Source organism: Photobacterium rosenbergii, from assembly GCF_033022775.1.
GTDB classification, from domain to species: Bacteria; Pseudomonadota; Gammaproteobacteria; order Enterobacterales; family Vibrionaceae; genus Photobacterium; species Photobacterium rosenbergii_A.
This window is the reverse complement of the sequence record NZ_JAWJZI010000014.1, coordinates 1-97,628: the sequence shown is the minus strand read 5'-3', so window position 1 is coordinate 97,628 and position 97,628 is coordinate 1. Positions and strand designations below refer to the sequence as shown.

78 protein-coding genes and 2 pseudogenes are annotated in these 97,628 nt (G+C 45.4%); 25 read left to right on the top strand and 55 right to left on the bottom strand.

Going from position 1 to position 97,628, the window contains the following annotated elements:
* Positions 1-123 precede the first annotated feature (123 nt).
* The gene (locus tag R2X38_RS21750) at positions 124-339 is read right to left on the bottom strand and encodes a hypothetical protein (protein ID WP_317524450.1); all 216 of its coding nucleotides are present in this window, start codon (positions 337-339) and stop codon (positions 124-126) included.
* Positions 340-400: 61 nt separating this feature from the next.
* Positions 401-565 (bottom strand): annotated as a pseudogene (locus R2X38_RS21745) (FAD-dependent oxidoreductase); the annotation flags it as partial.
* A 176-nt stretch (positions 566-741) separates the two neighbouring features.
* Here R2X38_RS21745 and rhaB point away from each other — a divergent pair.
* The 4 genes from rhaB (at position 742) to R2X38_RS21725 (ending at position 5,509) form a co-directional block, all read left to right on the top strand.
* Positions 742-2,184, top strand: a complete 1,443-nt coding sequence (rhaB, locus tag R2X38_RS21740) for a rhamnulokinase (protein ID WP_317524449.1) — start codon at positions 742-744, stop codon at positions 2,182-2,184.
* 9 nt (positions 2,185-2,193) lie between these two features.
* Positions 2,194-3,453 (top strand): L-rhamnose isomerase, encoded by a 1,260-nt coding sequence (locus tag R2X38_RS21735; RefSeq protein WP_317524447.1) that lies wholly within the window; start codon positions 2,194-2,196, stop codon positions 3,451-3,453.
* 103 nt (positions 3,454-3,556) lie between these two features.
* Positions 3,557-4,357 (top strand): rhamnulose-1-phosphate aldolase, encoded by an 801-nt coding sequence (rhaD, locus tag R2X38_RS21730; protein ID WP_317524446.1) that lies wholly within the window; start codon positions 3,557-3,559, stop codon positions 4,355-4,357.
* A 9-nt stretch (positions 4,358-4,366) separates the two neighbouring features.
* Positions 4,367-5,509 carry an iron-containing alcohol dehydrogenase gene (locus R2X38_RS21725; protein WP_317524445.1) on the top strand — a complete coding sequence of 381 codons (1,143 nt, stop codon included), beginning with the start codon at positions 4,367-4,369 and terminating at the stop codon, positions 5,507-5,509.
* 1,056 nt (positions 5,510-6,565) lie between these two features.
* Here the strand turns inward: R2X38_RS21725 and R2X38_RS21720 are convergent.
* The 11 genes from R2X38_RS21720 to R2X38_RS21670 form a co-directional block, all read right to left on the bottom strand.
* A complete protein-coding gene (locus tag R2X38_RS21720; protein WP_317524444.1) occupies positions 6,566-7,405 on the bottom strand; it encodes a helix-turn-helix domain-containing protein in 840 nt (279 codons plus the stop codon).
* Positions 7,406-7,417: 12 nt separating this feature from the next.
* Positions 7,418-8,425: a LacI family DNA-binding transcriptional regulator gene (locus R2X38_RS21715; protein WP_317524443.1), complete on the bottom strand. Its 1,008-nt coding sequence runs from the start codon at positions 8,423-8,425 to the stop codon at positions 7,418-7,420.
* 230 nt (positions 8,426-8,655) lie between these two features.
* On the bottom strand, positions 8,656-10,089 hold the full coding sequence (locus R2X38_RS21710; RefSeq protein ID WP_317524442.1) for a 6-phospho-beta-glucosidase: 1,434 nt from the start codon (positions 10,087-10,089) through the stop codon (positions 8,656-8,658).
* A gap of 66 nt (positions 10,090-10,155) precedes the next feature.
* Positions 10,156-10,464: a PTS lactose/cellobiose transporter subunit IIA gene (locus R2X38_RS21705; RefSeq protein ID WP_411185720.1), complete on the bottom strand. Its 309-nt coding sequence runs from the start codon at positions 10,462-10,464 to the stop codon at positions 10,156-10,158.
* A 55-nt stretch (positions 10,465-10,519) separates the two neighbouring features.
* Positions 10,520-10,825, bottom strand: a complete 306-nt coding sequence (locus R2X38_RS21700) for a PTS sugar transporter subunit IIB (protein ID WP_317524440.1) — start codon at positions 10,823-10,825, stop codon at positions 10,520-10,522.
* A gap of 213 nt (positions 10,826-11,038) precedes the next feature.
* Positions 11,039-11,344, bottom strand: a complete 306-nt coding sequence (locus tag R2X38_RS21695; RefSeq protein ID WP_317524439.1) for a PTS sugar transporter subunit IIB — start codon at positions 11,342-11,344, stop codon at positions 11,039-11,041.
* 384 nt (positions 11,345-11,728) lie between these two features.
* Positions 11,729-12,676, bottom strand: coding sequence for an alpha/beta hydrolase (locus R2X38_RS21690; protein ID WP_317524438.1), 948 nt, complete (start codon positions 12,674-12,676; stop codon positions 11,729-11,731).
* Positions 12,677-12,773: 97 nt separating this feature from the next.
* Entirely contained in the window at positions 12,774-14,084 is a 1,311-nt protein-coding gene (locus tag R2X38_RS21685) for a carbohydrate porin (RefSeq protein ID WP_317524436.1), read from the bottom strand.
* A gap of 387 nt (positions 14,085-14,471) precedes the next feature.
* Entirely contained in the window at positions 14,472-15,452 is a 981-nt protein-coding gene (locus tag R2X38_RS21680; RefSeq protein WP_317524435.1) for an AraC family transcriptional regulator, read from the bottom strand.
* A 13-nt stretch (positions 15,453-15,465) separates the two neighbouring features.
* Positions 15,466-18,123, bottom strand: a complete 2,658-nt coding sequence (locus R2X38_RS21675; RefSeq protein ID WP_317524434.1) for a family 78 glycoside hydrolase catalytic domain — start codon at positions 18,121-18,123, stop codon at positions 15,466-15,468.
* A gap of 2 nt (positions 18,124-18,125) precedes the next feature.
* Positions 18,126-19,436 (bottom strand): PTS sugar transporter subunit IIC, encoded by a 1,311-nt coding sequence (locus R2X38_RS21670; RefSeq protein ID WP_317524433.1) that lies wholly within the window; start codon positions 19,434-19,436, stop codon positions 18,126-18,128.
* A 406-nt stretch (positions 19,437-19,842) separates the two neighbouring features.
* On the opposite strand from R2X38_RS21670, the gene R2X38_RS21665 reads away from it, so the two are divergent.
* The gene (locus R2X38_RS21665) at positions 19,843-20,133 is read left to right on the top strand and encodes a hypothetical protein (RefSeq protein WP_317524432.1); all 291 of its coding nucleotides are present in this window, start codon (positions 19,843-19,845) and stop codon (positions 20,131-20,133) included.
* A gap of 90 nt (positions 20,134-20,223) precedes the next feature.
* Here the strand turns inward: R2X38_RS21665 and R2X38_RS21660 are convergent, their stop codons facing one another.
* From R2X38_RS21660 to R2X38_RS21650, 3 genes are all read right to left on the bottom strand, one after another.
* Positions 20,224-20,679: a cupin domain-containing protein gene (locus R2X38_RS21660; RefSeq protein WP_317524451.1), complete on the bottom strand. Its 456-nt coding sequence runs from the start codon at positions 20,677-20,679 to the stop codon at positions 20,224-20,226.
* Positions 20,680-20,779: 100 nt separating this feature from the next.
* Positions 20,780-21,244, bottom strand: a complete 465-nt coding sequence (locus R2X38_RS21655) for a cyclophilin-like fold protein (protein WP_317524431.1) — start codon at positions 21,242-21,244, stop codon at positions 20,780-20,782.
* Positions 21,245-21,337: 93 nt separating this feature from the next.
* Positions 21,338-21,973: a carboxymuconolactone decarboxylase family protein gene (locus tag R2X38_RS21650; RefSeq protein WP_411185716.1), complete on the bottom strand. Its 636-nt coding sequence runs from the start codon at positions 21,971-21,973 to the stop codon at positions 21,338-21,340.
* A gap of 457 nt (positions 21,974-22,430) precedes the next feature.
* Between R2X38_RS21650 and R2X38_RS21645 the strand changes: the two genes are divergently transcribed.
* Both R2X38_RS21645 and R2X38_RS21640 read left to right on the top strand, forming a co-directional pair.
* Positions 22,431-23,504, top strand: a complete 1,074-nt coding sequence (locus R2X38_RS21645) for an MBL fold metallo-hydrolase (protein ID WP_317524429.1) — start codon at positions 22,431-22,433, stop codon at positions 23,502-23,504.
* A 267-nt stretch (positions 23,505-23,771) separates the two neighbouring features.
* Complete coding sequence (locus tag R2X38_RS21640; protein ID WP_317524428.1) at positions 23,772-24,161, top strand: DUF2799 domain-containing protein; 390 nt, start codon at positions 23,772-23,774, stop codon at positions 24,159-24,161.
* A gap of 149 nt (positions 24,162-24,310) precedes the next feature.
* On the opposite strand, the gene R2X38_RS21635 is transcribed toward R2X38_RS21640, so the two are convergent.
* The 6 genes from R2X38_RS21635 to R2X38_RS21610 all read right to left on the bottom strand — a co-directional run bounded on the left by R2X38_RS21635 (position 24,311) and on the right by R2X38_RS21610 (position 33,322).
* A complete protein-coding gene (locus R2X38_RS21635) occupies positions 24,311-26,143 on the bottom strand; it encodes an arylsulfatase (RefSeq protein WP_317524427.1) in 1,833 nt (610 codons plus the stop codon).
* A gap of 39 nt (positions 26,144-26,182) precedes the next feature.
* Positions 26,183-27,331, bottom strand: coding sequence for a hypothetical protein (locus tag R2X38_RS21630; RefSeq protein WP_317524426.1), 1,149 nt, complete (start codon positions 27,329-27,331; stop codon positions 26,183-26,185).
* Positions 27,332-27,601: 270 nt separating this feature from the next.
* A complete protein-coding gene (locus R2X38_RS21625) occupies positions 27,602-28,996 on the bottom strand; it encodes a 6-phospho-beta-glucosidase (RefSeq protein WP_317524425.1) in 1,395 nt (464 codons plus the stop codon).
* Positions 28,997-29,140: 144 nt separating this feature from the next.
* Complete coding sequence (locus R2X38_RS21620; RefSeq protein WP_317524424.1) at positions 29,141-30,520, bottom strand: PTS transporter subunit EIIC; 1,380 nt, start codon at positions 30,518-30,520, stop codon at positions 29,141-29,143.
* Positions 30,521-31,189: 669 nt separating this feature from the next.
* Positions 31,190-32,224 carry a LacI family DNA-binding transcriptional regulator gene (locus R2X38_RS21615; protein ID WP_317524423.1) on the bottom strand — a complete coding sequence of 345 codons (1,035 nt, stop codon included), beginning with the start codon at positions 32,222-32,224 and terminating at the stop codon, positions 31,190-31,192.
* A gap of 207 nt (positions 32,225-32,431) precedes the next feature.
* Positions 32,432-33,322, bottom strand: a complete 891-nt coding sequence (locus R2X38_RS21610; protein ID WP_317524422.1) for a LysR family transcriptional regulator — start codon at positions 33,320-33,322, stop codon at positions 32,432-32,434.
* Between the two features lie 155 nt (positions 33,323-33,477).
* Here R2X38_RS21610 and R2X38_RS21605 point away from each other — a divergent pair, with 155 nt between their 5' ends.
* A complete protein-coding gene (locus R2X38_RS21605) occupies positions 33,478-34,689 on the top strand; it encodes an MFS transporter (protein ID WP_317524421.1) in 1,212 nt (403 codons plus the stop codon).
* Between the two features lie 320 nt (positions 34,690-35,009).
* On the opposite strand, the gene R2X38_RS21600 is transcribed toward R2X38_RS21605, so the two are convergent.
* From R2X38_RS21600 to R2X38_RS21590, 3 genes are all read right to left on the bottom strand, one after another.
* A complete protein-coding gene (locus R2X38_RS21600) occupies positions 35,010-36,188 on the bottom strand; it encodes an anaerobic sulfatase maturase (protein ID WP_317524420.1) in 1,179 nt (392 codons plus the stop codon).
* Between the two features lie 833 nt (positions 36,189-37,021).
* Positions 37,022-37,543: a cyclophilin-like fold protein gene (locus tag R2X38_RS21595; RefSeq protein ID WP_317524419.1), complete on the bottom strand. Its 522-nt coding sequence runs from the start codon at positions 37,541-37,543 to the stop codon at positions 37,022-37,024.
* Positions 37,494-37,940: a cupin domain-containing protein gene (locus R2X38_RS21590; protein WP_317524418.1), complete on the bottom strand. Its 447-nt coding sequence runs from the start codon at positions 37,938-37,940 to the stop codon at positions 37,494-37,496. Before R2X38_RS21590 ends, R2X38_RS21595 begins: the two co-directional genes overlap by 50 nt.
* 361 nt (positions 37,941-38,301) lie before the next feature.
* Between R2X38_RS21590 and R2X38_RS21585 the strand changes: the two genes are divergently transcribed.
* A complete protein-coding gene (locus tag R2X38_RS21585; RefSeq protein ID WP_317524417.1) occupies positions 38,302-39,216 on the top strand; it encodes an AraC family transcriptional regulator in 915 nt (304 codons plus the stop codon).
* A gap of 240 nt (positions 39,217-39,456) precedes the next feature.
* A complete protein-coding gene (locus R2X38_RS21580; RefSeq protein ID WP_317524416.1) occupies positions 39,457-40,626 on the top strand; it encodes an iron-containing alcohol dehydrogenase in 1,170 nt (389 codons plus the stop codon).
* A 109-nt stretch (positions 40,627-40,735) separates the two neighbouring features.
* Here R2X38_RS21580 and R2X38_RS21575 read toward each other — a convergent pair whose 3' ends face one another.
* The 3 genes from R2X38_RS21575 to R2X38_RS21565 form a co-directional block, all read right to left on the bottom strand.
* Positions 40,736-41,842 carry an alpha/beta hydrolase gene (locus R2X38_RS21575; protein WP_317524415.1) on the bottom strand — a complete coding sequence of 369 codons (1,107 nt, stop codon included), beginning with the start codon at positions 41,840-41,842 and terminating at the stop codon, positions 40,736-40,738.
* A 266-nt stretch (positions 41,843-42,108) separates the two neighbouring features.
* Entirely contained in the window at positions 42,109-42,852 is a 744-nt protein-coding gene (locus tag R2X38_RS21570; protein WP_317524414.1) for an SDR family oxidoreductase, read from the bottom strand.
* Positions 42,853-42,916: 64 nt separating this feature from the next.
* Complete coding sequence (locus R2X38_RS21565) at positions 42,917-43,372, bottom strand: MarR family winged helix-turn-helix transcriptional regulator (protein ID WP_317524413.1); 456 nt, start codon at positions 43,370-43,372, stop codon at positions 42,917-42,919.
* A gap of 288 nt (positions 43,373-43,660) precedes the next feature.
* Between R2X38_RS21565 and R2X38_RS21560 the strand changes: the two genes are divergently transcribed.
* Positions 43,661-44,632 (top strand): alpha/beta hydrolase, encoded by a 972-nt coding sequence (locus R2X38_RS21560; protein ID WP_317524412.1) that lies wholly within the window; start codon positions 43,661-43,663, stop codon positions 44,630-44,632.
* Positions 44,633-44,683: 51 nt separating this feature from the next.
* Here the strand turns inward: R2X38_RS21560 and R2X38_RS21555 are convergent, their stop codons facing one another.
* Entirely contained in the window at positions 44,684-45,298 is a 615-nt protein-coding gene (locus R2X38_RS21555) for an NAD(P)H-dependent oxidoreductase (RefSeq protein ID WP_317524411.1), read from the bottom strand.
* A gap of 650 nt (positions 45,299-45,948) precedes the next feature.
* Here R2X38_RS21555 and R2X38_RS26835 point away from each other — a divergent pair.
* The 3 genes from R2X38_RS26835 to R2X38_RS21550 are packed head-to-tail and all read left to right on the top strand — an operon-like array spanning position 45,949 to position 47,059.
* The gene (locus R2X38_RS26835; RefSeq protein WP_411185725.1) at positions 45,949-46,350 is read left to right on the top strand and encodes an MBL fold metallo-hydrolase; all 402 of its coding nucleotides are present in this window, start codon (positions 45,949-45,951) and stop codon (positions 46,348-46,350) included.
* Positions 46,293-46,529, top strand: a complete 237-nt coding sequence (locus R2X38_RS26830; RefSeq protein WP_411185708.1) for an MFS transporter — start codon at positions 46,293-46,295, stop codon at positions 46,527-46,529. The genes R2X38_RS26835 and R2X38_RS26830 overlap by 58 nt, the downstream gene beginning before the upstream one ends.
* Positions 46,469-47,059, top strand: coding sequence for an MFS transporter (locus R2X38_RS21550; RefSeq protein ID WP_317524410.1), 591 nt, complete (start codon positions 46,469-46,471; stop codon positions 47,057-47,059). Before R2X38_RS26830 ends, R2X38_RS21550 begins: the two co-directional genes overlap by 61 nt.
* A 274-nt stretch (positions 47,060-47,333) precedes the next feature.
* Here the strand turns inward: R2X38_RS21550 and R2X38_RS21545 are convergent, their stop codons facing one another.
* The 4 genes from R2X38_RS21545 to R2X38_RS21530 form a co-directional block, all read right to left on the bottom strand.
* Positions 47,334-48,221, bottom strand: a complete 888-nt coding sequence (locus R2X38_RS21545) for a LysR family transcriptional regulator (RefSeq protein WP_317524409.1) — start codon at positions 48,219-48,221, stop codon at positions 47,334-47,336.
* A 234-nt stretch (positions 48,222-48,455) separates the two neighbouring features.
* On the bottom strand, positions 48,456-50,276 hold the full coding sequence (locus tag R2X38_RS21540; protein ID WP_317524408.1) for an arylsulfatase: 1,821 nt from the start codon (positions 50,274-50,276) through the stop codon (positions 48,456-48,458).
* 38 nt (positions 50,277-50,314) lie between these two features.
* On the bottom strand, positions 50,315-51,475 hold the full coding sequence (locus R2X38_RS21535) for a hypothetical protein (protein ID WP_317524407.1): 1,161 nt from the start codon (positions 51,473-51,475) through the stop codon (positions 50,315-50,317).
* Between the two features lie 108 nt (positions 51,476-51,583).
* Entirely contained in the window at positions 51,584-52,765 is a 1,182-nt protein-coding gene (locus tag R2X38_RS21530; protein ID WP_317524406.1) for an anaerobic sulfatase maturase, read from the bottom strand.
* A 506-nt stretch (positions 52,766-53,271) separates the two neighbouring features.
* Between R2X38_RS21530 and R2X38_RS21525 the strand changes: the two are divergent.
* Positions 53,272-53,504: pseudogene (locus R2X38_RS21525) on the top strand (ISAs1 family transposase); the annotation flags it as partial.
* Positions 53,505-53,766: 262 nt separating this feature from the next.
* On the opposite strand, the gene R2X38_RS21520 reads toward R2X38_RS21525, so the two are convergent.
* The 10 genes from R2X38_RS21520 to hinT form a co-directional block, all read right to left on the bottom strand.
* Positions 53,767-55,167 carry a glycoside hydrolase family 1 protein gene (locus R2X38_RS21520; protein WP_317524405.1) on the bottom strand — a complete coding sequence of 467 codons (1,401 nt, stop codon included), beginning with the start codon at positions 55,165-55,167 and terminating at the stop codon, positions 53,767-53,769.
* 47 nt (positions 55,168-55,214) lie between these two features.
* Entirely contained in the window at positions 55,215-57,089 is a 1,875-nt protein-coding gene (locus R2X38_RS21515) for a beta-glucoside-specific PTS transporter subunit IIABC (RefSeq protein WP_317524404.1), read from the bottom strand.
* A gap of 1,044 nt (positions 57,090-58,133) precedes the next feature.
* Positions 58,134-59,423 (bottom strand): NAD(P)/FAD-dependent oxidoreductase, encoded by a 1,290-nt coding sequence (locus tag R2X38_RS21510; protein WP_317524403.1) that lies wholly within the window; start codon positions 59,421-59,423, stop codon positions 58,134-58,136.
* A 398-nt stretch (positions 59,424-59,821) separates the two neighbouring features.
* On the bottom strand, positions 59,822-60,364 hold the full coding sequence (ycfP, locus tag R2X38_RS21505; protein WP_317524402.1) for an alpha/beta hydrolase YcfP: 543 nt from the start codon (positions 60,362-60,364) through the stop codon (positions 59,822-59,824).
* A gap of 95 nt (positions 60,365-60,459) precedes the next feature.
* The gene (locus tag R2X38_RS21500) at positions 60,460-61,305 is read right to left on the bottom strand and encodes a DUF6279 family lipoprotein (RefSeq protein WP_317524401.1); all 846 of its coding nucleotides are present in this window, start codon (positions 61,303-61,305) and stop codon (positions 60,460-60,462) included.
* Between the two features lie 234 nt (positions 61,306-61,539).
* On the bottom strand, positions 61,540-62,430 hold the full coding sequence (locus R2X38_RS21495; protein ID WP_317524400.1) for a phosphotransferase: 891 nt from the start codon (positions 62,428-62,430) through the stop codon (positions 61,540-61,542).
* A gap of 36 nt (positions 62,431-62,466) precedes the next feature.
* The gene (gene lpoB / locus R2X38_RS21490) at positions 62,467-63,060 is read right to left on the bottom strand and encodes a penicillin-binding protein activator LpoB (RefSeq protein WP_317524399.1); all 594 of its coding nucleotides are present in this window, start codon (positions 63,058-63,060) and stop codon (positions 62,467-62,469) included.
* Between the two features lie 50 nt (positions 63,061-63,110).
* Positions 63,111-63,497, bottom strand: coding sequence for a YcfL family protein (locus tag R2X38_RS21485; RefSeq protein WP_317524398.1), 387 nt, complete (start codon positions 63,495-63,497; stop codon positions 63,111-63,113).
* Positions 63,497-64,942 (bottom strand): hypothetical protein, encoded by a 1,446-nt coding sequence (locus R2X38_RS21480; protein ID WP_317524397.1) that lies wholly within the window; start codon positions 64,940-64,942, stop codon positions 63,497-63,499. Before R2X38_RS21480 ends, R2X38_RS21485 begins: the two co-directional genes overlap by 1 nt.
* Before the next feature lie 171 nt (positions 64,943-65,113).
* Positions 65,114-65,464, bottom strand: coding sequence for a purine nucleoside phosphoramidase (gene hinT / locus R2X38_RS21475; protein ID WP_317524396.1), 351 nt, complete (start codon positions 65,462-65,464; stop codon positions 65,114-65,116).
* A gap of 442 nt (positions 65,465-65,906) precedes the next feature.
* On the opposite strand from hinT, the gene R2X38_RS21470 reads away from it, so the two are divergent.
* A complete protein-coding gene (locus R2X38_RS21470; RefSeq protein ID WP_317524395.1) occupies positions 65,907-67,910 on the top strand; it encodes a methyl-accepting chemotaxis protein in 2,004 nt (667 codons plus the stop codon).
* A gap of 211 nt (positions 67,911-68,121) precedes the next feature.
* Positions 68,122-69,153, top strand: coding sequence for a dihydroorotase (gene pyrC / locus R2X38_RS21465; RefSeq protein WP_317524394.1), 1,032 nt, complete (start codon positions 68,122-68,124; stop codon positions 69,151-69,153).
* A 95-nt stretch (positions 69,154-69,248) separates the two neighbouring features.
* Here pyrC and R2X38_RS21460 read toward each other — a convergent pair whose 3' ends face one another.
* The 4 genes from R2X38_RS21460 to R2X38_RS21445 all read right to left on the bottom strand — a co-directional run bounded on the left by R2X38_RS21460 (position 69,249) and on the right by R2X38_RS21445 (position 76,406).
* Complete coding sequence (locus R2X38_RS21460) at positions 69,249-72,344, bottom strand: efflux RND transporter permease subunit (protein WP_317524393.1); 3,096 nt, start codon at positions 72,342-72,344, stop codon at positions 69,249-69,251.
* A gap of 2 nt (positions 72,345-72,346) precedes the next feature.
* Positions 72,347-73,432 carry an efflux RND transporter periplasmic adaptor subunit gene (locus tag R2X38_RS21455; RefSeq protein ID WP_317524392.1) on the bottom strand — a complete coding sequence of 362 codons (1,086 nt, stop codon included), beginning with the start codon at positions 73,430-73,432 and terminating at the stop codon, positions 72,347-72,349.
* A 1-nt stretch (position 73,433) separates the two neighbouring features.
* Positions 73,434-74,474 (bottom strand): efflux RND transporter periplasmic adaptor subunit, encoded by a 1,041-nt coding sequence (locus tag R2X38_RS21450; protein WP_317524391.1) that lies wholly within the window; start codon positions 74,472-74,474, stop codon positions 73,434-73,436.
* A gap of 423 nt (positions 74,475-74,897) precedes the next feature.
* Positions 74,898-76,406, bottom strand: a complete 1,509-nt coding sequence (locus R2X38_RS21445; RefSeq protein WP_317524390.1) for a fumarate hydratase — start codon at positions 76,404-76,406, stop codon at positions 74,898-74,900.
* Between the two features lie 265 nt (positions 76,407-76,671).
* Here R2X38_RS21445 and pabB point away from each other — a divergent pair, with 265 nt between their 5' ends.
* The 4 genes from pabB (at position 76,672) to R2X38_RS21425 (ending at position 81,917) form a co-directional block, all read left to right on the top strand.
* Positions 76,672-78,075: an aminodeoxychorismate synthase component I gene (pabB, locus tag R2X38_RS21440; protein WP_317524389.1), complete on the top strand. Its 1,404-nt coding sequence runs from the start codon at positions 76,672-76,674 to the stop codon at positions 78,073-78,075.
* Positions 78,076-78,277: 202 nt separating this feature from the next.
* On the top strand, positions 78,278-78,886 hold the full coding sequence (locus R2X38_RS21435; RefSeq protein WP_317524388.1) for a CoA pyrophosphatase: 609 nt from the start codon (positions 78,278-78,280) through the stop codon (positions 78,884-78,886).
* Between the two features lie 181 nt (positions 78,887-79,067).
* Positions 79,068-80,321: an aromatic amino acid transport family protein gene (locus R2X38_RS21430; RefSeq protein WP_107297470.1), complete on the top strand. Its 1,254-nt coding sequence runs from the start codon at positions 79,068-79,070 to the stop codon at positions 80,319-80,321.
* A gap of 234 nt (positions 80,322-80,555) precedes the next feature.
* Positions 80,556-81,917: an L-serine ammonia-lyase gene (locus R2X38_RS21425; protein ID WP_317524387.1), complete on the top strand. Its 1,362-nt coding sequence runs from the start codon at positions 80,556-80,558 to the stop codon at positions 81,915-81,917.
* Positions 81,918-81,992: 75 nt separating this feature from the next.
* On the opposite strand, the gene R2X38_RS21420 is transcribed toward R2X38_RS21425, so the two are convergent.
* The 5 genes from R2X38_RS21420 to R2X38_RS21400 form a co-directional block, all read right to left on the bottom strand.
* A complete protein-coding gene (locus R2X38_RS21420) occupies positions 81,993-82,961 on the bottom strand; it encodes an ADP-ribosylglycohydrolase family protein (protein WP_317524386.1) in 969 nt (322 codons plus the stop codon).
* A gap of 130 nt (positions 82,962-83,091) precedes the next feature.
* Positions 83,092-83,679, bottom strand: a complete 588-nt coding sequence (locus tag R2X38_RS21415) for an acetate uptake transporter (protein ID WP_039457464.1) — start codon at positions 83,677-83,679, stop codon at positions 83,092-83,094.
* 435 nt (positions 83,680-84,114) lie between these two features.
* Positions 84,115-85,407, bottom strand: a complete 1,293-nt coding sequence (locus tag R2X38_RS21410; RefSeq protein ID WP_317524383.1) for a hypothetical protein — start codon at positions 85,405-85,407, stop codon at positions 84,115-84,117.
* Between the two features lie 239 nt (positions 85,408-85,646).
* Positions 85,647-86,369, bottom strand: a complete 723-nt coding sequence (nfsA, locus tag R2X38_RS21405; protein WP_317524382.1) for an oxygen-insensitive NADPH nitroreductase — start codon at positions 86,367-86,369, stop codon at positions 85,647-85,649.
* A 160-nt stretch (positions 86,370-86,529) separates the two neighbouring features.
* Positions 86,530-87,729 (bottom strand): iron-containing alcohol dehydrogenase, encoded by a 1,200-nt coding sequence (locus tag R2X38_RS21400; RefSeq protein WP_317524381.1) that lies wholly within the window; start codon positions 87,727-87,729, stop codon positions 86,530-86,532.
* A gap of 283 nt (positions 87,730-88,012) precedes the next feature.
* Here R2X38_RS21400 and R2X38_RS21395 point away from each other — a divergent pair, with 283 nt between their 5' ends.
* From R2X38_RS21395 to R2X38_RS21380, 4 genes are all read left to right on the top strand, one after another.
* The gene (locus R2X38_RS21395; RefSeq protein WP_317524380.1) at positions 88,013-88,276 is read left to right on the top strand and encodes a GrxA family glutaredoxin; all 264 of its coding nucleotides are present in this window, start codon (positions 88,013-88,015) and stop codon (positions 88,274-88,276) included.
* A gap of 199 nt (positions 88,277-88,475) precedes the next feature.
* Positions 88,476-90,158, top strand: a complete 1,683-nt coding sequence (locus tag R2X38_RS21390; RefSeq protein ID WP_317524379.1) for an aspartate:alanine antiporter — start codon at positions 88,476-88,478, stop codon at positions 90,156-90,158.
* A 268-nt stretch (positions 90,159-90,426) separates the two neighbouring features.
* Positions 90,427-91,101 (top strand): response regulator, encoded by a 675-nt coding sequence (locus R2X38_RS21385; RefSeq protein ID WP_107297463.1) that lies wholly within the window; start codon positions 90,427-90,429, stop codon positions 91,099-91,101.
* Positions 91,101-92,444, top strand: coding sequence for an ATP-binding protein (locus tag R2X38_RS21380; protein ID WP_317524378.1), 1,344 nt, complete (start codon positions 91,101-91,103; stop codon positions 92,442-92,444). The genes R2X38_RS21385 and R2X38_RS21380 overlap by 1 nt, the downstream gene beginning before the upstream one ends.
* A gap of 85 nt (positions 92,445-92,529) precedes the next feature.
* Here R2X38_RS21380 and fabV read toward each other — a convergent pair whose 3' ends face one another.
* The 3 genes from fabV to R2X38_RS21365 all read right to left on the bottom strand — a co-directional run bounded on the left by fabV (position 92,530) and on the right by R2X38_RS21365 (position 96,942).
* The gene (gene fabV, locus R2X38_RS21375) at positions 92,530-93,732 is read right to left on the bottom strand and encodes an enoyl-ACP reductase FabV (RefSeq protein WP_317524377.1); all 1,203 of its coding nucleotides are present in this window, start codon (positions 93,730-93,732) and stop codon (positions 92,530-92,532) included.
* A gap of 199 nt (positions 93,733-93,931) precedes the next feature.
* Positions 93,932-96,208, bottom strand: coding sequence for an acyl-CoA dehydrogenase (locus tag R2X38_RS21370; RefSeq protein ID WP_317524375.1), 2,277 nt, complete (start codon positions 96,206-96,208; stop codon positions 93,932-93,934).
* A gap of 59 nt (positions 96,209-96,267) precedes the next feature.
* Positions 96,268-96,942 (bottom strand): TetR/AcrR family transcriptional regulator, encoded by a 675-nt coding sequence (locus tag R2X38_RS21365; RefSeq protein ID WP_317524374.1) that lies wholly within the window; start codon positions 96,940-96,942, stop codon positions 96,268-96,270.
* Between the last annotated feature and the right edge of the window lie 686 nt (positions 96,943-97,628).

The following is a 97,628-nucleotide window of genomic DNA, read 5'->3' as shown; positions in this document are numbered from 1 at the left end:
CCAAATCAAGGACCGTTCGTATCAGTAAAACCCGCTATGTGGTTCGCTCCAAACATCTTAATTGATAGGAGTTAGCCATCTGTGGCGGTTTTATTGTTTGACGACATATCTTTAGCTAATAGCTTAGCAACGTCGTACATCCGGATGATTGGCACTGGCATTCTCATGGTAGATATCTGCCAAGTAGGTCGCCAAATCCGCTTCATCAAGCTCTGGTGGAATAACCACATCATAGATACGGGCACGCATCGCGGTATCTGACTCTTTGTAGAGTAACCAAAAGCCATCTTTTTGTTGTACAGACATCTTGGTACCAAACACATCGAACATCAGAAACATCGTTGTTCTCCTTCATCGGCCCGTAACCGAACTTTTCTTAGTGCAGCTTCAAATTAGGACTCAGTACGCGGGCAATACGGCCTTCAACCATCATCGAGCCTTTGGTCAGGTTACCCATTAGGCTACCCACGGTTGAGAAACGGCTCAGTGACACCAACGAGCCATGATCGCTATAGACGTAAGGTTTCTGCTCGCGGTCAGTCATTTTAGCGACGATGTTCGTGAAACAACGCCGTCGGCTTAACCACCAGCTGGTTTATGCGGTCACCTCTAATAATTTAAACCTTTTCACCGTTTTCTTGAAAAAAAAGCCCAATTCCAGCGATAAGAGGAGAAAAATTGAAGTTAATCGCAGACGAAAACGTTTTTAATAGTTCCATAGAAAGAGAGGTATTAACCACGATGAAAGCTGTGATTGCAATAGACCTTGGAGCGTCAAGTGGACGCGTCATGGTCGGTTATCTGAAAGATAAAAAAATTGAGCTCGAAGAATTCCACCGCTTTAAAAATCAGCAGGTAATGCGTGGGAAGGAATCCTGCTGGGATCTCGACTCAATCCTGACAGAAATCAAAACCGGCATCGATAAAGTGAACGCCACCGGTATAGAGATCACCTCACTGGGTATTGATACCTGGGGCGTGGATTTTGTCCTACTCGACAAGGAAGGTAATAACCTTGGCGAATATGTTAGCTACCGCGATACGCGTACCGAAGGCGTGATGGACAAACTGCTCACTGACAATCAGCTGAGCCTGACCGATGTGTACAAAATCACCGGTATCCAGTTCCTGACCTTCAATACACTCTATCAACTGAAGGCGATTGCCGATCAGCAACCGGCGTGGTTTGCGGACATCGACACACTACTGTTTGTCCCTGATTACCTTAACTACAAGCTAAGCGGCGTGAAGCATTGTGAATACACCAATGCCTCAACCAGTCAGCTGCTTAACTGTCAGGAGAAGACCTGGAACCAACAGCTTATTGATGCCTGTGGCGCCAAAAAAGAGTGGTTCCTGCCAGCGGAGATGCCAAACCGCATTATTGGCCAATACCGCCACGGCGACATTGAGATCCCGGTTTGCTCGGTTGCAAGCCACGATACCGCTTCTGCTGTTGCCGCAACGCCGATTTCCGGTAACAACATGGCTTACCTGAGCTCGGGCACTTGGTCGCTACTGGGTATCGAAAGCGAACAGCCTTACACCGGCGAGCAGGCCTATCAATACAACCTGACCAACGAAGGTGGAGTTGATGGCCGCTACCGGGTGCTGAAGAACATCATGGGCCTATGGCTTATCCAACGGGTAAAAGCGGAAAACCCATCACTGGAATTCAGCGATATTGCCATGCTGGCACGCCACGCAGAACCGTTTAAATACATCGTTAATCCTAACGACAATGATTTCCTCAATCCAAGTTCGATGACTGCAGCCTTCAAGGAATGGTTCAACAAGCGCGAACTGACCGGGCCGCAAAACCTGTCAGAAGTGATTCGCTGTATCTACGACAGCCTGACACTTGCCTACGCAGACGTACTGACTCAGCTGGCCGAAGTTACCGGTAAGCAGTTTGACGAACTTCGCATCGTTGGCGGTGGCACACAAGACCAGTTTCTCAATCAGCTAGTTGCCGATGTTTGTCAGATTATGGTCTCGACTGAGCCAACTGAAGCCTCGGCGCTGGGTAATGTCGTCAATCAGTTTATTGCCTCTGATGTCATTACCTCACTCGGCGAAGCGCGGCAAATTATTGATGCGTCTTCCGAAGTTAAGTATTTCACTCCACGTCAAATTGACGGACTGGAGCAAGCCAAATCCCTTTACCAACAGATCACTAAATAGGTAAACAAGATGACTAACGACCAAATCACAACTGCTTATCAGCAAGCGAAAAGTGTCTTTGAAAAATACGGTGTTGATACCGACAAAGCTATTGAAATGCTGAAAACAACACCTGTGTCTATCCACTGTTGGCAGGGCGACGACGTAAAAGGCTTCGAGTCTCCAGAGCTAGAACTGAGCGGTGGTATTCAAACCACTGGTAACTACCCTGGCGCGGCGACCACGCCTGACCAACTGCGTGCCGACATGGACAAAGCATTCTCGCTGATCCCAGGTAAAAAGCGCGTTAACCTGCACGCTATCTACATCGATAGCGACAAGCACGTTGAGCGTGACCAGATCAAACCTGAGCACTTCAGCCGCTGGGTAGAGTGGGCGAAGCAAAACGACCTGGGGCTGGATTTCAACCCGACTCTTTTCTCACACCCGAAAGCAGATGACGGCCTGACCCTGTCGCATCCGAATGACGAGATCCGTCAATTCTGGATCGACCACGTCAAAGCCTCTCGTAAGGTTTCTGAATACTTCGGCCGTGAGCTGGGCAGCACCTCTTTCATGAACATCTGGATCCCAGACGGTATGAAAGACCAGCCGGTTGACCGTCTAAGCCCACGTAAGCGCCTGATGGAATCACTGGACAAGGCGCTGGAAGAAAAGATCGACGGTGCCTACCACAAAGATGCCGTGGAATGTAAGTTATTCGGTATTGGCGCAGAAGCGTTCACCGTGGGCAGCAACGAATTCTACCTGTCTTACGCGGCAACCCGTAACACAGCACTATGTCTAGATGCTGGCCACTTCCACCCAACTGAAGTGATCAGCGACAAGATCAGTGCTTGTTCTCTGTACGTCAATGACCTGCAACTGCACGTTACCCGTCCAGTACGTTGGGACTCTGACCACGTTGTATCATTCGACGACGAAACTCAGGCGATCATGCGTGAAATCGTACGTAACGACCTGCTAGACCGTGTCTCTATCGGCCTGGACTTCTTCGACGCATCAATCAACCGCATCGCGGCATGGGTTATTGGTACCCGCAACGCGCAAAAAGCCCTGCTGAAAGCCCTGCTGGAACCAACTGCCGAGCTAAAAGCGGCCGAAGAATCATTTGACTACACCACCCGTCTGGGTCTGATGGAAGAATGCCACTCACTGCCTTGGGCTGCGGTATGGGATTACTTCTGCCTACAAAACGAAGTACCAGTTGGCTTTGACTGGATGAAAGACGTTAAAGACTACGAAGCAACCATTAACGCAACACGTTAATTCCCTCCCCCAATGTTCGCCGGATGAGCAGCGAAGCAACGCTCCTAAGTGCCCGTTGCTTATCCGGCAACAACCTAATGCAATATACCAGGCTGAAAATCAAATGATCGAATTAAATAACGCAGTTAAAGCTGAAATTGAAAAAGTTAGCGAAGTCTCACAGTACCTTTGGCAACGTGAATGGGCCGAGCGCAACGGCGGTAACATCTCTGTTGACCTGACCGACATCTTTGGTGCTGTGGGCACCATCGACAGTCCAGAAAAAACACTGCCACTGCAACTGCCAATGGAAAGTGCTGGCCGTATTTACTACGTGAAAGGCACCGGCCAGCGCATTCGCGAACTGCGTGATCCACAATACGCGGGCTGTGTACTACGTATCAACGCCCAGGCCAACGGCTATCAAATCCTTTGGGGGGGTAAAGCCAGTGACGATTTTGCCCCAACCTCAGAATTTATCAGCCACATCAAAATTCTGGTTGCGAAACAAAAGGCTGGCGCTAACCACAAGTCGGTAGTGCATACTCACCCACTTGAGCTTATCGCTCTATCTCACCACTCTGACATTGCTAAGAGCAGTGAACTGTTCACCCACACTTGCTGGAAGATGTTGCCAGAAGTTCGCGCCTTTGTTCCGCGCGGCATCGGCATGATCCCATACTGCCTGCCATCGTCTGAAGAATTGGCTGACCGCACTACTGAGGCCCTCCTGGCTAATGACGTTGCTATCTGGGAAAAACACGGTGCCACCGCATCAGGTGCCGATGTCCTGGAAGCCTTCGACTACATCGACGTCGCTAACAAAGGCGCCAAGCTGTATATGATGTGTACCGCTGCCGGATTCGAGCCAGAAGGGGTTAGCAAAGAAAATATGGATATCCTAAAACGCGAATTTAACCTATGAGGAATAATGATGAGTGTATTTAAGCTAGCATTTCCTAAAATCAACTACTCTGGCGTGGGTGCAATCGAAGCACTGGTAGAGCGTCTGGCAGCAGAACACGGCTCTGAGTCTGGCCTGCTGATCTGTGACCCAATGCTGGTTGAATTAGGCTTTGCGTCAAAATTACTCGACAGCGCCCTGAACCTGACGCTATTTAAAGATGTTCGCCCTAATCCTGACACCAACACGGTAAATAATGCCCTTGAGATGTACCAATCTGCTGATGCCAAGTACATCATCGGCTTTGGTGGCGGTAGCTCGATCGACACAGCAAAAGCCATCAAAATCCTGTCTGCCAACCCGACACCGATTTCAGCCTACAACGGTGTTGAGAAGGTAAAACAGCTTGGTGCCCCGCTGTACGCCATCAACACCACAGCCGGCACGGCTGCTGAGGTAACCAGCAACGCAGTGATCACTGACACGGCCACCCATGTTAAACATGTCATCATCTCGGACAAAATCATCCCGGATGTTTCGGTAAACGATCCAAGTGTGATGCTAGGCATTCCTGCCCCGACTACGGCAGCAACAGGTATCGATGCGCTAACTCACGCGGTTGAATCCTTCGTTTCTGTCGGTGCTCACCCACTGACCGACTTCATTTCACTGCAGTCGATCAAAATGATCGCCGAGAGCTTACCTAAAGCAGTGGACGACGGTACTGATGTCTCTGCCCGTGAAATGATGGCTTACGGCCAGTTCGTTGCCGGCCTGTCATTCAACAGTGCTGGCCTGGGTATGGTGCATGCCATGGCCCACCCTGCCGGCGCGCATAAAGATCTGCCGCACGGTGTCTGTAACGCTATCTTGCTGCCGATTGTGTGCGAGTTTAACCGCCCTTACCGCGTTGAGAAATTTGCTCAAGTTGCGGCTGCGATGGGTGTTGATACGTCGGCAATGAGTCAAGAAGAAGCCAGCGTTGCCGCTATTGATGCGCTGAACGAGCTCAACCGCCGCGTCGGCATTCCAGCGGGCTTCGGTGAGCTGGGCGTAACGGAGGAAGACATCCTAAGCTGGGTTGACGATGCGATGGCTGACCCATGTGCCGGTGGTAACCCGCACCCAATGACGCGTGAGCAAGTGATCGAGCTATACAAAAAGTCGATGTAATCGCAGTCCAATTACCTCCGGAATACGTGTGGGCAGTTTAATTGCCCCGATAAAGAAGGCCAACTCACACAGTGAGTTGGCCTTCTTTCATTTAAGTACCTTGATAGACATTTTCCAGATGAAACGCATCCAGTATTTTCTAGCAAGCCAAATAGGCTGCTGATACCTCCACCTTATTATCAGAGTTGATATCTGTCGAATAATCGTAACGTTCTATCTAGCTTTAAAAAAACAGAACTATAAGTTCCAAGAGTAGGTGCTATTATGCAACTTCAGCCATTACAACCAAGCTTAGGTCTCAACCAACAACGCTGACAATGAGTACCTGTATAAAAAAGCAATCTCTGATTTTTCTAACGCAGTGTTTCTTGAGCAAAGAACATTGCTACTTAATTGCAGGTATTGTTCGACATTTCAATTTTTTGAAATCGAAAGAAAACGTTAATGTGGCTGAAAGCCCTATCATCACCGGCCCAGAAAATAAACACTCTCTTCAATTGATGTGTTCGTAAGTTCCGTTTTGAGCAATACATTGCTCCTGGCTGATACCGGTTATTCTGGCGTCGATCATTTCACAACATGAGCGTTCAGTTATATACAGAAAAACACTCATAAATCGCCACAGATAAAATATAGGGGAAAGGATATATTAGATGGAAATATGTTAGACTTAATGCTTCAGATTCAATCAATGTTCTCGCAATAAGCTACTATTTCGAGGTTGCTATTTTAATGTTAAATAAGTTGATGAGACCATTAAGAAGACGGCCCCTTGTTACCTTCCGGTAACATTCGATATCATTTTCCAACAGGTACATAGATTCGAAATCCAAGCCCATTTCATTGCAGGTAGTTTCAAGCCACCCCACTTGCTTTAGCGTTTTTTTCTTCCACCGAATTTTATATCTATTATGTGCAGTTCTACTTTCTATAGTACCAATCCAGCCTTGGATATCAATCCCAAAATCTGGGTCCGTAACGCCATGTTTGACAACGACAGCATCACCCTTGCTAAATTTACATTTTTCCATTTTTTATTTAGTCACAAATATAACTTTATTGACTCGTCAATATCACACTTACCCCAAGCCTAACATCTCTGGGAGTAGTATTAAAAAGCTGCTTAAACTTGGTAGAGAAATAGTTACTATCATGATATCCAACATCATAAGCAATCTCAGTAATGCTCTTCTCACTATAACGTAGTGCTTCTAAAGATTTGCTTAATCGTATATAGTTCAGACAGCGATTGTAACTCATACCAGTTAGTATTTTTAGGTTTTTAGTCAGTAGTTTAGGGGATATTTTTGCTTTATATGCCAATTCTTCCAATGTGTTCGATTCTGCATAATGAGAGTGTAAATATGCCAGCAAAGAAATTACTTTCTCTTCATCACTCCCTTGTGAAATATCCTTAACTCTTCCTCGAGATAATTCCACGAGCAACAAATTAAATAATGATTGACATATTATTTTCGATTCTGCCGTGTTTGAATGTGACTCACTATCCAACCGCGCAATGATCTGATTCACATGTTGACTGCAACTATCATTAATAAACCATCCGCTGCTCTCTTCAGATTGACGAGTTGGGATATATTTTTTTATCGCAGAGTCAACTGACAGTTTTGCAGGATCAAATAGAACATTACTTAGGTGCAAATTATCAACATTTTCAAACAGGTGCCTATCATTTCTGTTCACAAAACAGATGAAGTTTTTAGATAGGTTCATAGGAACATCATTAATAACATGCGTACCACTGCCACCAGACACCACCATAAGCTCTTCAAACGCATGCGCATGCTCAGGGAAAGAGTCCTGAGGCGCTCTTAGCTCAGTCGTTATAGGGAGATCTGAACGGGCAAAAAATTCTGTTGATTTCAAATAAATCATATTGTTAGATCATTAGATGTCATCGGCACATGGAATAACTGACTCTCGCTTGATCAATCTCCCCGTGTACAAATGAAAACTAGGTGTTTTTTTGTCTTTGGTGAGTGCCAACGCCAATTCAATTGCGTGTTTTGTCATTTTTTCTATAGGCAGCTCGACCGTTGTCAAGGTAGGAGAAGAAAAACTGGAGGTTGGGTCATCATCAATACCAATAATCGAAACTTGCTCAGGAACCGAAATACCCACCTCAGACAGCGCCTTCAAAGCTCCGAACGCCATATGATCGTTAAAGGCCACCATAGCTGTAAAGTCTACACCTTTGTCTATGAGCTCTTTACATGCTCTGTAGCCACTTTCTATAAAGTATTCACCGTATACAACAAGTTCTTGATCAAAGGCCATTCCGTGGGCTAATAATGAATTCTTATAGCCCGCAAGTCGAGCCTGCCCGGTAGGGTTATTTAGAGTCCCGGTGATACATGCAATTTTACTGTGGCCACAGCTGACCAAATAATCCACCATCATTTCAACGGCGCCCTGTTGGTCAAAAGCAATAACGTGGCAAAGTGGATTGGGTGCAAGCCTGTTCATCACAACAAGCGGCACGGTCAACTGTTTAGCTAACTGATTGATATGAGCATCCGTTGGCGTCCGGCTATAGAGGACAATGGCATCGCAACTGCCTTCTATTTTGCGAATGGCTTCATATTCTTTGTCAGGATCGTTATGCCCATCAGTCACCAAAAGCTGCTTGTTTGCCGCCTCTGTACTTGCCGATGCTTGCTTGAGCAGCAATCCAAAGTGGATGCCGTTAAAATCAGAGACAACGAAGCCCAAGGTGCTGGTTTCATTGGTTGCTAATGCTCGTGCAACCGTATTCGGCCTGTAGCCCAGCTGCTCCATCGCTGAATAAACAGTATGCCGAGTCGACTCTTTAACCGGCCCATTGCCATTGATCACCCGAGATACGGTCGCTTTAGATACCCCAGCCAATTTACAAACATCAACAATGGTACTCATTTATTCACTTCACCCAATCAATCATTAACACATGGTATTGCCGACAATACTGCCGGTTATAATCGAAAACTAGCGACACTGTTGATAGGGTCGCTAGAAACTATACAAATCACTTAGTAAACAGAATTATAAAGTATCGACTTAGCCGTGGCGAGTGGTCAGTAGGCCAACCAGTATAGTTAGAACCATTACTGGCTTCATTTTATTCCCAGTCAGCCTAACCTTATTGTTTACATGCTTTCACCATTACTCTCGATGATACCTTTGTACCAGTCAAAGCTCTTCTTCTTCGAGCGTGACATATCGCCACTGCCGTCATCGTGCTTGTTAACATAGATAAAGCCATATCGTTTCTTATATTCACCGGTGGTGAACGAAACACAGTCGATGCAACCCCACGGAGTATAGCCGATAAGATCAACACCATCTTCGACAACCGCTTTCTTCATCTCGCGGATATGAGCTTCCAAATAACCAATACGATAGTCATCGTTGATACTGCCATCTGCTTCGACGGTATCTACCGCCCCAAAGCCATTTTCTACAATGAACAACGGCTTTTGGTAACGTTCATGAAGCATATTCAGCGAGTAACGTAGACCTACCGGGTCAATCTGCCATCCCCAATCCGACGCTTTCACATGCGGGTTAGGTAAGCTGCCAGGGAACCCTGTTAGGCCTTTGCTTTCACCTTTATTGGTCGCCGAAACGGCAACCGACATATAGTAGCTTAGGCCAACGTAGTCACAGCAGCCTTCCTTCAAGGTCTGCTTATCGCTTGGATCCATTTCGATATGGTAGCCTTTGGCAGCCCACTCGGCCTCAATGTAAGACGGGTACTCGCCGCGCATATGGACATCACTGAACAAGAAGCGATCACGCATTGATTGGTTAGCGAATAAGATATCGTCAGGGGCACACGAATATGGGTAAATTGGAATAAAGCCAATCATGCACCCAATCTTAAAGGCTGGATTGATTTGGTGACCGAGTTTAACGACTTTCGCGCTTGCCACCAATTGGTGGTGTACTACTTGATACATCGTTTGTTCCGGCTTGTCATCATCATTGAATACAACACCGGAACAGGTATAACCAAACAGCGGGTAACTGTAATTCTTTTGGTTATTGATCTCGTTGAAGGTCATCCAATACTTAACTTTTCCTTTATACCGCTTCATCACAGTTTCAGCATAATGGACAAAGAAATCGATGACCTTGCGGCTACGCCAACCACCATACTCTTTAACTAGGTGATTTGGCATTTCGAAGTGGGACAAGGTGATTACAGGCTCAATACCATATTTAAGCAGCTCATCGAACAAATCGTCGTAGAACTGAAGCCCAAACTCATTCGGCTCGATTTCATCGCCCTGGGGAAAAATCCGCGTCCATGCAATTGAAGTCCTAAAGCACTTAAAACCCATTTCGGCGAAAAGGGCGATATCCTCTTTAAAATTACCATGAAAATCTATAGCTTCATGGTTTGGATAAAATGTATCGCTTTTAACACCGTCAGTGATAATACGGTCTTTATCGACTGCACCACCACTCAACACATCAACAACACTCGGCCCTTTGCCGTCTCTGTTCCACCCACCTTCTACCTGGTGGGCAGCAACGGCACCGCCCCATAGAAAATTTTTCGGAAATGCATTATTCATTGTGACAATCTCTTACTGTTGAGCAAGCCAAGGATTAAATAATTCAATGCCTCAGCTTAGACGGGTTTATGATTGAAGATTACGGTGGATATTAATCAATTCCTCAATTAACTCGCGTGCCAGCATTGATGTCATAATGTGGTCTTGCGCATGTACCATTACCAGGTTGACCGGAACTTTTCCTTGACCCTCATCCAGACCAATCAGTTCTGTCTGAACGCCATGTGCACGTTTTGCCGCTTCGGTAGACTGGGTCAGAAGGTCATCAACTTCATCCCACTGGCCCTGCTTGGCGCTCATCAGTGCTTGCATCGCCAGACTCTTAGATTCACCCGCATTGATGATCAGTTCCATTACAGTAGATTCGAGATCCATCATTCTCTCCCATAAATTAAATTAGATGTAAAATAGAAAATTTTTATTAGTAAAGCTACATTATTAGATGCAGTGCATCATTTAATATTTTCTTTCCGTTCATCATACCGTAGTCCATAGAATTTACGACTTCTATCGGTTTTCCAGCTGATTCAGTAATAACCTTGAAATCTGTAAATTTATGTTTAACTTGCGGACCGAGTAAAAAACAATCATATTTATAAACGTAGCTTTCAAATTCAGACATTGCTACTGATGTTATAACCACATTTACATCCATTATATCTGCAGCAAACTTCATTTTATTAACAACCATGCGAGCAGACATCCCTGCTGAACAACATATTAATATTCTTTTCATAGCATAATGACTGTAAAATAATTGATATGGTTATACATAAGAAAACATAGAATAGGATGTACAACCATAATGTAACCGGTTCTATTTTTGATGAAAAAATATATTTTCATCAACCAAAGAGCATATCGGCATTAGTGATCCCTCTATGCCGATATACTTACCATCCAATGAGTGGCATATTAATGGAACCGGTTACACTATAAAAAAAAGAAATTACCCTAGCATTGCCAATGCTTCATCCAGAATTTTATCGCCTTTCATCATACCGTAATCCATCTGATTAATAACGGCAATTGGCTTTTCTACACTGTCAGCTTTAGATTTGAATTCATTAAGCTTATATTTAATCTGAGGACCTAACAAAAAGCAATCATATTTAGACAAGTTGGCATCAAATTCATCAAGACCAACGGCATTAATTTCAACTTCAATATTTTTACTCACAGCAGCTTGCTGCATCTTTTTAACAACCATACTTGTTGACATGCCAGCTGCACAGCATAAAAGAATTTTGGTCATTTCGTTTACCTTAATAGTCTATTGGTTTGTTTTATTATAATATACAGAAAAATGGAACCGGTTACACCATATATTTCAAACACTATATAAAAGTGTGACTTAATTCTCAAAAAGTATAGTTTTTTCACCTTAACATTCTTTAATCACCAGTAAAAAGCGAATCTATTATAATGGGCATCCTATAATTCAGGGCTACTCATTACAAAAAATAACCATCTAAATGGCCTTTGAATATCAAAGTGTTCGGCTTCGCCAAATGCCAAAAAAGCCGATATTAAGTACTAGGCTTAATATCGGCGAATGAAAAGTAAGTGGACTTCACTCTAAATTTAACACTTGCAGGGCGGCAAGGATTCAAACCGCCCTATCAGATAGCACATACGTCTATTTCAGGTTCTCATCCAGAAACTCAATGATGGTATCCATGATTTCTGGCTGATACCAAAGGAAGCCGGCATGATCAGCCCCTTTAATAACGTAGCGAGTTGAATCAATGCCTTTATCTACGAGTGCATCATGCAATATTTTGGTTTGGCTTGGTGAAACAATAGGATCCGCATCTCCGTGCATCAACAAAAATGGGGGAGTATTTTTGGAGATATGAGTAATTGGGTTTGCATAAGCTGCCTTGTCAAGGTCACTCAAGATTGAGCCGCCCGCCTGGAAAGGAATGCCGTTGACCAACATCGCCTCTGGAATAGCTGGCGACTCATGCGTTTTCTGACGTTCTGCGGAATAATCAGCTCCGACTCGAGTCAGATCTGAAAGACCATACAGGTCAATCGCAGCCTGGACATCACTGCTTTGATCAAGGTTGGCACCTTTGTCAAACTCTTTCATACCGTTGGTGGTTGCAGCTATTGCGGCTAAGTACCCACCTGCAGACTCACCCATAATAGCAATTCGGTCTGGGTCAATACCAAACTTTTTCGCGTTAGCACGCATGTAACGCACCGCAGATTTAATATCTTCCAGCATCCCAGGGAAGGTTACCATTGGTACGACTCGGTAATCGATACTGGCCACCACATAACCCGCCCGAGCCATATCTACACGCTGACCGATAAATTTCGTTTTCGGTGCATCCATAAAACCACCACCAGTTACAAACAATACGGCAGGTAGAGGTTCTGGCGAGAACGGCTGGATAACATCCATTGACAATTTGATCGGACGCCCCATGTTATTGTAGGTTTCCGCGTAGACAAAATCAGCATTCAGACGAATGGGTGGCACCGACATTTCTACTTGCATTTCAATGCTATCGGAAGGTGCAGCAAGCGCTACGGAGGAACCCATAATCAAAGCAGATAACAACAGAATTTTTTTCATTGTACTGTCCCTTGTAAACGATTTTCTTCGTTGAGATGTGTATAGAAGAACAAAATGGAGACCTCCGATTAGCGAAAGTCTCCATAAGCTAGTTCAGTTAGAAGAAAGCTTCCATACGGAAACCAACGCGCCATTCATTGTCAACATCAAGGTCTGTGATTACTTGATCACCACCTGCGTAGGCTACGCTGAAGTTAGTAATTGGCGCTACCCATGGTAGTGTTTTGAGCTGGATTGAAGGGCCGGCCGCGATTTTATACATGCCGCCATCAGCACCATCAACACCATTTCGGTTGGTCATATGAGCGTAAATTGCTTCATACTGCATTGAAATATGGTTCGTTACTGGTTGGTATACATTGACCCCAGCAAACACTTTTTGCTCAGTTTCGCTACCGTATTCAAACGTTTTTCCAGGCAGCATTGGGTTAAGATCCCTTAATTCAGTAACCTTACGATCTTCTGCACGGTCGGTATATTCATACACCAGCGCCGGCTCAATCGTAAAGCCGTCAAACTGGTTGATCATCCCGTAGTAAGAAGCACGCATAGATTTGTCGTCTTCTTCACTTAATACCGTGATACGGTTAGTGTTCAAGTACGGTGCGATCACACCTTTACCCGCCTGAACGATAAAGGTCGAGTTGCCATCTAAACCAGCATAAGAACCAAACTTATATTTGGCAAAGGCACTAATTGCATCGCGCTTGGTGCCATTGTGAGGTTGAGGAACACCAAGCTCAGTAGTTTTGTCTTCGAGTTCTTTTACGTAAGTCGCCCCAAGTTCGAACTGGCCGATGCGGTAGGCAAAGTCCCCGAGCGCCCGAGAGGGTTCTGCTGTCTTAAACAGCTGATCTTCACCAGACCAACCTGACATATCGTCTTGGTTATAACCAATGGTGAAGTCAAAATTGTCGCTGTTATAACCAAAACCTGCATCGGCATTTAGCTCACGGATGTTGTAGGCAAAGATACGAATGCGCTCACCGGTGTATCGACGACCAGCCCAGACAGTTGCATCTTCCGGTAGGAAATCCAAACCACCATAACGAGCAAACAACTGCTGCGCCTCGACGGATTTATCACCGTAACCCACAAGTTCGAAAGTAAGATCCGCCCACTGCCCTTCCTCGGCAACATCGTTCCAACGTTTGTTCATTGCGATGGCTGTGAACATATCGTGCCAATAGCTATTGGCCATGTCACCCATTTTACCACGCGGGTCTTGGTTCGGCCCTGTAGGGTCAATATGAAATGCGAGGTTTTTAGCTTTGCCAGTTTCTGCCTGAAAATCAGAGGCTACCATAGCATAGCCATTAAAAGTAAAGCTATCATCTGCAAATGTAGGGGCAGAAGCCGTAGCCATAAGAGCAGCAGAAATTGCCACCACTAAACTCGTTTGTTTCATTTATTATACTCCGTCTTTGATTATATCTTTACGGAATAGTTGCTTATGCACAGGATGTTAAGACATCGTAAACAGATGAAAGTACAAAATAGCTAATTACCAGCTATTAAAATCTATTCAGTGCCATTAAAATAAGCAAAAATACGTAAATCTTTATTTGTTGGATACAGGGTGTGAACAATCCTGTTTCTCTCTTTTCATATCCAACAATTGCATTGTCTTAGATCCACGGAGTGATTTTTATAACGATTGTTGTACAAAATAGTGTCGAATATTGCCATGGCGATATAGATCACAGTCTATAACCCCAAAAAAATATAAAACAAATTGCACAAAAAAAGCTCTTACCCAACCGAGCAAGAGCTAAATGAGACAACAATGATGTAACTAGTCTTCCGATTCTATTGAATAAGGTGCTTTTACGAACCTTATATTATCTCTATATTCTTTGATACTTACATTGTACTTTTCTTTAAATACACGATAAAAATGCGATGCATTTTCATATCCAGTCATATTAATAATATCGATGATTGAATAATCCGTATATTTAAGCAAATATATTGCTCGCTCTAATCTTTTTTCCAACAAAATTTCACTAAAAGTTTTACCCGTAAACTTTTTAAGCAACCGGCTCACTTTATAGTTGGGTTGGTTTAACTGATCCGAGATAACCTTCAAACTGGCATTCTGATAATTTTCATCAATGTACTTAAGTACCATCAGGGCCAGAGATTCAGTATAGTTTACGCTAACATAGTAGTCACTTGATTCAATATTAGCCAGTAGCTCTGTAATTAACAATCCAACAAGAAAATTCACTCTCATTTGTCTAAGTATATTTTCACTATAGATCTCGTTAATTATCTTTAGTACTGATTGTTGTAACTCCTCACAATTACCCACCTTAAAGTGAATATGCTCACCAAGCCGATTCTTACCATTAATAGAAGCTAAGATAAACTCAGTAATGAGATTTTCATTATCAAAAAGCGAAATGAGGCGGCCGATAAACTCAGGCTCAATAATAAAATTAATTATTATATCGTCTTCTGTCGCCGCCTCTACCTCGTGTTGAGCAAACTGGTTTAACAGCAGTATCTCACCCTGATTTTGCTCAATTGTTTTCCCATTTACCACTTGGCGCATTTTACCTTGATAAACATAAACCAGTTCTATGTATTCATGCGAATGCAGAGGGATATCAATAAACCGGGTTTGCTTAACAATAAAAATATGCTCGTCTCGAAAAAACTCTTTTTTTAAACGTTTAGTAAATGTAGGTTTAAAATCAGGATTTCTCTCTAGAAGCTCTAGTTCTTTGTCAGTGTATGATATTAATTTATCATGCACTTGCGCATCCAACATGTTTTGCCTTATATCAACAACACTCTTCTGCGCTAACTAAATCAGTATTTAACTCTAGGTTCAACTCATTAATACCAGTTATGTCGATATGAACGTGTTTTTCATCTAAGTACTTGATATTTTCCGGTGATATAGTAGACAAATATTTCCTGTCTAAAATCAATGTACATTCTTTTACCCCAGCTGGTACTTGAACAGACAAATGGGTAATACCGCTATTTTGTAACCACTGGCATCCCACCTTACCACTCGCGGACAGGTAACTGGCTTTTACCTCTGCTATATTGCTGGCCAAATACGGTTTCACCACCACCTTATCTGCACCACAGGCATCGTCGCAGACAGCAATCCCAGCCAGGCCATTATAAAACCATGAGATATATGAGCTAAACATCGCGTGATTGCAGGAGCCATTGAAGTTGTCACCAAAGAACTCCTTCAGCGCACCATTGCCATCATCAAGCATATGCTTCAAACCCAACGCATTATTCAGCCACGGCTGCACAAGATGGTTAAAATCGTATTTATGGGCCAGAGTGTAGAAAAAGCTCTGGCCAAAAATGCCACACTCAACATCGTAGCCAGCCGATCTAACCAGTTTGTCCAATGATGCCACCAGCTGCTGATGATCGCTTTCCAACTCAAAGTAGAGAGCAAACACATAGCTTGTTTGGCTCTTGTCAGCATAACTGCCATCATCATTACGGTATTTTTCCACCAGGCCAGATTTAACTGAGTCTGCCTGTTGCTGGTAATCTGCTCGCTTATCGGCAAGACCCAGTATTGCTGCAAACTCAGTCAGAAGATTCAAGTGGTAATAATAAAAACATGCCGCTGTAAAGCTTAAAGCTGGCGAGCCCCACTTAACATTATCTTGATCCGCAATTTTACTGCCCCAATCGCCCAGGCAGAAATCGGCAATATCATCAGCATTCAATATTTTGATGTGAGTCAACTGCGCTTCTAGATATGGGAAAACACGCTTCACTAGTTCGATATTACCATAGTATCGATAATGAGTTTTCAGTAAGTAAGGCACAGCCAACTGCCAACCAAGGGGACCGGCTCCTTCACCAGTGCCTTTAGTCTGGATCCCCATAAAAGGGGCGGTTTCCGGAAAGCCGCCGTTATCCATTCTGTCGGCAATGAAATCGTCGATGGTTTTTTCGTACAGGTTAGCAGAGTCGAACATCATTGCTTGCGAATTGGCAAGCGCAACCATATCACCGCCGTAAGCGAGTCGCTCCCGGGCACAATCCTCGATAACTGAGTGAATGTTATTGAGTTTTGTGGTTTTCGCGACCTGATACAAATAATTCAGGTCATTGTCGGAACAATGGAAATGCCCCACATCGTTCAACGAGGTATGGGCGTAAACCGCCTTGACATGGTTTAACTGCGCTAGCGTCAGCCCCGTGACTTCTACATAGCGAAACGAATGATAGGTGAACTGATTGCTAAAGCTCATCACGCCATCTCGGCAGATACAACGGTCACGCTGCTCTGCGCGAGCGGGTGCCCCCTCTCCTCCCGGAACAATGACATTTTCCGCGACTTCTTTTCCGACGAAGCCGGCCAAAGTTGAATCGGTGTTTAACGTCTTGTCGGCGTTAATTTCTTCACTGTAAAGAAACTCAACAACCAGGCCATCCTTGCCAGTGAAAGAAGCATCGATAAATCCGCTGACCATCTCGCCAAAATCGATGATATGCCGCGTCGGTTCAAGCGAGTATACTTCGGCCGGGGTCAACTCACGACTTCTGGTGATTTTGTCGATAAAGCTTGGTTTCAATACCCCTTCTGGGCCGGTGGTTTCGACCACATTAACCCACTCGGTATCAAGTAACTCTATCTTGCCACCATCGCGGTTAATCAAACGAAAATCGATCACCTCGCCTAAATACATATTGTTAAATAGGTATGGCCCCTCTGCAACAACCCAGCTCTCATCCGTAGCAAAGGTATGCTCATGTTCTTGCTCGCGAACAATAACCTCCGCCAACAGCATTGGCTGGCCCGTTGTTAGGTTGTTTCGTAAATTGTATTTACCAAACAGGGTGACGGGGGCCGGGTGATACCAACCATTGGCCAGTTCAACAAGGATCTCGTTCTCGCCTTGCTTGAGGTAGGCAAGAATGTCAAACGTATCGTAATAAACAATCTTGCTGTAATTTGTCCAATCGTTATTAAGCTCGTAATTAGAAACTTTGTTACCGTTGATATAAAGATTGTAATATCCCAGACCAACAATATTAATGTATGCCTCTTCGGTAGCGTCAGAGACATGCAGTGACTTTTTAATGACCAGGTTTCGACGATCGTCATAATACTGTTGATCATCAACCCAAGGGGTTTGTTTCGTCACCCATTTGGCTTTAAATTGCCCCAAGTTTCCGGTAATAAAATAACTACATAGTCGTTCTTTTCGACCGTCCTCACTATGAACCGTTATTTCAACCACATATTTACTGTTTTTCTGAAGCGTAATATCCTGAATAGTATAGCAACTTTCGTTGCTATACTGTTCCGTGACATATACTGTTTTATCTTTGTTGATAACCTTCAGAGTAAAATGTGATTGGGTGAATGTAACAAGCCACCTAAGGTGAATGGGGGAACAGTCAACAATGGCTGATTCACGCTTTCCATTTACTGTTAAGTTATCCAACATATTTAACCTTTAGCTTCAGCGGGTTGCAGTGCACCATCTTCAACAGCAGTGCCTTCACCTGATTGCTCAGCATTGGACATTTCTTCTGCTTTCTCTTCAGCAAAAGCAATTCTATCTGCGATCTTGAAGAAGAAGTACCAGCCAGCAAACCTGATGAACAAGGAGAAGAACTGGAACGCAGCAATTTTCCAACTGCCTTGCATAAAGCCTGAAACGATAACCGGCATACCCGCAGGCGTCATCACACCAGCAACCGCAGGTAAGATCCCAGCCACGGTCAGGTAGTAAGCCGCAAACAACATCACAGAGTTAAGTAGAATGTATGGAATAGCCAGCGCAAAGTTCATCACCAGCGGTACACCATAGGCCATTGGTTCACCGATAGTAAATACAGCCGGTGGCAGTGAGATACGTCCCAGGGTTTTGTAGCGTTGGCTTCGCGCCATAAACGCCAACATGAAGGCTAGAGGCAACAGATCACCGGCAGTGTATGTCATAAAGAACGCAAAGCCTGTGATGTTCGGCGTCGGCGCACCGGCAGAGAACGCAGCCAGCTGCGCAGCATCCATCGCAAACCAGATAGGAGCCACAATGCCAAGAGTGATCGCGTGACCGTGCAGGCCAAAGAACCAAAGCGTTTGAGCTACGATCGAGACTACAATCACCGAGCCAATGCCTGATCCGAGGTTCGTCAGTGGCGATTGGATAATACCGTAAATGATCTCATGCACACTGCCCAACCCGTTAATCGTAATTGTGGCAGATAAAACCGTGAAACCAGTTAAGATCACTAGACCTGGTACCAGTGCAGAGAAAGACTTAGAAATAAATTCCGGCACCCCTTCAGGCATGCGAATGATTAAGCCTTTTTGGGTTATTGCAACAAAAATACGTGCCGAAATAAACGCTACCATAATACCAGTAAACAAGCCCATCGCACCGAGCCACTCATTCGGTATACTGTATGCCTGCCCCAGCGGCCCCATCTCACCCAGTTCATACGGCGTCAAGATGAAGAAGGATATCATTGATATCAGGCCGGCCGTAAACCCGTCGACATTAAAGCTCTTGGCGAGCGTATAGGCAACGGAGAATGACACAAGGACCGCTAAAAAGTTATTGGTAAAGTTGATCGGTATATCAAAGAATGGAGCCAAATTATGCAGTGCGATAAAATCTTGGTATGCAGCAATAGGCAGAACCTTGAGCAGCGTGGCGAATGAGCTCATGATAGTGGCAGGAAGAACCAGCATCATGCCTCGCATAATCGATTGTAAGTATCGGTTTTGACCGATTTTTTGCATGATAGTCATCATTCTATCTTGCATGAGATTAAAGTTTATTTTCATAATTTACAGACCGTCTATCACTAAGATGGAAAATGGTGAACCAGTGTTAATCACCTTTTAATATTTGTAACGACATGGTTTCACAGGAAAACCCATGATGCATATATTATGAAAACTCCTAGACGTTCTTAATATCCAATGTTGCAGTTATGATTGACCTTCATTGCACCCAAAAAAAGTGTAAGCGACATACCAACTGAGCCTTATTCCCTCCACCATTCTGAGCTCTCTTTTTATTGCAGATAACAAGAACCCACCTTGTTGTTGCTTGTCAATACCATTAAGACATAAAAAGCGTGAACTAATTTATACTTCTTCTATTTCGTCACCTAAAATTGATATGCAACTCCAATAAAAAGAGGCCATTGAAATGAAAATCACAGCAACTATTATAACCACTCTGGCATTGGGCTTTTCTATTAGCGCAACCGCTAGCAGCCCAGTCGAAGCACTGAGTGTAGAGTCAGTTAAGCAGTTTCTCACCCCCACACAGATCCAAGCCACCCTCGATGCATGGCGAGAGAATGAACTAAAACGGATAGACATGACGAAGATTATTCAATTCAGGATCGATGGTGCACCAGCCGGAGCCAGAGAAAAAATGGCCAGACTTGCCGTAGAGCAGCAATATTTACGCGCAGAGGAAATGTTTGATTTGTAACCTTGCAGCTTTTCGATGTGTATTACCAACAATGTATGAATGGTGATGACACCTTTTAGTAACGTCATCACCATTCTTATTTAGATGTATTTATTCAGCCGATTGATATTGCTCGTCTGTCACCTTCTCTTTCCAAATAACGTTCTGCCCATCTTTTGAAGCAGTTACCACCAAATGGGTCATAGCCTGATGTGGCGTTGCACCGTGCCAGTGGTCGACATCAGGTGGACACCAAACGGCATCGCCTTCGTGGAACGAAACCACTTTTCCATCACGGGTGCCAGTCAATCCAACGCCAGAAGTCACAATCATATGTTGCCCGGCTGGGTGCTCATGCCATGCCGTTCTTGCCCCCGCCTGAAAAGTAACATACGCGGCCGAATAGTTGGCTACATCGTTTTCTGGAAAAATCATATCGACTTGAACATCACCAGTAAACAGTTCCTGAGCGCCGCTAAATGAGCCTTGGCTACCACTTCGATAAACCTCTTGTCCCTTGGTGTTAGCTTGAACAGACGCAGTAACACACAAAGCACCAACAAGCATTAAAGCTAATCCCATTTTTTTTTCTTTTCCTGCACTCATCTTCTTTCCTTTATATGTTGAAAATGAATTTGCATCCCATGAAGTTAAACTCACCGTCACGCTAATATTTTTCAATAGCAACAGTGCCAGACATGGGAGCAATATTGTCGATCCCATCAATCACCACACCGAGTCTATGCATGTGATCTGAGGCATAAAAATCCTTGTACAACATAAATACATCGCCCCAGGGCGCGTAATAGCTCAACTCTCCCTTTTTCCCATCATGGTACGCTTCGTTATCCGTGATATTGAGTTTCTCGGGGGGATAAAACATCCATTGGGCCTGGCGAAAGTTTGATAACTCCAACTCTAAAGGTAATTGGCGATAAAACTCTGCTGCCGCTCTGGTGTCGTAGAGTTGAAATACGGCAACATTGCGATTCGAGGAAACCTGTATTTTTTTCTCAGACAGCGCCAGCTCTTGGCCACTTAGATGTTCGCCATTGATTGAATGAGCATGTAATTGACTAACCATTGAAAGTGGTGCGACGCTTAGAAATAAAACAGCGATATTTATTTTCATCCAATCCCTCCAGCACTATCCGGCGTCTCAATGCTTGCGCAAAAAAGTGCAATACCTCTATTAATTGCGGTATTGCACACTGTTTACCCAGACTTACTTAGCGCTGAGCACCTGATCCAAAACAGCTTGCGCATTGTCAGCAATAACAGCTCCGCATTCCTGTTCAAGCACCTTCACAAAGGCCTGCAGCTGTGCCGGCGTAATATCGTTGTTCATGCTGATATTGTAATGCGACGCCAACTGGCTATTGACACCAGAAATATTGGCGAGGGCGGCAATGGTGGCAATCTCACGCTCTTTCCAGGTCAATACATCGCGCTCGAAAATATCACCGAACAAGTGCGCTTTTAGGTACTCGTCAACTTGCGGCGAGAAATCAAACAGCGCTCCCGACACCGGAGCCCCAATCAGCTTTGTTTGGTTAGCCGTACCAAACTCCAAGCTGGTTTTGTCTGTAGGCAGAGGACTGGAGGATTTACCAACAGTATCTTTGATACCGTTGGCTTCGCGCTCGTTCATGACTTCCATGAACGCGGCAAGGCCATTTAAGCTGCGAGGAAAACCTGCATAGGCATAAAGCTGAACCAAAATTTCCTTGATTTCATTGACGGTTAATCCGTCTTCCAACCCTTTTGTAAAGCTCATTTTTAACATATCGATGTTACCGCTAGCGGTAAAGGCAGCAATAGGAATAATGGCTTTTTCTTTATCAGTGAACTCTGTTTGCATGGCAGACACCTTAGAAATAGAAAATATAGCAAGAACAAGTACCAGGATTGTTTTTAAGCGACGCATCAACACAACGAACTCCTTATCTAACAAAAAACTGAATTTCTCAGTCATCCTAAATAGAAGATAGCGTTGCGGACACAAGCGGCGATAGCCAATTTGTTTTATATTATTGCCTATTATTCCAAACGTATCAGATCACGTGATTTTGGAGGAATAGGCAAGCTTTATAAAGCAATGCGTGTATACAACAAGCCGAGAATTCACTAGATTTACCCGAGTGTGGTTGCTGCACTCCCTAAGCAAGATGCCACCATTGTATTTGACAGGCGAATAATCGCGGTCCTTAAATCCAACAAAATAGGTCACTATGCAAAAAACCAGCAGTAAACGTTACTTTCAGCCAACCGGCACTTTATCGCGCTCACCCAAACGAAACAGGTTCAAACAGATCACAATGCTCATCGCTGCTTTTTGCTTCTTGCTCGCCTCGGCATCGCTTCTCTACTTGCGCCAACCGCAATTTGCCTCCCCCGTTGTGGTGGATCGCACCTACATTGCCCCGTACCACTCTGGCGTATTTCACAATACGGTGCCAGCACCGATACTGGCCAATAGCGATGGCTTACTTACTGCCTGGATCAAGTTTCTAACCAATAAAATCCCTGAAGCCACCCCGGACTTCGCGCTTCCCTCTGAGAAAACCGATTTACACGCGCTCGACAAAGAAAGTAACGTCATGGTGTGGATGGGACATTCTTCCTACTTTATCCAACTGGATGGGGTTAGGTTCTTGGTTGATCCGGTGTTCAGCGACAACGCCTCGCCAGTTCCCTATACCAACCTCGCCTTTGAAGGTAGCAATATCTATCAGGCCGAGGACATCCCTGAGGTCGATTACCTGCTGATCACCCATGACCACTGGGATCACCTTGACCACCCGAGTGTTGTTGCCGTGCGGGAGAAAGTAGCACAAGCCATCACCCCCATTGGCGTTGGCTCCTACTTGACGCAATGGGGCTACGATGAAAGCAAGGTATTTGAAGGCGATTGGTATGACAGTTTTGAGCAGGGTCAGTTGCAGATCCACATTTTACCCGCCCAGCACTTCTCTGGCCGGCTTCTCAAACGTAACCAGACGCTCTGGGGCTCTTTTGCCCTTATTATGCCAAAACATAAAGTGTACATCGGCGGCGATAGTGGCTATGGTGACCACTTCAGGCAAATCCACGCCCGGCTCGGCGCATTTGATGTTGCCATTCTCGAAGCTGGCCAGTACAACGAGAACTGGCGCCATATCCATATGATGCCCGAAGAAACCGTTCAGGCTACCCTGGATTTACAGGCCAAAGCAATGATCCCGGCACATAACAGCAAGTTTAAGCTTTCCAAGCACGCTTGGCATGAGCCGTTGGAACGCATCTCTGAGCTCAGCCATGATGCTAATTTTCGGCTGATGACCCCAATGATAGGCCAGGTAATGTGGCTCGACGACGAGCAGCAAAACTTCGAGCGTTGGTGGCAGCAATAATTGACCGCGGCTCTCTATGAGCAGAGGGCCGCGCCTATGCATCAGGCCTTCATCAACGCTCTTACGACACTCAGTAAAATCGCGTTAATGATAAACGTCTCTTGCTGAAAATATACTTTGTCAAAACCTCCTAATACCTTACCCACCAACTCAATTCTCATCACCATGAGGATGATTAAAGTTTTCACTTTGTACCGCACAAACTAAATAATGTTCTATATTCATTCTGAAGCACATCAAAAAAAGTAATCTTTAGTCGAGGATAAAATGAAATTTTTAACTTTAATATTATCACTTTACATTATATCAGGCTGCTCATCATCCCTTTCAGAACAAGCTATGCTGGCACAAACTAATGATTGGTATCGTATTGGTCTGTTAGATGGAGAAAAAGGCCACTACCAACAGGCAAGAGTTGAACTTGAAGACCTTGGCAGTATAAGTGAAGAGGAATATCAAAAATATAAACAAGGCTTTTCAGATGGTCTTGACGAGTACTGTAAACCAGACAATGCTCAACGTAATGGAAGCAATGGCGTTCTGTACCAAGGTCAATGTACTAACACTGAATTTGAAGAATTAGCTATTCAAAAATGGCAGGAAGCTTACATTCAGTCTGCTACGTTCGAATCAATGGTACTTGCACTTAGTAATTGAGCCCCAATCCACCTGATGTGTTTCATTTGCAATCGCAATTTTTATGAGCCTAGTCTCTTAGCTTAAGAATAAATAACAACCTCTAATAATATCTATTCAAGAATAACACTGCGGACAATAGCGCCCACAGTGTTATTACTTAATAGGTTTTAGTCTTTGAACGCATCATACCCATGGCTGAAGTTATAAATAAACTCAAACGTTCTTGTTACTGGTGTTTCAGAATGCTCTGTTGCCTCTTTCCACCACAACGCTTTCAGCTCTTCAACAACTTGGGGATTTTGATCTGAGATATCGGTGGACTCTGAAAAATCAGACTCTTGATCAAACAACTGCCACTTGTCATCTTCAAATTTACCGCCAATGCGATGCATCGCGATTGCTCGCCATTTTCCACTAGTAATCGCACGGTTACCACGTTGTGAATAATATTGAATACCCCTTGTCTCTGCATTCTGATCAACGAAGGTATTCAGGAATGACTGACCGGCAACTGGAATTTGTTCCACACCGTCAATAGAGGTTGCGAACTCCGTACCTGCGGCATCCAGCATTGTTGGCGCCAAGTCAACAACATTTACCATTTGGCCCCGAACGCTTCCAGCATCTTCAATTTTTGCAGGCCAAGAGGCAATAAGAGGAACACGAACACCACCAGCCTGAGGCCATAGCTTATAACGTCTAAAAGGCGTACTACCTAACCAAGCCCATGGGCGCTGATACATCATGTAAGTGTCTACGCTACCTGCTTCATCAAGATGCTTATCCATTTCTGCAATTGAAGTGTTATCGTAATAGGCCTTTCTGAAACCACCCAATACGCCACCTTCTGGGGCTGCGCCATTATCTGTGGTAAATAAGATTAATGTATTGTCAAACTGACCTGTCGCCTTAAGGTGATCAACTAGGCGGCCAATCTGCTCGTCTGTGTGGGTCATAAAACCTGCGTAAGTTTCCATAAAGCGGGCAAACACTCGTCTATGCTGTTCATCAAAAGAATTCCAAGCATAATCACCACTGTCACGGTCAGGAAGTACCGTGTTGTTCGGTATCACACCCATCTCTTTCTGACGAGCAAAACGCTCTTTACGCAGTTCGTCCCATCCAGCGTCATAAACCCCCTTGTATTCATCAATATACGATTTAGGCACATGAAGAGGCGCATGGGCTGCACCAAATGATAGGTAAACAAAATTCGGTTCACCTCCAGGTTTCAAGATATCAATCGCTTTATCGATCAGATCAACCGATAAATGATAGCCCTCTTCGGTAGGGGTCGGTATCTTGCTGTTATTCTCAACAAGATCGGGCCTGAACTGGTTTGTATGACCACTTATAAAACCATAATAATAGTCGAAACCTTTTTGTAACGGCCAGAAGGCCTTATTTCGCTCTTCATCATTATTATATTCCGGTGCAACATGCCACTTGCCTAAAACATGTGTTTTGTAATCCGCAGCTTGAAAGGCTTCCGCTAGCGTTTGTGCATTTGTTGGAAGTTCACCACTATCTGATGGGCCTTGTCCTAATGGCACACTTGGTCCAGGTGAAGGGGCGTTTTTCGGGGCTAACTCTTCCATGTGCACAGTTTGGGGGTTTCGCCCTGTAAGCAGTGCTGCTCGGGTAGGGGCGGACATAGAGACGGTATCATATCGGTTATAGCGCAGACCTGAGTAAGCCAGCTCATCAATATTTGGAGTGCGGATCTCAGAGCCAAAAGCACCGATATCAGAAAAACCAACATCATCTAATAGAATCATGATAACGTTCGGCTTTTCATTACCTGCGTCGATAACCGGTGCATTACTATCGCTAGCTAAAGATAAAGAAGAGAATGTTAAAACTGAAGTTGTTAACCCTGCCAGGGCCAGCTTTGAAAAATAACCTTTTGAAAGTACGTTAAAAACACTGTGATTGTTTTCAATTTCAACATGGTCATTATGTTTAATACCCATGTATTCTCTAGATAAGTATTGTTTCATATGTATACCTTAACAATTATTTCAAGTTATTGGTTTTTGTTAGAAGTCCCACTGGTATTCTAATCTTGTAACATTTCGGCCATGAGAATTAAATGTATGAGCGAGCCAAATACGGTTGCCCGGCATAAACCAATATTGTAACTCTGGCGTTATTGACTCACCAAACTCGGTATAGGCTGCGGTAAGGAGTGGGCTAAACCCTTTACCACCAGCAGGTAGATACTGATAACCAACTTCAGAACTAAACCCGAGACCTCCTTCGGCATAACCACGCTGTTCAATCATTTCAACACTGTCGTCATCATCCATTTTTGAATAGGCCAGGACGGTAGCAAGCCTGTGTTTACCGGCAAACTGCTTAAAGGCAGACAGGCTATAAGTGTACAGGTCATCATATTTCCGCGGGTTGGCTGTATCTGACTTATATTTTCCATAAGGGTCAACGTTACCCACGTACGTTTTACCGTATCCATTATCTACTGCAGGTTGTCCATTATGAACCGAAAAATACGCACCATAAGAATCTGGAAGGTAAGAATACAAGTCTGACGTTTGATAACCAATATCTAAACCCGAAATTCTCGAACTTGTGTCATAGCTTGCGTTCAAGAATAAATTATTGTCAAACTGATTCTTATAGATTATTTTTTCTGCGTTCTTACCGCCGGCATCCCCTTGTGCAAAATATAACCCTTGAGAACCCATATCCATAACGAACAGAGCCCATGTGGTGGTATGTTTGGCATATAACAATGAACCCCATTTTTCATGCTCTAGGCCAAACCGGAATTGCTCCCATCGAGTATGATCATCAAACCCGTCAAACGAATTAACTGTTTCACCATCGACTCTTGTGTAGTTTTCTATGGCTTTCAACCAGAAATCACCGACAAAACCGATATCGTCAGTTATCATGCTCTTACCACGTAGGCGTAAGTTTGCGTCAACATATGCTCGTTGTTGATCAGGATCACTACCAGATTCACCAGCGATAGCAATACCTGATTTAAGTCGACCAGTAAAATACCATCTTGAATCATTGTCTAAATCAGTTAAAAAGTTTAACGTCGCACCCTTATTTTGATTTAAATAGTTTTCAACAATATCTGAATCCCATGTAGTGGTAGGACTCTTTGCATATAATAAGGAAGGAAAAAGTAGTGTTAATAAAAGTATTTTGTTTCGCATTATTATATTTTCCCTTGGTAAATTATATTATAGCTAACCATTGCCCACATTTCACTAATGTGGGCAATATTAACCTACTATTATTCCAATAGATGAACTTAATCCATATTTCAGTTTGAAGGAACCTACTCAACGTTCAGGAGTAACATTGAGAAGGAAAATTCAATATTTCAGAAGTAAAGCTGCCTATATGAATTAGGGAATTTCTCCAATCAGCCACAGAATTTAGTGGCTGATAAAAATAGGTTGTGATACAGAAGCTCTTTTGAATTATTTCAAAACTTCTCCTTTAGAAGCAATGACAGATTGATACCAACTGAAGCTCTTTTTACGTTTGCGCTCTAACGTGCCATTACCTTCGTCATCACGGTCGACATAAATATAGCCATAACGTTTAGACATCTGTGCAGTCGAAGCACTGATTAGATCGATTGGCCCCCAAGACGTGTATCCCATTACATCCACACCATCCTGAATCGCTTCACCAACTTGATAAAGGTGGTCATTTAAGTATTGAATTCGGTAATCATCCTCGATTTCACCTTGTTCATTAACGACATCTTTCGCGCCCAAACCATTTTCTACGATAAACAGAGGTAGCTGATACCTATCGTAAAGGAAATTCAAGATATAACGTAACCCCACAGGGTCAATCTGCCAGCCCCATTCAGACGCTTCCAGATGCGGGTTTGCAACCATATTTAACATGTTCGCATTGGCTTCTTCTGCATTGGCCGGATCGGCGCTCGCACAACCACTCATGTAGTAGCTGAAGGAAACAAAATCGACGGTTTCTTTCAACAACTCTTTATCATCTTCCGTAATATCAATAGCGATACCCATTTCCTTGAACTTACGTGTCATATAGGTTGGGTAGTAACCTCGCACCTGAATATCACCGAACATTAACCACTCACGATTTTGTTCTAGCGTTTTCATCATATCATTTGGGTGACAAGTGAATGGATACAATATTGCACCAAGAAGCATATTTCCGATTTTGGCATCCGGAATTAATTCATGACACGCTTTGACCGCCTTGGCACTCGCAACCAGTTGATGGTGAATCGCCTGATAACGCGTCTGTTCGTCGACATCCACTGGTAAACCAGCCCCGGTAAAAGGCTGATGAATCGTTACATTGATCTCATTAAATGTCAGCCAATACTTAACTCGATGTCCATAACGCTCAAAAACAGTACGTGCATATTTTTCAAACATTGAAATAACATCACGACTTGCCCAACCATTAAGTTTATTCGCAAGGCTCAGTGGCATCTCATAATGAGAGAGTGTTACTAACGGTGTAATACCGTGTTTTTCCAACTCATCTAATATTTTATCGTAATATGCTAGGCCAGCTTCATTTGGCTCAGCATCGTTACCGTTTGGAAAAATTCGCGTCCAAGCAATGGATAATCGTAACGTGGTAAATCCCATCTCAGCAAATAGAGCAATATCTTCCGGATAGCGATTATAGAAATCGATCGCGACATCTTTAATATTGAAATCACCCTCAACTCGTTCAACTGGATGACCAAACGCACCGATGGGTTGGGCGTCTGACGTAGATAGACCTTTTCCATCGGAAACATGAGATCCTTCTACTTGGTTGGCAGCTACCGCTCCTCCCCATAAAAATGAATCTGGGAAACGAAAACTCATAAATAATTCTCCACTAGATTATTCTTTTGCCAGTGATATTTGCTAACTGACTCATTTTAAATAGTAACTAAAATTTTTGGTTTATATTTTCCTTAAGAGGTAAAGTTGATATAGGCATTAATACCACTTACCTCTTATTTTTATTCACGCCGTAGCCGGTTTAAGTTTTTTGGTATTTTCTTGTTCTGGACCGACGATGATTGTTCCTATGAAAGCAAGGCCAAAGCCAATGCAAATACCAATCACATATGGTGTAATAGGCTGGAACAACGGAATACCTGGAATACTGTGGAACGCAAAGCCGGTCATTTTCACCTGGAAAGTTCCAATGAAAGCACCACCGATGGCGCCGGAAACAACGACGATTGGAATCGTTTTACGAAAACGCATAATCAGACCGTAGATAATAGGTTCTGTCACCCCAGCCAGGAAGCCTGACATAGCGGCAGGGCCTGCAATTGCTTTAATCTTATTATCCTTGGTTCGGAACCACAATGCTGTCGCAACCCCCATTTGTGCAAAGGTACAAGAAGCCCACATTGCAACAATGGGATCACCACCTAAGCCAATGTTTGCGATCGTGATTGGCACGATCCCCCAGTGAAGGCCAAACATAACTAAGAACATCATGGAACCGCCAACAACAGCCCCAGTCAAAATTCCACTATGAGAAATCAACAAGTTAATACCATCTGCAATCCAGTGTCCCAGATAAACCCCAAATGGACCAAACACAATAATAGTCAGCGGTACGACAATTAACATGCTCATCATCGGAACCATGAACATCTGAACATTATCCGGACAGATTTTCTTCAAGAATTTTTCAACAACAGCTAAAATGGTCACGGCGATCAAAATTGGGAAAACACTGGACGCATAATCAATAGCAATAACAGGAATACCAAAAAAGTGGGCATCTGAATTATTGATGAGACCAGTAAAATTCGGTTCTAATAATGCGGCACCAATTGCTCCCCCAATATAACCATTAGCACCCATTTTTATCGCAGCAGAAACGCCAAGAAGAACAGGTAAGAAATAGAAAACGGCATTAGCCGCGGCAGACAAAATTAAATATGTTGAATCACTTGCATCAAGTAAATCCAACATGCTTAAAACTGCCAGTAATGCTTTTAACATACCAGCACCCGCTAAAGCACCAATAAGGGGAGAGAAACTGCCTGATATAATCTCAAAAACCTTTGACAATAATGTAGTCTCTTGCTGTGAAGGTTTATTGTTTTTCGATGTATCGTTAGATGAGATAGTATCATTCCCTGTAAGAAGCTGCTGAATGGCTTCATGTACATATGACACCCGATTGCCAATGATGACTTGAAATTGCCCACCACTTTCAACAACGCTAAGAACGCCATCAAGCTCTTGTATTTCTTGCTTTTTCGCACATTGATTATTATTCAATGTGAAACGTAAACGTGTCGCGCAATGTGTCAATGCCTGCACGTTTTCCATTCCACCAATAAGGTGTAGTAGATTTTTGGCAAAATTAGTGTAGTCCACTTTATACCCCGATGTAGTTAATTATTGGAAAAAGTAGGAGCTCCTTTTGCCATTAAACCTAACTGGTTAACCGGTTAATCAGAAGCGGTTGAATTTGTATTTGTGATTGGACTCACAAACAAATTTCGAGTCATATAAATAACAACCCACAGCGGTAGAACATCGATAAAAAAGCAAACGCAAAGCTATTTAAGTGCTGTAAGTGTCTTTTTTCACTAACCACCAAGGTTTAATTAATTTTAAAATCATAGAGTTAGAAAAAAGAACACGTTAAGACTCGGCTGTTTTCGGCCCTGAACAAAATGATATTTCTAATATGAAAACATTTGGCTTATGATTAGTCTGAGTTCTAACATTAGAGTCACATTTGACGTAGTAACGTCTAATCTTTCTCTGACACGACACATTCACCCTCACCCTCACCCGGCAAATTTAAGTGAGCGCGTTAATAGACAACAGGAATAATAACAAGCAATGTATCTGGTGATGCAATATCTGATAACGGGCGTTCTTGGTTCCAGACCGCACAATGGCAGGCAGAAGAAATCGACATCAACGATAAATAGCGTCAAGTTAAATCATGCCCAAGTTATTATGCGATAAGATGATCCTGTCAAACGATCAGATTGAGACTCGGGCTTTTGGTTCAATGCTTATGCGCAGCTCAGGTTAATCAATTATATCCTTTACTGACTTTCTATGTACTAACTGCCCCGTTAGAGAGTTTGACTTTGAGGTTGGTAACTTATTTTGCATATGCTCAAGCAGTAATTTTCCTGCGATTGATATAATGTCATCTACAGGTACATCGATAGACGATATAGGAGGGTCCATGAAATCACCAACATAATCATTATCTAACCCAAAAATGGATACGTCTTCAGGAACAGAAATTCCATTTTCTTTCAAAGCCTTCAGCGCTCCAATGGCCATTGCATCGCTGTAACAGCAAATAGCACTGAAATCTAGCTCACGTTTGATGAGTTTTTTACACGCATCGTAACCTCCCTGGTAGTGAGAATCCGATCCTCCTGCTATTAGTCGTGAATTGAGTTCTAGCCCAGCTTTCTTCATAGCATCTTGATAGCCTTGGAGTCTAGCTCTGGATGTATGCATATGCTGCTGACCGGATATATATGCAATCTTCTTATGCCCACGCTCTATCAAGTTGACCACGGCTAACTGAGCTATGGCGACATGATCAAACCACACACAATAGTCGGGTTTATTCGGGAGATTATAATTTAGCACGACTAAAGGGACCGGAAGCTCTTCAATAAGCGTTTCAAGTTTATTCTGTATATCTATTTCTTCAATATGTGAACTTTTATAATAGATGATCCCATCACAGCGTCGATCAATAAGTTTTCGAATTGACTGAATGCCAAGTTCAATATCATTGCCGTCAACTTGAGTTATCATCAAGAACTTACCTGCTTTGTTGGCCAGCTCTTGGGTCATATCAATCAACCTGGTTATGTACCGTGATGTATGATAACCACTAGGAATAAGTAACCCTATTGTGTCTGATACTTGCTTCGAGAGGGATTGGGCTAAGACATTTGGGCGATAATCCAGTTCTTCTATCGCTTTAAATACAGCCTTTTTAGTCGCTTCAGAAACCCGTCCCTTGCTATTTAATACATTAGAAACTGTAGCTTTGGAAACTCCAACCTGGCGCGCAACATCTAGTATCGTTACCATTTTATTGTTCGTCTCTGCAAACCATTCAAATTTGAAGCTAATGTAATGTAATAATTAACCAGATACAACTGGCACAAAAACCTGCTCTGCCGGGACTCCCGACTCACTTCCGTAATGATAATCTTGGGAGGAACGATCATCGACAGTCAGGTGGTGTTTCCGCCAGACGCGACGTTTCTCTTTGCCGAGCTGGCGGGTTCTGTCTTCCTAACTGGTTCGGAGGGCATCTCTGATTAGACTAAACGCCGGTGATGGCTGCCGACGACTTGGATAATAAAGGTAGTACCCATCAAAGGGCGGACACCACTCCTCAAGAACCTTAACTAACCGCCCATTTTCTATATGAGGTTCAAACTCCTCCTCGGGCAAAAAAGCAATACCCAGACCAGCCAGCGCAGCATTGATCATGGCCGGTGTTGTATTGAAGGTAAGCTGACCATCCACTCTGATATTGAACTCCTGGCCATCCTTTTCAAACTCCCACACATAGATCCCACCATGAGTCGGAAACCGCATATTAATACAGTTATGCTGAAGCAGATCCTCCGGTTTACTGGGTTTTTGGTATTTATCAAAATATTCTGGCGAAGCAACAGCAGCCATACACATTTGTGGACCAATTGGCACTGCAATCATGTCTTTATCGATCGTTCCACCTAAGCGAATTCCGGCATCAAACCGATCTGCAACAATATCTCTGAATCCATAATTTACATCGAACTCAACCTTTATATCTGGGTATTCCTTCAATACCGATGCCAGCTTCGGTATCAAAATACTGCTCACCACGGCTTCGCCGCAGGTAATCCGCACAGTTCCTGCTGGTTTGTCACGCAGATCGGTTAAAGCATCTAGTTCCGCTTCCATCTCTTCTAACCGAGTCCCAATAGCGTTTAATAGGCGCTCACCAGCAGGTGTCGGGGAGACGCTACGCGTTGTACGAGTGAGCAATCGAATACCAATCTGCTCTTCCAGCCCGCTGATAGATTGACTTAACGCCGATTGAGTAATGCCTAACTGAGCGGCCGCTCGGGTAAAACTGTTTTCCCGTGCAACTTTGACAAAGTAGAGCAGATCATTGAGATTTCTTTTAGCCATTCAGCCATTTACCTTATTAATTAGTATTGCTAATAGACCTATTAAGCATTAATTAGCTAGTCGCAACCTTTTTTACCTGAGAAAATCACTGCCGTAAAGACATCCTTTCGTGTTTTTTACTTTCATAGACATCTTCTTTTCTAATTGAGGCATCAATGTCAGAACAACAAGTTATCAACTCTGAAGCCACCAATATGGCCCAGAAACCCAGTGACACCCAAGCACATTGGGGCGGCGTTTTTGCAATGACCTTATGCGTTTTCGCTTTAATTGCATCGGAATTCATGCCCGTAAGTCTGCTCACTGCAATAGCCCAAGACCTGAACATTACAGAAGGAATGGTTGGTCAGGGAATCGCCATCTCAGGTGCATTCGCTGTCGTCACCAGTTTGTCTATCACATCTATTGCCGGCAACTTCGACCGGAAATATGTACTGCTTATGTTGACTGCTGTCATGCTGGTTTCCGGTGCCATTATCTCATCAGCCTCAACTTATACGATATACATGATCGGCCGAGCCTTGATTGGTATTTCTATTGGTGGCTTCTGGTCATTGTCTGCAGCCTGCGCAATTCGCTTAGTACCAGAACACCAAGTTCCAAAAGCATTAGCCATTTTCAATGGTGGTAACGCCTTGGCTATGGTTATTGCTGCTCCCATCGGCAGTTACTTGGGTTCAGTTATTGGATGGCGTGGTGCATTCTTCTGCCTAGTACCTATTTCTCTCATCGCTTTAGCTTGGCAGTTCATCAGCTTACCTAGTATGAAAAACGACAATCCAAATGGTGGCTTTGGTCAAGTATTTGGTATATTAAGGGCACCTGTCGTTAGGATTGGCATGGTTGCATGCGGCCTATTCTTTATGGGCCAATTCACTCTTTATACCTATGTCCGACCTTTCTTAGAAACAGTGACTCTGCTTGATGCACAGTGGGTATCTTGGTCACTGTTAATCGTTGGTGTTTCAGGATTTGTTGGCACAGCAACTGTTGGCAAATTCCTTGATAAAAGTCTGTACGGCACTATTATTATTATTCCTATCATCATGGCAAGTATCGGTGTTGCGTTAATCGCTTTTGGTGCTACATATGCAGCGGTAGCCCTATTACTAGCTATGTGGGGATTTTTTGCTACCGCAGCCCCGGTTGGTTGGTGGACTTGGATAGCGAAAACATTGCCAGAAGATTCTGAATCGGGTGGTGGATTAATGGTTGCGATTATCCAACTATCCATCGCTCTTGGTTCAACATGCGGCGGTCTGCTATATGATTATAATGGCCACGGCTTAACTTTTAGCGTTTCTACTGCTATCCTTTTGGCTGCCTCTTTAATCGCCTTCGCAAGCTACTCTTACAGTAAAAAGTAGTGTTCAAAAGAAATCGCCATTGCGTTCACGACAATAAATTGAGAGCGCATAAAAAGCCACTGATTCAATCAGTGGCTTTTTTATTCTTATTGAATAAGTTGAGTGTCAGGTAATATTAAGATTTTTTTATAACAATTAAGACAGCCGTTGTTGAAATACAATGTCACTTTTAATCTTATCCGCGTATTTTAATATCCAATGAGCTCATCGAGTTAATCATTAGACTCCTTTTTAACGGCCAGATTAGTTAACAAGTTGCCTAACCATAAGTATTACGCTTAGGCAATGACAAGGGATGCGGAATATCCGATTAAGTTATATCATTTTATGTTATACATTTTATTTAATATATATTTCATTCGATGTAAAACATGCTCAAAATGTGACTTATAACCGTCACACAAGTAGTTTTTATTCGGCATGCCGTTAGATGAAGTCGCGAAGCGATGTTTTGGACAACCCGCATTACAAACTGGTCTAACCGCACAGTTGGCACAATCCATCGAAATATTCTCGGTCTTCAATTTGGAAAATGCTGCCTGTTGATCGGAAAATGCGAGCTCCGAGATACCCGTTTCGATAATATTGCCTAATTTGTTGTCAGGATAGACGAAATGGTCGCACGAGTAGACATCACCGTTGGCTTCAAGCGCCAGGTTTGCACCGCACTCTTCAGCAAACACACAACTTCCCTGTCCGCCAACCAACTGAGTCATGGTTTGCTCGAAGTTCATTACAAAATATTTACCTATGTCTTCCTTGGCCCACAAATCAAAAATTTTATTCATGAATTGGCCATAGGGCTTAGAAGGAACAGACCATTCCGCTACAGCGCTTTCTCCAATAAAATCGGGTTTGATTAAATATAAACCACTAGAGTCAGGTTGAGCGGCAATTCTTTCAACCAGTGGAGTAAACTGCATGAATCGACTACCCACCGCCTTCAATGCGTTGTATACGTTCTCTGCCTCATCCACATTATACTTGCTAACGACCGTCAGGGTATTATATTCAACACCGACCTCGTTAAAAAGCTTGATGGCTTCTACTACTTTGGAATAGGTGCTTTTGCCGGATTTTGTCTGTCTTAGCTTATCATGATGAACTTGGCTTCCATCAATGGATATACCAACCAGAAAGTTATTATCTTTAAGAAACCTAGCCCATTTCTTATCTATTTTCATGCCATTAGTTTGGAACGAGTTACTTATCCGTTTACCCTTTGCGTATAAGTGTTGCAGCCTGATAGCCTCTTCAAAGAAGTCCAGCCCAGCTAAGGTAGGTTCCCCCCCTTGCCAAATAAACTCAACCACATCACCATGGCTGCCTTCGATATTGCTTCTAACGTAAGACTCCAATACTTCCTTCGGCATTTTCCAGTTATTATTTCTATTTGGATATAGCTTCTCTTTTTCCAAATAAAAGCAATATTTACAATCTATATTGCAAGCCGAACCAGTTGGTTTTGATACGATTTGGAAGCTTTTAGCGTTTGACATGTTAATTATTACCAAAAATCAATTGAAATATTGAACTATTATATACCTAAGAGCAAACGCATCAATCCACAAACATTAATAATGTGACTCATAGGACACATTCAATTCACAAGGTAAATTCTCTTCTTTTATAGAAAAAAAACCATAAAGCATCATAATCAACACTACACACATAGTATATAATGGCGACGATTCAAACCGTTCTAAATTTAATTAATCATGTTAAAAACATAAAATAAAGCTCCCCAATGCTAATAAGCACCATCAATTTATATGCATATTGTTGGCGAGATAATATTCATTTCACATATCTATTTTTATAATTTTAAATGATAAACAAATATATATCCATTGTCGTAAATCCATTGCTCTACTTACAGAAACAAAAGAAAAACAAATTATTTTATTCAGATAATTTAAGAAACTAAATTAAGTTCCCATTTCAATATAAAGCTTTAGCTGTCTGACCCATTCGAACCAGCACTCGCCCCCCAGTCAAATGCAACGTACACATCTGCGACATGATTGGCTCATACAAATAAATAGTTGATATATCAACATACTCATGTGTTATCTGCTGGTTGAGATAGGCTACCCCGTTACCGCCAACTCCATGAGCTCCATTCCAGTATTTGTGACAAAAGAATGCTCACCGCCATGTATCAATCACTGACGAAACGTTGTTGCTCCGATAATCGAACGTCCCTGACAACAAACGAGGTGACGCGATATAGTTGCACATAAAAACCGCGGTTATCATCAAAGTTAACCGCGGTTACTGTGTAACGGATCTTATGCAAGAGACTATAGGATCATAATGCCTTCCGCCGACACTACGGCACCCGCTCAACCGTGACTTTCATCGAACGATTAGCGGTAAATCGTTCGATACCCGAATCGATCTCCCCGAGCTTGATCAAGCCGCTTGAGTAGCCAAAATCTTTGTAAAATACCACCAAGTTCCCCCAGGGGGCATAATATGAAATATCGCCAACCTTAGCACTCACGCCCGGCGGTGATCCCTCTTTCGTCAATTTACTGGGCAAATAAGCAATTTTTTCCGTACTGGCATAATCTTCCAAATCCAGTGTCAAAGGCAACTGGCCGACAAAATCGCGCGCACTGGGAGTATCATTCAACGTCGCGCCGATTGTACGGTCATCAAAAACAAACTGTATTTTCATTTTCTCCCCTCCCAAGACTTTTTTTTCACCGCTGCCAGCAATCTCGCTGGTTTGGGCAGACGCCAAACTGCTGTATAGCCCGGCCAGGCCACCCATTGCCAACCATGCAATCGCAATCAGCTTATTGAAGCGCATCGTACTCTTGCTCGGTAACGGGTCCAAACCATTCATTGCTTGCTCCTTCTGCCGGAATTTCAATTGCAACATGGGCAAACCAACTGTCTTTTGCCGCGCCGTGCCAGTGCTTGGTCCCCGGTGCGATATGTACCACATCCCCAGCATGCAGCTCTTGGGCGGGTTTCCCTTCCTCCTGGTACCAGCCACGTCCACCTGTGACCAGCAGAATTTGACCGCCTTTGTGGTGGATATGCCAGTAATTACGGCATCCCGGCTCAAAGGTCACGTTGAAAACCCCCACCCCTTCCCTGTTAAGCAGTTCTAAATAACTGGTACCGGTGAAGTAATCTGCGTAAGCCTTATTTTCTTCCCCACGAGAAAATATGCCTGTCCCACTATAATTGGTTGCATTCAGCTCTTCTGGGGTAGTTCTATCAAGATTTTCGTTCATTACATCGCTCCACAGCTTATGACAAATTTAACTTAGACTTCACACATATTTCCTGTGCTCGTACCACATCATTTGTATCTAACTAGCTTACGCCACCTAATCAATGACCGTTTGCCTATTCATTGCTATTTCTTGCCTAATGTTCCGGCGTTAAGCAACTCAAAGCCAAACTTTCTGACGCACCTCATCAGCTATGCTGATATACATTCATTACTACTATGGAAACTAATAAAACACTGACAATTTCTACTTAAACAGCACCAGTCGACACTTGCCTAATCTTCTTTGCATCTGGAATTTTATTGCTATACATTATTAAGTAATTCAGTTAAAACCTCATCGCGTAAAAGGCAAGACAGCTATGATTGAGTTACAAGTCACCCAAGCCCAATCCAAGAGACTCGCTGAACAAATTGCTAAATGGACTGGGCAAGCAAATTTTTTTGATTCAGAGATTCCAGGCTTAAGGCTTAGCCGATGGACAACGCCAACCCAGCCAACAAGTTACTCTCATAATCCAAGCATCTGCTTAATCGCTCAGGGGCGAAAACGCGTTTTGCTGGGCGAAGATAGCTTCATCTACGATTCAAACCATTTCCTCATTTCTTCGGTTGAACTGCCTATCACTGCGAATATCCTCACAGCTAGCAAGGAAGAGCCTTATCTCGGGATTATCATGGAACTTGATTTGCGGGAGATATCTCAATTAATTGTCGACTGTGAACTTTCCGTTCATCTCGGTAAAAAAGAAGTACCCAAAGGCATTGCGGTCGGAGAACTCTCTCACTCTTTACTCGATGCTTTTATTCGATTGTTGGCGCTACTTGATGAGCCCAACAGCATTAAAATTCTCGCGCCAGCGATAAAACGCGAAATTTTTTATAGGCTACTGATGACAGAACAAGGTGCTCGATTGCATCAAATCGTCACAGCAGGTAGTCATAGCCATCAAATTGCCAAGGCTATCGATTGGCTGAAGAACAATTTCGTTAAACCGCTGAGCGTTAGTGAGCTGGCTTCATACAGTGGCATGAGTAAATCTTCGTTCTATACACATTTTAGAACGATGACATCCATGACCCCTTTGCAATTCCAGAAGAAACTTCGACTCAGTGAAGCTCGCCGTCTGATGCTCACAGAAAACCTCGATGCCATGGCGACCACCTTCAAAGTTGGGTATGAAAGCCCATCTCAGTTTAGCCGTGAGTACAGCCGCTTATTCGGCGCTCCCCCATCTAAAGACATAAAAGCACTGCGCGAGGCTAGCACGACTTAAATGAGTCTATTACACCTAGTTTACTCAATGGTATAGCTTATCGATTTAAATACTGGTTATTTGAAGTACTTGGAAAAATAGGCAAAAAAGCAAGAAGAACGGACATTCAAACTAGTTGGCTACAGAACTAATATTTAACCATACAGTGTTGTTGATAGTCAGTATGGCAACCATTAACAAATGACCCAAGAGATATCACCAGCAACATGAATAATACACTAAATTAAAAAGGCTGTGACAATGGAATTAGATTTTAGTTACTACAACCCAACGACGATCCATTTTGGAAAACAATCCCTGACTAAGCTCGAGGGTGAGTTATCTAACTACGGTGATACTGTTCTTTTGGTATACGGGCGAAATGCGATAAAATCCAGCGGTCTCTATGATGAAGTAATTGCTATTATCAAGTCTGCAGGCAAAAGAGTCGTTGAACTGTCTGGTGTTATGCCAAACCCAACCTACGACAAAATGATGGAAGGGGTAAAGTTAGTCCGTGAACATAATGTCAGCCTAATATTAGCGGTTGGTGGCGGTTCAGTGATTGACTGCGCCAAAGGTATTTCGGTATCTGCCTATTGTGAAGATCAAGACCCGTTCCAAAAATACTGGGTGGAATTTAAAGATCTCGACAACGATGTAGTACCTGTCGCGTCAATTTTAACCATGGTCGGCACCGGTTCAGAAATGAACGGTGGTTCAGTCATTACTCACGAGGGGTTAAAGAACAAAGCTGGCCGGGTATTTCCTCCCCATGTTTATCCTAAGTTCTCTATCCTAAACCCTGAGTACACCTATACGGTACCTCAGTACCAGATGGTAAGTGGCGTGTTCGATACCATGTCGCACTTAATGGAGCAATATTTTACAGATCAGGGTGCTAACACAACAGATTATGTGATAGAAAGTTTGCTCAAGTCTTCAATTCACAATGCACGTGTGGCATTGCAAAACCCCAACGATTACGAAGCAAGAAGCAATATTATGTGGAACGCGACCCTCGCCTTAAACACCATCACAGGTCTTTCTAAAACTCAAGACTGGCAAGTACATATGATTGAGCACCAACTTGGCGCGTACACGGACTGCGCTCACGGTATGGGTCTTGCCGCTATATCTCTGCCTTACTATCGTTTGATCTATTCATACGGGCTGGATAAGTTTGTTCGTTTTGCGGCCCAGGTCTGGGGAATCGATCCACAAGGTAAGAGCAAGGAAGAACAGGCGCTCGCGGGTCTAGACGCACTTGAAGCATTTATGAAAGAATGCGGAATTGTAACCTCGCTACAAGAGTTGGGAGCAACACAAGACATGCTGCCAAAAATTGCAGAGTCAACCATCATTATCGGCAACGGCTACAAAAAACTCGAATCGAACGAAGTGCTCGATATTCTTCAAGCCTGCTACTAAGTGTTGACCCTTCTTACACCCTCGAAGTAAGCAAAGCCACTCAAGATGAGTGGCTTTTTTAGGTCAGTGATCCGTTCATGCCTAATCTAAGTGCAACATGACAAGAGCACTACACCAAATGCTCTTTAAAGAAAGTCGTAAACTTATCAAATGGAATCACATCTACCTGATCGTAAAAATCAACATGGTTCGCACCAGGGATGATCATCAGTTCTTTCGGTTGTTTAGCCGCCTCATAAGCCGTCTCACTAAAGTAGCGAGAGTGTGCCTTTTCACCATGAACAAGCAATATTGGGCGTGGTGAAATTTCAGAAATATAAGTGAGGATTGGCATATTCATGAACGATAAAGGTGTCGTCAATGTCCATGATGCGTTAGAGTTAATGGCTCTTGGGTGAAACCCACGTTGTTTGGATTTGTAATACCCTGCGTAGTCCACCACAAACTGTGGTTCGCCACCTTGCAGTTCCAACGAGACAGGACCGTAACCAGGTTTACCTTGATCAACATCTTTCCAGCGCTGCTGACTTAATTGCTCAAGTGCCCCATCACGCTGCTCGGGTGTCAAACTGTCGTCGTAACCTTTCGCCATGACACGAGTCATATCGTACATCGTGCTCGCCACTACGGCTTTAATCCGCTTATCTGCCGCAACCGCATTTAGTACCATACCACCAAATCCACAAATACCAATCGCTCCAATACGTTCACGGTCAACACTGGCTTGCATCCCCAAACAGTCAACCGCGGCACTAAAGTCTTCGGTATTGATATCCGGCGATGCCACGTTTCGTGGTTCTCCTCCACTCTCCCCCGTGTACGATGGATCGAAGGCCAAAGTCACGAACCCGCGCTCAGCCATAGTCTGGGCATACAGGCCAGACGACTGTTCTTTGACGGCACCGAAAGGACCCGATACTGCAATGGCTGCTAATTTACCGCTGCGACTTTTAGGTTGGTACAAATCGCCGACCAACGTGATACCGTAACGGTTGGTAAAGGTTACTTTTTGATGATCCACCAGCGCACTTTTAGCGAACGTTTTATCCCACTCTTGCCCAGGAGTAACCGAGTCTTTTGCAAAAGATGAACCTGATGCAAGCGAAGCTGTACCAGCAACGACCATCCCTGCCCCCGTCAGTTTAAGCAAATCACGGCGTTTGGCGTCTATCTGCTCTGGGGCATTGTTATTGTCAATATTCAAACTATTGTCCATGTCGACTCTCCTCAAGTTCATTAATCAGGCTGTTTCCCAGCTCTACTATTTTTCCGCTTTTAAGCGCTCTTTTTCTAGCAAGATACTCCCTTTTTCTTGCCTAATACTCTTAAACGCTCATGCAGTAGTGACAATGAGGAAATACCCGCCAAGTCGTCCATGAAATGCTATTTAGGCCGCCTGTTGAGTTGGAGTAATCCCTTTTGCGCAGGTGTAAAAAAGGAGCAATGATTTGCCCCTTTTTATCTAGGTTGGGTTCACTCGACTTACGCCAAGTACGCCCCACCGCAAACCGGTGTGTAAGTGCCGGTAATGTGTGAACTTGCTTCGCTGGTCAAAAAGGCGACCGTGTTGGCGACATCTTCTGGTGTTGCAACACGCTGGGTAGGCGTATGCTGCCTGATCATCTCTTTAAATGATTCCGGCGCATCTTTAGTGGCATCCGTTTCCACTAGGCCTGGCGCAACAATGTTCGCTGTAATCCCATATGGCCCCAATTCTTGAGCGAGGTATTTATTGAAACTATCGAGCGCACCTTTGGCACTGCCATGAGCAATAAAGGTTGGCGCAGGGGCTTCCGAGAGCGTACTGGAAATAAACACCAAGCGGCCAAATTGTCTCTCTTTCATGCTTTGTGCAGCAAGTTTTGCCGTTTGATAAGCGGCATGCATCTCATCATTAAGCTTTTGTGAAAACTCTTGCCATGTTTGGTCCAAAAATGGTTTTGGTGTGAAATTCATATTGGCATTAGAAACCAACACATCAACACCACCATACTCTGTTTTGATTTCGTCAAACATAAACTGAATCTGAGCATCATCTCTCACATCGGCCTGAATCGGAAACGCTTCCCCCCCCTGCTCTCGAATCGCTTGCGCCAGTTGATTGGCCACTTCCGTACTGTTCACGTAGTTGATAAAAACACGATAGCCCTGAGCTGCGAGCGCCCTAGCCGTTGCAGCCCCAATCCCCCGAGCCCCACCTGTGATTAATGCATTACGTTTTGTCATCTTATCTCCTAATCAAGCATCCAGCTGAAAGTTTCAGCCTGTCTATTGCCGTGTTGTGTATTGATTAATGGTTAAGTGTTCTGAGGTTGCTGATAACTTGGGATAGCTGCCGTTTACTATCGACCAGAACCTCGGAATCCACGCCTTTCTGCGCATCATCTAATACTGAGCGCGCAATCTGAGTGCATTTTTCCACCGCCTCATGCGATTGCTCAGTCAATTCGACCAACTTGCTGCGGCTATCATGAGGGGCTCGTTTTCGTACAATCCACCCCCGCCTTTCAAGTCCATCAACCGAGCGGCTAACGCTCGATTTTTCTAGGTATAACAGCTCACAGATCTGACTTTGCGTCAGTGCTTCACTGCCAGATAGCACCACTATTACGCCCCACTGCTCGGCCGTCATGTCAATGCCAGCTTGCTTAAACCTTTGGGTCAATAAGCGGTTAAACAGCCGACTGGCAAGCCCTGTCAAATGCCCCAATGATTGTTGTTGTTCGATTTTCTGCATGACCTTCATTTCACTCCACACCTGCGCCATATAGTTGTATACACAACTATATAATTCGAAGTCAATGCCATTATCAAATTGTTACGCTGGAGTTCAAAAAACTAACAGTAAGAAAAATTTCAACTTTTGACATTTAACCAAAGCAATCAATCCACCAATTTAGGAAAAACGGGCAAGAATTGAAGACAATGTTAATAACAACTTTCCCCAGCCAACCGCAAAATAGAGCCAACGCAACGAACAAAATTATTTGTTCACTTTGCCCTTGCAACCCAATTCATCGCCGAGGAGGCCAACATGCAGCTTACACAAGAATGGGATAAAACTTTTCCTCAAAGTGATAAAGTGCAACATCAAAAAGTCACTTTTAAAAACCGCTATGGCATTACTCTTGTCGGTGACCTTTACCTACCGAAAGAGGTGACTCAAGCTTCATTACCAGCACTCGCAGTCAGCGGCCCTTATGGCGCAGTTAAAGAGCAAGCGTCTGGGCTATACGCACAAACTATGGCAGAGCGTGGCTACATTACCCTAGCATTTGATCCCTCTTTCACTGGCGAGAGCGGTGGCGAACCACGTCATATCTCTTCTCCAGAAATTAATACTGAAGATTTCAGCGCTGCGGTCGACTTTCTCGGACTTCAAGAGCTAGTAGATAAGGATCGTATTGGCGTTATTGGTATTTGTGGCTTTGGCGGCATGAGCTTAAATGCGGCGGCTGCGGATACGAGAATTAAAGCGGTTGTTACAACCAGCATGTATGATATGTCTCGTGTAATGTCTAAGGGTTACTTTGATTCAATGACTGCAGAAGAACGTCAAGGTGCACTCGAGCAGATGAACCAACAGCGCTGGGAAGATGCTAAAAATGGTGAACCTGCATTCGCTCCACAAGGCTTACCTGAGCCTAGCGCCCTAACGGGTGAAGAACCACCATTTGTTACTGAATATGTTGATTACTATCGTACCTCGCGTGGTTTCCATCCTCGTTCAATTAACTCGAACGGCTCATGGACAGCAACGACTGCATTGTCATTTATGAATATGCCACTACTAAGCTATATCGGTGATATTGCACCGCGCCCGCTGCTATTGATTGCCGGCGAAAATGCTCACTCGCGCTACTTTAGTGAAGATGCCAGTAAAGCCGCAGGAGACAATGCAGAGCTGCTGATCCTCGATGGCCTAGTGCACGTTGATCTCTACGATCACCCAGAACATATTCCTTTTGCGCGTATCGACAAGTTCTTTAGCGAACATTTAGCATAAGTCTACGATTTGCTGATAGGAAATCGCCCACTGATTAGAGTGGGCGATTTTTTAACCTAGCTGTAAGCGCTCGATCAACGCCTGCTGGTAATTGGGTAGTTGCGAAGACGAAATAGATTGAAATGTTAATGGCGGTAAGTACTTCATACCCGCGTGCAACGCGCTAGCTTGCATAGGGGTAAATACCTCGTCTAAATCGACGCCAATGCGGCCATTTTTACCATAGGTTGGTGCTCCCCCTGCTGCCGTCGTCACTATCATCATCTCTTTACCACGCCACAACCCAGGGCCAACACTGCCCCAAGTGTCATTTAGATACGCTTTCATCATCGGCGTAATATTGAACCAATGCGTTGGGAATATAAATACAATTCTTTGGTGCTCACGCGTTATCGCCCGCTCTTTAGCACCATCAATCGCCCTAGTATCAAAACCGTAGATCGTCTCCAAGTTTCTTACCGTCACTCCTGCAATGCTTTCAGCCGCTTGCTGTAATCCTTTGGTCATCACGGAACGCTCAGGGTATGGGTGTGACACGATCACCAAGGTTTTAATATCGGTTCGGTACGGTTTATCCTCCGCCAACACAGTCGTAGAGATAAATAACAGGCAGAGATGGAACAGTACAAACAGACTTCTGAAACGATTTTGATGGTTTTGATTCATAGCAACTCCTTACTTGTTAACCGATTGAATAGATAGACGCTCAATAAATAGCACCAATATAATCAAAAAGTATACCTAGGCGCATATGTACCCCTTTGCCTAATCTGTTGTGTTCTTTGCCTAATTCTCCACATTTATCTAAAGGAACCAGTCTCCCCATGTGTTGGGCAAGCACCTTTCTGTTGGGAAAGACCGGTTTAGATTCAAAATCAATGTTTCTCTGCACGTTTGGAAAAATAGGCAAATATCACGCACCATCACGATATCGCTTATCGCCTGCCAGCGTTAGAGTAACACTGCAGTACTTTTTTGTTCGAGTACTGGGAAATTCTCCAACTTTATAATGAAAGCGATGCGCGTGATATTTATTTTACTTTTGCTTCTCACTGTAGCCGTCTTCACTCTCAGCGGTTGCAGTTTTCTTCACCAAACCCGGTTTGGCGCCGAGTCCGAAGGGGAGCGCTTGGACATCATTCAACAATCTCCCAACTATGCGGAGGGAGCTTTCCACAATATCGAGCCAACACCGCTTCTCAAAGACGGGGAAAGTAAGCTGTCGATTATTTTTAGTAATATGCTTAAATCGGTCGATAACTTACAGCCTAAAGCCCCTATCCCAACAAACAAAGTCTCACTAAAGTCATTACCCCCTGAGCAAGATTTCGTTATTTGGTGAGGTTGCTCAAATCTTTGTTCCTTTAGGGGGCGGAGCTCACTTTGAAGCATGGGGATTTGAAGATAAGCAGATTCACGAAGCCGATTGGTTTGACAAACTGCAACTTGATAAAATTATCACGCTCCACCTTGTTCCTGCCCGCCATTATTCAGGCCGTGGGCTCGGCAATAGCAAAACCTTATGGGGTGGGTTTGTACTCGAATCTACTCAACGACGTTTGCTGTTCGGGGGCGACTCAGGTTACGGAACTCACTTTAAAACGATTGGTGAGCGCTTTGGTTCATTTGACTTGGTCGCCCTCAATAGATCCCATCATCTTTGGCACTGCTGCGTCACGCGTATACCAACCCTTCAGAACGTACGAAAGCAATCGTAATTTGGGCTATGGGTGGGGCAATAGCTTCAACTTCGGGCCCAATCATTGGTGGGTTACTGTCGACGATAAGTTGGCGCTGGGTGTTTTACATTCACATACCAGTTGGCATGTTTAGCTTATGGTTAATGCGTTACTCACAAAACACCCAAGTTCCTTTGACCTATTGGGGCAAGTCTTAATTGTTATTGCCCTAGGCTCACTTTCTTATGCGGCTATTGGATCGGGTGTACATGGCTTACTATCGACTTCGACCATCGCCAGCTTGTTAGCCTCATTCATTTCCTTTTCAGGGTTCATTGCGTGGCAAAATATAACATCGAAACCTATGGTACCCCTATCGTTATTTCGAATACCAAACATTATGATTGCTAACACTGTTGGTTTTACCTTTATGTTTGGGTACTTCGGCCTACCGTTTTTAATGAGCATGTATTTGCAGCATGTTCGTGGTTTCACCGCACTCCAAACTGGGCTGACTTTTCTACCTATGATGTTGATGGGGCTTATGTTGACCCCCATAACTCATAAACTTGTCGCTCGTTGTGGCTCGAAGAGACTGATCACTGCTGGCTTAGCGCTCATGACTTTAGGTCTTGCATCATTAGCATTACTTGCTGAGCTTTGTTCAGCTCAACAACTATCGGCATTAATGGCACTAGTGGGTTTGTCTGGACCACTGATTTCGCCCCCATCACAGGAGTGTTATTAAACGCCGCACCAGATAAAGTCTCTGGTACCGCTAGTGGTCTATTTAACACATTCCGTCAAATGGGTTGCACCTTATCGGTAGCAATATTTGGGGCTTTGCTTGCTCAACCGGCTGGATTAGTTGCCGGAGCGAAGCAAAGTTTATGGCTAGGGGCTGGTGTAGCTGCACTCACTTTAATAACCAGTTTAAGGCTCAAAGAGAGTAGAAATACCAAAACACAAATTCCCTGTGACCGACTGAATGATCTTGATTCTCAGCCGGTAAGCACTAGCGGTTAGTAAAGGACTGGGTTGTAATGACGGAATAACGTTTTTACAAATAGACTACTCGCAGAATTCAAGTTTCTATTTTTCTTCCAAAGCACAACACTTTGAGTTCGTTTAATCGGTTCAATCGGCAAAAACTTCATGTCTTTACAACGGTCTATAATTGGGCAGTTAATCACTATGGGATACCCCATATTGTTATCAGCACTGTAAACAACCGAGTTTACTACGTTGTATCGCGCGGCAACATTGAGTTTGTACTTATTTTTACCAAACCAGTTTTCAATCTCATTGATTGCCGCTTTTTTCATCGGCAGTATGAGTGTTTTTTGACTCAGCTCTTTCACGGATATTGAATTTTGTTTAGCTAAAGTATCATCGTTGCGAACTAAAATCCCCCACTCCTCATAGTGGCTCAAGCGAATAACATTGAAATTGGTCGTATCGACAGGCTCCAGCAACAAGCATATGTCTATTGTTCCATGCTCCATCTTATCGAGCAGCTCTTCACTGCTGGCCGTAAATAGGTTGAAAACGACATTTGGAAACTTACTAGAAAATTCGCCCATTTGTTGATAGATTTCCTGAGCACCAAAAGACTCAACGCAACCAACCGCTATTTCACCAGAAACCACTGAATTCTCATCTAAGATTTCCTGAACCGTTTTATCAGCCAAGTCAAGAATCTCACGAGCTCTTATTTTCAACAACTTACCTTCATCTGTCAGGCCAATAGTTCGCTTTTCTTTTACGAACAGTTTTACCTTCAGGCTCTCCTCAAGCAAAATCAATTGGCGACTTAAAGTTGGTTGCGTTATATGTAATAACTCTGCTGCTTTAGTAATATTTTTGGTTTGAGCTACTGTCAGGAAGTAGCGTAAGATTTTTAAATCCATATAAATACTGCGATGCTAATAAATAAAAAGCGTAGTAATAAGTGTATTATACACTAATCACTACGCATATTATTTACTGGCTATCACACTCTAGGTGCTTTCCACTAAAGCTCAGGTGCTCTGAACCCTTATCCGCAAACACGTAACCAGCAATATCATTGTCTGTTGCTTCCATATAGGTCGTATTTGCATATTGTGAAAACTGCCTGCGATATCGCAGGCAGTTCAGAGCGTTTAGTCATCAAACGCATCAGGTAAACCAGCAAAATTATACTTAAGTGGTATTGCCTCGATGAGAGGTGGATTACTTAGTTCATTAGCTTGCTCCCACCACAATGCTTTCAACTCTTTAACGATTTCAGGGTGTTTCTCAGCAAGATCGTTAGACTCAGAAAAGTCCGCGTCTGTATCAAATAGCTGCCATACATCTTCCGAAGGATCAGTATCTAAGCGGTTGATTGCAATAGCGCGCCATTTTCCACTTGTGATTGCACGAGCACCACGTAGTTGATAGTACTGAACTTGACGCCCCTCAGCGTTTTCATCATTAAAGGTATTAACAAGTGACATACCTGCAACAGGGATCTGCTCTACACCATTAATTTCATCCGCAAAACTGGTTCCGGCAGCTTCAAGCATCGTAGGTGCAAGGTCAATAACATGCGAGTACTGAGTACGAATACCTGGTTTCTCAATTTTCGCTGGCCAGCTTACAATCATTGGAACACGAACCCCGCCGGCATATGGCCATAGCTTATAGCGACGGAAAGGTGTACTACCCGCCCACGCCCATGGTCGAGGATAAAGCATGTAGGTGTTTGGCCCTCCCGCCTCGTCCAAGTTTGCTCCCATTTCTTCAATGACATTGGTATCACGGTACGCTTTACGGAACCCTCCCTCAGGACCTGCTTCTGGAGCTGCACCATTATCTGAAGCGAAAATAATCAGCGTATTTTCGTACTGACCGGTTTCTTTTAGATGATCAACCAAACGACCGATCTGTTCATCTGTGTGAGTCATGAAACCAGCGTAAGTTTCCATGAATCGCTCAAAGACTCTCTTATGTTGCTTGCCTTGCTCATCCCACGCCGCATCACCCTTTTCTCGCTCGGACAACACAGTATTTACAGGGATAATCCCCAGCTCCTTTTGTTTTGCAAAACGTTGTTTTCTTAGTTCATCCCACCCCATGCTGTACTTCCCTTTATAGTCGTCGATATAAGACTTGGGAACATGAAGCGGTGAATGCGCAGCACCAAATGATAAGTATACAAAGTTCGGCTTATCACTTGGTTGCATTATATCAATAGCACGATCAACTAAATCCACAGATAGATGATATCCATCCTTTTTGGGCGTAGGTATTGGACTGTTATTTTCTACCAAATCGGGTTCCCACTGGCTTGTGTGACCACTAAGGAAACCATAAAAGTAGTCAAAGCCGCGTTGCAGTGGCCAAGCTTTCAGATTCCGCTCTAAGTCATCAGTATACTTTGGAGCAAGGTGCCATTTACCAAGGACACTCGTTTGATAACCTACCTTTTTTAATGCCTCAGCAACTGTTTCTGCATTTAGTGGAAGTTCACCGCTATCTGCTACACCAGATCCAAATGGAACACTCGGATCAGGAGCCGGAACATTTGTAGGAGCTAAATCTTCCATATTTACGGTTTGAGGGTTACGGCCGGTGACCAGCGCAGCACGAGTCGGTCCCGACATTGTCGCTGTATCAAAACGGTTATAACGCAATCCATCGTATGCGAGTGCATCAATATTTGGGGTTTTGATTTCAGAACCGTATGAACCTACTTCAGCAAAGCCAACATCATCAAGCAGAATCATTACAATGTTAGGTTTTGCACCAGAACTTTTCGTTTGTTCTAGAGCTTGAGTTGAAGTTGACGCATAAGCTCCAAAAGAAAGCATTGATGCAACAAGACCAACAGTAACTGCTTTTTTTATGTGGCTCACAGAGTAAACATTTAGATTAGGTGTTAACTCTTGGCAATTTAATTCGTCGGTGAGAAATTTTTTTGTTAACAATTTCTTTTTCATATATATGCCTTGATAGTAATAATTATTTATCAAATAAACTAGAAGTCTAATTGATATTCAATTCGGGTAAAGTCTTGCGCTTCTGTATTAAATGTGTGGGCAATCCAGACTCGGCTACCAGGCGCTAGCCAATATCTAACTTCTGGGGTAAAGCTTTCGCCAAATTCGTCATATGACGCTGAGAAATATGGATTCCAGCCTCTGCCATTAGTTGGAAGCTTTTGCCAAGCGACCGTCGCAGATACCCCGACACCACCGAGCGCTTGACCGTTATTCTCAAGTATCTTCTCTACGGTGTCTGAATCGTGCATCTTGGAGTATGACACATGAGCGGCTACACGATGGGCTCTATCAAATTGTTTGAAACCAGATAGTGCATAGGTATATAAATCATCACGATCTCGGAATGGTGTTGCAGCGCGATCAGACTTATATTTACCGTTGGGATTAACGTTACCTACAATTGACGTACCGTTCTGTATTAAAGGCTGGCCATTATGCATGGCAAAATAGATACCATATGAATCCGGTAAAAATGAGTAAATGTCAGATGTTTGATAACCGATATCAAAGCCGTGTATTTTTGATTCTAAATCATAGGAAGCATTTAAGAACAAGTTATTGTCAAAATGGTTCTTATAGATGATTTTGTCTGCATTTTTACCACCCGCATCGCCTTGAGTATCATAAATACCTTGAGTACCAAAATCCAGTACATAAGGAGACCAAGTAGCGGAGTGCTTACCGTACATCAGCGCGCCAAATTGACTATGCTCAAAACCAAAACGGAATTGTTCCCATTTGATCGCTTCATCTAAACCATCCCAATCGTTAACTGTCTCACCATCAGTACGCGCGTAGTTCTCTTGAGCTTGAAGCCAGAAATCTCCGAAAAAACCAATGTCGTCCGTTAACATTGTTTTACCACGTAGACGTAGGTTACCTTGGACATAGAATCTATGGTTATCTACCCCTGGTCCTTTAGAGCCTTGCGTCAAAACATAACCTGACTTAAGACGTGTTGTGGAATACCAACGCGAATTATTGTCTAGGTTAGTAAAACGCGATATTGTGGCACCTTTATTTGGATTTAGGTAATTTTCAACCACATCAGAATCCCAAGTAGTTGTAGGGCTTTTAGCATATAAAAAAGGTGATATCGTCAAAGAAATCAACACTGCTGTTTTTTTAATTTTCATAATACTTCCTGATAAAAATTCTTATAGGACTAAAGGTAATAAAAATCATATACTCGTCATATTTAATATGTGAGCAAATCATTTTATTATGTAATAACTAATTTGTTATTAATTAATATTGTACATTTTATTTAAGATATATTTCATTCTAGGAACCACGTGATAAAAGTATTTGTAAAAGCCATCACACAAATAGTTCTTATTAGGAATACCATTAGTAGAATTCATGAACCTATGTTTAGGGCATCCACCGTTACATACCTTCAAAAAGGCGCACTTCGAACAGTCAGGTGAGATGTTATATCGCTTGGAACTAGAAAATTTTTGTTGTTCCTCACCTACAACCATATCAAACAATGAGTCGTTCATTACATTCCCAAGTTTATTTTCAGGATAAACATAATGATCACATGAATAGATATCTCCATTCGACTCTATAGCCAAATTTGCCCCACAATTCTTTGAAAAAACGCAACTACCTTCCCCGCCAATGAGTTGGTTCATGGTCTGTTCAAAGTTCATTACAAAATATTGTCCGATATCATTTTTGGCCCAGCTATCAAAAATTGCATTAAGGAATAAGCCATAAGATTTTGGTTGTACAGACCAATTAGTGACTTCACATTGCCCTGAAAAATCAGGTTTAATTAGATATAGGCCATCCTTATCAGGTTTCTGGGCTATACGTTCTACAAGAGGGATAAACTGCATATACCTGCTTCCGATCGCCTTAAGTGACTCGTATACCTCTAATGGTTCTTTTACGTTGTAGTCACTGACGACAGTCAATGTGTTGAATTCAACATCAAATTCGTTTAATAGATCTATTGATTTTATTACTTGTTGATATGTTCCTTTGCCAGAACGATTTTTTCGATAATGGTCATGATGTTGTTCGTTTCCATCAATCGAGATACCTACTAGAAAATTATTCTTTCTTAAAAAATTCGCCCACTTCAAGCTTAATGACAAACCATTAGTTTGAAGGCTGTTACTGATTTTTTTACCATTAGCATACTTATGCTGTAGCTCGACTGCACGCTCAAAAAAATCAATACCAGCAAGCGTGGGCTCACCACCTTGCCAAATGAAGTTAACAGTATCTCCTGGATGAGAATTTATATATGACTTTACATATGAAATAAGTACATCATAATTCATTTTCCAGTTATTTTTTCGCTCTGGATAGAGATGTTCTTTCTCAAGATAAAAACAATAATCACAATTTATATTGCAAATAGAACCTGTTGGTTTTGCTAATAATTCAAAATTAGCCATTTTATAATTCATAAAGCTACTCAGTCTATTTTTCTCATTGGCAACAGTATCAATATATTAATATTCTGATATATAACCACGCCATTAAATATGGTAAATTGCTTTTTTATCTTATCCCTAATGTATGTGGGTATTTTATCAATACTGATTTTGCCACACCAATGCCCTCGTTCTATGAGCAACCATACACCAAAGGCATACTATAGCTCCAAAAATGTAACCAGCATAAAAAACACTTATAAATCAAAAGATTAAATACAGCAAACAACAATGGCAACATAAGTTAACCGTAAAATCACTGTTATCAGTAATAATCTTTATTCCATTTTTATGATTCACATCTTATTTTTTATAGATAGTAAGCTCATAATACCCCCTAGGGTGAGATCGTGAACGTTTTATAGCCAAAACAACGATCGATTTGACGATCACATTCAACTGTGACCATATACTCCCTTTTTAGGGATCGCATCATGCACATTGGCCACTTTCAAGAACATTTTCAAACGATTACTGACCAACGCCAAGGTGCAAAAGTCATTGTCGAACAAAGTGGTGATTACTTGCTTGCAGTAAAGAGTAATTAAGGAAAACTCCGACAAGCGTTGGAGGAAGCGTTCTCATCTCAACGAGCTTATGTGGTAGAGATATCTCGTTTTAAGAAGTACATAGGCGTATAGAATCTCGGCAATGCTACGTTTTTGACAATACAAAACTCGAAGGTAACTTCTCTCGCAGGAAAGGCTTGAAGAAGCAACTGCCACCGCATAACAAAGCTATCCCGGATAGTTGCCACAAAAGAACACATCAGAGAAGTATGGAATGATAGAATTTTATATAGCTGGAATAATAGTTGCGCATACTCAAATACCGCTTATAGCTATAATGGAAGGAGATATACGATAAAGTGGTAGCAAAACTCTACTTCCCAATAGTTTTTGCCACCACTTTAATTTGCTTGAAAAAAGCTATTTAATTATCAACTAATTAGCCTGCTTACCTAACTAGAGATTCTAAACCTGTGTCGTACCCTTAATTAGGTCTTGGTACCAGTAAAAACTCTTTTTCGGAATTCGCGCCAGTTCTTTTAAATCGAACTCTTCACGGTCGATATAAATAAATCCGTAGCGCTTTCCATAACCTTGGTGGGTACTCACTAAATCAAGAGCAGCCCAAGGACAGTATGAGAAAATCTCAACGCCATCGGCCATTGCCAGTTGCATCTGATCGATATGCAGTTTTAGATAGTCGATACGATATTGGTCATCCACTTGACCATCAACCAGCTCATCTTTTTGACCTAAGCCATTTTCCGAGATCATGATTGGTAAGCGATATTTATCCCAAACTTGGCGTAGCGTTGTTCTAAAGCCAACAGGGTCAATAAACCAGCTATATTCGGTTTTACTTAGATTTGTGTTTACCGCCGCTCGATAAACACCTTCCTCCCCATACATAATCTGCTGATCGCCTTCACGAAAAGTGACATCGTTACCATCGTTGCGAGCCGCAGCCACCGTCATCGTCGCGTAGTAGTTGATCGAGATAAAATCAGGTTGAGCGCCCTCTTTTAAAATCTCAGCATCACCCTCTTCAAAATCAGGCTGGTAGCCGCGATCACATAGATAATTCCAGACTAGACTGTTGTACTCGCCGTGATAGGCCATATCTAGATACAGCCAGCAACGGATTGCCATCCAGTTATCGGCAGCAATCACATCTTCCGGATTACAGCTTTCTGGGTATACGGAAATAATATTTGGAGCTGGTCCAATTTTTGCCGTATCTAGCATGTCATGACAAAGCTTCATTGTACGAGCTTGAGCCAAGAACATGTGGTGCGCTTGTTGATACGCCTGTTTCTTCGATTCAGACTTAGTGCCAACCGCATTACCATGCAGGATCATGACATTTTGTTCGTTGATGGTTAAGAAGTACTTAACTCGATCCCCATAACGCTCAAATACCAGCTGTGAAAACTCAACAAATGCATCGATGGTAGCGCGATTATTCCAACCGCCCTCTTCTTCAAGGGCTTGCGGTAAATCAAAGTGGTATAAGGTGAGCACGGGTTCAATATTGTACTTCAATAGCTCATCAATTAGATTGCTATAAAACTCAACACCTGCTTCGTTCACTTCACCACGACCTGCTGGCAATACGCGAGACCACGCAACAGAAAAGCGGTAAGCTTTAAGTCCCATCTCCGCAAACAGTTTTACATCTTCCTTGTAACGATGATAATGATCACTAGCTACACTGAAATCAGTAATATCTGGATGGCGCGCACCCATCGCATCTTGAATCGACGGCCCTTTGCCATCAACATCAGCACCACCTTCTACTTGAAATGCAGACGTTGACGCGCCCCACAAGAAATCACTCGGGAATGATTGTAATTGCTTATAAAACATATACAGCCTTTAATAAAACGTTTTAACTTCGGTCATATTCGTCAAATTTAGTGCTGATTAACCAACATAAATTTGTCATTAATCTGCGTAATCGACTGCTCTTCAACACAAGTGTCTAATCTTTTGTCATCATCTAAGTTAGTGACAATAATCGGAGTCTGGGTTGATAGTTTATGTGATCTAATCGCTTCCAAATCACACGTAATCAATGTCTGACCAGCTTTCACTTTCTGACCTTCAACAACGTGACCTTCGAAATGCTTGCCACCCAGTGAAACCGTATCGATACCCACATGGATAAGCAGCTCCATACCGTTATCTGACTCTAAGCATACCGCGTGGTTGGTCGGGAAAATTGATACCACAGTACAGTCAAATGGAGCCACGACCTTACCTTCTGTCGGTTCAATCGCTAGACCAGGGCCAAGTGCTTCTGACGCAAATACTTCATCTGTTACTGCTGAAAGCGGAATCACTTTTCCGTTCATTGGCGCATAAACCATCTCTTCGTTCACACGCTGCTTTGCCGTTTCAGAGTCTGTTGATTTTTGATCTGCTTTCTTCTCATAGCGCAGTGTTGCTAGGTACGTTAGTACTGCTGTTACCACAATTGTGATACCAAGAGAAATTAAGATGTTGTACAGGTTCCAAGTGTTTTCACCAATGTACAGTGGAATAGCTGGAATACCAGATGCACCTGTAGCATAACGGTAAACATCACCTAAACCTGCGTATAGACCACCACATGCAGCACCGATCATACCTGTAACAAGGGGGTATTTTTTGGGGATATTGACACCGTAAAGCGCTGGCTCCGTAATACCCATCAGTGCAGTAATACCACCTGAATTTGCGATTTGCTTGGTTTTAGAATCGATGACACGACGGCTTACAACCAGAGCTGCAACACCGTGTGCGATATTTGCAATCAATGCTCCAGGGCCAATGATATTTTCAACACCCATGGTCGTAATCTGAGCAAGTGATAACGGTACGATACTGTGGTGAATACCGAACATCACCAAGATTGGCCAAAGCGTCGCCATCAATAGAATGATTAACCAGCTGCCGTGAGCTTGAATCGCTTCAAAACCGACAACAATGTAATCACCAATATAGGAACCTAAAGGACCCAATACCGTTAGACCTGCAATGCCAACAATGAAAATAGTGCACATTGGTACGAATACGATTTTGATCGAATCCGGGATAACTTTGTTTAAATTACGCTCTACAATCGACTGTAGCCACACAATCAATAGGATCGGGATAACTGAGGAACCATAGCTCACCATACGAATTGGCATGCTGAAAATTTCAACCGGGTCTCCCGCTGCTTTTAAAGCAACAAAGCTAGGGTGCAGTAACACACCGCCAAGTACCGCCGCAAGTAAAGGACTACATTTGAGTTTTTGCGCCGCTGAGAATGCCAATAAAATCGGTAGGAAGTAGAATACTGCGTCCGACATCATATTGATCAAGTAATACGTTTGTGAGTCGCGGCTCACTAGATCAAACATCAGTAGAACAGCTAATAGTGCTTTCACCATACCCGCTCCAGCGATGGCTGGAATGATAGGGCTGAACGTACCAGAGACAAAATCAATGGCACGGCTGATAATGCTCGCCTTTTCGCCCTGAGCGACATCCGCACCATCACTGCTTAAATCAAGATTTAACTTCTGTTTAAATACGTCATACACTTCTTTAACGTGAGTACCAATTACCACTTGACACTGTCCGCCACTAACAACGACGCTAATGATTCCGTCTATGTTTTTAACGTTATCAATATTAACTCGATCATAGTTGTTCAAAACGAGTCTCAATCGAGTTTGGCAGTGGTTTAAATCTTTAATATTTGACTCACCACCGAGTTCTTTTGTAAGTGCTTCTATCAAGGCATTATATTTATCGTTCATGTGTTTCCTCTATATAAACTGAACAACCCTGTTTATATACTGACTGTTGGATTTTGTTTGCATGGTATCAATGCTCTAAGAACCCTACCAATACTTAAACCTGATACCCTACCATGCCTTAAAGGCATGCATTTAGTGTGCAAAGCCCTTTTATTAACCACAAGATACTGATAAAAATAATATTTATATGAAAATAATTGATAAGAATACACGCAAAACTTGATTATATAACAACCAGAACTACCGGCTTTGATGCTGTGTTTTATGACCAGCTTCAAACTATAATCGTGCACTTTCCCCTCGACCAAGATAATTAGCCCCCTCCTTGTAAGTCATAGCTACTTAATGACTGTGAAGGAAACTCTTAAATATCAACATAACGATAACAATTACAGGTGTGAATCTGGCCATGAAAATAGTTAAAGTTTTCGTAAATACAAAGTAAATCCAAATATAGGAATGACACCGCACGAATTCACTTGCTGACTAACTAAAACAGAGCAAGTAATCGTCATATTTCGAGTGTGCGACACTTCGAACGATAAGAAGCAACATCAGCCATCTTAGAACTAGATTTACGGAAGATATTCAATAAATTAATAGCTTACGTGAGACAAAAAGCAGCAACGATGAATCAATAAGTCGCCCTACTGTCCGAGTTAAGTATTAAAGAGCCCGAAAGGATGGTGGATTTGGATCAGAATTAAATCAACGCTAGAAGACGCAGAGAATGGACTCTCCGATAGGTTTCGTATGGCTCTTTCTGTTACATAGAAACAATACTTATCGCTTATTGAAGCTATTGAGATTTATGATTCTTGCGTGGATAAATAATCATAGCCTCAGCCTTACTGCAACAAAAAGCGCCTAAAATTCGAAGGTGTTGGAATGCTTAATGCCATTAGTTAGTCTGTATATTGCGTTAGTGTGCGCAGATATCGACACCTTTACAAAAGAAAAATACAGCAACCTGTGTGGCCTTCAAATGTATACTGAACTAATAAAATTTACCGGAGCATTTGCTCCGGTTTTAATCTGTTGAAATTAATGTAGTTTCAAGTTTGGTCTGAGAACTCGATTTATTCGGCCTACCAGCATCATCAGGCTGGTTTTCACCACACCGTGCAACGCGATCTGGTGCATGCGGTAAAGAGAAATGTATACCACGCGGGCAATACGGCCTTCAACCATCATCGAGCCTTTGGTCAGGTTACCCATTAGGCTACCCACGGTTGAGAAACGGCTCAGTGACACCAATGAGCCATGGTCGCTGTAGACATATGGCTTCTGCTCGCGGTCAGTAATTTTAGCAACGATGTTCGAGAAACAACGGCTTGCCATCTGGTGTGCGGCCTGGGCTCGCGGTGGAACAAAGCTACCGTCTTCCTGTGCACAAGATGCCAAATCACCGATAACATAGATATCGTCATCACGGGTTGTCTGCAGCGTCGGCTTAACCACCAGCTGGTTAATGCGGTTAGTCTCAAGGCCGGCGATATCCTTGATGAAATCAGGCGCCTTGATACCTGCAGCCCACACCATGATTTGCGCCGGGATATGATCGCCATCTTTGGTTGTCAGGCCGGTTTCGTCAGCCTTGGTGACCATTGTCGCCGTGCGCACATTGACGCCCAGCTTGGTCAGCTCACTATGGGCCGCTGCCGAAATGCGCGGCGGTAGAGCAGGAAGAATACGCTCGCCGGCTTCTACTAGGTTAACGTTCAAGCGTGAGCTGTCCAGATCGCCAAAGCCGTAGTTCTGAAGCTCCTTGACTGCATTGTGCAGCTCTGCTGACAATTCAACACCGGTTGCACCGGCACCGACAATCGCAATATCAACCGTTTTCTGCTCTTTGTTCGCATGCAGCTTCAAGAACTGGTTGTTCATTTGTGTACGGAAACGGTGCGCCTGCTCAGGGCTGTCCAGGAAGATACAGTTGTCACGCACACCCGGGGTATTAAAGTCATTCGAAGTAGAACCGATAGCCATAACCAGAATGTCATATTCCAGCTCGCGCTCAGGCATTAGCAGCTCATCGTTCTTGTCATAAAGTGGTGCGAGGCTGATCACCTTACGGTCGCGGTCAATGTCTTTCAGGCTACCCATCTGGAAATCAAACGAGTGGTTTTTCGCATGGGCACGGTAACTCAGTGCATCGACCCCTGCATCCATCGAGCCGGTTGCTACTTCGTGCAACAGCGGCTTCCACAGGTGACTTGCCTTGCGATCAACCAAGGTAACCTTAGCGCGGCCTTTACGACCCAATGTACGACCCAGCTTCGTTGCTAGCTCCAAACCGCCGGCGCCACCGCCAACAATAATAATTCGAGTCATCACAACACTCCTTCCACAAATTTAGAATTTTAAAATTTAGAAATCTAACCTGGCCCGAGCTAGCTCCAACCAGCATAATTCTTTTTATTCAACAGCTTAACTTTAGAAATACGAGGGATGCTTACTACATCTTCTTCATTTAATTAACTAAACTTTTTTTGATTTATCTCAAAAAAAGTTAAGATTTGCATTATAAGCCAATATTATTTCAAGGCAAGAAATAATTGATTAGGATCAAAACCCAACATTAAATTCGGGGTTTTCGTATCCATAGCGACATGCAGTAACGCACACCATACGTCTTGAAGGAGGCTAGAGGGGCAAACGACAGGGGGCAATAAGACCCTGTTAGCGCGCAGCAGACGGACGTATACCGTCTGCTTGCTACGAGGTCAGTATCAGGAGGCTTCTTTAAAAGCTTTTATTGTTTGTAGATGCTGAGAGATCTTCTTGAATTTATGGGTTTCTTTCTCGTCCCAGATAATATCGTAGAAATCACCGAGTACGTCTTTGGTGTGGTTGTTGTCTAGCACTTCATCATTGGTTGAAAGTATGCAAAGGCAGTTACCTTTATTTTTCTTACGAAAATCATTCACACACTTGGTGGAAATATCAGCATATTCTTCAGGACGGTCAATACGACCTTCCATATTACGCTCAGGATACAGGTTAGGGTTAAAAATAACCTGCTTCATACCACACAGAAAACCAATCCTTTCAGACCAGTATCCACCAAGCCCCACCCCACAGATAAGTGGTTGTTCATCAGCAGACTCTTCCTTCAGCTTATGCACTTCTTTTAACAGATGCTGCATATCATGCTTAGGGTGCAGGGTACTGTAATTCACAAAACGCACATCAGGATCAATGAACTGAAGCTGCAATACCTTTTCATGGTTACCTGGGCTTGTGGAGTCAAAACCATGCAGATAAATAATCATTTTTATTCCCTATTGTGATTATCAGTAAAATCAATCTAACACGTTTTGTAGGGTTTGTTGACATTACTTTCACAAGAGGTGAGACGATCATCTAGTTATTGATTAATCAGTAACGCCACATCCTTGCGGAGATTAACCAACTTGCGATTTAGATACGCTTTCTGCTGTGGCGACATTGTATGATTAAGCCGCCGCATCAGTTCAAACCGCCGATTGAGATAAAAACGGATCTCTGTTTGGTATTGAGGGCTGTCCAAGGCAACCATATCTCGCATCAACTGGGTGAACTGCTCTTTAAATGAAGGTTGGCTGCGGTTTTTCATCAACTGCTGCCAACGTTCAAAATAGCCATTACGCAAGGAACGGAAAATCGGCGACATCTCCAGCTGGTAACTTGCCAGCTCAGTCAGTAGCTCCTTTTGCCTGCTGGTTAGGGAACCGACCCAATCCTGGGTAAAGTCTTGTAAACGCTCCGACCGCTTAGCAAGCTGCTGCGATTGACTCAGTTTACTTCTTTCCCGATCAAACTCTGCAAACCGCTGGCGCAAACGTGCTTCGAACTGAGCCACCTGAGAATCATCCAACTGAGCAAACATATCGGCCACCGGGTCTGCCAAAATCGCTGCCGAATCCTGACCCAAACGGGTGAATACCGTGTAATACTCCTGCAATTGACCGAACGTCATAGGAGATAGGAGATCAGCTTGTAAGCGGTCGATGGCACTGTGGATTTTAGGCATTTCTTGTCGACGATGAAGTGCATGAGCACGGTCAACACCTTGGTCGAAACTGGATTCCTGAGAAGAGCTGAGGGTAACATAAGAGGAAAGGCGGTAATTCAACCATACGTCCAAGTTATTGTAAGCCAGCCTGGTCGTACAACCTCCAACCAAGACTATGGCTAGGGTAATGCCCGCCCACTTTGGAAGCAACTTGCTCATCACCACCCCCTATTCCAAACTCAACACGTTGAGTACTTCATTTAATCAACGTTTTCTCATTTACGTAGCTGCCTAACAAAAAAGATCATTGTTTCTGCCTACCTTCGATAAAGCGGTATCGAGGTAAGAAGAATGAAGAAAACAGCTATAAGTATAAAGACCCAGCTGATACGCATTTCGCACAAACAGGAAAGGCGTTATCAATTGTAGACGAGAGGATTTAAAAAGGTTCTATTAATCAGAGAATTGCAGTCTATCCCACAACTTTTCTTTCAAAGATTGGGCTTCGTTGAAATAGTCTTCATTATACGGCTGCTTATCGGCAAACTGCTTTGCCCCGACATAAAACCACAGCATAGCAAGGTAATCACACCAGGGGTGCCAATACTCAACGGCAGAATGCCACAATGCTCGCGTATCAGCATCGCGTATTCCCATCTGTTGGCAATACAAGTCGACAGCCTTAATAGGCTCCAATTGATTGGCTGCAATAGTTAATGCCAAATCCAGCGAAGGGTCACCAGCCGCAGCATATTCCCAATCAATCACTTTCTGCTGACCGTCCGGTGCAATAATAATGTTGTACCAGCCCAAGTCATGGTGGCAGCATGTATCTTCAAACCACTTTCTGACCGGTTGGGACTGAAAGTAGGTATGGATACGTTGGAGCTGAGTATCTCCCTTTTCATCTCCCATAAATTGCCAGTAGTGTACACCCCGCTGTTGAACATCTAGGCGCCAGTAAGGCAACGGAAGTTGATGGACCGCACTCTGTACAGCAACCAAATCGGATAACGGAAAATCTGGATCGGCGGTTTGCCCTGTAGCCCATTCAACCAATAGGCCTTGCGCAAAATGGACAAAGGCTCTGGGAGCAAGATCCGGTGATGATGAGATATAGATAGCATGCAACACATCGTATTCGTGCTGTCTAGACACACCAAAGGCTTGCGAAGAGGAAGAATCAGGGCGCCATACCAGCGTATGGCAATGCCCTGTTTCAGTATGCTTGATAATCACCTTCCAGCAGCGGTTACTAAGACCGCCACTAAGAGGTTCAGCACTAACCAAATGATGATCCGGCAACCTAAGCGCAAATAACGCGCGTAACGACTCGACACTCATTTACCGGTTCACCTTTAAGCTGTTTTCTAAGCGAGATTACCAGCCCAGAAGGCTCTTGGATTCCTGCTTACGGATTTCGGTTTCGTCAGCCCACTCGATAAGGCCTGTTTTCAGATCCATCAAACGCATGGTCATCTTGTAGTAAACGTCTTTATCACTGCCGGCTGACTTCACGATGCTCGACAGGTTGCCGTACATCATGTATTCGGCACCGACCATTTGACCAAATTGAATCGCAGTGCTTTGGTTGACCAGCTCATCATTGTTCTGGAAGTTAAGTTGTTTACGCACATCTTCCACACGAGTCATGTCGACGAAACGGAACTTGCCTGAATTTAGCAACTTAGTGCTGACCGAATCAGTGATGGACTCGGTATCAATGTGCTCGCTGGTTTTGTTCTTGATGCTATCGACCATAATGATAGGACGTTGGCCATTGCCGGTAATGTAAGCCACCGAGCCCGATGTCAGCATGCTGTCTGTCATTTCTCCGGCAATCTTTTGCAAATCCGTTGAGCCAAACTCAATCGTTGTTGTCTCTGCCTGCTGAGCATCGCCATAACTTACTTTCTGGGCACAACCGCCCATCAATGCTGCTACACCCATTAATGCGATTACGCTTTTTTTCATCGTCTTACCTTTATCTGTCAAACAGCACCGCTACAGTGCCAATCCCAAAATTAATAATCTGCTTTGCGGATATAGATCCGGTATTGCGTTGCCTGGGGGCTTCTGGCAACCGCTTGTAATGTCATCGTATCTTTGCCGTGCAGCACAACCTGACGCCATGGGCTATCGCTACCGCTCACCTCAAGCCCCTGTGCGTCGTACCAATAAAAGCGGTACTGCAGGTTGAGATCGGAATCAATCTGGCTGGTCACCGGCACCCCGGCCTTCAGTAACCCATTAACCACAGAGACATTGGCTTGCTCAATGGATAGACGGCTGGCAAGGTTAGGATTGCCAATCACCACACTTTGATTACTGCTTTCAATACTTATTCCCGACGTTGTCGTTGAACAAGCCGCCAAACCCAAGACCATTCCCAATACAAGTAATATTCTCATCAGTTATTCCCCAATAAGACTGACCAACCGGCCAGCTGATTTCCCTGACGTGACACCCAAACCATGGTTGTTCTGCCTGCTTTTACGTCAACGTCTATCTGATGGCCATTCCAGGCCAAATCATACTGCCCTGCTGCGACATCTTGCTGGGCAATTGCCACTGAGGCTGGCAAGCTCTGCCAGCTTCGGGTATCTGGTTGCTCAGTGAGGGTATTGAAAATGTTCGTCAGGACATTACCAATATCATCCCCCTTTCTTGCTGCAGTCTTGCGTACTTCATTCTTCGCGACCACCCGCAGCGCCTGTCGCAGCACGATAACGGGCAGGTCTTCTTGCAAGCTGTAACGTGCCATGCCATTTACATTGGCAACCTCGCTGTCGATCACAGGCTTACCGTTGAACTGCAATGGCGAATATAATTTTTTGGACGGATTGGGGTAATACGGCAATGCCAGATTGTAAATCACCCCATTACCTCGGCTATCTGTCAGCCAGATAGGCAACCGCCAGCCATCTCTTGCCGACACCACACCCTGCTCGTCGAATACAATCACCCGGCCGGTATTGGCGGAAGGTGCCTGGTATTTGCCGTAGCGCGCCTCCAGTGCTGGCAGATCATTATCCATCCTCATCCTGGTTGCCATACGTAATACCGTCTCGGCAACAAATGGGTTATTCGGTGCGACAGCCAAGGCCCGCTTGTAATCAATGTAAGCGCTGTTCAAATCACCGTCTGCTTCGTAGAGCACGCCTGAAAGGAAAAACAAATAACCGTTCTGGATATTACCCAGCTCACTCCCCACATCAGGGTAGCGTGCCAATACCGCACCAAGGTTTTGATCCATACCATTTCGCCGCGCTTCTTTAGCCGCTTTATTGAGTTCAGTCTCTCGCTGTCGCTTGGCTGCCTCCTGAACCTGGTTCGCGCGACGTACCTCTACCAAGGCCCCTTCAAGATTGCTTTGCTGAAGGTAGTTAAGCGCCAGGTAAAGATGCAAAAAGCCCAGCTCATAATCAGCAGGACGATAGGTGATCATATTGTCATTGGTCAGCAGTGAACCGGCTTGGTTAAAACCTTCGGAGATCTGGATGCTGGCCTGACGCTGCTGATCTTTGACCGCGGAGTCTGCCGATTGCAGTGCACCAAAACTTTGCGGGTATTGCCCCGCGACAAAGCCAACTCGCCCTTTCTCCATTCCATCGAGGATTTCACCTGCAGGCGCATCAGGCAATACGTCCAACGCTTGCTGGTACAAGCCCTGCTGCATTGCCTGATGGGTCTTGCTGTTTGCCGCACTATAATGACTAAATAAGCTCTGGGTTGAGAGGTTTGCACAAGCAACCAGCCCCAGAGACAGCACCGCTACGACGGCATGTTTCAACATCTTTTTGCTAACCCCAATCACGACCACATGGAAAAACTGATAACAAAGTGACCACTCCATTTGGTCTTCTAAACCTGAATACCCTGAACCAATAGCAAAGATGCTAAAAATACCTGCCAGTCAGACTTTATTTTGGAACGTAAGTTCACTGATGAACGGTTCAGCACAATGATTGGCCTTCTCGTCGGAAGGCCATATCAGATTGAGCCGCTTTTCTTAGCCTACGAGCGCTTAGCCCACAAGCATTGGTCCTAGAGGACGGCCACCCAGCAAGTGCATGTGGATGTGGTAAACTTCTTGGCCGCCGTGAGGGTTACAGTTCATGATCAAGCGGTAACCGTCTTCAGCCACCCCTTCCTGCTCTGCCAGTTTCCGGGCAACCGTAAACAAGCGGCCCAACATTAGCTCATCTTCTGCTTCAACATCGTTGACTGTCGGCAGCAATTTATTCGGGATAATCAGAATATGGCTTGGCGCACGCGGGTTAATATCACGAAAAGCCGTTACTAAGTCGTCCTGATAAAGAATATCAGCAGGAATTTCCTTACGAATAATCTTACTGAAAATGGTTTCTTCAGCCATGTCTTGCTCCATTTATCGTTATCAAATCTACACTTGCAGTATGCTCGACAACGTTGATAAGAGCAATATTGAACATTGTTTTTAATCTTTTTTCCAGTACTTTTTCTCGCCAGACTAGTTCTTCCAGGCCGATTTCATTTAAAGGCCAACCTAATCAATAGTGAAAGATTCATTAAGTTGCGGGATAACAAAGTTATTTTTTGATGCAGCGGTCAAAGAATGTATGAAGCCAAATCATTTACTATCTGGCACAGTGCTCAATAGCCATAACAAGGATTTATTGTTGCGGCGAGTCAATAATGACGCAATTTTGTTCGCTTTTTTTGCTTCTAAAATTTGAGGCGTCACATTTTGTGCGAAGACCAAAACCATAATTCTAACTTCGTATTACATTGCCATAAGTAAGTTCTGCTGTCGCTTGCTTGTATTGTTTAGGGATATTATGAAGACAACGAAACAAACCTCTGTCATACGACGTATGTATACCGGTATCGCCGTAATGGTAATGCTCTTTGTTGCCACACTGGTGATGATGCTCGATGGCACCAGCCGGATCCACCAACAACTCCAGATTGTCACCAACCAATCTTTACCCTTGGTGTCACTGTCCAACCAAGTCAGCGTCAGATTGTTGGCCGCCGATAAAATCTACAAAGATTTTCTCACTAGCCAAGATTTGGTAAGGATGGATGCCTACGAGAAAAACTTTGGTCAAGCTCACGAGCAATTTCTCGCCGCTTTCGAGCAGCTAGTCGGCGCCTCACAAGACAATGCCGCCCTGAGTGGCCAGTTAGAAGCTTTAATTGCTCTGGAGAGCCGTTACTTCAAAGAAGCCAAGACGGCCATGGACAACTACCGGACCCAGCTTATTGCCCAGGAAGAGCGCCAACTGTCAGCTCGTCGTTTCCAGCAACTGCACAGCAGCCTGAACAGCCGCATGAAGGACTATGTGGATGATCAAGAAAGCATCTCGGTCAAAATGATCGCCAAGAATTACTTCGTCAAACTGCAGGAAACAGAGGTTGTCACCTCCGATGCCCTTGCGACCGAAGACATCACGGCCATTGATGATGCGATAAAGAGCAACCGTCGCAATATCAACCACCTCAACAATGCCTACCGCTCCCTGCTGGCTATCATGCCGGAGCTGAAGCCGATTTTTGATAAGTCTATTGGCCAATATACTATCGATATTGGCCAATCCGGTGGTGTGCTAGATTCCCACTTCCAATATATCGAGGCGCGCAACCGCCTGTATGACAACATTGCCATTCTGGCCAATGAGATAGACCAGGCAATGGAGCTGCTTGGTAGCTTCAGCGCCCAGGCGAATACCCAGATGGAAGCGGCGATTACCAATGCCGACAGCACCTACAGCCAGGGATACCGCAATGCGACCATTCTCGGCATTGGTGCGACCTTGTTTGCCCTATTTATCGGCTGGTACATTGCACAGAGCGTTCGCAAGCCACTGAAGGCTACCCTGGTAACGCTTGAAGCCTTGGCAAAGGGCGACATGACCAAACGCAGTCAGGTCAACCAGTTTGTCGAGTTCAGCCAACTCGGCAAATACATCAACACCCTTGCAGACAACTTGCAGGAAATCCTTGGCAAACTCAGCCAAGCCTCCAGCGATCTCACCTCGGTGGCAGAGGAAAACCAAGCAACAACTACAGAAGCGAAGAACCGCCTCCATGAGCAACGTCAGCAAACGGCTTCCGTGGCGACAGCCATGACAGAAATGGAGCAGTCCGTTACCGACGTTTCCCATAGTGCCCAGAACACCATGGAGCGTGTAAATGAGGTTGAAAAAGCATCGAGTACCGGTCGCGAAGTGATGAGCCGCAACATCAACACTACCCACCAGCTATCGACGCGTCTGGATAAATCTGTCCACGCGGTTTCTGACTTGCAGCAAATGAGCAGTAATATCGGCTCTATTCTGGATGTGATCAGAAATATTGCCGACCAGACTAACCTGCTCGCTCTCAACGCAGCAATCGAAGCAGCCCGGGCTGGCGAGCAAGGCCGCGGCTTTGCCGTTGTAGCTGACGAGGTCAGAGTGCTGGCCAAACGCACCACTGATTCGACATCCGAAATAGAGCAGATGATCCAGCGCCTGCAGTCCAGCTCCGGCCAAGCGGTTGAAGTAATGCAAAGCTGTGTCAGCGAAATGGAAAACAGCATCACCCAAGCCTCTGACGCCAACAGCGCGATGGAAGAAATTCAAGCGATTATCCTTGAGATCAGCCAGATGAGCACACAGATTGCACAAGCAGCTGAAGAGCAGCGCAGTACCACAGGCTCCATTGCCCGCTCACTGGAAGATATCAGCCACATTGCTGATTCGAACTACCGCTCGATGGAAGAAGTCGCCGAAGCCAGCGGCAAGCTTGATCAGCTCGCCCACCAGCAGAATGATCTTGTTCACCGCTTCAAGCTCTAGTTTATTTTCATGTAATCACTCCAAGCCAGCCTCTCCGGTTGGCTTTTTTCATTGAGTCATCTTTTTTTGCTTAAAACACCGATTGCAGCTCCACGCAAAGCAATCGTTTGCCCTAATCTGCACCAATTAATTCAATAGTTTGAACATGCCGCTTTACAAGCATTGTTAGAGGTTTTAGAATCGGTCGATTTTTTTTGGGAGGGAAGCAACAATGACGACTATTACGATTACACGTCCTGATGACTGGCACCTACATTTGCGGGATGGCGACGTGCTCAATGACACTGTTCGCGATACCAGCCGTTATATGGGTCGGGCTATCATTATGCCAAACTTGGTCCCGCCGGTAACCGATACTGAAGCAGCCCTTGCTTACCGTGACCGTATCCTTGCCGAAAAGCCTCAAGGCAATTTCTCTCCTCTCATGACGCTCTACCTCACCGACAACACCACTCCTGAAGAAATTCGCAAAGCAAAAGCCACTGGCCACATCTATGCCGCAAAGCTTTACCCAGCTGGTGCAACCACCAACTCAGACTCAGGTGTCACTTCAATCGACAAACTGATCCCGACACTGGAAGCGATGCAGGAAGAAGGTATGCTGCTGCTGATCCACGGTGAGGTAACCACTCACGATGTCGATATTTTCGACCGCGAGAAGCAGTTCCTCGATACCGTGCTAGGCCCTATCGTTGAAAAGATGCCAAACCTGAAGATCGTGGTAGAGCACATCACTACTAAAGATGCGGTAGAGTTTGTTACTAACGCAGGTCCAAATGTCGCGGCGACTATCACTGCACACCACCTGATGTTCAACCGCAACCACATGCTGGTTGGCGGGATCCGTCCACACTTCTACTGCTTGCCGATCCTCAAGCGCAACACGCACCAAGCAGCGCTTGTTGCTGCAGCGACCAGCGGTAGTCCGAAGTTCTTCCTGGGTACTGACTCAGCACCACATGCTCAAGGCCGCAAAGAATCGGCTTGTGGTTGTGCAGGTTCATACACTGCGCACGCCGCCATCGAGCTTTATGCTGAAGTGTTCGAGCAAGCAGGCGCACTGGATAAGCTAGAAGCCTTTGCCAGCTTCAATGGCCCTGACTTCTACGGCCTACCACGCAACGCAGATACTATCACCCTGACCAAAGAAAATTGGGCAGTGCCTGAAACAATGGCTTTCGGCAATGATGTTGTTGTGCCAATCCGTGCTGGTGAAGAGATGACTTGGAAAGTAACGGCTTAACAACTGCCACTATTTTCAAGACAAACATTTCGAGACCAACACAAAGGGGCGCATGAAGCGCCCCTCTGTTTATCTTACCGTTTGTTGAGCAAGTTTTAGCTATGCACTGGCTCCGGTGCCACAGGACTACTTCCCGGCAACGCCACATGGTGGAACAAGCGGTACAGCACGGGCACGACAATCAACGTCAGTACTGTCGCAAAACCCAAACCAAACATGATGGTTACGGCCATCGGCTTGAAGAACACATCCGGCAGCAGCGGTACCATACCCAATACGGTAGTAATAGCCGCCATACACACTGGCCTGACACGACTCACCGCCGCGTCAACCACAGCCTGGTACTTATCCTTACCGCTGGCAATTTCGATTTCGATCTGATCCAGAAGTACGATACCGTTTTTCACCAGCATTCCCGACAAGCTGAGGAAACCTAGCAAGGCCATGAAGCCAAATGGGGTATTGAGCAATAGCAAACCGGTAGTTACCCCGATAACCGCCAGTGGCACCGTTGCCCACACAATCAGGGCTTCCTTCACTTTATTGAACAGGAAGATAGTAATGAGGAACATCACCAGGTAACCCATCGGCATAGTCTGGAACAGCGAGGCTTTCGCATCGGCAGACGACTCGTATTCACCGCCCCACTCCAACGAATAACCCGGCGGGTAATCCAGCCCTTCGATAAGGGGTTGAATTCGAGCCTGTACTGTTGCTGCTGTTTCATCACCAAGTGGATCCGGATCAGCCATCACCGTTAGCATCCGCTTGCGATCTTTTCGCGCAATAAGCGGGTCTTCCCAAATAATATTGACACCATTCATGACCTGTTGCAGGGGAATATATCCTTGCGTTGCCGGGCTCCATATCTTCATCCCTTCGATAGTGCTGACATCCACCCGCTCTTCGTCAGGCAGACGGGCGACAATCGGCATCAGGTTGGTACCATCTCGATATACCCCAACCGTTAAGCCAGAAAATGACATCTGCAATAAATCATCGACATCTTTCTTGGTGATCCCGTAGCGACGGGCCTGGCTTTCGTTGAAGACCGGCTCGATAACCTTGTTCCGTTCACGCCAGTCATGGCGAATATTGTAGGCACCGGGATCAGCATTCATGATATCCACAACCTGCTTAGCAAGCGTTCGCAGTACGGTTGGATCAGGGCCAACCAGACGGGCTTCAATTTTTGAGCCAGATGATGGACCAAGCATAATTTGCTTGAGCTTGTATTCAAGCTCTGGATGTTTGGTATCAAGAAGTTTCCCAATCATCGCCATGACAGGCAGCACTTCTTCGAAACTCTTAACCCGGATCACCAGCTCGCCATAAGAGGAGTAACTCTTCTCCGGGCTATAGGTCAGCATAAAACGCTGCGAGCCTTTACCGGCGCTGGTGCTGATATATTCAACCCGTTCATCTTGAGCAACAATGCCTTCTAGCTCTTCCAAGGTCGCATTGGTTGCCCGGATATCCGTCCCCTCTGGCAACCAGACATCGACCATAAACATTGGCGTGGTCGATGACGGGAAGAAAGACTGCTTGAGCAAGGTAAAGCCATACAGGCTCGCCCCCAGCATCGCCACCAGTATAATCACCGTCATCCATGCACGGCGCATACAGAACTCAAGGAAAGCCTTGTACCAAACAAACAATTTCCCCGCGTAAGGATCGGCATCTGGGTCAGCATTACCGGTTTTAACACTCTTGAAGAACAGGTCACTGAAGAACGGCGTCAGGGAGATCGCGGTAAACCAGCTGAGCATCAACGAAACCAACAGCACGGTAAACAGGGTCCGACAGTATTCACCGGTTGAGTCCTGCGACAGGCCAATCGGTGCAAATGCCATCACTGCAATGACGGTTGCCCCAAGCAACGGCCACTTGGTTTGGGTCACAATATCCGAGGCAGCTTGCATCCGGGTTCTCCCCTTCTGCATGCCTATTAGCACCCCTTCGACCACCACTATCGCGTTATCCACCAACATACCCAAGGCGATAACCAAAGCACCGAGCGAAATCCGCTGCAAGTCAATGGCGAGCCAGCTCATGAAGACGAAGGTACCTAACACAGTAAGCAAAAGGATCAAACCAATCAGCAAGCCTGAACGCAGCCCCATAAAGAACAGCAGGACAACAATAACAATCGCTACCGCCTGACCTAGGCTGATGATAAAGCCGCTGACCGACTTATCTACCTCTGTTGGCTGGCTGTATACCACGCCAATATCAATACCGACTGGTTGCTGCTCTTTAAGTTCACGCAAGCGAGTTTCCACACGCTTACCGACATCGACAACGTTGACCCCTTCAATCGCTGAAATCCCGACATGCAATGCTTGCTGGCCGTTATAGCTGATCAGGTTACTTGGCACTTCCTGGAAGTCACGCTTGATGTCTGCCACGTCTTTTAGGTAGATCAACCCTTCAGCGCCACTCTCGGTAATAATCAAATCACCGAGTTCATCAACGTTTTGGAATTCGCCGGTTGGGTGAACTCGGATATATTCACTGCCAATCCTCACCGCCCCAGCACTGGTAACCAAGTTTTGGGTCTGCAACGTGCTATAGATGGTTTGAGGTGAAATCCCCAAATTGCTTAAGCGCTGCAATGAGATTTCGATAAAGACTTGCTCTTGCTGGGTACCGGTAACCGAAACTTTACCCATCCCATCAACCAACTCGATTTCACGGCGCAGGTAATCGACATAGTCACTCAGCTCCTTGTAGCTATAGCCTTGGCCAGTCACCGCCAGCAAAATACCAAAGACATCACCGAAATCATCGATAACCGACGGCTCCTGTACCCCAGGTGGCAATGATGGTTTGAGATCGTTCACCTTACGCCGCATCTCATCCCAAATCTGCGGAAGATCATCCGGCCCGTAGTTGTTCTTCATGGTGACGGTTATCTGGGATAACCCGCGGCTGGAAACCGAATTGACCTCGTCGACGTAAATCAACTGCTGTATTGCTTTTTCAATCGGGTATGTCACTTCCTCTTCAACCTGAAGAGGCGTTGCACCGGGGTAGGCGGTGACCACCATCGCATCTTTGATGGTGAATGCCGGGTCTTCCAATCGTCCAAGCCCGAAGAATGCCATGGTGCCGCCAATCAAAAAAATCAATGTCAGCATCCAGCTGATCACTTTGTTCCGAATAAAATAACTAGCAATATCCTGTTTCATAATCAGCCCGCCTCCTTATCCACTATGGTGACCGACTGGCCTTCACGTAACCTATTCGCACCTTCGATAACAATATGCTCGCCGGCTTCTAGCCCTTCCAGCAACCGAACTCCCTCCGGTACTACCTTGTCTGTGACCACTTTGCGCTTGGTCACGGTATTGTCGTCGTTGACCACCCAGACAAATTTGTTGTCCATATTCAATTCATCACCATCTTCATTGAAGATGGCTTCGAGCGGGATCACCGGCTCTCCCTGCCGGTAAACCTTGAGCTTCTGGGCATCGGCCTTCACCTCGACAGCCATCCCGTCAAGAATGAAGCGATCCTCCGGCATCGGCATGGTCAGGGTCACGAGAAACGAACCCAGACTGGGATCAGGCTCGGTGGTGAACTCCTTGAGAAAAGCCTTATACTCGGTACCGTCCTCGAGCAGGATGGTCGCCCCTGGATGGGATTCCTCCATTTCGATGGCGGTACTCTGCGAGTAGATCATATCGGGCGCTTGGATGAGGATATCGACTTGATCGGCAAGGTGCAGGTTCATCACCAGCTGGCCGGCCTGGACATTCTCGAATTGTTCGACCGGCACCCGGGAAACGACACCGGCGAACGGTGCCTTGAGCTCGGTGAAGGTCAGATTTAGCTTGGCGTAATCCAGCCGGGCTTTGGCAATCCGGCGCTGCGCCTTGAGTTCATCAAACTGAGACTGGGGCAAAAAACCTTGCTTGACCAGTTTCGCCGAGCGGCGGTACTGGCTATCGGCTACATTAAACTTGGCCTGAGCATCATCTACTTCCAGTTTGTAATCGGTCGGATCAAGGCGGGCCAGTAACTGCCCTTTCTTTACCTGATCGCCTGGACGGACGGCAATAAAACTAACTTCTCCCTGTACCCGAAAAGACAAACTCGATTTGTCAGCAGCAGCAGCCACTGCAGGAAATGTTAATTGAGGTGCAGCCTGTGCCATTCTGACTTCGGCGACTGAAACAGGCGCTACCACGGTACGAGGCTCCACGGCGGCTTTCTCACAACCTGCCAGCACCATGACTCCCCCCAGCACCCAAGGTATTAGCGTTAACCTCTTCATCCTACAGACCCCGCTCTTTTACCCATTTACGTACTTTCTGACCTTCCTGTAACTCCGATACCCCGGAGGTGGCAATCAAGTCACCGTCATTCAAGCCATTAATTACTCTGCGCTTGTCATCAAGCTGAACAGGCACTTTGCTGACTATCCCTTGCTCGTCAACACGCCAGACAAATGTCTCCTCCCCCTCGGTCAAGATAGCCCGGGACGGTATAGAACCACTTGAAATATGGGGAATTGCGACACGAACGTGTCCTGCCATACCCGGCAACAAATTGAAGCCCTCGGGGCGCTCCATAAAGAGAGTCACTTTATAGCTGGAGGTCTTTTCATCTGCTTCGGTATCAATTTCCTTGAACTCCGCAGAGAATGTCTGCCCGGGAATGGTGTCGAAGCTCACGGTAGGATCCCGCTCGACATTGGCTTGATGCTGGAAACGAGCCAGGAGCTGCTCAGGCAGCTGAAACGTCACATTGATCAAACCTGCACTTTGAATATGCATCACAGGTTGCTTGGCCGCGACATATTCATAATTTTCTACCAGCGACAGAGACAGCGTACCATCGTAGGGAGCAACTAAGCTTGCGTAGTTGAGATTGGCTTGGGCCTTGTCGAGATCAGCCTTGGCTTGGTTAAGCTCGGCTTCCGAGCGGTCGAAGTCCAGTTCTGACACCACATTAGTTTTGAGCAGCTCTTTGTCCCGCTTGTATTGAACATAGGCCAATTCATAATCAGCCTTGGCCTGCTCGAGCAAGAGGCTAAGCTCATCAGTATTCAAATGAGCCAGTACCTGCCCCCGTTTGACAATATCGCCCGGGTTGCTATTAACCTTATCCAACTGCCCTGAGACCCTGAAGGTTAGTACCGCTTTGTCCCCCGCTTCAACAACCGCAGGAAAGGTCCGGAAACTTTCATTGTTACCAACAGATACAGCCTCTAGCTTAACTGGCCGGGAGTCAGGCTCAGGAATGACGACTTCTTTATCCCCGCATCCTTGCACCAATAATGCTAACAAGGCCGGGGCCAACATCACGCGTCCCATAAAATCCTCTACATTTCTTCATTATTGTTGTTTTTTTCCAGGCATCAAACACGTACAGCGTGAACACATGACACCAAAAAGCTTGTTAATACTATAGTCCACATGTCGCTACATTAATTATACAAAGCGCAGAAAAACAACAAAAAACAGGTTATTAAGAAAGGCAATGACGATATCAGAGCGCCTAAGACACCACGAGAGGACACAGCAGGAAATCAGGAGAAGTCAGTAATAATCAGATGAACAAATCTCAAACTCGCTCAAACGCATAGAATGAGTAAATTTTTAAGGGGGATTTAGCTATTTTTATATGACTCAATAAGCGCTCTGATACCTATCCCAATCAACAGGCAATAAAAAAGGAGCCTGACGGCTCCTTTCAAATCGATCAATACCCGCTTGTAAGCCTGTTAAGGCTATCTGTTAGCCTTCAAGCTCAGCGATTTTTACTTTCCAAGTATCCGGCCCCGTCTGGTGGGCATTCACCCCTTCGGCATCAACGGCAACCGTGACAGGCATATCTTCGACTTCAAACTCGTAGATAGCCTCCATGCCCAAGTCTTCGAACGCCACCACGCGTGCTTTTTTGATGGCTTTGGCAACCAAGTAGGCGGCTCCGCCCACAGCCATCAAGTACACCGCTTTGTGCTGCTTGATTGACTCAATCGCGGCCGGGCCACGCTCGGCTTTACCAATCATGCCCGTCAGGCCAGCTTGCTCAAGCATCATATCGGTGAACTTATCCATACGGGTAGAAGTCGTCGGACCCGCTGGGCCTACCACTTCATCGCCCACCGCATCAACCGGGCCAACGTAGTAAATAAAGCGGTTCTTGAAATCTACCGGGAAGTCTTCACCTTTCGCCAGCATATCCTGGATACGCTTATGAGCCGCATCACGGCCGGTCAGGATTTTACCGGACAGCAAAATGGTTTCACCCGAGCGCCATTCCTGAACATCTTCTTTGGTTACTTCATCCAAATTCACACGGCGAACGTTGTCACCCACTTCCCAAGTCACTTCCGGCCAGTCTTCCAGCTTCGGTGGAGATAGATCTGCCGGCCCAGTGCCATCAAGGGTAAAGTGTACGTGACGGGTTGCAGCACAGTTAGGGATCATGCAAACAGGCTTGGAAGCCGCGTGTGTCGGGGCGGTTTTGATTTTCACATCCAGCACGGTAGTCAGGCCACCCAGGCCTTGCGCACCGATACCGAGCTTGTTGACGCGGTTGTAGATATCAAGACGCAGCTCTTCTTCTGCATTTTGCGCACCGCGCTCCTGCAACTCATGGATATCGATAGATTCCATCAGAGATTCTTTTGCCAATACCGCCGCTTTCTCTGCAGTACCACCGATACCTATACCCAGCATGCCCGGTGGACACCAGCCTGCGCCCATCAAAGGTACTGTTTTTTCAACCCACTCAGCCACGTCATCAGACGGGTTGAGCATGACCATTTTGGTCTTGTTCTCGGAGCCGCCGCCTTTGGCCGCGACCTGAATTTCAACTTTGTCGCCAGGCACCATATCAATATGAACAACCGCAGGGGCATTGTCCTTGGTATTTTTACGGCTACCAGCAGGATCAGCCACGACAGAGGCTCGCAGCGGGTTATCCGGGTTGGTATAGGCCTGACGTACACCTTCGTCAATCATTTCCTGTACAGTCAGATCACTGTCCCACTGTACATTCATGCCGATTTTGACAAAGCAGGTCACGATGCCGGTATCCTGACAGATTGGGCGGCGACCTTCAGCTGACATACGCGAGTTGATCAAGATCTGAGCAATCGCATCTTTTGCAGCCTGGCTCTGCTCTTTGTCGTAGGCTTTTTCCAAAGCCTGAACAAAGTCGAGCGGATGGTAGTAAGAAATGTACTGCAGCGCATCGGCCACACTACTAATTACATCTTGTTTACGGATGACGGTCATATCTGCCCTCGTTGATTTTTTATCATTCCCTGGCGCCCGATTTTTATGCTTCCAGTGTAGGGTGTGATTCACATTCTCTGTAGAAAAATGCAACCACGCGGCCATGATCCTCATGGCATTTCTCCATCAAGCCTATTTCAGTGCTACCAGCTAAAAATAATGCTCTCAGGACGTCCTTGGGCGTCGGATTAAATTCTGTGTTTATGATACTCTTGCGGATAAATTCGCGCCATGCGGCAAACGTACACCTGTCACAAAAAAGAAAATGATTTGTAAATCGCATCCAGAACTGAGTATCGAACAACTCGACTACCACAAAGACGCCTCGCTAACGTGGTTTGAATCGTTTGCGGGCCAGCCTTGGGCTATGATATTACGCTCGGCGGCTTCTGATCACCCAGATAATCGCTTCGACATTTTAGTTGCTGATCCTTTAGCCACTTTAGAGACATATGGTGAAACAACTCGTATTAATTTTTCAGATGGTGATGAAAAGACGAGCAGTGATGACCCGTTCGCGCTGATCCAGTCGCTGCAAGAACAGTTGGTTCCTTCGACAAGCCCTTTGAAAGATGTGCCTTTTATCGGCGGCGCAGTCGGATTGTTCAGCTACGATCTCGGCCGTAGAGTCGAAAAAATAGCCAACACCGCCAAACACGACATTGCGACCGCTGACATGGCTGTTGGCATTTATGACTGGGCATTAATTGCCGATCATCAAACCAAGCAGCTTTATTTAGTGTCACCGGAAGGCAGTGACCGTAAATATTGGCTGCAACAGCAACGTTGTGCTACCGAAGAAATCGCTGCGGCTACCAAATCGCAACACCCCACTGCGTTTGCATTAACATCACCATGGCAAGCCAACATGGACAAAGACGAATATTGCAACAAATTCGATCGAATCCAGCAGTATTTGCTGTCAGGTGACTGCTACCAAATCAATCTCACGCAACGTTTTTCTGCCAGCTATCAAGGTGATGAGTGGCAGGCATATCGCTTGTTGGAAGAACGTAACGGTGCGCCATTCTCTGGTTTCCTTCGCACCAGCGATAGCGCGATTCTTTCGGTGTCACCGGAAAGGTTCCTACAGCACCGTGAAGGCTATATCGAAACCAAACCAATCAAAGGTACGCGCCCGCGAGACAACGATCCTCAGCGTGACAAAGCGTTAGCTGATGACCTTCGCTCAACCGAAAAAGATCGCTCGGAAAATCTGATGATTGTCGATTTACTGCGCAATGATATCGGCAGGGTTGCCAAGCCAGGCTCGGTCAAGGTGCCATTGTTGTTTGACGTAGAGAGTTTCCCGGCAGTGCACCACTTGGTCAGTACCGTTACGGGCGAGTTGGATGAGCAATATACTACGACTGACCTATTGCGGGCCTGTTTCCCTGGCGGTTCCATTACCGGGGCGCCGAAGATCAGGGCGATGGAAATTATCGAAGAGCTAGAGCCTAATCGCCGCAGTGCCTATTGCGGCAGTATTGGCTATATCAGTCGCTGCGGCCAGATGGACACCAGCATCACTATCCGTACCTTGGTGGCTAACGATCAGAAGCTTCATGTTTGGGCCGGTGGCGGCATTGTCGCCGATAGCCAGGCTGACAGCGAATACCAGGAAACTCTCGATAAACTGAGCCGGATTCTGCCAGTTCTAGAGAATTAACCAAGGTATGATTGTCTGGAAGTAAAGGCCATACCAATCAATTTCTAATTGGCTTGGCCTTTATTTATCGTTAATCTTATCAAAATAGTGCTGCACGGATCCGCAGCATTGAAACCGCCTAGTATTAAAATCAATTCGCTAAGTGGCTGTTTCAACATCTATAGTTATTAGTATGCCGTAACTGTAACACCACGGAAGGTTTATGAATTGCCAACAACAGATCATTACCCGCTTTCTGCTAGCACCACAGGCTAGCTACGATAAAAGCCACACCCGCCGTGTTCGCCAACATATTAGCGAAGGCCATGTTTTAAAGCCTGCTGCCGTGCTCATTCCTCTTGTGCCTCGTCATGGGTCTTTCAGCATGATCTTCACTCGCCGTGCAGACCATTTGAAACATCATCCAGGCCAAGTTTCTTTTCCAGGCGGGCGTTATGAGCCACAAGATGTTGATTTGATTGATACCGCACTACGTGAAACCCATGAAGAGACTGGTATTTTATGCAACCGTGACAGTATTATCGGACAGTTACCTAGCTTACCAACGATCAGCGGTTATATCGTCACACCGTACTTATCGGTTATCTCACCTAATTACAGGCCAGAACTGGATCCAAACGAGGTTGATGAATTGTTCGAGGCTCCTATCGAACATGTATTAAACCCGATGAATATCAAGATACAAAAAGTTACGCTTGATGGAAAAATACACAATATTTATTCAGTTCCATTCAGCAAATATTCAATTTGGGGCGCCACCGCCCAGATGCTTAAATTACTGTCGGATCAGCTCTGGCATGAGCAAAACTAATCTGACACGATAATTTCCCTAATCTTACCTCACCAGCCAGTGTGATCCAGATCACACTAAATTGTATTGCAATTCCGCCCCGTTACATAACGAGATCTCGATCAAGGTTTTCCTGCAATAAATCACGAAAATGCGCTCCGTTCCTAATTTCCGTTCCGTAATTAACTTTGGATATATAATCATGCAAACATCTACAAGCACCGTAGCGACTAGCGCTGCAAAAGCAGGATGGACGTATAAAGACGTAACATGGGCACTATCTCTATTCGGTACTGCTGTTGGCGCGGGCGTATTGTTCCTGCCAATCAAAGCGGGTGCCGGCGGTTTCTGGCCTCTTGTTATCCTTGCCCTGCTTGCTCTTCCAATGACTTGGTTTGCTCACAAGAGCTTGGCTCGTTTCGTTCTTTCTGCGAAAAACCCAGACGCAGATATTACTGATACTGTTGAAGAACACTTCGGTAAAGCTGGCGCAAACATCATCACTTTTGCTTACTTCTTCGCCATCTACCCAATCGTTCTTATCTACGGTGTCGGTATTACCAATACTGTTGACTCTTTCATGGTTAACCAGCTAGGCATGGAATCACTTCCACGCTGGATCCTGTCTGGTGGCCTGATCATGGCGATGACTGCAGGTGTTGTATTTGGTAAAGAATTGATGCTGAAAGCAACTTCAGCAATGGTTTACCCACTAGTATTCGTTCTACTAGCACTATCTGTATACCTGATTCCTGACTGGAACGCTTCAATGATGTCTGTTAGCCCAGACTGGGGTTCAATGCCTTCTATCATCTGGCTAGCGATTCCAATCATCGTGTTCTCATTCAACCACAGCCCAATCATCTCTCAGTTCTCTAAAGAACAGCGTCGTGTTTACGGTGAAAATGCAGTACAGAAAACTGACATGATCACTGGTGGCGCAGCAATGATGCTGATGGGCTTTGTAATGTTCTTCGTATTCTCTGTAGTACTTTCTCTATCTCCAGAGCAGCTAGCAGATGCACAAGCACAGAACATCTCTGTACTGTCTTACCTTGCAAACATCCATGAGTCTCCAATGATTTCTCTGATGGGTCCTATGGTTGCATTCGCGGCGATCACTTCTAGCTACTTCGGCCACTTCCTTGGTGCACACGAAGGTCTAGTTGGTCTAGTTAAGTCTCGCTCTGACATGCCAAAGAGCAAGATCGAGAAAATCTCTCTAGGCTTCATCGTAGTAACAACTTGGATTGTTGCAGTAGTTAACCCAAGCATCCTGGGCATGATTGAAACAATGGGCGCGCCAATGATTGCCGCTATCCTGTTCCTAATGCCAATCTTTGCAATGCAGAAAGTACCAGCAATGGCTAAGTACAAAACATCTGCTCCTGCTCAGATTTTCACAGCGCTATGTGGTATTGCAGCGATTACTTCTGTAATCTACGGTGCACTATAAGGCGATTTATCACCAACTCAGTGATAATTCACCAGCGCTAAGTGAATTTGTAAGAAAATGTGCTACAACGCATAGTCTTCTGACTCAAATTCCGTAAAATAGAGCCACTAAAGAGCAGGACGCGTTTGCCCCTGCTCTTTTATTTTTGATTATCTCGCCAAGGAAGGGGCGAGAATGATAAAAACTATACAGTCTCACGGTAACTAGACAGTTGCCCTGACTGAGGTATTAGCAATGATCAGTGTTTTTGATATCTATAAAATCGGTGTGGGTCCTTCCAGTTCGCACACTGTCGGCCCAATGAAAGCAGGTAAAGAGTTCATCGATGACCTGCGTGCCATGGGCAAGCTTCGTGACGTGACTAAAATTACCGTGGATGTTTACGGTTCGCTTTCTCTAACCGGTAAAGGTCACCACACTGATATCGCAATTATTATGGGTCTGGCTGGTAACAGCCCTGAGCATGTTGATATCGACAGCATCCCAGGCTTTATCGCCCGCGTTGAAGAAACAGAGCGCCTGCCAGTTGGCATGCACTGCCACACTGTCGATTTCCCTCGTGAAGGCGGTATGAACTTCCATACTACCAACCTTCCTCTTCACGAAAACGGTATGACTATCCACGCCTTTATTGGTGAGGAAGAAGCGTACACCAAGACTTACTACTCTATCGGTGGTGGTTTCATCGTTGACGAAGAGAACTTCGGCAAATCGACTGAATCATCGGTAAAAGTCCCTTACATGTTTACTACTGCAGCAGAGCTAGTCAACCAGTGTAAGGAAAACGGCCTGTCTGTGAGCTCAATGGTCATGGCCAACGAGCGTGCGATGAACGCCGAAGACGAAATCAACACTTACTTTGCCAACATCTGGCGCACCATGCGTGAATGTATGGATCGCGGTATGAGCGAAGAAGGTATCCTGCCAGGTCCACTGCGTGTACCACGTCGCGCAGCAGCACTTCGCCAGCAGCTAATGACAACAGAAAAGCTAAGCAATGACCCGATGACAGTCGTTGACTGGGTTAACATGTACGCTTTCGCTGTTAACGAAGAAAACGCAGCCGGTGGCCGTGTTGTTACCGCACCAACCAACGGTGCTTGCGGTATCATTCCTGCAGTTCTTGCTTACTACGACAAATTCATCCAGCCTGTTGGCCCGAAAGAATACACCCGTTACTTCGCAGCTTCTGGCGCAATCGGCGGCCTTTACAAGCGTAACGCGTCTATCTCTGGTGCTGAAGTTGGCTGTCAGGGTGAAGTGGGTGTGGCATGTTCTATGGCAGCAGCTGGTCTTGCTGAGCTTATGGGTGGTAGCCCTGAGCAAGTATGTATGGCAGCTGAAATCGCGATGGAGCACAACCTAGGTCTAACTTGTGACCCAGTTGCTGGTCAGGTACAGGTTCCATGTATCGAGCGTAACGGTATCGCCGCGGTTAAAGCGATCAATGCTTCACGTATGGCACTTCGCCGCTCTTCTGAGCCTCGCGTATCACTGGACAAAGTGATCGAAACGATGCTTGAAACCGGTAAAGACATGAACGCGAAATACCGTGAAACGTCACAGGGCGGCCTGGCAATCAAAGTGATTTGCTAATTACCCTTATGACGAATAGAAAGCTACCCACACGGGTAGCTTTTTTTATGTCTACCGTTTTTCTGGCAGCACAACTTAGAATGCCCCACCCGCGCTGTGCAGCAGTTGCTCGATATCTTCTGCCAATGCTTCACCACACTGCAACGTCGTAACCCACGAGATCGGAATTCCCTCGGAATCCCCGAAACCATAGCAAGCCCCGGCAATCGCACCGACCAAGATCCCCCGGCCACAGCTATCACCGCCCACCGCGATGTTGTTCAAAATTGCCTCGGTATAGCTTGAGCTATTTTGCAGTATCCACGCCGCCATTGGTAAACTATCAGCCAAATGACAAGCACTGTTGGCAATCGACAATACATGGGATAGATCATTGACATCACCGCTGAGCCCCCTTGCCTGCTCAATTTTCTCCATGATTGGCTCAGGGCATTTTACCTTCAGCACATTAAGCACCGGCTCCATCCGCCGAGAGCGCAAAGCTTCATTTAGGGCGCTGGCAAACGCCTTGGCACAAGCCAAAGCCTGTTCATTTTGGTGGGTCACCCCGACAATACGGTCAATTTCGCTTTCCAGTTTCTCCGACGGCATCTTTAGCGCCACCAAAGCCGGCACCGCACACAGAGCCGGATTCTGATCATCATCACTACCAGAATCTTCCGGCCAGTCTTCAGGTGGTAAAGAGAACAGCGACAACAACAACGCCTTGGTCGGGGTATCGACATAGCCGATGAACTCACCGCCAGGCCCGAAATAGTCCAAGATTTCCTGCTGTACACGGTGAGTCTCGACATTGGGTTCGCTAAGCAACCGGATATACAGAGCTAGCCATTCACCATAGATGGTCAGCTCCCCAGCCGTAAGCTTGTCATGGGCATAGTAACCTTCTACCCCTTCATAATGGTGGGCATCAGGCTCAATAAAAGGGAAATGCGGAAGAGATTGAAGGGTGCGGATCCGCTCCGGAGAATAGATCCAATGGGTCCCCATACTGGCTGCATCAGCCACCAGCGCCCCCATCAGGGCTGCATAACGTTGTGCCATTTTCTTATCCTTGTCATCAGCTACACGCAATGCAATAAGCTTATACCCATTCCCATGAACTGGCTGAACAAGAATAAAAAAACCCGCCATAAAGGCGGGTTCTAATGATTTGTTACGCGCTTCGTTTACATTAAGCAGCAGCTTTTAGCGCTTTGTCTTTTTTCAGCTCGCCTACAGGCAGGATAGTACGACCGTACTCGTTGTTTAGTACCTGTGCCATTGCGAAGTAGATAGCACTTGCACCACAGATGATGCCTTCAAAACCAGCGATAGTACCGATCAGTGTGCTGCCAGTGAAGTCACGTGCTGCCAATAGGAAGAACAGTACAGTTAGAGAGCCGAATACGAACTGCTTAGCACGTGGGTAGCATAGTGAACCAATGAACATGAAGCCTGTAAAGATACCCCATAGTAGTAGGTACCAGCCCATGAAGCTTGCTGGGCTCGCTGGTAGACCCATGTAAGGCATTACGATTAGACCCACTAGTGTCAGCCAGAATAGACCGTAAGAAGTAAATGCAGTCGTACCGAACGTGTCACCACGCTTGAAGCACATCATGCCTACGATAACTTGGCTCAAGCCACCGTAAAAAATACCCATAGCTAGGATCATCGAATCAATTGGGAAGAAGCCCGCATTGTGGATGTTCAGAAGGATGGTAGTCATACCAAAGCCCATAAGACCTAGTGGTGCTGGGTTAGCTAGTTTCGTAGACATGTTTTCCTCAAATAGGAGTAATTCAACAAAAATGATAAAGATTAAAATTTGGGTGCATCAATTAATGCGCGGCGAATTCTAAAGGACGCAGACAGGCAAATCAAGCCAAAACCCGTGCAAAACTTAACCAAACTCAAAAAAAGTTTGAATTTTCGACTTTTATGTAAAGTCATTTTTAATCTTCAATTACAACTAAGTGTTAGAAAATGTAATAGCAAAGCATGTTTGCACGGTACCAAAACAAAATAAAACATTTTAAAACAATGCCTTAAATTCGTCATCAAACCTCTGTTTTTTCACAACCTGTCATAAATGGCATTTTTCTCGATTTTTACTCTCTCTGGCTCTAATCCAGAAATAACAGGTACAAAAAAGCAGCATAAATGCTGCTTTTTTTCAAACTGCTCATTAATCACTCGCGAGACGAGGGCGAAGTTATATCTCCTGCTCTGTGCCTTCTACATGGCTAGTCGTTGCAACAGCACTGTTGTTGTATTCCAGCCGCTCAACATCAGACTCTTGTTCCTCGGCGCTAGTAGTGGCTTCGGCTTCACCGGCTTGTTCTGACTCAACCAAGTCAGAAGTACCTTGTGGTGTATTCTTCTCTTGTACCGAAACCGGCGGAGCGACTGCTGATAACTGCGCTTGAAGGAGCGCAATCTGTTGGTTCTGAGCCTGAATCAACCCTTTTAGAGTTTCCAGCTGGGCCTGTTGTTGGTTTGGCTGCTGATTACGGCTGGCTATTTCATATTGCTCGCGCGTTTCTGCCGCTTCCTCGCTTAGGCGCTTGGCTTGCTCTGCAAGTGGTTGGTCACGCAGATCAGAATCATTTAGTGCTTTCGAAATACCCAACAGTTTCCCCTCCATGACCAGGATATAGCTTTCATATTCATCACGGTTGCGATCACGAAGGTATTTCACTTCCTCAGCAATGTGGGCCGCGTGAGCAAGCTCGAACTCAATGGCAGAGACAACCTGATTAATTGCATCAAAGGCACGCGGCTCTTTATCAATTAAATCTTTACCGGCTTTGATTTCTTCTTCTACCCTAGCGTAACTTAGCGGTGCATAGTAGCGGACATCTTCACGGCGTAGCTGGCGCAACGCTTCTTCTTGTGGGGTGATGTAGATGCGCTTGATGACTCGCACTTCCAAGCTATGAGCTCGTGATAAGAATTCAGTCTGCTCTTCTCGGGCGCGATTTAGATCGCCGCGAGAGACAAACGCAAAAAGATTGCCGTAAAACCGGTTTAAGCGAACGAACTCGCTGCGGTAATGGGCATTGGCATCTATCGAATTGAGATAAGCCAGCTGAGTCATGGCGGGCTCCAGCACCCTGTCGGCGATCTTCTTGAGCTCGACTAATTCTGTATGGTTGTTTTCTACCACCTCGATATCACCATAAAAGCGATCTAGATAGGTCACTGAAGAAAACAATGAATAACTCTGGTTGGCAAGTTCGGGAGAGGACTGGATATCTTTGAACAGATTATCGGCTCGTTGCCAGCTCTCCATCATAGTGGCATACCTTTCCGGCGCATATAGCTTCAAGCCTTCTGCGTCGACAAGGGTATTGCGCCAGTGGCGATGCACTTTATTGGCAGACTGAAGTACGCTTTCTACATTTACTTCCGATGATAAACCGCTGTCATTGTCTGGCGTGCTGGCGCAGCCAGCGAGCAAAGCAGCAAGCAATACCATGCTGGCTACTTTCCCAACATACTTCATAGATTCGTGTTCCGATTCATTTCCAGCCTGAGTGTTGCAGGCCGGTTATTATTGTCTTTTCTATCGATACTATTCTATCTGACTCAATGTTTTATAAAAAGTTCATCAATTACTTTTAGCAGGTTTTGATCGAAAATTGACATAAGGTCAACTTTTTCGCAGATTTTCCCATCACTTTTAGCTAAAAACTGTTTATCTTGCCAAATTGCACTTCCCAGCGAACATGATGCTGCCGCATTTTATTTCAGGCTAAAACCTTGTCCTTCAATAAACTGCTTCATAAATGGCCGGGCTTCTTTATTTAGCGTGCCTGAAATTTGCTCACTCCAAGACATATCTTTATTTCCACCAGTGCGGGATTGGTAATATTGCCGTACGTGCTGGTCGTAACTGGCAAGCTTGTCCATATCCAGCGCGGAATAACTATTTTCATGCACCACGATAGAGCGAGGCAGGCGTGGCTTCACCTCTGGGGACTGTGCTGGGTGACCGAGGCAAAGGCCAAATAGCGGCAAGACATGCTGAGGCAAGGACAATAACGTCGTGACTTTGTCTGGGTTATTTCTCAAACCACCGATATACACCCCACCAAGGCCTAGCGATTCAGCAGCAAGCAATCCGTTTTGTGCCATTAGCGCAGCATCTACTGCACCGATGAGTGTTTGTTCGGTAAAGCCCAGTTTAGCTTCAGGATAGATTTGCTGATGACGGTTGTAATCAGCACAGAAAACAAAGAATTCTGCCGCACTGGCAACATATTCCTGACCACCAGCGTATTCAGCCAATAGCACTCTCATTTCGGGATCGGTAACCCGGATGATACTGACACACTGAATGAAACTCGAAGAAGAGGCTGCGATTGCACAGTCTAAAATGGTATTTCGCTGGCTTTCGCTAATTGGCTCGGCAGTAAATTTTCGAATAGAACGATGTTGTAAAATGGTTTCAATCGTCTGGTTCATACATATCCCTATAACAGTGAGCCTAAATATACCCAAGTTACCTCAAGGTGCAGTCTCGCTAAACCTGCCTCTTGAGGTAGCTTGGGTAAAAGTCACTCTAGCATAGGCACCTGCTTTGACCCACTGTTATATGGTTACAAGGAATAACTGTTATCCAGGGTTAATTTTCCTGACTGTAGAGATCATCCTGTGACCTCGAGTCTTTGACTTTGCACTGGCAAATTTGGTTTAGAATACTCAGCAGACGATCTTTATTCAGCGGCAAAGGATTCCCCTTGATGGAATTAGACAGCAAGGCATCTTCCGCCACTTCGTCAAACATCACATTGCAGAACCCATAGTCGGTCACTGAAGGCAAATTCAATCGCTTCAATGTTCTTTTTGTCCAGGCAATACCGTCAATGATTTCGGCATTCATTCTACCGGTTAGAATGCAGGCTAACTGACGGTAGCGATTGAGCACATCCGCCCTGCCCGCTTCACGGGCTGCCAACACGTTTTCCTGCATCACATAGGGGGCTAACTGGGCAGTGATCAAGCCATGAGGAGCCTGAAGGCGACCACCAAGTGATGAGGCCAAACCATGGGCGGCTCCCAGCTTAGCATTGGCCAAGGCCATGCCTCCTAGCATCGCGGCAAAGGCCATATCAGAGCGGGCGCGGGGATCATCATCTTCACAGGCGGCAAGAATTGCCCCGGATAACCGGCGCAACCCCTCTTCGCACACCATATCGGTCAGAGGATTGGGCTCGCCGCATACATACGACTCCATCAAATGGGTAAAGGCATCCATACCGCAACAGCCTGACATCACAGGATCCATACCATAAGTCAGGGTTGGGTCGACAATGGCCAAATCCGGCAGCATGTCTGGGCTTCGCAGCCCCACTTTGACATTTTCCTGGGCTGAGCGAAGAACCGCGCTTTTGCTAACTTCCGACCCGGTACCGGCTGTGGTTGGCACTGCGATAAACGGAATAGGCTTGGCCTGCAGCGGTACATTGCGCCCGACCACCTCAACATAGTCGTACACACTGCCCTGGTTAGGGATCAATGCCGCCAGCGCCTTACCAGCATCGAGTACACTGCCGCCACCAATAGCCAACACCATATCTGGGCGAAACTTACGCCCCATCGCCGCCATTTCTTCTACCATGGCTATCAGTGGTTCACCATGCACAGCCACCTGTTGGTAACGCATTCCCTGTTGCTTGAAATAGCTGATTAACGGCTCTGCCCGGGCACTATCACGGCCCGTAACCAGCAACACGCTGTAACCAAACTGATTTAGTGTCGACAGGGAGTTATTCAAGGCACCTTCACCAAAGATGATCCGGGTGGCCGTCATAAACTGAAACATAGGCACTCCATTCCGTATTTTTGTTTAATTATTATCGAGTGTGCCCCGTTACCCATTCCTGTTTTTGATTCTGAGCAACTTTTTTCCATTGAATATCAGCGTCGTCGCGATACTCTGCGAGCTGTCACATTTCATTTCTCTCTATAAAATCCCGTAGTTTAAGTATTATTTTTGCAGCATTTATCTCCAATCGGTTTTGTCTATCACACCAAGAGATAAATCCCTCTTTCTCATCCCAGCCAGTCACGTTATAGTAACTCCATCAAATTTAAGGAGAGACGTTATGTTCGTTGTTATTTTCGGCCGCCCAGGTTGCCCATTCTGTGTTCGTGCAAAAGATCTAGCAGACAAACTAAAAGAAGAGCGCGAAGGCTTTAACTACCGTTACGTTGACATCCATGCTGAAGGCATCAGCAAAGCTGACCTTGAAAAAACTGTTGGCAAGCCAGTAGAAACGGTACCTCAGATCTTCATCGATCAAGAGCACATTGGTGGCTGCACTGATTTCGAAGCATACGCAAAAGAAAACCTAGGCTTGTTCCAGTAATCCCTAAGCAACAAGTTTAGTAACATTTTCTTAAAAAGGCTGAAATATCAGCCTTTTTTATTACCTATCGCTTTATTTACCAGCAAATAAATTCGAAAATTTTCTATTACTAGCGATCATTTTCGGTATGCCGAGAACATAAAATCAGCTAGAATTTCACCACTTTGTCGCTGGTCTCTGTTCTCGGAAAAAAACTGTTGTGAATATCGATGTCGCCGCACTCCTTCATCAGAATGATATTCTGTTGCTCTTTGTGGTACTTGCTGTTGGCCTCTCGGCCGGAAAGATTCGCATTGCGAATATGCAATTGGGGAACTCTATCGGGGTTCTGATCACCGCCCTCCTTTTTGGTAACGCCGGTTTTACGTTTGATGCAGATGCACTGAACATCGGCTTTATGCTGTTTATCTTCTGTGTCGGTATCGAAGCAGGCCCCAACTTTTTCGGTATCTTTTTCCGTGACGGTAAACATTATTTAATGCTGGCGCTGGTCGTTATTCTTTCAGCGATCGTCATTACCGTCACCATGAGCAACTACCTAGGTCTTGGCCTTGGCTTGAGCACTGGTTTGATGGCAGGCTCTCTGACAGCAACACCTGTTCTGGTGGGAGCAAAAGATGCCTTGGCGAGCGGCTTATCCAGTATTTCCGATCCCAACAGCATCCAGCAGATCATCGACAGCATCAGTGTTGGCTACGCCATGTCCTATTTGATTGGCTTGGTCAGTGTCATTGTGCTGGCGAAGCTGATGCCTAAATTGCAGAAGCAAAACCTTGCTGAATCATCACAGCAAATAGCCCGTGAGCGCGGCATTGGTGAAAGTGCCCAGCGTAAGGTGTACCTGCCTATTATCCGTGCTTACCGGGTAGGCCCTGAGCTCATTAACTGGATTGACGGCCGCAACTTGCGTGAGCTGGGTATCTACCGCCAAACGGGTTGTTACATTGAGCGGATCCGTCGAAACGGCATTCTGGCTAACCCGGATGGTGATGCCATTTTGCAAGAAGGTGATGAAATCGCGCTAGTCGGCTACCCGGATAGCCATGCCCGTCTGGATCCGAGTTTCCGTAACGGTAAAGAAGTTTTCGACCGTGACCTACTCGACTTGCGTATCGTCGAAGAAGAGATCGTGGTAAAGAACGACAGTATTGCTGGCAAACGCCTTTCCGAGCTGAACCTATCGGAGTACGGCTGTTTCCTCAACCGCGTTGTCCGCGCCCAGATCGAGATGCCGATGGATCACAATATCCTACTGAGCAAAGGGGATATCCTCCAGGTCAGTGGTGAAAAGAGCCGTGTAATGGGCCTTGCCGAGCGTATCGGTTTCATCTCGGTACACAGCCAGATCGCTGACTTGTTGGCATTCTGCTGCTTCTTCATCATTGGTTTGCTAGTAGGTACCATCACCATGACCTTTGGCCAAATAGCCTTCGGCCTTGGTAGTGCTGCCGGCCTATTGGTCGCAGGTATCACGCTGGGTTTCTTGCGGGCCAACCACCCCACCTTCGGCTACGTCCCGCAAGGGGCGCTGAACATGACCAAAGATCTCGGCCTGATGGTGTTTATGGTTGGCATCGGTTTGAGTGCCGGTTCGAACCTTTTCGATTCGCTATCACAGGTCGGTTTGGCGGTTTTCTCGGCCAGTTTGATGGTAAGCGTGATCCCGGTAGTACTGGCTTACCTGTTTGGTGCCTATGTGCTCAAGATGAACCGTGCCTTGTTGTTTGGTGCCATTATCGGCGCTCGTACCTGCGCCCCTGCGATGGACATGATCAATGAACATGCCCGCAGTACCATCCCGGCACTGGGTTATGCTGGCACCTATGCCATCGCCAACGTCTTGCTGACGATTGCCGGTACCCTCTACGTGATCCTCAGCTAGCGGCGAAGCCTTCACCCAGGGCGAAACCCGAATACAATCTTCATAGCCAAACACCATGCCCCCTGCATAAACCGCAGAGGGCATTTTTTTGCTTAACATACCATTGTCGAGTCAGCACAGATTCAGTCCATTTCATCTAAGCTATAAAGAGTTAAAATTCACCGTATATCCCTGATTAGCACCACAAATTGCTAGGAAATATTCGCCACTTCGCACTCTATTCAGTATATTGATTGAATAGACAGAAAAACTATTGGTAATCAAAACTATGCGTATCCTTATTGTTGAAGACGACCCGATTCTGAGCCACCACTTGAAATCTCAGCTAAGTGAAATGGGTCACCAAGTTCAGTGTGCCGGAACCGCTGAAGAAGGCTTATTTTTTGCTCAGGATTACCCAAACGATGTGGCTATCGTTGATATCGGCCTACCCGATCGTGATGGTATCAGCCTGATCAAAGATATGCGTGAGAAAGGCCTGCGCTTGCCAATCCTGATTTTGACTGCCCGCTCTAACTGGCAAGACAAGGTCACCGGGCTTGAAGCCGGTGCCGATGACTATCTCGTCAAACCTTTCCAGAAAGAAGAAATGGTTGCCCGACTCAGTGCGCTGGTTCGCCGCAGTGCAGGCTTTGTGAAACCGGAAATGACCGCCGGTGACATTCGTGTCGATCTACTCGCCAAGCAAGTATTTATCCAAGAGAACCTGCTGGAGCTGACCGCGTTTGAATACGACTTGTTGGAGTACCTAATGCGTCACAGCCGCCAGGTCGTGTCAAAGCAGCGTCTTCTCGATGTGCTTTATGAAGATCAGGAAGGTGACCCAAACACTATCGAAGTGATGATCAGCCGCCTGCGCAAGAAGTTCACCAATAACGGTCAGGAAAACCCAATTTCCACTATTCGTGGTCAAGGCTACATTTTCGAACTTCAAGCACAATAATGAAGAAAATTATCCAACCAAGGCTACGCCGCCGAGTGCTTGTCACTTCGGTGGCCATTATTGTATTGATCACCTCAGCCCTTGCCGGGGTGATCAACCAGCTTTATAGCCAGAGCTATATGGCAGCCTATTCTTCCGAGTTGGTCGCCCAGATGCCGATGGTCGTTGCTCAGCTTAACCGTGCGGGCCTGATCAAAGATGTTGATAAGTGGATAGACTCCGTCGACCCTTCCGATACCGACTATATGTCCGTGGTCTGTGACAAAACGGATCACACCATCTGGCTGTCAGATGAAGCGAAAGAAGCCAATATCGGTAATATCTGTAGTGAGCTGCCCGATAGTATCCCAGTCCCGACACTTGTAGAGACCCACCAGGGCGAGAGTTATATTGCCTATAACATGAGCCAGGAACGCGAAGGTGGCAACATCTACCAATTGGTTGTCCTGCGTTCGGGTGACTCTTATGTCTCATCACTGAGCCAGCTGCACAAGCGCACCACATTCTACTTGGGGCTGTTTGTCCTGATTGCGATTGCCTTCTTGATTGCTGCTTTCCACTGGAGCTTCCAGCCATTGCGTAAAATGGCCTCGCAGCTGGATCAGATGACGGATTCCAAGCGAGACAAACTGGATGACGACTTCCCGATGGAGCTGCAGGACGTGACCTTGGCACTCAACCGTCTGATTGAGATCAGTAACGCGCAGAAAGGCCGTTACCGCCATGCGATGGATGACTTGGCACATAGCTTGAAAACCCGTTTGGCTGCCACTAACGCTTTGCTCGATGACAAAGAGATCCCACGCTTTGAGTTAAATCAGCGGGTGATGGAACAAATCAGCCAGATGGATGAGCTGGTCCAGTACCAATTGAAGCGTGCCATGATGGGCCAGCAGGGCCTGCAGAAAGACAAGACCAAGCTAAAACCGCTGACGGACAGTTTCAGTCGCTTGCTTAGCAAGGTGTATACCGAGAAAAACGTCTCTCTGCGCTGCTTCTTCAACGACAAATTGACACTGCCGGTTAACCGCAGCGACTTGATGGAGCTGCTGGGCAACCTATTGGAAAATGCTTACCGTTTCTGTATCAGTGAAGTTCGGGTTGTCGTGCAAGAGAAACCCGATCGCTATATCATTATCATTGAAGATGATGGCCCTGGCGTACCGGAAGAAATGCGCGAGGCAATTTTCCAACGCGGCGTCCGTGCTGATCAGCTCAACCCCGGTCAAGGAATTGGCCTATCGGTTTGCCATGAAATTGTGATGAGTTACAAGGGAACCATCCATGTCAAAACGGCCTCTATCGAAGGCGCAGCCTTTGTGATTGAACTGCCTAAGGATTGATCCCAGCCATCAACAACAAAATGCACAGGCACAAAAAAACCGCCATAATTTGGCGGTTTTTTATTACTCGGCATTCAAGCCAACGTTAGATGTCCTGAACATCAAACTCAACTGCAGGGTTCACATCAGCGTCGTAGTCGACCGTTTCGATGCCAAAACCAAACAGCTTCAAGAACTCATCTTTGTACTGCTGGTAATCAGCCACTTCAAATAGGTTCTCGTTGGTGACGTTAGGCCACAGGTCACGACAGTGCTTCTGGATGTCTTCACGTAGTTCCCAGTCATCCAGGCGTAGACGGTTTTCACTGTCCAGCTCAGGTGCGCTGCCATCTTCCTTGAACAGACGCTGGGTAAACATACGATGGATTTGCTCCATACAACCTTCGTGCACACCTTCTTCACGCATCTTCTTGAACACCATAGCGATGTAAAGAGGCATAACAGGAATCGCCGAGCTCGCCTGAGTCACAACACTCTTCAGTACTGCAACGTTAGCAGAGCCGCCAGTCGCAGACAGTTTGTCGTTTAGCTCAGTCGCTGCACGGTCTAGGTCCATTTTCGCCTGGCCCAGAGCACCGTGCCAGTAGATTGGCCAAGTAATTTCTGTACCAATGTAGCTGTAGGCAACAGTCTTACAGCCATCAGCCAGTACGCCGGCTTCAGACAGCGCATTGATCCACAGCTCCCAATCCTGGCCACCCATAACGGTAACAGTATCAGCTACTTCTTGCTCAGTCGCAGGCTCGATGCTTGCTTCGATCAGCACATCTTTGTTGGTATCAACAGCCGTTGCCGTGTAGGTTTCACCCATCGGCTTAAGCGTAGAGCGAATCACTTCACCTGTGTCTGGCATTTTACGAACTGGAGAAGCCAGTGAGTAAACCACCATGTCGATCTGACCCAGATCTTCTTTGATCAAATCGATTACTTTCTGTTTTGCTTCGTGAGAGAAAGCATCACCATTCAAGCTCTTGGAGTACAGGCCTTCTTCTTTGGCAAACTTGTCGAATGCGGCAGAGTTGTACCAGCCTGCTGTACCCGGTTTCTTTTCAGTACCCGGCTTTTCGAAGAACACACCAATTGTTGCAGCACCACCACCGAATGCAGCAGCAATACGCGAAGACAGACCGTAGCCGCTTGATGAACCTACCACCAGCACACGCTTAGGGGCATTGGCAATTGGGCCCTGCGCCTTAGTGTATGCAATCTGCTCTTTGACGTTTTCCTCACAACCCACTGGGTGAGTCGTTGTACAAATAAATCCACGAATTCTAGGTTTGATGATCATTTTCAACTTCCCTTACACAATTGACAGTAGGATAAAAGGTAAATGACAAAATCGCATTAAATTTATGAGCGAAAACGCTAATTTCAGCAGTGGTTGGAGGTGTTCCGCACGGAAAATCACAGAAATAGAGCAAAAAAAGTGCCACGCGATTGCGTGGCACATGGGAGACACCAGGTTTATTGTTCACAAGGCATAAGCCTTAGGCTGCTTTTCCCGGTTGCAAGCCGCCTTTTTTGAAGTGGGCAGCAGAGAAGTGATCCACCTGAATCGCTCTCTGTCTTAGTTGCTCTGCATTCTGCATCTTTTTCACTTCAGCTTCTGTGACGATCCCCGCATCGAGGGCAATTTGTAACTTCTCTGTTAACGAAACCTTGCGCGGGATCTCACCAGCTTTGACAGCCTTGGCGATCTTACGCTCAAGATCTTTCACCTCGTACATGGCAACAAAAGCACGCTCCATCAAGCCAACCGGATCATCCTCATGCTTGCCGACATAGCAAAGATGGGTCAGACGGTCACGCTGTTTACCAGGACGCATCAGCAGCTCAGCAATCTTCACTGCGACCTCATCTTTCGGCGCAGCATAGTGAATACCCAGTGGGAACAGCAAGGTGCGCAGCAAGCGACCAATGCCTTTGCGCGGGAAGTTAGCCAACACTTCGTCGAACGCAACGCCACACTGATGCAAACAATGTTGCAAGCCATAATGAACAAATGGCAAGTCTTGCTGCTGACGGCCTTCGTCTTCATAACGCTTGAGAACAGCGGACGCCAGATACAAATGACTTAACACATCACCCAAGCGTGCCGACACCATCTCACGACGCTTCAGTTCACCACCCAAACTCAACATAGCAAAATCCGCGGCAACAGCCAGGGCACGACTCATACGCGACAGCTGTTTGTAGTATTTCGCGGTTTCACCACTGACTGGCGAACTGTTGAAACGCGAACCGCTAAATGCATTAAGCAATGACTTGCTGACATTACCAACCGCAAAGCTGATATGGCTGGCCAGCAGTTTATCAAACTCTTTGGCCCCTTCCCTACTGTCCGGGTTGGCCGCGGCTTCCATCTCGCTCAATACATACGGATGGCATCGGGTCGCCCCCTGACCGAAAATCATCAAGTTTCGGGTCAGAATGTTGGCCCCTTCCACAGTAATCGCGACCGGCATACCGAAGTAATGATGACCGATATAGTTCATAGGCCCAAGCTGGATTGCGCGTCCGGCATGGACGTCCATGGCATCATTGAGGATGGTACGGGCCATTTCGGTCATATGGTATTTGGCAATCGCTGTGACGATTCCTGGTGTTTCATCCATATCGAGGGAAGTCGTCGTCAGGGTTCTTGATGCTTCTAGCATGTAGGTGAAACCGCCGATACGCCCCATCGCCTGTGCCACACCTTCGAAGTTACCAATCGACATACCGAACTGCTTACGCACATACGCATAAGCACCTGTGGTTCTCGCGGTCAGGTGACCGACTGCGGTGCCGAGCGCCGGCAGAGAGATACCACGGCCTGCAGACAGACATTCCACCAGCATACGCCAGCCACGACCGACATAATCCTGCCCACCAATAACCCAGTCCATCGGGATAAAGACATCATTACCTCGGGTCGGGCCGTTCATGAAGGCAAGGTTAAGCGGGTCATGACGCTCACCGATTTCAACACCAGGGTGATCTGCTGGGATCAGGGCACAGGTAATACCCAACTCTTTCTTGTCACCAATCAAGCAGTCAGGATCCTGTAGCTTGAACGCCAAGCCAAGCACGGTAGCAACGGGCGCCAACGTGATGTAACGCTTATTCCAGCTTACGCGGATACCGAGTACTTTCTCTCCTTGGTATTCGTCGTAGCACACCACGCCCTGATCGGGAATGCCACCGGCATCTGAACCGGCTTCAGGACCGGTAAGAGCAAAACAAGGGATATCTTCACCATGGGCTAGGCGTGGCAACCAGTAATCTTTCTGCTCTTGGGTACCATAGTGGGTCAATAGTTCACCTGGGCCCAACGAGTTTGGCACCATGACCGATACCGCTGCACTCAGGCTCTTGGTCGCAATACGGGTTACGATGGTTGAGTTGGCGTGGGCGGAAAAGTCTAAACCACCATATTCCTTACCGATAATCAGCGAGAAGAATTTTTCCTTGCGTAGATACTCCCACACTTCTGGCGGCAGATCTTTATCTTCCTGGACAATCTGATAGTCGTTCAGCATATCCAACAGCGGCTCTAGCTTGTTGTCGATGAACGCCTGCTCCTCATCACTCAATTTTGGCTGCGGGTAGGTCAGCAGGGTATTCCAATTCGGATTACCGCCAAACAGCTCACCATCCCACCAGACACTGCCGGCCTCCATGGCCTCTCGCTCGGTATCGGAAAGTGGTGGCAGCACTTTCTTGAACATTTTGAATGCGGGATCACTGAGATAGCGTTTTCTTAGCTTGGTTAACGTACTCATGTTTCAGGTCCTTTTGTCACTTTTATCGTTATTGGTTTTCTATGGTTTGTTACATACTTTTACTGTGTTCCTGTTGGCTGTTCGCTGATTAGCGAAAGCGATTGTTCTATTGGTGCAGCAACGCCTGCTGCCAGATATGGCACCAAACGCTCAATCAAATCTTCAGGCTTTACCTTGCGGGAGAAATCATTTTCAGCAATCTCACACAAAGCGGTGGACGAGGCCATAGTGAAAACCGATGCCCCGAGTGTGAAATGCAAGCGCCAGAATAAGGTTTCAGGATCCAAAGAAGGGTTGGCGCGGCACACCGCAGTGGTAAACAGTGTCAATACCTGCTCGTAGCGAGTAATAATGAACCAGCGCAAGTGACCCTGAACATCGGTATACCCCCTACCAATCAGCGACATAAACACGGTCGCACCATTGGCTCGGTATTCATTTAGTGATAACAACGGATCTTTGATACAGCGGAAAACATCTTCCATTGAAAAATCGTCGCGGGTCAGTAGTACTTCCAGTTCAGATTGTAGCGAAGGCATAAATGCCTCGAGATAGCGACCGAGAACCGCCCTGACCAAGGTTTTCTTGTCACCATAGTGATAATTGACGGACGCCAGATTCACCCCAGCTTTGCTGGTGATGGTTCGCAGTGACGTGTCTTTGAAGCCGTGTTCGGCAAAGAGTAGCTCGGCAGCATCCAGGATACGTGCCTTGGTTTCTCCCTTTCCAGCCATATTCATTCACCCGTATTAAACACTTGTTTAAACTTTACATCTAAGAAACATTTTTAACAAGTCGCAAATATACACCATGTTGTAACGTATTGATAATTTCGCGTTTTAATACAAAAGTCGTGAAGGCGATCAATCTTTTCCCGTTGTGATTGGCAACCTCACCCCGGCTAAAAAACTGTCTTATGCTCGTCTCATGAAAAAGGATTGAGAACAAAGCAAATAAAAAAAATCTGAGAAAGTGAAAAAAAATTGGAACAAAGTCCACATCTACGAGTCATAACTAGTGCCACTGCTTTTTCTTAGAAGACATTCTTCGAAACCCGTCCCCACCCATGGAGATGGGTTTTCTTTATTATGCGGTTTATTTTTCGTACCAGGGATCTTCTTCATGATTGAAAATCATAGAGTTAGGTTAAAAAGAAAATTTTTTCAACATTTAATGAACCAATTGAAAAATAGCCAGTCCTATATAATGACATTCAGATTAAAGACTTTTCACAAATTGCTGGCCGCAAATTGCATCTACTCTTTAATCTAACAATGCCACTGCTGTTAAACTCCTAATTGTATATAGAGCGTTGCCCACTCAGTTGAAGTGGGCTTTTTTTTGCCCATAGCCCATAGCCCATAGCCCATAGCCCATAGCCCATAGCCCATAGCCCATAGCCCATAGCCCATAGCCCATA

Excerpts from the sequence above, each read along its gene's own strand:
- R2X38_RS21580 (WP_317524416.1), top strand. The coding sequence starts at position 39,457 with ATGGAATTAGATTTTAGTTACTACAACCCAACGACGATCCATTTTGGA.
- nfsA (WP_317524382.1), bottom strand. The coding sequence starts at position 86,369 with ATGAACCAGACGATTGAAACCATTTTACAACATCGTTCTATTCGAAAA.
- R2X38_RS21715 (WP_317524443.1), bottom strand. The coding sequence starts at position 8,425 with ATGAGTACCATTGTTGATGTTTGTAAATTGGCTGGGGTATCTAAAGCG.
- R2X38_RS21615 (WP_317524423.1), bottom strand. The coding sequence starts at position 32,224 with ATGGTAACGATACTAGATGTTGCGCGCCAGGTTGGAGTTTCCAAAGCT.
- hinT (WP_317524396.1), bottom strand. The coding sequence starts at position 65,464 with ATGGCTGAAGAAACCATTTTCAGTAAGATTATTCGTAAGGAAATTCCT.
- R2X38_RS21630 (WP_317524426.1), bottom strand. The coding sequence starts at position 27,331 with ATGCGAAACAAAATACTTTTATTAACACTACTTTTTCCTTCCTTATTA.
- R2X38_RS21700 (WP_317524440.1), bottom strand. The coding sequence starts at position 10,825 with ATGAAAAGAATATTAATATGTTGTTCAGCAGGGATGTCTGCTCGCATG.
- R2X38_RS21450 (WP_317524391.1), bottom strand. The coding sequence starts at position 74,474 with ATGGGACGCGTGATGTTGGCCCCGGCCTTGTTAGCATTATTGGTGCAA.
- R2X38_RS21480 (WP_317524397.1), bottom strand. The coding sequence starts at position 64,942 with ATGGAGTGGTCACTTTGTTATCAGTTTTTCCATGTGGTCGTGATTGGG.
- R2X38_RS21655 (WP_317524431.1), bottom strand. The coding sequence starts at position 21,244 with ATGAAAATAAATATCGCTGTTTTATTTCTAAGCGTCGCACCACTTTCA.
- pabB (WP_317524389.1), top strand. The coding sequence starts at position 76,672 with ATGATTTGTAAATCGCATCCAGAACTGAGTATCGAACAACTCGACTAC.
- R2X38_RS21500 (WP_317524401.1), bottom strand. The coding sequence starts at position 61,305 with ATGAGCAAGTTGCTTCCAAAGTGGGCGGGCATTACCCTAGCCATAGTC.
- R2X38_RS21660 (WP_317524451.1), bottom strand. The coding sequence starts at position 20,679 with ATGCTTGTTGGTGCTTTGTGTGTTACTGCGTCTGTTCAAGCTAACACC.
- R2X38_RS21595 (WP_317524419.1), bottom strand. The coding sequence starts at position 37,543 with ATGAATGGTTTGGACCCGTTACCGAGCAAGAGTACGATGCGCTTCAAT.
- R2X38_RS21735 (WP_317524447.1), top strand. The coding sequence starts at position 2,194 with ATGACTAACGACCAAATCACAACTGCTTATCAGCAAGCGAAAAGTGTC.
- R2X38_RS21445 (WP_317524390.1), bottom strand. The coding sequence starts at position 76,406 with ATGACCGTCATCCGTAAACAAGATGTAATTAGTAGTGTGGCCGATGCG.
- R2X38_RS21530 (WP_317524406.1), bottom strand. The coding sequence starts at position 52,765 with ATGAATTATAAAATGGCTAATTTTGAATTATTAGCAAAACCAACAGGT.
- R2X38_RS21635 (WP_317524427.1), bottom strand. The coding sequence starts at position 26,143 with ATGAAACAATACTTATCTAGAGAATACATGGGTATTAAACATAATGAC.
- R2X38_RS21540 (WP_317524408.1), bottom strand. The coding sequence starts at position 50,276 with ATGAAAAAGAAATTGTTAACAAAAAAATTTCTCACCGACGAATTAAAT.
- R2X38_RS21670 (WP_317524433.1), bottom strand. The coding sequence starts at position 19,436 with ATGACTATCATGCAAAAAATCGGTCAAAACCGATACTTACAATCGATT.
- R2X38_RS21435 (WP_317524388.1), top strand. The coding sequence starts at position 78,278 with ATGAATTGCCAACAACAGATCATTACCCGCTTTCTGCTAGCACCACAG.
- R2X38_RS21420 (WP_317524386.1), bottom strand. The coding sequence starts at position 82,961 with ATGGCACAACGTTATGCAGCCCTGATGGGGGCGCTGGTGGCTGATGCA.
- R2X38_RS21545 (WP_317524409.1), bottom strand. The coding sequence starts at position 48,221 with ATGGATTTAAAAATCTTACGCTACTTCCTGACAGTAGCTCAAACCAAA.
- R2X38_RS21685 (WP_317524436.1), bottom strand. The coding sequence starts at position 14,084 with ATGAAACAAACGAGTTTAGTGGTGGCAATTTCTGCTGCTCTTATGGCT.
- lpoB (WP_317524399.1), bottom strand. The coding sequence starts at position 63,060 with ATGAAAAAAAGCGTAATCGCATTAATGGGTGTAGCAGCATTGATGGGC.
- R2X38_RS21710 (WP_317524442.1), bottom strand. The coding sequence starts at position 10,089 with ATGAATAATGCATTTCCGAAAAATTTTCTATGGGGCGGTGCCGTTGCT.
- R2X38_RS21720 (WP_317524444.1), bottom strand. The coding sequence starts at position 7,405 with ATGATTTATTTGAAATCAACAGAATTTTTTGCCCGTTCAGATCTCCCT.
- R2X38_RS21425 (WP_317524387.1), top strand. The coding sequence starts at position 80,556 with ATGATCAGTGTTTTTGATATCTATAAAATCGGTGTGGGTCCTTCCAGT.
- rhaD (WP_317524446.1), top strand. The coding sequence starts at position 3,557 with ATGATCGAATTAAATAACGCAGTTAAAGCTGAAATTGAAAAAGTTAGC.
- R2X38_RS21535 (WP_317524407.1), bottom strand. The coding sequence starts at position 51,475 with ATGAAAATTAAAAAAACAGCAGTGTTGATTTCTTTGACGATATCACCT.
- R2X38_RS21460 (WP_317524393.1), bottom strand. The coding sequence starts at position 72,344 with ATGAAACAGGATATTGCTAGTTATTTTATTCGGAACAAAGTGATCAGC.
- R2X38_RS21520 (WP_317524405.1), bottom strand. The coding sequence starts at position 55,167 with ATGTTTTATAAGCAATTACAATCATTCCCGAGTGATTTCTTGTGGGGC.
- R2X38_RS21640 (WP_317524428.1), top strand. The coding sequence starts at position 23,772 with ATGAAATTTTTAACTTTAATATTATCACTTTACATTATATCAGGCTGC.
- R2X38_RS21400 (WP_317524381.1), bottom strand. The coding sequence starts at position 87,729 with ATGTTTCAGTTTATGACGGCCACCCGGATCATCTTTGGTGAAGGTGCC.
- R2X38_RS21570 (WP_317524414.1), bottom strand. The coding sequence starts at position 42,852 with ATGACAAAACGTAATGCATTAATCACAGGTGGGGCTCGGGGGATTGGG.
- R2X38_RS21625 (WP_317524425.1), bottom strand. The coding sequence starts at position 28,996 with ATGAGTTTTCGTTTCCCAGATTCATTTTTATGGGGAGGAGCGGTAGCT.
- R2X38_RS21485 (WP_317524398.1), bottom strand. The coding sequence starts at position 63,497 with ATGAGAATATTACTTGTATTGGGAATGGTCTTGGGTTTGGCGGCTTGT.
- R2X38_RS21365 (WP_317524374.1), bottom strand. The coding sequence starts at position 96,942 with ATGGCTGGAAAGGGAGAAACCAAGGCACGTATCCTGGATGCTGCCGAG.
- R2X38_RS21645 (WP_317524429.1), top strand. The coding sequence starts at position 22,431 with ATGCTCATCGCTGCTTTTTGCTTCTTGCTCGCCTCGGCATCGCTTCTC.
- fabV (WP_317524377.1), bottom strand. The coding sequence starts at position 93,732 with ATGATCATCAAACCTAGAATTCGTGGATTTATTTGTACAACGACTCAC.
- R2X38_RS21560 (WP_317524412.1), top strand. The coding sequence starts at position 43,661 with ATGCAGCTTACACAAGAATGGGATAAAACTTTTCCTCAAAGTGATAAA.
- R2X38_RS21380 (WP_317524378.1), top strand. The coding sequence starts at position 91,101 with ATGAAGAAAATTATCCAACCAAGGCTACGCCGCCGAGTGCTTGTCACT.
- R2X38_RS21675 (WP_317524434.1), bottom strand. The coding sequence starts at position 18,123 with ATGTTGGATAACTTAACAGTAAATGGAAAGCGTGAATCAGCCATTGTT.
- R2X38_RS21510 (WP_317524403.1), bottom strand. The coding sequence starts at position 59,423 with ATGACTCGAATTATTATTGTTGGCGGTGGCGCCGGCGGTTTGGAGCTA.
- R2X38_RS21725 (WP_317524445.1), top strand. The coding sequence starts at position 4,367 with ATGAGTGTATTTAAGCTAGCATTTCCTAAAATCAACTACTCTGGCGTG.
- R2X38_RS21515 (WP_317524404.1), bottom strand. The coding sequence starts at position 57,089 with ATGAACGATAAATATAATGCCTTGATAGAAGCACTTACAAAAGAACTC.
- R2X38_RS21455 (WP_317524392.1), bottom strand. The coding sequence starts at position 73,432 with ATGAAGAGGTTAACGCTAATACCTTGGGTGCTGGGGGGAGTCATGGTG.
- R2X38_RS21750 (WP_317524450.1), bottom strand. The coding sequence starts at position 339 with ATGTTTCTGATGTTCGATGTGTTTGGTACCAAGATGTCTGTACAACAA.
- R2X38_RS21565 (WP_317524413.1), bottom strand. The coding sequence starts at position 43,372 with ATGAAGGTCATGCAGAAAATCGAACAACAACAATCATTGGGGCATTTG.
- pyrC (WP_317524394.1), top strand. The coding sequence starts at position 68,122 with ATGACGACTATTACGATTACACGTCCTGATGACTGGCACCTACATTTG.
- R2X38_RS21665 (WP_317524432.1), top strand. The coding sequence starts at position 19,843 with ATGAAAATCACAGCAACTATTATAACCACTCTGGCATTGGGCTTTTCT.
- R2X38_RS21610 (WP_317524422.1), bottom strand. The coding sequence starts at position 33,322 with ATGGCTAAAAGAAATCTCAATGATCTGCTCTACTTTGTCAAAGTTGCA.
- R2X38_RS21430 (WP_107297470.1), top strand. The coding sequence starts at position 79,068 with ATGCAAACATCTACAAGCACCGTAGCGACTAGCGCTGCAAAAGCAGGA.
- R2X38_RS21555 (WP_317524411.1), bottom strand. The coding sequence starts at position 45,298 with ATGAATCAAAACCATCAAAATCGTTTCAGAAGTCTGTTTGTACTGTTC.
- R2X38_RS21470 (WP_317524395.1), top strand. The coding sequence starts at position 65,907 with ATGAAGACAACGAAACAAACCTCTGTCATACGACGTATGTATACCGGT.
- rhaB (WP_317524449.1), top strand. The coding sequence starts at position 742 with ATGAAAGCTGTGATTGCAATAGACCTTGGAGCGTCAAGTGGACGCGTC.
- R2X38_RS21410 (WP_317524383.1), bottom strand. The coding sequence starts at position 85,407 with ATGAAGTATGTTGGGAAAGTAGCCAGCATGGTATTGCTTGCTGCTTTG.
- R2X38_RS21680 (WP_317524435.1), bottom strand. The coding sequence starts at position 15,452 with ATGTTGGATGCGCAAGTGCATGATAAATTAATATCATACACTGACAAA.
- ycfP (WP_317524402.1), bottom strand. The coding sequence starts at position 60,364 with ATGATTATTTATCTGCATGGTTTTGACTCCACAAGCCCAGGTAACCAT.
- R2X38_RS21605 (WP_317524421.1), top strand. The coding sequence starts at position 33,478 with ATGTCAGAACAACAAGTTATCAACTCTGAAGCCACCAATATGGCCCAG.
- R2X38_RS21385 (WP_107297463.1), top strand. The coding sequence starts at position 90,427 with ATGCGTATCCTTATTGTTGAAGACGACCCGATTCTGAGCCACCACTTG.
- R2X38_RS21495 (WP_317524400.1), bottom strand. The coding sequence starts at position 62,430 with ATGAGTGTCGAGTCGTTACGCGCGTTATTTGCGCTTAGGTTGCCGGAT.
- R2X38_RS21395 (WP_317524380.1), top strand. The coding sequence starts at position 88,013 with ATGTTCGTTGTTATTTTCGGCCGCCCAGGTTGCCCATTCTGTGTTCGT.
- R2X38_RS21590 (WP_317524418.1), bottom strand. The coding sequence starts at position 37,940 with ATGAACGAAAATCTTGATAGAACTACCCCAGAAGAGCTGAATGCAACC.
- R2X38_RS21650 (WP_411185716.1), bottom strand. The coding sequence starts at position 21,973 with ATGCAAACAGAGTTCACTGATAAAGAAAAAGCCATTATTCCTATTGCT.
- R2X38_RS21585 (WP_317524417.1), top strand. The coding sequence starts at position 38,302 with ATGATTGAGTTACAAGTCACCCAAGCCCAATCCAAGAGACTCGCTGAA.
- R2X38_RS21695 (WP_317524439.1), bottom strand. The coding sequence starts at position 11,344 with ATGACCAAAATTCTTTTATGCTGTGCAGCTGGCATGTCAACAAGTATG.
- R2X38_RS21575 (WP_317524415.1), bottom strand. The coding sequence starts at position 41,842 with ATGGACAATAGTTTGAATATTGACAATAACAATGCCCCAGAGCAGATA.
- R2X38_RS21550 (WP_317524410.1), top strand. The coding sequence starts at position 46,469 with ATGGTTAATGCGTTACTCACAAAACACCCAAGTTCCTTTGACCTATTG.
- R2X38_RS21705 (WP_411185720.1), bottom strand. The coding sequence starts at position 10,464 with ATGGATCTCGAATCTACTGTAATGGAACTGATCATCAATGCGGGTGAA.
- R2X38_RS21370 (WP_317524375.1), bottom strand. The coding sequence starts at position 96,208 with ATGAGTACGTTAACCAAGCTAAGAAAACGCTATCTCAGTGATCCCGCA.
- R2X38_RS21600 (WP_317524420.1), bottom strand. The coding sequence starts at position 36,188 with ATGTCAAACGCTAAAAGCTTCCAAATCGTATCAAAACCAACTGGTTCG.
- R2X38_RS21690 (WP_317524438.1), bottom strand. The coding sequence starts at position 12,676 with ATGAAAAAAATTCTGTTGTTATCTGCTTTGATTATGGGTTCCTCCGTA.
- R2X38_RS21415 (WP_039457464.1), bottom strand. The coding sequence starts at position 83,679 with ATGTCTACGAAACTAGCTAACCCAGCACCACTAGGTCTTATGGGCTTT.